This is a genomic window from Methylophilus sp. Leaf414 (assembly GCF_001425425.1).
GTDB lineage: Bacteria > Pseudomonadota > Gammaproteobacteria > Burkholderiales > Methylophilaceae > Methylophilus.
Genome location: NZ_LMQQ01000002.1, coordinates 57,672 through 173,014, shown reverse-complemented (window position 1 = coordinate 173,014; position 115,343 = coordinate 57,672). Strand labels below are relative to the sequence as shown.

Below are 115,343 nucleotides of genomic sequence, written 5' to 3'. Positions count from 1 at the left end.
ATACCCTGGTGATCGACCAGCCGCATACAGAATTAATGATTTCAGTAGCAGGCGAAGTGGAAACCGGAGTTGTCGGCTTGGCCACCCACCAGCCTTTACCGGTGGAACTGTATCTGCGGGAGTCACCCCTGACCCAGGCAGATGCTGCGATGACGGACTTTGCGAAACAGTATGCACAAGCGCCTGTGACTGAGCTGATGTATGCACTGCGCGACAAAATGCATTACATAAAAGGGGTCACCCAGGTAAATACACCAGCAGCCGAAGCTTTCCGGCTGGGTAAAGGCGTCTGCCAGGACCACGCACATGCCTTTCTCGGTTGTTGCCGCAGCCTGGGCACGCCGGCACGCTATGTCAGCGGCTACCTGTTTACCGAAGATGGCAGCCTGATGCAAACCCATGCCTGGGTCGAGGTCTGGCAGAATGAACAATGGCTGGGGCTGGATGTTTCAAATGGCTTATTAACCAATGAAACCCACGTACGGCTGGCTGTCGGCCTGGATTACCGTAGTGCGAGCCCGGTGACTGGTACCCGCATCGGCGGCGGCAAGGAAGGCATGTCGAGCATGGTCAGCGTTAATCAGCTGGCAACGGTCACGCATGAACAACGTAAACGCCAGACCGATCAGCTGTATCAACAGGCTCTCTCCGCGCAACAATAGACACTATCCCGGCCAACTCGCAACAGTGGAGTCGTGCAGACCGCCCGTGCTATCATGTCACTTTAGCGACTCCGCTTTTTCTTCCATACCGTTATGACATATTGTGTAGGTATCCTGCTGGAACAAGGGCTGGTGCTCGCGTCTGACACACGCACCAATGCGGGTGTTGACCAGGTAGCCATTGCCCCCAAAACGCATGTTTTTGAGCAAACGGGTGAGCGTGTGATTGTGCTGCTCACGGCGGGCAATCTGGCGATTACCCAATCTGTTGTGAATTTATTGCGTGAACAGCTTAAGGAACCCGAGCCGGAAACCGCAAATTTATACAGCGTGCATTCCATGTTTGAAGCCGCCAGTGTGGTGGGCGCAGCCATGCGCAGCATTTATCATCGCGATGGCGAAACGCTGAAGGAACATGGTATCGATTTCACTGCCAGCATTCTGGTGGCCGGGCAAATCAAGGGTGAAAAACCACGCCTGTTCAATGTCTATGCTGCGGGCAATTTTATCGAAGCCACCTCGGATACGCCCTATTTGCAGATTGGCGAAACCAAATATGGCAAGCCGATTATTGACCGCGTCATCAACCACAAAACCGATATGATGGAAGCGGTGAAATGTGTGCTGATTTCATTTGATTCCACTATCCGCAGCAATATCTCTGTTGCCATGCCTATTGACCTGATGATTTACCGTACGGACACGCTTACCGCGGATTGCCGTCAGCGCCTGACCGAACGTGACCCGTATTACGCCAGCGTACACAAAGGCTGGGGCGAAGGCTTGAGAGCAGTATTTTCTTCCCTGCCTAATCCGGAATGGGGCTCGCAATGAGTCACGGCCATTTATTTGTCATTTCTGCCGCATCAGGTGCCGGTAAAACCAGCCTGGTGCGTGCCATGCTGGCGCAAGATCCCTTACTGAAACTCTCAGTCTCGCACACCACGCGCGAACCGCGTCCGGGGGAAGAAGACGGTATCCACTACCATTTTGTGCCTGAATCGGCATTTATGGAGATTCTGGATAAGGGTGGCTTTCTTGAAAGTGCGCATGTACACAGCGCGCGCTATGGCACTGCGCAAACTGAAGTTGAAAGTGCCCTGGCCGAAGGGCGTGACGTTATTCTGGAAATTGACTGGCAAGGGGCACAACAGATCCGCACCCTGTTTCCGCAAGTGACTTCGATTTTTATCTTGCCACCTTCGATTGAAGCACTGTCACACCGCCTGAATGCACGCGGCCAGGATAGCGAGGCAGTGATTGCCAAGCGCCTGGCGGCTGCGCGTGAGGAGATGCGTCACGTGCATGAGTTTGATTATGTTACAATAAATGACAATTTTGACGTGGCTCTACAGGATTTAATGGCTATCGTGCGTGCCAAGCGCTTGCAGCTTGACCGCCAGGTTGCCTGCCACGCGTCACTGATTCAATTACTCACCTGATACCAGCGCAATCCGCCGCTGATCTGTGATTCAATACAATATAAAGGTTTTATATGGCTCGTATTACCGTCGATGATTGCTTGGACAATATCCCTAATCGTTTTCAATTAACCCTGGTAGCCGCTTACCGCGCCCGACAGATCGCTAACGGTTCCGACCCGCTGGTGGCCGGTTACGCGCAAAAAGACAAGCCAACCGTGATTGCCCTGCGTGAAATTGCCGCAGGCAAAATCGGCGTTGAACTTCTGGAAAAAAAAGGGCAGGCTTAAGCAGTCATGCCGCATACCCAAGGTGACCATTCCTATCGCAAGTCTAAATCACCTTTAGAAGCGGCAGACTTACTCCCGGCTGACCGTGAGGATTCCCCCCTCACGCAGCTGATCCGGAAATACCTTAACGAAGAAGAAGTACAGCTGGTCTGGCAGGCCTACCGCTATGCCGAACAAGCACATGCCGGTCAAACCCGTAAAACTGGCGAACCTTACATCACCCACCCGATTTCTGTCGCCTGCATCCTGGCGAAGCTGCACCTCGATTTGCCCACCCTGCTGGCTGCTCTGCTGCACGACGTGGTGGAGGATACCGAGGTAAATAGTGCGGAAATCGCAGAAAAATTTGGCAAGCAAGTCGCCGACCTCGTCGATGGCCTGACCAAACTGGATAAAGTCGAACTGCAAACCGCGACCCAGGCACAGGCAGAGAATTTCCGCAAAATGTTGCTGGCCATGAGCCAGGATGTACGCGTCATCCTGGTTAAACTGGCAGACCGCCTGCATAACATGCAAACCATGGATGCCATGCGTCCGGAAAAGCAAAAACGCATTGCGCGCGAGACACTGGATATTTACGCGCCGATTGCCAACCGCCTGGGCCTGAACCCGATCTTTCATGAACTGGAAGACCTGAGCCTCAAGTATTTATATCCCAACCGCTACCGCGTGATTGATAAGGCCATCCGCACCGCGCGCGGCAATCGCAAGGAAGTGATAGGCAAGATTCTGGAATCCATCCAGAATCAGCTTAAACAATATCAACTTGAATTTAATGTAGAAGGTCGCGAGAAGCATCTTTATAGCATTTACAAGAAGATGAGTGAAAAATCGATGAAATTGTCGCAAATTGGTGACATTTACGGTTTTCGCGTAGTAGTAAAAGACACTGCCGCCTGCTATCTGGCATTGGGCGCATTACATGCTTTATACAAGCCCATTCCAGGCCGTTTTAAAGACTATATTGCCATTCCCAAAGCCAATGGCTACCAATCTTTGCATACCACGCTGTTTGGCCCGTTCGGCACGCCGATAGAAGTACAGATTCGCAGCCAGGAAATGCACAATATCGCCGATGCGGGCGTGGCCGCGCACTGGTTGTACAAAACGACAGATGCGCACCTGACCAAGCTGCAGCAGCAAACCCACCAGTGGCTGCAACGCCTGGTGGAAATCCAGACCGAAAGTGACGACAGCCATGAGTTCCTGGAGAACTTCAAGGTCGATCTTTTCCCGGATGAAGTGTATATATTCACACCTAAAGGCAACATTATGGCCTTGCCACGCGGTTCTACCGCGGTGGATTTTGCTTATGCAGTGCACTCTGATGTCGGCAATAGTTGCGTGGCGGTTAAAATCAATAACGAGCTGGCGCCATTACGTACTGAAATGCGCAATGGTGACCATGTGGAAATCATCACCGCGCCATTGGCTAAACCTAACCCGGCCTGGCTGAATTATGTGGTCACCGGCAAGGCACGTTCGCATATCCGCCATTACCTGAAAACAGTCAAAGTCGAAGAATCTGCCCAGCTTGGCGAGCGTATGCTGAATGTCGCTTTGCGCGCGATGCATATCCAGCCGGGTGATATTTCGGACAAACAATGGCAAAAAGTCATGAATGACTACGGCGCCAAAACCAGGCAAATGATTCTGACCGATATCGGGCTGGGCAAACGTAACAGCCTGATGGTCGCGCACCAGTTGCTGGCGCATCCGGCGGACACTGAAGATAAAACAAGCAAGACGCTGGATACCATTACCATCCGTGGTTCAGAAGGTATGGCAGTACAATTTGCCCCCTGCTGCCGGCCGATTCCGGGCGACCCTATCCTGGGCTTTATCAATAAAGACAAAGGGCTGGTCATTCATACCCATGATTGCCAGGCAATCCGCAAATTCAAGCTGGATCCGGAAAAATGGCTGGATGTGGAATGGGATGCCGACCCGAAAAAACTGTTCAGCGTCAACCTGCGTATTTCTGTGGTCGACGAACGCGGTATGCTGGCCAAAATTGCAGCCACTATTGCCAATGCCGATGCCAATATTGATAACGTCAGTGTCGAATCCAGCGATGGCAGCCAGTATTCCAATGTGAACTTTACCTTACAGGTGCACAACCGCGTACATCTGGCGACCCTGATCCGCAACCTTCGCAAGATCCAGCAAGTGGTGCGCATTAACCGGGTCAAGGGCAACCAGCTGGAACAACGTATCCAGTAAACGGCGGGTGAATGGCCAGCATGCCTTCCTTGAGCGATATCCGAGGTTTCACCCCTGCCGTACGCAGCCAGCTGGAAAAACTGGCTATACACACGCCGCAGGCCTTGCTGCTGCATTTACCGCTACGCTATCTGGATGAAACCCATGTCACCGCCATCCGCGATTTGCGGCAGGGAGAACAGGCGCAGATTGAAGGCATGGTGGTGCATAACGAGGTCAGTTACAAGCCGCGGAAAATGCTCAATGTGCGGGTGCAGGATGATACCGGCATCATCAATTTACGCTTTCTCCACTTTTATCCCAGCCAGATTGCCGCCATGCAGACCGGTACCCGCATCCGCGCTTTTGGCGAAGTGCGCCCCGGCTTTTTTGGCTATGAGATGGTGCACCCGCAGCAACGCAAGGTCAAAGAAGATACCCCGGTCAGCACTGCCCTGACACCGGTCTACCCGACCACCGCGGGCCTGAGCCAGAACACCATCCGCAAAGTGGTGAACCTGGTGTTAAAAGCGGAGTATTTGCAGGAAACATTACCTGCCTGGGTATACACACCGTTGCAGTTACCAGACTTCGCCAGCAGCCTGCAACTACTGCACCAGCCCAGCCCGGAAATCGCCTTACCTACCCTGGAAAACCATAGTCATCCCGCCTGGCAACGGCTGGCCTATGACGAATTACTGGCGCAGCAATTATCCATGCGCCAGCACTATGCCCGCCGTAAACAGGCACTCGCGCCGGCAACGCCGCGCTCCAAAACACTGAATGCACGTTTACTGGCTAGCCTGCCATTTGAACTCACCACGGCACAACAAAAAGTCATCTCCGAAATCAGCAATGACCTGAGCCAGCCACACCCCATGCAACGGCTGTTGCTTGGCGATGTCGGCAGCGGGAAAACCATCGTTGCATGCCTGGCAGCATTACAGATGATAGAACATGGCTGGCAGGTAGCCATGATGGCACCGACTGAAATCCTCGCTGAACAACATTACAAGAAACTCAGTAGCTGGTTAACGCCTTTGGGTATAGAGATTGCCTGGCTGACCGGCAGCCAGAATAAAAAAACGCGTGAGCAATCACTGGCACGCATTGCCAATGGTGACGCTATTTTAGCGGTAGGCACGCATGCTTTATTTCAGGAAGAAGTGCAGTTTAAACAATTAGGATTAGCGATTGTGGATGAGCAACATCGCTTTGGTGTGCACCAGCGCTTAGCATTGCGCAAAAAAGGCCAGCGTAGCGATCTGGAGCCGCACCAGTTGATGATGTCCGCCACACCTATTCCACGTACGCTTTCCATGAGTTATTACGCCGACCTTGATGTATCGGTGATTGATGAGCTGCCGCCCGGACGTACCCCGGTGGCAACCAAACTGGTGGCGGATGACCGCCGCGACGAGATATTACAGCGTGTACGCGAGGCTTGCGCACAGGGGCACCAGGCATATTGGGTGTGCCCGTTGATTGAAGAATCGGAAACCCTGCAATTGCAAACCGCCAATGATACCTATGCGTATATGCAGCAGGCATTTCCTGAGCTGCAGGTGGGACTGGTGCATGGGCGCATGAAGTCAGCCGAGAAACAGGCAGTGATGCAGGCTTTTTCTGCCAACCAGATCCATCTGCTAGTAGCCACCACGGTGATCGAAGTGGGTGTGGATGTCCCCAACGCAAGCCTGATGGTGATAGAGCATGCCGAGCGCATGGGTTTAAGCCAATTGCACCAGTTACGTGGCCGTGTGGGTCGCGGCGCGGCTAAAAGTACCTGCATTTTGCTGTATAACAAACAGCAATGTTCACAGATAGGCCGCGCCAGGCTGAAGGTGATTTACGAAAGCAATGATGGCTTCCATATTGCGCAAGCCGACCTGCATATCCGTGGTCCGGGCGAATTGCTGGGCACCCGTCAAAGCGGTGTGCCCATGCTGAAAATTGCAGACCTGGAACGGGATGTAGCGTTACTGCAAGCAGCCAAGCAAATGGCGGATCAGCTGTTACAACGCGAACCGCAGGCGGTGGCAGCGCATCTGCAACGCTGGTTGAGTCATGGCGACGAACTGGTAAAAGTGTAAGTCAGGAACCAACGGTTTAGCTAGTTGCGGGCTTTAGAATTCAGCTGTGGGAGAGGCTTTTTGTCGCTTCTTGGTTTTTGCTTTATCTTCCGGTGCCACCCGGGATTGCTGGCTGCGGGAATGGACCAGTCCTGTATGCAAGCTTGATTCAAACTCTCCCAGCGGCAATGGCCGGCTATACAAATAGCCCTGGAACAATCGACAACCCATGGTTTGTAACAAGGCTTGTTGCTGCTGTATTTCAACGCCTTCAGCGATGACAGTCTGGCCCAGGTTTTTCGCCATATTGATAATGGTTTCTACGATGAAACTGTCATATGCATTGTGCTGGATATCCTTGATAAAACTCTTATCGATTTTCAGCTCATCCAATGGCAAACGTTTCAGCACGGATAACGAAGATTGACCGGTGCCAAAGTCATCCAGCGAAAATGTCATGCCCAGCGCTTTCAAAGCCTGGATTTTAATGATGATTTCTTCCACGTTCCTGACCATCAGGCTCTCGGTCAGCTCCAGCTTCAACAAGCGCGGATCACAACCACTGCCTAACACCGTATCACTCACTATTTCCACAAAATCCGGCTGGTTGAATTGCACCGCGCTGACATTGACTGAAAGTGTCAGTGTGCGTGTCAGCGGCGCCTCGGCCCATTGCTTGAGTTGCCGGCATGCCTGCTGGAGCACCCAATGCCCTATAGGCACAATCTCGCCGGTTTCTTCCGCAATCGGGATAAACTGATCGGGTGGAATCATGCCCAGGGTCGGATGCTGCCAGCGCAATAATACTTCCGCGCCTATAGGTCTATGCGTTTCATCCACTTGTACCTGGAAATAGAGTAATAGCTGGTTACCCTGCAAGGCAAACGCCAGGTCATTCTCCAGTGTGGCACGCATTTCAATCGCCGGGTGCAGCAGCTCGTCGTACATCTGGATACTGTTCAGGTTATCGGATTTTTTCGCCTGGTACATGGCTATATCCGCACGCCTCAGCACCTCTTCTTCACTGTAATCATCACTGTGAAACAGGCAAATGCCTATGCTAGGCGTTGTACGGTATTTGCTTTGCTGCAACTGGAAAGGCTGAGAAAACACCGCCATCATTTTTTCAGCGGTCACCTGCGCAGCCCTGATCGCTTCCGCCTTGTCGCACCCCAGTTCATCCAGCACGGCGATAAATTCGTCGCCACCCATGCGGGCGATAGTGTCTTTTTTGCGCAAGCACTGCTGCAACCTGGCAGCCACTTGCTGCAACAACTCATCGCCGGCCTGGTGGCCCATGCTGTCATTCAGGCCTTTGAAATTATTCAAATCCAGCGATAACACTGCCCCGTGACATTGCCCGCGTGCGCACCGCACAAACGCCTGCTGCAAGCGGTCTGACAGCAAGCGCCGGTTTGGTAACTCCGTCAGAAAATCATAATAGGCCAGTTGATGCACTTTTTTGTTATCGAGATTGGAAGCAATGCGCAACGAGATATTTTCACGCAGGCTTTTGGCCAGCGCATTCCCGGCCACGCTGACATAGATCACATACACAATAAACAGCACCGCCAGCGCAATAGACACAGATGTGCCATGGGTGAGGAACCGCGGAATCATAAATACCACGATGCCGCCAGTGAACAGGTTGGATGTGAAGCTATCTACAGAATAAATAATGATACCGGCACCAGACACTCCGACCAGTGCAAAAATCAGGAATGCCTGGTTGGCAGGTGCCGCTTCAGGAAACAGTAATATGCCGGCCAGGCCCCAGGCTAACCCGCAAAAGCCGGTATTGAAACGAAACCATTGTAACCAGTGCATGCTATGCAATGTACGCCGCTGATCCTTGTAATACTTGAAGGTGAGGTAACCACGGCTGCCATAGGCACTCAGGAAAATGACAGACCAGATGATGAGAATGCTGGAATTGATCAGGTGAAGTTGCGTGAGTAACAGCGCGGCCATGACCACGATGGCTGCCATCAGTGACCTACGATTATTCGCATACAGCATTTCCACAATTTCTGCGTTTAATGCTGCTGATTCCGCCGCTTTATCCAACTTGCGACCCCCTGAGTGTAGTTATGTGTTATTCAACGGTCATTCGGCTCTACACTTTAATTGATGCAAGGTATTGATTACCTGGCATTCATGCTGAGATCATGCGCCTAAAGCGATACAAAAACACTATTACAAAGCGAGGTTTTGCGAAAGATTAATTAAAATTGGTTTAAATAAGACACGCTAGGGCCTGTTAACGCTATTTCAAGTGTCGATGTTGCATCTGGCATGAGTGCTTTCAAGGCGTGAGAAGTGCAGTTTGGTTATTTCCAACAAGCGCCGATGATAGCGCTCATGCCAGATGCAACCCTGAGGGCTGGAGTCATTTATTCGTTCCCTATGTTGTCAATCGCTTATGTAGCCAGCGACTCCTCGCTCTTTCCTTCTTGCGCAACGACTTTCCAGCAGCGGCAACTGAAATAGTGTTAACAGGCCCTGGTTAACGATGCAGCCAATTTCTCATTAATTTTGCATAGCGGGGCATGACGACATACACCATCAGCATGACAACGATCCCTGTGATCACCAGCGTATGCAACAGGTAAATTTGCGGGAAACCCACTTTATCCATCAGCGGTATCATCCCCAGGGAGACCAAACTTACCAGCGGAAAAATGGCCGACCAGGTCATTAAAAATTGCTTCCAGCGCACTGGCACCGAAGCTTTGGCCGCTTCAGGCACAAACAGGAAATCCAGGCCACTTTTAATCTGGTAGCTATCTTTGGCATTCAGTATGTGTTCAATTTTGGCAATCAGTTGCTGACGGCTGGGTGATGCCATCCATTGTTTAAGATGTTGTTCGCTGTCGTAACGGATAATCACAGAATAAGTATCCGAGTAACCAGCAATCGGACGTATCAGATGCCAGTCCAGCGCACCCTCTGACGCACGGCAGGCAGGGCCGATCTCTTCCAGCCACTGTTCATAAGCTGCCTGCTGCGCTTCACTGACGCGATGGATAATGATGGCGCTGGCACCATGTTGCATGGTGATTGAATCTTGCTGGCTCATATCTGTGGTCCTTTCTTATATTTGTCTATGTCAAAGCGCGCGTTGGGCGCAAACATCAGAGTGTTTCTTTAAACTGTGTTTTTAATTCTGCTACTGCCACCTCTATAAAGGCGCGTAGTTTGGGCGGCATAAAACGTTGTTGCGGGTAAACCAGATGCACCGCGTCCGCACGCCCCAACCAGGCAGGTAATACGCGTACCAATTGCTGGCTACGCTGCGCAGGCTGGCAGATGAAAGTAGGCAACAAGGCGACGCCCTGCCCATTTTCGGCCATTGCCTTGATCACGCCAATACTGTTCACCATCGTGCGCCCGCTCATGGGCACACTTATTTCACTCTGTTCATTGCTGAGCAACCATTGCTCGCGGCCCATCGGTGTAAATTGCAAGCAAGTGTGCGCATGCAAATGGGGCGGCGCTTCCAAGGCCGGCGCCTGCTGTAAATATAGCGGACTGGCAAATAATGCCCACTGGATAGACCCCAATGATTTAGCAATCAGGCTGGAATCACGTAACTCGCCGGTGCGGATCGCGACATCCACGCCTTCTGCAATCAGGTCAACATAACGGTCGGTTAACAACATCTCCAGCACCAGGTCGGGGTACTCAGTTTGCACCCGCTTTACCAGCCCGGCCAGCAAGGCGTCACCCAGATCGGCAGGTGCGGTGACTTTCAACGTGCCTTGTGGCTGTAGCCGCGCGGCATCCAGTGCCGCTTCGGCTTCCATCAAATATCCCAGCCCTATGGATGCCTGTTCATAATAAAGCGTCCCGGCCTCGGTCAGGTGCAATCGCCTGGTAGTGCGTTGCAGCAAGGTCACGCTTAGCCTTTTTTCGAGTCGTGCCACCCGGGTACTGATCGTAGAAGTCGGTAAGCCTAATTGCCGCGCTGCCGCACTAAAGCTCCCGGCCTGCACTACTTTCACGAATACCGCTGCTTCGTTAAAGTCCATGATTATTCAATTAAATGAAAAGTAATTTCACATTTAACCATCTAGTGCCTTAAAAGTCATGTGTTTATAGTGAGAACCATCGCAACACGACATGAATTCACAAGGAGCACATCATGAAAAAACTGGCTTTTATCAAACGTAGTAATGGCAACCACTGGGTAGGCGATGGCTTTCCGGTGCAGAGCATTTTTTCCTACCGTGATATCGCGGAAGAAATGTCTCCATTCCTGCTGATGGATTACGCAGGTCCTGCCCGCTTCGAGCCGACTGAACAGCGGCGTGGTGTAGGGCAACACCCGCACCGTGGATTTGAAACAGTGACCATCGTTTACGACGGCCAGGTTTCACACCATGACTCGACCAATGCCGGTGGCACCATCGGTCCTGGTGAAGTGCAATGGATGACCGCTGGTAAAGGCATCATTCACGAGGAATATCACGGCGATGACTACGCGAAAAATGGTGGCCCGTTTGAAATGATCCAGTTATGGGTGAATTTGCCTGCCAAAGACAAACTGACGCAGCCAGGCTACCAGGGTATTACCAAAGCGGATATCCCGGAAGTGGCATTACCTGGTGAAGCAGGCAAAGTACGGGTGATTGCCGGTGAATATGCCGGACAAACCGGCCCGGCCAAAACCTTCAGTGCCATGAATGTATGGGATGTACGTTTGAATGCAGGTACCCGCACTGTGTTCAATTTGCCGGAAGGGCATACCACTGCCATTTTCGTACTCAAAGGCGCAGTGAAAACCGGCAGTGTGCATACCATCCGCCCTTCTGAACTGGCCGTCATGCAGCGCGAAGGCACCGAGCTGGTATTGCAGGCACAGCAGGACACCGTGTTATTGCTGCTGAATGGCGAACCATTGAACGAGCCGGTGGTAGGTCATGGACCGTTTGTCATGAACACCTGGGAAGAAATAGACCAGGCCATTAATGATTACAACCTGGGCCGCTTTGCGACTGCTTAAACAAGCTTTTTTAAACTGAAGTTCACACACTAAAACTATATTTTTGAGAGGATTTATCATGAGCAACAACAAACCTTACGTACGTCTTGACCGCGACAATGCAGTAGTACTGCTGGTTGACCACCAGGCCGGCTTGTTATCGCTGGTACGCGATATCGAGCCGGACCGTTTCAAGAACAATGTGCTGGCGCTGGCGGATGCGGCCAAGTTTTTCAACTTGCCTACCATCCTCACCACCAGCTTTGAAACCGGCCCGAATGGCCCGCTGATGCCGGAATTGAAAGCCTTGTTTCCGGATGCGCCCTACATCGCCCGTCCCGGCCAGATCAATGCCTGGGATAACGAAGACTTTGTCAAAGCCATCAAGGCCACCGGCAAGAAGCAGCTGATTATCGCCGGGGTGGTGACTGAAGTATGCGTGGCTTTCCCGGCACTGTCTGCCATTGAAGAAGGATTCGAAGTATTTGTGGTGGGTGACGCTTCCGGCACCTTTAACGAACTGACTCGCGATGCAGCCTGGCGCCGCATGGAAGCCGCCGGCGCGCAAATGATGACCTGGTTTGGGGTGGCCTGCGAACTGCATCGCGACTGGCGCCGTGATATTGAAGGCCTGGGGACTTTGTGCGCCAACCATATCCCGGATTACCGCAACCTGATGACAGCCTACAATACCTTGCAAGCTAAATAATCTTGTTTAAAATCAAAAGACCCTCAACAGGGTCTTTTTTGTTTATGCGACATCATTCAGCGGCATAGTGATGCGAGCACATCACATAAAGATAATCCTACAAAACAATGAGAAAAACCCTTATTAAAAATTTACATTCTCAAGCGTAAGCTACAATTGTCGTGTTTGAAATGAATTTCGCATTCATGTTCACAACAAGACAAACACGGCAGCCATAGCGGCTGCCGTTTGCACTCTCCATTAACACTTGGAAGGAGTATTCAAATGCCCAGAGGATCCAGCCAAAAGCGTGAACGCGAATACGACAAACTAAAAACCGAGTTTAAAAAAGAGCATCGCTACCCTGGTCGCGAAGAAGAAGTGGCTGCCAGGATTGTGAACAAGCAAAGAAAACATGCAGGTGAAACTAAATCGTCATAAGCCTTACTAAACAAAATACATTTTAATCAATATAAGGTGGATTATCGCCGGATAAAAGCCTGGGTATCACAGGTAGCAATCATAAAACGTATCAGTAGCGCAGTTGACCTAAAAGTTTTTGAATAACGTACATAAACAAGTTTGTTTTTACAAACACAAACTTGAGTTTGAGAAGGCGGGGTTTGTATGCAAAAAACTGCGGATATTGGAATATCACCCCTCAACTATCACCCGGCCTATGAAGTGCTGGATGAAAGCGAAACAAAACGAAGAGGGAACCTGCAATATACATTACGGAAAATTTCGGAAACGAATGACCGTCATTCTGTCTATTCCACGCGCAGTGTGCACACCAGCAGCCATGGCCTGATTTATGGCGAAATGGAAATCTACGACAACCTGCCTGAGCAACTGGCACAAGGGATGTTTGCCCAGCCGAAAAAACTGCCATTAGTCATGCGCTTTTCCACGGTACCAGGCGATATCCTGAATGACAAACTGTGCACGCCCCGTAGCCTCGCTATCAAGATTCTCGGGGTAGAAGGTGAACGCCTCAGCGGTAGCGAAGAAGCCACAACCCAGAATTTCCTGTTTGTGAATGGCTCCAGTTTTTTGTCATCCAGCGTGCAGCATTTTCTATCTAACCTGAAAATATTAGCCACTACGGATAACAGCCCGGAATTTAAGGAGTTCCTTGCGCAAATTTTGCAATCCACCTCCAAATTGATTGACTCCCTGAGTGGCGGCCGACAACGTTTGCTGAATTGCGAGGGTCAGCCGGAAACCAATATCCTGGGCGAAACCTATTTCAGCCAGGACCCCATCCTGTATGGCAACTATATGGCCAAAGTGGCACTGGTGCCGGTTGCGCCTGCCCTGCTCGCACTTACCAACAAGCCGGTGGATATCAGTTTTGCCTCTGACAGCCTGAAAAAATCGGTCGTCGATTTCTTTATCACCAACACTGCGGTGTGGGAGTTACGGGTGCAGCTTTGCACCGATATCAACAAAATGCCAATAGAAGATGCTACTGTGATCTGGTCAGAAGAGGACTCTCCTTACCTGCCGATTGCCAGGATTACCGCCAAACCGCAAATAGCCTGGAGCCCTTACCGCTCCAAAGTAGTGGATAGCGGCATGATGTTCTCTCCATGGCATGGCATCAAATCCCACCGGCCACTGGGTTCGGTGACGCGTTTAAGGAAAATGACTTACGAAATGTCCAAAAGCGCCAGCAGTATCCCGGGCGCGAAAACGATATCCGAACCTACCAATCTTGATGATTTGTGCTGATACTGAATAAAACTCAGGCATTAAAAACGGCGGCCAATGGGTCGCCGTTTTTATTTAGCTGTTGTTACACCGCTGGCTGTACACGCAAGCGATAAGCCAGTAAATCGGGCAGATAGGTCGCGATGACCATCAGCGCTGCCAAAATCAGGAAAAGCCATTTCACGGAATAGCTGGTCACGAATTTGGCTGCCGGTGTTTGCGATTGCACAAACTCATAAAACGCCGGTTGGTCTACACCTGCCACATACTGGCCTTTGATATCTGTCGCCAGTTCTTTCAAATGCTCCACATCCTGGCTGGATAAATAGCGGTCAAATTCGGCATAGGCCACCGGTGGGTCGGGGTCATCTTTACTGGCGTCATTGTAATTGACGCCACCACCCGCGCTTTCGGCAGCGGCATCAGTACCCCAGTAACCGATAAACTTGTTATTGGCATTAAAGCGCTTGATCGGTGAAGGCTCGGTGCCGCCGACGCCGACAAAAATCACATTCTTGCCTATGCGCACATCACTGATATCCAGCTTGTTGATGCCATTGGCTTTCGGTGCTTCATCGCCATCGGTAAAAAACAGCATCTGCGCCGGAATATTCAGGTAATCGAACGTCGCCTCCGCCGCTTTCACGCCAAACGTCATACGGCTGTTGCCGCTCCACGCCATGCGCCACTCCAGGTGATTAATGCTATCGGTAATGATGTCGAAGTTAGCGCATACTTCCAGTGGCATAAATAGCAGGGCTACATTTTCAGCAGCAAATACACCGACGCTGACATAGGTGCCGCAAGGTGAGGTTTTCACCACCCGCTTCATCAGATGCTGGGTATAGGCTAAGCGTGTCGCCGGCTTATCGCCGATCTTCATATCCTCCGCATTCATACTCTGCGAGATATCGGCCAGCAGCAGATAGTTATGCACTGCCTGCTTGAGCTGGATTTCCGGCTTCACCAACGCTAATACCAGGAAAGCCGCTGCAGCCAGCAAAAAGACCGTTTCGTAGTTTTGTGTCAGGCAGTTATACAGTCGCTTCATGGCAAACCCTGTGGCAAGTTGCTGATTTCCAGGCCGGAAGGATCCTGCGGCACGGTTTTAATATGCCTCGGAATCACGCCGTGCAATAAACTCAGATTGAATTTGGCTGCCTGGTTGGCCGGATTTAATCTGAGCGCCTGCTCGTAAGAAGCGCGCGCCTGCAGGTAATCAAACTTTGCCTGTTCCTGGATAGATCCATCAGCTTCTACCAGACGTTGCAGGCCTGAACGGAACAGGTGGTTAGCGATATTGAATTGAATCTGCGATTTCAGGTTCTCGTCAGGTTCAAAGCCATGCTCATCCTGTTTTTTTGGCGCTTCCAGCAATTGGCCAAAATTCTGGCTAGCATGCTTGAAGTTGCCGGTTTTCCCTTGCTGGTAAGCATCGGCAAATTTCCGGTGAAATGCAAACTGGTCACCATCCAGCACCTCGCCGCTTTGCAAGGTACGGTTGGCTCTGGCGATCTGACTGACCTGTAAGCCTTCGTACACACTGCCGACCAGGCCAACGAAAAAGAGCAATCCCAGCACCTGGTTTTTACGCGTTAACCGTGTGTGCGTTATATGGTTTTTCATTCATACACCCTCAAATTTTTAATGCCCAGGATCAACAACACCAGCACCAGCGCACTGATCACAAAAATATTCGAATAATCAAATCCGGCGATGGTTTCGGTATATTTAATGACTTTTTTCTCACGTGTATCAATGTCATTAATCGCCGACTGCAAGGTTTCCGGATTGTCCGCTTCGTAGGCTTTGTATTTCAGCCCCAGTGACTGGAAGTATTTATGCAGCACGATAGAGTTGGGCGTGCGGCCTTCGTCATATTGCTCTTTCGAGAAAATACTCGCCTCGCCCGGCTCGCGTAACATGATCCAGTAGATACTCAGCTTGCGGCTCTTCAGGCGCTCGCTGAGCAGAAATTTCACGCGTGGACTGAGCTTGCCGGCGCCATCCGACAGCAAAATCACGGCACGGGAACCTGAGTTCTGGATGTTATCGAACAGGCCCACCGCTTCGGTCAACCCGGCGCCGATATTGGTCTGGTTTAACGACGGGCTGGTCGCCGCCACAATCGCGGCATGGATTGCATCGCGGTTGGTGGTGATTTTGATGCCGTATAACGCCGAGTTGGTGAAGCCGACCACGCCCATCATGTCGTTTGGCCGCGAATCAATAAATTGCGTGATGATGCGGCGAGCGGTGGCAGATTTGATCTCCGCCACATGGCCGGACGAATCACCGGCAAACGGGTGATCCATACTGACGCTACGGTCTATCACCATCACCGTTTGTGCACCCTTGCCTACCCGCTGTACCTGTTCGTCAGAACCTCGGGGCGCAGCCAGTGCAATCACAATGCACAGCAACAGCAAAGACATCACCACCTTGACCGCCAGGTTCAGCCGGTCAGAAAACAGGTCTTCAGGCATGATATCCAGCCAGCTGTAATGCTGGCCTTGGTGGCCTTTTAGCCAGAACGGCAACAGCGCCATTGGCAGCAGCGCGAATGCCCACGGATGCAAAATAATCATGCCACGCCCCGCTCGCAATCACGCAGCTGCTTGCTGAGCTGCACCAGTTGCGCAATCACCTGGCGGCTGTCACGTGGTTTGACGTCATACAAGGATTGATTGGACGCTTCAAAAAATTGTGTGATTTCGCTTTGTAAACCTTTAAAGCCCGGGCGCAAATTCACAAATTCTTCGATATCCCGCGCAAAGATATTGGCACCATAATGCTGGTTAAATGCCTGATGCAAATACACCAACGCTTTTTTCTCTTCCACCGCCGTTTTCGGTCTGGATGACTTTGCGAGGCGTTTGAGTTGGCGATGTGCGCGGGCAAACGCGCCGCCCATAAACGGTAACCAGTGACCATCGGCATTGATATAAAGCAGCGCCGCCAGGCTGGCAACCAGCAAGGTTAAGAACAGGCCCAACCGTTGCTGATCTGCACGGCTATCAATCAACGGTGTTTTAAACTCAGGCAGGAGATTTTTCCTGGCCGTGGCGGTGCCGCCAGTCACCAATGGTGAGAACCAGAATCCCCAGGCAGGTACTTCTACTGTGCTGGCCGCCGCGCCGGTGAATGTGAGTTTCTGCGCAGGCAAGTGCATAACGCTAGGGTATGCACTGACAGCAAATACCTGGTAGCTGAGTTGCAGGGTGTATTGAGTGTGGCCGGATTGCGGCTGGCCTTGTAACGCCACCCCGACCAACTCTATGCCGTCATGCTTGCTGCCTTTTTTAGGCAAGGCATTTTCGGCCAGTGTCATCGCTGTTGGCGCCTCCACTACCACCGTCCTGCGCAGTACATCACCAATATGCACACCATTGGTCGATGGCGGATTTTTGACTGTTACCGTCGGTTGCGGTACCGGTTTTTCTGTCGGCGTCGTCTGTTCAGCCAGCACGATATGAGCTGTGAATAACAAGCTGGCAACTAAAATCAGTTGCAGCGGCTTGTGCTTAAGCTTATTCGTGGCCTTGATCATGTTTGAAATCTGATTTAGCATCATTGTCTAATTCGCTTATTTAATCGTGTCAAAGTGGCTTGCTTTACAGGGCCTGCTCGAAATAATGCGTCATCAGTTCAGGCCGGTAGTCGCCGTGCATGAACAACGCCGGGCTGTCAAAGCGCAAAAACAAGGCTTCCAGCGCCAGCCTGCGCGCATTGAACGCATCCACGAATTTGGCCTTTACCTCGCTGCGGAAAAACAGTGTGCGGTTGCGCCCGGTTTCCAGGTCTATCATGGTGCCAAAGCCAAACTTGGGCAGCTTTTTGTATTCCTCATCGTCCCACAACACAACCGGGATCACCTTGTGCGCCGACATCGCTGACAAGGTTTTTTCAATCACACTGAGCGGCATATGAAAGTCTGAAATCCAGAACACCAGCGCCCGCGTCTGGCCTAAAAAGTTAGGCATATCCGCCACACCTTCCACCCCTATGCGCAGATGCTGGTAGTCATGCAACATGGCGATAGTGGCTTTGCTCTGGTGCAGGTTGCGGCTTAACGGCAAGGTGTAGTCTTCAAGCACCTGCTGGTTGTAACCGATAAACCCGAACAAATCGCCGGCGTGATAAGCCGAATTCGCCACCGCCGTCGCCACTTCCATCGCGGTATCCAGCTTGCGCTTGTGCCCGCGAAACTGCATGGAACTGGATAAATCGGACACCGCATAAATCGGCGTGGTGCTGTCCTGGTTAAACTGCCGCACCTTCACCTGCTCGAACGGGTCGCGTATGGTCTGGCGCAAATCCATGCGCCGCGCATCCGGGTAATCCACCAGGTTCACCGTACCGCGGTAATCTGAACCGATGCCGCGCTGCGTGCCCGGATGATCCCCCAGCTGTATGCTGTCCGACTTCCAGCCGATCACATACTCAAACGGCTGCGCATAGCCAGCTTCATCGGCCAGCGCCGGCGCTTTCTTATCGGCTTTTTTGAATGAACGTAGCATGTGGGTTTTCTTTCAATGCCTGCTTAGGCCGCTTTGCTGAAGCTCAGGCTAGGTACCGCAATCGTGCGGATGATGTTATTGGTCAACTCACGTGCCAGCGCCGTCCTGCGGTTTTCATACGCGGCATTGAACACCAGGCGGTGCGAGATCACTTCGTGGAACACGGCATGAATATCTTCCGGATACAAACTGTCGCGGCCATTCAGCCAGGCATTCACACGCGCCGCTTTCATCAGCATACCCATGCCGCGCGGGCTGGCCCCGGCCTGGATCAACCGCGAGATATCGACACTGTCCATGGTCACGCCAAATTTTTCCGGGTTCACCGTCGCATCCCACAAATCCATGGTGTACTCCTCCAGCACATCGCTGGATTGAATGTGGTCTTGCAAGCGGTCTGAAAACGCATTCAACTGGTCGAATTTGAGAATATCGCTCTCCACCTGTTGCGTCAGTTTTTCGGCATGCTGGAACTTGGTATTGAACACCAGCGATTTTTTCAGCTCGCGGTCAGCGGGAATCTCAATCGGGATCTCCATCATGAAACGGTCACGCGCCGCAGAAGGGATTTCAAACGTCTCGTTCTTTTCCACCTGGTTACGGTCGGCAAACACAATCATGTGCGGCATGCGGTATTCTTTTTTGAACGCGCTGATATGGCGCTCGGCCATCACCCGCAGCATCAGGGCATGCACCTGTGGCCGCGCACGGTTGATCTCGTTAAAGAAAAACACAGACAAGTCTTCACCCGCGCGCAACAACGGGCCTTCATCAATCTGTGGACGTCCGTCCGGGCCGAGGAAAGTGTGGTAAATCAGGTCATTCGGCATCAGGTCCACCGTGCCCTCAATCCGCTCGTAAGCGCCACCGATACCGCGCGCAATGGATTGCAGCAAGGTAGTTTTACCCACGCCGACGCCGCCATCCAGCAACACATGGCCACGGGCAAAAATCGCAATGTTCATCAAACGAATGGCTTTGCTCTGACCGACAATCACCTGGTTGACCTGCTTTTCCAGGTTGAGTGCATGGTTACGCCAATCTGCCAATTGAATATCCAGAGGAGCTGACATGAATGTTTCCTTTAATAGAATGTTTCAAAAATGTAACAGAATGTAACTAGTCCACAATCCTCCAGTTTTGAGAACATTGCTGGTCCAGTTAAATATGCGATATAGTGAAGGTTACATAGTCCAGATTTTTAGCAATAGCTAGGGATTTTTTCCCGCTGTTGAAACGTTCAGGGGTCGAGGGAGGCGTGAAAAATGCTACGTTCGTGGAGTCTTAAATTAACCATTACCGACACTTCGGGCTTGCCGGTCTATCTGCAGATCGCGCAGCAGATCATGGAAGAAATCCAGCGTGGCCGCCTGGCGCCCTCCACCGCCATGCCAGGCACGCGCGAGCTGGCAGAAAAACTGCAGGTCAACCGCAAAACAGTGATCCTGGCCTATGACGAGCTGATCGCCCAGGGCTGGCTGGTGTCCGAGCAGCGAAGGGGCTCATTCGTTTCCGCCAACCTGCCCAATTTCAACGCACAGCCGCAAACCGCCAAAACCAGTAAACAGCCCGCTAATGTGGTCGAAGGGCCAACGCATCCGCTGTTGAATTACCAGTCCCCGGAAGCCGGCGTGATTGATTTTAATGATGGCATCCCTGACTCGCGGCTGATACCGTTCAATATCCTGTCCCGCGCCTTCCGCCATGCCTTGATCGGCTCCAGCAAAAATCTGGGTTACGGCGACCCGCGTGGCACGCTGGCATTGCGGCAATCGATTGCCACTATGCTGAATATGGAAAGAGGCCTGAGTGTAGCTATCGACCAGATCTGTATCGCGCGCGGCAGCCAGATGGGTATCTTCCTGGCAGCGCGTGTGCTGACCAGGCCGAATGATTATGTCGTGGTAGAACAGTTGAGCTACCCGGCGGCGAAAGAAGCCTTCAGGTCCTGCGGTGCCAATATCCTTACCGTAGGACAAGATAAGCACGGCATTGATGTCGTCGCGCTGGAAAAACTGTGCAAGCAGCACCCTATCCGCGCCATTTATGTCACACCGCACCACCAGTTTCCGACCACCGTGATCATGACGGCGGAACGCCGCCTGAAGCTGCTGATGCTGGCCGAGCAATATGACTTTACGATTGTTGAGGACGATTACGACCACGAATTCCACTTCTCGCACCACCCGGTGTTTCCACTCGCCAGCACCAATCACGGTGGCCGCGTCATCTATGTCGGCTCCCTCTCCAAAGTGCTCGCCCCCGGTCTGCGTGTTGGTTACCTGGTGGCCACGCCCGGCCTGATAGACCGTTGTGCCAAAGAAGTGATGCTGATAGACCGGCAAGGCAATTCCATTACCGAGCTGGCAGTCGCCGAGCTGATGAATTCCGGCGAAATCAAGCGCCATATCCGCCGCACATTCAAAATCTATAACGAACGCCGAACCCTGCTGATTGCGCTGATCAAAAAAGAACTAAAGGAATACGTCACCTTCGATGCACCCGATGGCGGGCTGGCGATCTGGTTGCGCCTGAAAGAAGGTTTTGATGTAGAAAAAGTAGCCGAGCAAGCGTTAAAACACAAAGTGCGCATCCTGCCCGGCACCCTGTTTTCAGAATCGCAACAAAGCGTGCATACGATCCGCCTGGGGTTTGGCAGCCTGACTACGGTGGAACTGGAGAAAGGGGTGCTGGGCTTAAAAGCCGCTTTTACTGGTAGCTGAATCACTTCGCAAATCAGCTGTTGATGCATTTCCAACATATTGATATTTAAGAAAAATTAAATATGTCCGAAAACATATATTACAAGCAATTTAATTTTAATGGTGGGAAGATACAGATAGATCAATATAGAAATATTCGTTCATGCCATGAAAAATATTCAACATCAACATATTGAGAGCGATCAATACATCCAAACATTGATCGATAACTTCCCTTTCATGGTCTGGCTGAAGGATGTGAACAGCCGCATCCTGGTGGCGAATACTGCCTATGCAAACATGGTGGGTGTATCTTCAAGTGCAGAGTTGATCGGCAAGACTGATTTTGATTTTTTCCCGCCTGACCTGGCGCAGGAGTATGTCGATGGTGATCAAAAAGCCATGCGCAGCACTTCACCGAGCCCGGTCACGGTGCCGATCAAAAATTCAGACGGTGAGTATTACTGGATAGAGTCTTACAAATCTGCGGTGGTGGTCGATGGTCAAGTGGTCGGTTCTCTTGGTTACGCCAGGGATGTCACCGAAAATATCCAGAAAGAGCACGAATACAGATCCATCGTAGAAAACTCGTCCAATTGCATCGCCAAGTATAACAGTGCCTGCCAGCGTATCTTCCTCAATAATGCCAACTCCGCATTTTATGAAGTGGATTGCGCCAGCCTGATCGGCAAAACCCCTACGCAATATCCCGGTGGCGACTTCGCCATCGCCTTCGAGCAAAGTATCCGCGAAGTGTTTCAAAGCGGTGAAGACCAGCATGTCGCCTTCAGGCTGATCACCAGCAATGGCAAACACAAAATCATGGATACGGTATTAACCCCCGAATTCAATGCCAACCATGAAGTGAAAGCCGTCATCGCCATCGGGCAGGACATGACGCAATCATATGAAAACCTCGACCGCATCCATCACCTGGCCTATTTTGATTCCATCACTAAACTGCCCAACCGCATCGCCCTGCTGGAAGTATTGAATCAGTTCCTCACGCAATCGCCACCGTCAGAAGCTTCGTTTGCGTTTCTGATGCTGGACCTGGATGGCTTCAAGGCGGTGAATGATCTGCTAGGCCACGCCGAAGGTGATTTGCTGCTATACGAAATGGCCAGGCGCATTGAACGCGCTGTGCGCCCTACTGACACGGTTGCCCGGCTGGGCGGCGACGAGTTTGCGATTTTGCTATCCCAAGTGAAAGACCCGAAAAATGCAGGCATGGTCGCGAAAAAGATACTTGAATCCATCAAGCAGCCTATCCTGATCCGCGGTACAGAACTGTTTATATCCGCCAGCATAGGCATCGTCGTGTGCCCCGAACATAGCAACGTGGTCAGCGATATCGTGAAATTCTCCGATATCGCCATGTACAAAGCCAAAAAGCACGGCAGAAACAACTACCAGTTTTATTCGTCTGATTTATCGCAAACCACGATAGAACGCATAGACATCGAGCGCTCACTCCGCACCGCCCTGCAAAACGATGAATTCCTGCTGCACTATCAGCCGCAGGTGAATCTGGAGACCAACAAGATTGTCGGCGTAGAAGCCCTATTAAGGTGGAACCGTAACCACAGCGAAATGATCCCGCCTAACCGGTTTATCGGCATCGCCGAAGATTCAGGCTTCATCATCGAAATCGGCGAGTGGATCATGCAAACCGCATTTAAAGACGCCGTCAGGTGGAACACCAACCGCGAAGAACCCATCACCGTTGCCATCAACTTATCCAGCCGCCAGTTTATCCATAACAACCTGCTCAACTCCATCAAGCACCTGTTAAAGAAAACCCACTGCAACCCGGCATGGATCACCCTGGAAATCACCGAAAGCCTGCTGCTGAACGACAGCGCATACATCAGAAAAACCCTGAAAATCCTCGATAGTATGGGCTTCAGAATCTCCCTGGATGACTTCGGCACCGGCTATTCGGCGCTCAGTTATTTGAGCAAATTCCCGGTGAGTGAGATCAAAATTGATCAGTCTTTCGTGCAAGGCATTGCCGATAACAACGACCATAGATTGATTGTGCAGGCGATTATTTCAATGGCGAAAAGCTTGGGTAAAGAGTTGGTGGCAGAAGGGGTGGAGACGGCTGAACAGGCTAAGTATTTAGTAAGCTGTGACTGCAAAGTGGTGCAAGGATTTTACTTTAGTAAGCCTAAGCCGTTTGACGAGATTGATATGCAGCAATCCTGGGGGTTAGTAGTCTAAAAAATAATCTATTCAACTTAAATAGTCTGCAAGAAAAATGTCAGACCCCCAACAATTAAATACAAAATAACATATTGATTAATATATATTATTTTCAAAATTAATCCCGACCTATTTCTAGAAAAAATATATACTTTTTCTAGATTCCCGAAACCCTCTATTGCAATGTATTAAATTAACTTTGGATTTCAAATCAACCAACCTTAACCAAGGCATTGTCATTAACTGCACTAACCAGTTGTATGACCTTTTTAGCACTTGCTTCATCAAATACACCAACCAAACCGTCTTGATGAATATTAGTAAAAGGCGGTTCAAATAGCATGGCATTATCAATCATGCCATTCTTAGTGAGATAACTGATGATGTTATTAACAAACGTCATTTGATCAGCTTTAAGGTTTCCTGCCTGGATAAACTCAGCAAACACTTCTTGCGCGGAATTCGCATCCAAACCAACAATACTGCGTATAAATACACCTAGCGGCTTATCACCATAAGTCTCGACATAATCCTGTTTGGTACCAACAGTGGTGCCATCAAACAGGATTGTTTCCAGTGTATTCACTTCTGTTTCAGTAATCGGTTTATTTGTCTTGAGCTTTTGAATGACCAGGTGATTGCTGTGATCACGCACATAAGATTCCACGCGATCTTTATAGCTTTGTAAACGACCATACGCAGGAATCAGGTCATGTTGTTTCACGCCTATGAAATCTATTTCATCTTCAAAATTGGTTTCAACAATAGGCTGCGTTTCTTTATCTAAGTATTTAATCAAATCACGCAGTGACACCCGTACATTTTCCAAGCGATTGATATTGATGGTTTTCCAGAACTGCTCCACCTGCAACTCATTCAATAAATGCACTTGCTTTGCCACGGCGGGGATATTTTGTTTCTTCAATAGAGCTTTGGCCGTGCCGCTGATTTGTGTAATAAAGCGATCCGTACTGTAAGCAGCTGTCATGAGTGCCAATTGATAATTCAAAATCAAAATATCAAACCGCTTGGCAAGTTCATCATCTTCTTTTGCGGGCAAAGCGAGAGAGGAAAGATGGGTGTTGATATCCAACGTGTCACCTTTTGAGAGGTTTTGCCAACGTAACTTTTCGCTGTATTCAACGACGTAACGCAGTTTGGCTTTCACAACAAAGCGCGCGCTATCTAATGTAGAAATCGTTTGCTGCAGGTCAGAAATATAGGCTTCCGCCAGCACTCGTTCATCATCGCTACTCTCAGCGCGCTCCCGTACCAGTATTGCTAACTCCAGTTTGGCTTCAAAAATCTGTTGCGTCAGGCTCTTAATCGCCTTGGTTTTTACACCATCAGGGTTCACGCCGAAAAACTCAAAGTTTTGGCAATAATCAAAAATCACAAACTCGGTTTTATGCTGTCCAACCCCAAACAAATCCAGGCATAGTCGTGTACCACGGCCTATCATCTGCCAAAACTTAGTGGCCGATTTCACTTGCTTGAAAAACACCAGATTAACCACGCGTGGAGCATCCACTCCTGTATCCATCATATCGACCGACACAGCGATTTGCGGGTCCTTTTCTTCGTATTTATCAACAAAGGTTTCCAGCAGGCTTTGCGCCTTGCTTTCGTAGTTATCAATGACGCGCAAAAACTTGCCACCATATTCAGGATAGTTTTTATTGAAGCGTTCCTCGATAAACATTGCATGCGTATGGTTTTTAGCAAAGATAATCGTCTTACCAAGCTTCTCACCGCCCTGCACATGAATGCCATCCTGCATTAAATGCGCTAGAACCTTATCCACCGTGTCAGTGTTAAACAGCCAGCTATTTAGAGCAGCGCTATCAATCTCATCAGGCACCTCACCTGTCGTTGGGTCACCAAACTTTTCTTCATATTCGGCTTTCTCGCGATCCGACAACTGGTGATAACTCACCCCTTCACGGATAAATTTGAGCGGTACTGACATGGCCTTTGGTGGGACCAAGAAGCCTTCTTTTACCGCACTATCCAATTCGTATGCAAAAGTCGGGTTATCGTCCTCAATACCGAATAAGCCATAGGTGTTATGGTCGATATCAGTTTTGGGGGTTGCGGTCAGGCCAACCAATAAGGCATCAAAATAAGCGAAAATCGCTTTGTATTTTTGGTAAACCGAGCGGTGTGCTTCATCCACAATAATCAGGTCAAAATGCCCCACGCCATAAAAACGTTCGCCCTCACTAACATTGTCGATGCGGTTCATGATGGTTGGATAAGTGGAAAACACCAGCCGAGTGCCGTTATCTTCTTTTTCTTTGGTGAGATCAATCGCACTCAAGTTAGGCAGGTATTCATTAAATGCATTCTTAGCCTGCGTGACCAAGGCATTTCTATCCGCCAAAAACAATACCCGCTTAGCCCAATTACACTTGGTCAACATGTCTACAATGGCGGCGGCCGTGCGTGTTTTTCCACTGCCCGTCGCCATCACCAGCAAACTTTGTCGGGCACGGCCTCTTAGCTCACCTTGCTTATTTGTGGCGCCAAAATTTTCTGCCACGCGCTTAATGGCTTCAAGTTGATATGCCCGCTCTGCGATTTCTGCATTCACTTTAAATTCGCGTAAATCGGTACGACTCTGGCGACGGGCAATCAGCAACTGCAACTCTTCTTTACTGTAAAAGCCTTGCACCTCACGCTCTGGGTAAAACTGGTCATCCCATAAGTGCGTTTCAAAACCATTACTGTAAAAAATGATAGGCCGTTGACCTGTTTTCGCTTCCAGGCAATTGGCATACAACTCTGCCTGATGTTTGCCTTTTTTGGCATCAGCCATGGTTTTTTTGGCTTCGACTACCGCCAGTGGCAAACCATCATCGCCCCACAACACATAATCCACATACCCTTTACCTGTCGGGTTAGTGCTGGCTGGCATGCCTGTCACTTCGAACTCCAGGTCAGCGCCTTCTTTTAAATTATCCCAGCCACACTCTTTTAGCGATAAATCAATATAACGGCGCCGGGTTTCCGCTTCACTCACCAAGAGCGGCACGGCTTGCTCAAAACTAATGGCTTTTTCGCGGGCTTGTTTACGCGCAGCGAGTTCGGCTTGTTGCTGTAGAAGTTGGGCTTTTAACTGTGCATTTTCTTCCGCATGTTTGAGCCGAGCTTGTTCAGCTTCTCGTGCAGCTTGTTCTTTGGCTGCAAGTTGTTGCTGCAACACAGCAATTTGCTCGGCACTTTCTGGTTGTGCTTTGCCTGAAGGAATCAAACCTTCATCAAATACTTGCGGCGCTGGGGCCTGTTTGTCGTAATACGTCACCAAATACCGTAAAAAGCGGAACAGATATTTGAGTGACGCTAAGGCATCCTGCTGACTGACTTTGTTGCCATGCGCGGCCACATTACCTGTTTTGCGTATCAGGTGCAGTTCGCCTAGCATGGTCTGGTTAAACTGGCTGGCAAAACAGTGCTCGTGCATCAACGCGCTGAGTTCAGATTTAAACGGACGGCTTAACTTGGGGTCGTGGTCGTAAAGCCAGTTAATGGCATTTTCGAGGGTGCTGCGGCAAAAAATGGCAGCTGCTTTGGGGGAAAGCAATGTGAGTTGTTCAGCTTCCACTGCATCGGTATGCAAGGCGGGAAAATCGGCAATTAGAAAGCTGAAATTACTCATATTTGCTTATGCCCTCATTGTTGTCACTGCGAGGCCGCAGGCCGTGGCAGTCCATGGGTGATTTATATATCGCTTGGATTGCTTCACATTTGTTCGCAATGACACCATATTACGCCGCCATTTTCGCCGTCAATTCACCCGTAAACGCACGCTGTAACAGGCTATTAAATAATGCATCGGATTTTTCTAAGCTTGCTTGCGCTTGTTGTTTTTGGGCTTCGATGAGTTGGAGGCTTTCTGAAAATTTATTCTGAAGAGAAATTGGCGGATTTCCAAACTCAATACTTAGAATTATTTTTTTATTTAAATTCATCATGGTGACTCCTAGAGAGTGTTGTTCCAGATACTCACGCCCACTTTTACTTGATAATACATGCAACAAAAACATAGGATTAACTAAACTGCTAGGGCGGATAAACAAGCTTCCAGTCCCACAAAAATAGCCGTTTTCGTTTTTAGTTACTAAAGCACAACGCCCCATTTCACCACGCCTTGCCATAATTAAATCGTTCGTTTTTAAATGATAATTTGGCAAACTTTTAAACTTTTCATTTGTTAATGTAAAACTAAAGTTTGGAACAATTTTACAGTCAACTATATGAACCGGATTAATTAGCGGGAAACCGTTTTCAACGTAATCTGACTTATGAAGTTGAGAACCAAAAGGACCAATTTGTACAAATTCAATTAGATTCGATAAGGTTGTTTTTTCAAAATTTTTCGGATTTAAAAATGGGTCACCAAACATTTCCAAAAACAGGGATTGGCTGAGTGCAGTGTAATGCTCGACCAGTTGTTGGTCTTTTTGTCTGAGGCTATCCGCCGCATCCAAAATCGCCGCAATTTTTTGTTGCTCGGCGAGAGGTGGTAGATTAATTTTCAGCCTAGCAACATCTTTAGGATAAAGGTGAATACCTTTCACCATGTTTCGTATATTGAACTTTGTTGACTCCAAACGAAACCAGAAATTTAGATAGGCTGAGTCTACTTTGTTATTTTTCCCTCTAATAATAAGCCATTCGCCTGTCGGCAAAGAACCGACTACTTTTTGTTCTGCACGATACTGCTTACTACCAACGTAAGCAGCATTATGTGCAGCGTTAAGTATTAAGGTGTCATTAAGCTGAATTAGCTTCAATTTTGATTTGTTTGCCAACTCGACATCAACGAAGGACTCAAACATTCCTTTAAATTTACCACTCTCGGTAACATCTTTTATCTTTAATACTGGATAACCTTCATCTCGCTGCTCAAGCTTCGATGGTGTTTTCCCATTAAAAACATTGGCTATATCGTCTAAAAAAAACTCTGCCCAGTTCACTCCAACAACCCTTTCAACACCGCTAAAGCCTTTGCCCGCTCTGTATCCAAGCGCTCTATCTCCGCAATAATGTCCGCTGGGCTATCGTGCTGCATTTGCTCATACACCACTTGTTTATAGCGGTTAATGCTTAAATCCCAATTGTTTTGCTCTATCTCGGCCAGTGGCACTAAAAAGCTTTGCTCTGTGCGGCTGCGGTTGGTTTCATTTTGGCGAGTTTGGTAGCGAGCAACAATATCGGAAATGTCGTTGTCTTTTATCTGGCTGCGTTTGTCGTCCAGGCTATAGCCATCGGCTTGCATATCGTAAAACCACACGTTATCGGTGCCGCCGTGGTTGGTTTTGGTAAACACCAGCACGGCGGTGCTCACACCCGCATAGGGTTTAAACACGCCGCTGGGCATGGAAATCACGGCCTCCAGTTTATGTTGGGCAATAATGGTTTTGCGGATTTGCACATGAGCGTTGGAGGAACCAAACAGCACACCATCGGGCACAATCACCGCACAACGACCACCGACTTTGAGCATACGTAAAATCAACCCTAAAAACAGCAACTCGGTTTTCTTAGTTTTGACTGTGGTTAGTAGGGAGCTTTCTACACCGTCGTAATCTAACGAGCCCTTAAAAGGCGGGTTGGCGAGTATCAAACTAAATTGCTCGCGGCTATCTGCGTTCGCCTCACTCAAGGCATCTCGGCCAATCAGCTGTGGATGATCTATACCGTGCAATTGCAGGTTCATGGCAGCAATTCGCAACATAGTGGCGTCAAACTCGACACCGGTAAACATGTGCTCGTTGTAATGCACTAGAAATTTATCGTCGTGAAACCAGTCCTCATGATGTTCATGTACATATTCACCCGCAGCCACCAAAAAACCTGCCGTGCCACAGGCTGGGTCGCAAATGGTATCTTCTTGGGTAGGTTGCATCATTTCAACCATCATTTTGATGATGTGTCGCGGTGTACGGAACTGGCCATTGGTACCTGCAGTAGCAATTTTAGAGAGCAGGTATTCGTATAAATCACCTTTGGTATCACGGTCATCCATTTGGATTTTGGCGATCATCTGCACCACTTGATCAAGAAGCTTTGGCGTCGGAATCATGAATGTCGCGCCCTTCATATAGTGCGCAAAGACACCTGCCCGTTTGTTATCTTGCTCACCCAGCTGTTTCATGTGCTCAAACACAGTGAGGTTATCTGCATCTACCTGTGGTTTCGTGAACAGGTCGAACATCGTTTCGGGGTCTTTGTTCACAAATGAATGCCACCTGAAGCGCTCCAGTTCAGGTGTGTAGAGAGGCGACTTTAACTTTGTACCAAGAAGATTGGATCTTTTTTCATCGCGTAATTGGTTTTCATCCAGACGGCGTAAAAATAGCAAAAAGGTAAATTGCTCAATGACGGTCAGCGGATTACTGATGCCCCCTGTCCAAAATGTTTCCCAAATTTTATCGACTTGGCTTTTTAATTCACCTGTAACCATTGCTTATTTCTACTTATCTAAATGAAGGGAGTTTTGATATTTTTATTTTGTTGAATTCTAATTCAACCACTTCTATCAAGATACTATTGTCTTGGTACTGCGAAGATTATTTGTACAATACAAATAAACCTTGAAACTTAGATGTCGCTCTTGATTCACTAATAATCTGAGCCGTAACAACAATTTTCGCCCTACCCTTTTCCTTATAAGTCTTTTCAAAATTATCCCAACCATCCGCTGATTGAAAACTCGCCACACATTCAAAATCTGTTTTAACCGGCAATAAATAATCGATCTCCTGGCGCTTGATCACCAGGTTACCTTTTAACCCTGCTTGCTCAATTTTGGATTGCACTAGCGACCAGGCCGTGGTGATTGAAATGGCCGCGATGCTGCCGCCAAACACAATATCGAGATGGTTTTTGTTGAGGGCATAAGAGCCGTGCACGGTGAGTTGGTGATCTTCGATTCTTGAGATTTTTATCCCCAGATTTTTGGTTTGCGGGATAAGCTTGAATAAGGTGTTTTCGAAGTTCTGTTCCAGTTGACCCATGGTGCTTCCTTTTCTAACTGTTGTTTTTAAATTTTATCGTTCAACTTTGGCTGGCTTTGCAGCAAACGGCATTCGGCGAATAGCTCTGCCACCCATTCAATAAACGTGCGCACTTTGGTTGAGAGGTGCCGGTTTTGCGGGTATAGCGCATTCAGCGGCAGGCTGCCAGTGGGGTAATCGCCCAGCACTCTTTCTAACTTACCCTCATTTAAATAGCCTTGCACCATAAAAGTGGGTACCTGACAGACCCCTATGCCCGCCAATGCAGCGGCGACAATGGCATCGCCATTATTGATGGCGAGTTTGCGGTTGGTGGGGATTTCCTGCTCTTCGCCTGCGTGCTCAAGGATGAAGTTGCGCACTTTGCCGGTTTTGGAGGAGAAGAAGTGCACGGCCTGGTGGCGTTGCAGGTCGTCATGATGAGTGGGCCTGCCGTAGGTTTGCAGGTATTCCGGCGAGGCAACCAGCAGGAATTGCATGGTGCCTACTCGCCTGGCGACAAGGGTGGAATCCAGCGGATGACCAACGCGGATCACGCAATCGACACCTTCTTCCAGCAGATCGATAGGTCTGTCATCACAGCCGATTTCTAGCTGGATCTCCGGGTAGCGTTTTAAAAAGTCTTGCAGCGCGGGGATGATCACCAGGCGGCCCAGCGGTGTGGGCACATCTACCCGCAGGCGGCCTTTGGGGTTGCTGGTGGCCTGGTGCAGGGCCGCTTCGGTTTCTTCCAGCTCGTTCAATAACCGGATCGCCCGCTCGTAATAGGCGGCACCATCGGTGGTGACGCTGATGCGGCGGGTGGTTCTGTGCAGCAGTTTGACCCGCAGGCGTTTTTCCAGCGCCAGCACTTGCGCCGAGACTGTGGTTTTGGGCAGGTTTAATGACATGGCGGCTTTGGTAAAGCTTTCAAGCTCCACTACCCGTGTGAATGCCAGCATGGTGTCGAATCTATCCATCAATGCCTCAAATAACCTATCGATTGTGCAATAAATTAACACAGTGATTGCTAATTTAGTCTATTTATCTCGGATTTTTAATTATTTATAGTGGTTACCAGTTTCAAACAAGCTTTAAACAAGCATTCACATTTTTAATTAAGGAGATTTTCATGAGCAAGAAACTTGAAGGTAAAGTCGCAGTCGTTACTGGTGCATCTAAAGGCATAGGCGCAGAAATCGCCAAACGCTTTGCGCAGGATGGCGCGGCAGTGGTAGTCAATTATTTTTCCAGCAAGGCGGGTGCCGACAAGGTGGTCGCGGAAATCACACAGGCTGGTGGCAAAGCGGTGGCAGTCGGTGGTAACGTAGGCGAAGCAGGTGCTGCTGAAGCGATTATCAATGCGGCGATTACTAACTTCGGCAGGCTGGATATCCTGGTCAACAACTCCGGTATTTACGAATTTGGCACTATTGAACAGATCACGCCTGAACACTTTCACAAACAATTCGATACCAACGTACTGGGCTTGTTGTTAACCACGCAGGCAGCGGTGAAACACCTGGGCGAAGGCAGCAGCATCATCAATATCGGTTCTGTGGTGAGCCGTTTAACGCCTCCTGGTGCGGCGGTGTATACGGCAACCAAAGGCGCAGTGGATGCGATCACCGGTTCATTGTCCAAAGAGTTGGGGCCACGCAAGATCCGCGTCAATGCCTTGAACCCTGGCCTGGTCGAAACCGAAGGCACACAAACGGCTGGCGTCATCGGCTCAGAAATGGAAAGTGGTTATGTGGCGCAAACACCATTGGGTCGCACCGGGCAGCCAAGAGATATTGCCGCGATTGCATCTTTCCTGGCTTCGGATGACTCATACTGGTTGACCGGTGAACAATTGCTGGCTGGTGGCGGTTTGCGCTAATACTGAAAGATTTAAGGTAGCACTGAAAGGCAAAACAAATGATCAACTTATATACATGGGCGACACCGAATGGCCGCAAGATTTCCATCATGCTGGAAGAGCTGGGACTGGACTATGAGGTGAGCCCGGTTGATCTGGGCAAGCTGCAACAATACTCGCAAGAGTTTGGGGCAATTTCGCCCAACAACAAGATTCCGGCGATTGTCGACACTGAACCAGGAAAAGAACCAGTGGTGATTTTTGAGAGTGGTGCCATTCTGACCTACCTGGCGGAAAAACACGGCCAGTTTCTGGCCCCGTCAGGCCAGGCACGTTACACCACGTTTGAATGGTTGCACTGGCAGACCAGTGCTTTGGGTCCTATGCTGGGCCAGCTGGGTTTCTTTGCCGTGCGCAGCCAGGAAAAGGCGCCGCTGGCGATTGCCAGATTTACCGAAGAAGCGGACAGGCTGCTGAACGTGATGGACAAGCAGCTGCAAAACAACACTTACCTGGCGGGTAGCGAATATTCGATTGCCGACATTGCCAGTTATGCATGGACACTGGCGGCGACCGGTTACCTGAAAGAGGTGCTCAAGGACTCCCTGGCGACCAAACCGGCATTGCACCGCTGGCTGCAAACCGTAGGCGAAAGGCCTGCGGTACAACGGGGTATGGCGATTCCCCAAATTTGAAATCGGTAAACATTTTAAAATGGACTTTGAAATCATCGAGGTGATTAAGCTTTGTCGAATAAAGCATTGATGTGGACCACCACTTTTCAAACACCTGCAACCAGCCAACCGGTGACGTTGCAGGGTTTCGGCATGCCAGGTAAAAGACCCGGTCAAACCAGATCACCGGTGGTGATATTTTTCCACGGCGGGTTGTTTAATGCGGGCAACATTGAAGAAGCTTTTGCGCTGGCGACTGCGCTCACCGATCAGGCGCTCACCGATCAGGCGCTCACCGATCAGGCGCTCACCGATCAGGAAAACCAGGCGATTGTGGTGTGTGTGGATTATCCGTTAGCCCCTGAAGTGAAATTCCCCGCCACCATTGAAGTCGCCTTCGCCGCACTCCAATGGGTAGTTGACAATGCCAGGCAGGTTGGCGCAGACAGCAAGCGGATATTTGTGGCCGGTGAGCATGCGGGTGGCAACCTGGCAGCGGTAGTTGCCATGCTGTTTCGCGACCGTGCGATGACCTTTAACAAGCAAACAATTTTGGCGGGCCAGATATTGATCAACCCGATGCTGGATGCGCTACAAACTTCGAAATCGATGGGAGCGGCGGCCGATAGCCCGTGCCGGCGTGCCTGGGCGGAATATATTCCAACCGCCAGTGATTGCATCCACCCTTACGCTTCACCGTTGCACTCATGCCGCCTGGGCGGGCTGGCGCCTGCAACCATTATGACGACTGAATCTCACCCGCTACGGGATGAAGCGGAGGCGTATGCGGCGAAATTGTTATTGGCTGGGGTGCCGGTGCAGGTGCGCAGGTTGGGAGATAGTACACACCCTCTGACTTCACCGCTGCACCCTTGTTTCAACAATTTGACCCAGCTGATCCGGCAAGTACTGCTGGATAAAAGTACTGCTGGATAAAAGCTAGCCAACAAGGCTGATATTGTTAAATGTCATTCTCGCTACTCAACTCCCCTGGCGATAATTGACCCTCTTCTACTTCTGCCGCGATTTCAGCCGAGTGTGAACCGGGTGGCTGCTTGTCATTTTTCTTATGGGTTTTGGGTGGTAACAGCGAGGTTTCATCCAGGACTGGTGTTTCAGGTGGGTGTGCATGGTTCTTGGATTTATCATTCTTGTCTGGCATACGGTTCTCCCTCAAATATCTAAACAAAAAGCTTACTCACTGGTCTGACAAGGCATCCGCGTTTGTGTTTCATTGTAAGTGTATTCTATTGCCTAAATTTACTGCCTTAACCTATGTCATCACCCACTTTGCAGTTACACAGTTTGCCATTGCAGCGTTTGCCTTTACCGAATGGATTCCGGCCGCAGGATTTCCTGACTTTTCATGGCCGGGACAAACTGGCGGTATCGGAAAGCGTCACCGGCAACACACTGCAAAAAGCGATTGTGTGGAGAGACCGGCCTGCCCTGTTAACGCTAGCGTTTGATTTGAATTTAGTGAAATATCACCTGGCGCTGGATGACCCGCTGCTACACATTGGCGCGGAAGAAACACTGCAGTTGGTGCAACATATACTGGGGCTTACGCAAGCGATTGCCGGGTTTGAACAGGCCTTTGCAACGCACCCATTACTTAGTGCAATGATTGCCGAGCAAGCAGGGCTACGCGTGCCGGTGAGTGTCAGCCCGTTTGAAGCGCTGACGTGGGCGATTATCGGCCAGCAGGTCAGTTTGAGCGCGGCGATTGCCATGCGGCGTAAATTTATCCAGCAGGCGAATATCAGGCATTCTTCAGGTTTTTATTGCTACCCTTCACCAGCGCAGGTGTCGCAAATGTCAGTCGAATCATTGCGGCTGGCAGGTCTGTCACAAAGCAAGGCGAATACGCTGTTGAAAGTCAGCGAGCTGATGCTTAGCGGGCATTTGCCACTGGATGACTGGCTGCATCACCAGGCATCGCCCGAGCTGATCGCTAATAGCCTGGCTGCCATCAAAGGCATTGGGCCGTGGACTATCAGTTATGCATTACTCAGGGGCTATGGCTGGCTGGATGGCTCGTTACATGGGGATGCCGCGGTACGGCGCGCGATCAGGGGATTGATGGCATTGGAGCAGTTGAACGATAAAGAGGCTGAGCAATGGCTCAAACCTTTCAGCCCGTGGCGCGCTTTGCTGGCTGCACATTTATGGGCCTGGCAATCGCGCTCACCTGGCTGAGTCAATGTCAGGGATTTAAAAAGTGAGGGCTCGATGATATTCAAATCAAGCCGGGCAAGGCATGCCTGCATTTACCCATTGTTTGACTGCGGCGACCGTTTGCTCTTTGGTGAGTGGCGGCACTGTGCGGTTGCCACCGGGGTTCCAGCCCCAGGCGACCAGCTTGTCATCAGCAAAGTGAGTAATCAGTTTCTGGCCGTCTTTACCGCCATTGCGGGCCGGGTCTTTCAGCACCATGCACAGGTCTTTGGGCGAGAGGCCGATAAATACCATTTTGTTTTCCGGTGACGGCAATTGCCAGTGTGGCGCACCCGGTGGCGCATGCATGCCCATCACGGCGGGGGAGTTTTTCTGCTGGTGGCAGGAGCTGCATTCCATCGCTGGCATGCCTTTACCATCCATCCCGCGCTGTACCAGCATGGCGTGCGGTTTGCCCTGGTCATATTGCAAGGGCTGATCACCGGGAATATGGCAGTTTTGGCAGCGTGGATGTTGCAGGACAGAACGGATAGGCTCAAACAGTTGTGCCGGCTCGGCGCCGATGACGGCTGCAGCATATAGTGCACTGTACACCACCAGGAGTCCGGACCATAAGTTGTTGTTTTTTGGGCGGTACATACAGTCTTCTCCTTGGCCGGTTGAAATCTGGGTATCAGCTAGTGCAAAGGCCTGACATCAATGCCAGGCCATTCATGATTATTTTTTACAGGTCTCCGCCATGCAAATCAGGCGAAAGAAAGCTCGTGCCAGATAGATTTGTCATTGGCTGCAACGGGATCGTCAAAGCTATTCTGGTGCGATTTGATCTTTCCATTTTCCGTATAGAAAGTCAGCTCGAACTTGTTAGTCACCGGCAAGTTCTGGAAAGGACCTGAAGGGTCAAATGAACGGTATTGCAGGCACAGGTAGATACCTGGTTCGATCAGCAGGTCAAACCGTTGACCGTAGGCTGAGTTAGTGGATACATCTGTTTGCTTGAAACCGTAGGCTAGCGCATCCCGTCTGACGTGATACCAATCCTGCTCATTGCATGCCTGATTAATCGAGAAACTCAATACTTCAAATATTTGTTCTGCAAATTCGTTCGGGGTACGCATACTCGTTCAACCTGTTTTTATTAATTAAAATCACTACTGAAGATGGCGGTAGTGTAGGTTGAAATGTGTAGGATAAAAACTGGCGGAAATCTGATTTTATTGTCAGATAAATCTGGCAAAAGCCTGGCGGGATATTATATGGAGTTTGCTGATGATGAACAGATTGATGGGCGAGTAATTTTATGGGGTGGATATGAGCAGCAATGCAGCATTCAGTTCACCTGCATTGATCTGCCTGACCAGGCGCTCTTGCTCTATGCCGTCTTTTAAAAAAATTAGCGTCGGCCATAATTTAACCTTGAATGAACGGCCCAGCCTGCGGCCTTTGCCATCTTCGATTTTAATATGCTGCACCTGCGGGAATTGGCTGAGGCCTGATGTAATAGCGGTTTGCGCGGCCTGGCAGTGACCACACCAGCCGGTACCGAATTCGAGTACCACTGCGCCTATCAATGCATCGACTTGTTCACGGCTTGGTTCTGGTAATGGCTGTGTTTCAAACATTGAATCGAGTAACTCAAGTTTAAACGGCGACGTTTTTAAAGTTGAACTGAACGCCCGAGTCACTTTGCACGATCTCGCATTGCTCAGAGATATTGGCTACCCAATCCCAATTTTTTAACAGGCCGGTGTTGATGGTCTCGGTGACTGCGCATGCCTTGTTCCAGGTGAACTGGATGCTGTCTCCCTGCGCCCTGATCTGCAGTTTTTTTTCTGTGCCTTGTTTGTCCGCCAGCAGGATGATGCCTGCACATAGTAATACCCTGGCTTCCTGTGCCGGCAACATCTGCTGTTCAGACACATGATTAGCGATAATAAGATTGTTGGTATAGCACTCCATCTTGAGCAGCTCTACACACTCACTGACCAGCTCATCGGCAGGCAATTGAAACGGGCTATCCTGGGCAACCCAGGTGAACAAATTCTGGGTGGCGTTGGTTAAAATCTTGGCATTGAGTTTGATTTCATCGACTTGTGTCTGAATATATGCCGCATCTGCGCTGCCAGCATGTACTTTTCTGCTCAGCACATGCGAGAGCAGCGTGATCGGTTGTAATTTACCGAGCATCTTGTGGCGAAGGCCGGGCATTACGCGGTTGATCACTTCGTTTCTCAACTGATCGAATAATGCGGTGTCGGCCACTATGCTCATTGCCTGGTCCCGGAAAAGCGTTCAATGGCGGCCATAAAAGCATCCATCTCGAGCGGTTTTTGGCTCCACTCTACCGAAAACGGCAACGCTTCACAGTGCTGCTCGCCATAGCCGGAACAGACCATGATGCCAATGGCCGGCTGGATAGTTTTCGAGATTTTTGCCAGTTCAATGCCCGACATCCCTGGCAGGCTGACGTCTGTGATCAGCAGGTCAATGGCGGATGGCTGCCGCAAAATATCCAGCGCATGGTGAGCCTCGCTGGCAGTGACGATGGCATGCCCCTGCAATTCCAGCAATTCGCTCAAAATTTCCCGCGTATCGAGATCGTCTTCAACAATCAGTATATTCATGCATAGTTTTCTATTGATTAACTTAAAATTGATCGTTTAGTTTTGGGTACGTTTATTCATTCGCTATGCCCGGCTACGCTTTGCAGGGGCAAATGGAGGGTAAATGTACTACCGACATCTTTCTGGCTGAGCACAGTGATTTCACCACCATGCGCTTCAGCTAATTTACGCGAAATATACAGACCCAGGCCTAAGCCGGCTCTCACTTCGTTACCAGAGGCGCGTTCAAATGCCTCGAATATATTCTTTTGCTCATGTTCGGAGATACCAATCCCCTGGTCAGTGACTTGTACGATAGCTAACTCGCCTTCGCGTTTTAAAGCCACCTGCACCGGCTTGCCTTTGCCATACCTGATGGCATTCGTGATCAGGTTGATAATAATCTGCTCTATGCGGAATGCATCCCAATAACCGGCCACTTCTGTTTCTGCTTCCAGCTGGATTACTGTACCAGCCTCTTTTGCGAGCGGCGTCAGGTCTTCAGCCACTTGCCTCACCAGTACCGACAAATTCGCATCGCCCGTCTGGATGGAAAGTTTGCCATTTTTGATCCGGGAGACATCCAGCATATCTTCAATCAGCCGGATAATGCTTTTTATTTGCCGTTCGCCGCGTCCTAGCATTTTGTGCAGGTTTTCAGGCGTGAAGGCAGAGAGATTATTCTTGGCTAATTGCGCGCGCCTGACCTGTACTTCCATGAATAGCGTATTCAGCGGCGTGCGCATTTCATGCGCCACCAGGGACATAAACTCCTCACGCATGTTCAGTGAATGTTGCAGCTCCTGCTGGGTAGATCTTAGCTGGCCCAACAAAAACTCCTGCTCGCGCCGGCTTTCTTCCAGGGCCTTGACCTGATGCTCAAACGCCACGCGATGGCGGAACAACTCGACAAATACGTTCGCCTTACTTTGGACCGCATTGATGTCTAATGGTTTATACAACACATCCACCGCACCCGCGCCATAGCCTTTAAAAGCGTAATTCAGCTCCATGCCGGCGGCAGTGACGAATACGATAGGCACATGTTTTGTTTTTTCGGTGCCGCGCATCAGCTCGGCCAGCTGGAAGCCATCCATTTCCGGCATTTCGACATCGACCATTGCCAGTGCGAAGTCATGTGCCAGTAACAGCTCCAGCGCGTCGATACCACTGCTGGCCTGCATGATGATCCGGTCAGGCGCACGCAGGATGGCATCCAGTGCCCGCAGGTTTTCAGGCAGGTCATCGACGATCAACAACTTGATTTTTTCGTTACTATCTCGCATGTCCATCCATAAATTGCAGCAATAACTGCCTGATGCCGGATAATCCTTCAATGAGGTCCGGCGTTTGTAATTTGATGGCTTCGCTCGGCATAGTACCCGATTTTGCTTCCCCCGGTGTTTGCACCACCGTAAAGCCACCATACTGCTTAATCGTTTTCATGCCCATGGCTCCATCCAGATTCGCCCCGGTCAATAATATTCCCAGCAGGCCAGGGCCATAAGCCTGCGCTGCACTTTCCATCAGGAGGTCTATCGATGGTCTTGAATAATTCACCGGCCTTTCACAACTCAGGGAAAAAGTGGCGTCACCCTCTACCAGTAAGTGGTAACCGGCCGGTGCAAAATAGAGCCTGCCATTGAGAATGGTGGCTTTATCCTCGGCATCCATTACTTTAATGCGTGTCCATTGCTGGAAAACTTCAGCCAGGTTACTTTCATGGTGATCAGGCAGGTGGATGACACAGATGATAGGCAAGGGATAATCCGGTGGCAGAGGACAGAATAATTTCATCATGGCTTCTATGCCACCGGCAGAAGCCCCCACTACCACGGCTTTAATCGCCTGCAGCCGCGCTTTTGCCTGATGATCACTGTCCATTAGAGCTTCCTGAACAGCTTATCTTTTTTCACGATCGCTTCAAACTGATGTGAACAGGAGGAGAAGTCCAGGCTTTCTTTGTGCCCTAGCCCAAGGAAACCGCGCCTGCACAATGACTCGTGAAACAGGTTATAAGCACGGCTCTGCAAAGCCTTGTTAAAGTAAATAACCACGTTACGGCATGAAACAAAATGGGTTTCCGAGAACACTGAATCGGTCGCCAGGCTGTGATCGGAAAAAGTGATTTTTTCTGCCAGGGCTTTATCAAACAAAGCTCCGCCATAAGCGCCGGTATAGTATTTTTCCAGGGTAAATTTACCGCCCGCTGCCTGGTAATTTTTAGTGTAAAGCGCCATTTTATCCAGCGCGAACACGCCTTTTTTAGCTTTTTCCAGCGACACAGGATTGATGTCGGTGGCATAGATAATACTGCGCTCCAACAAGCCTTCTTCCTGTAACAAAATCGCCAGCGAGTAGGCTTCTTCACCCGTGCTGCAACCTGCCACCCAGATCTTGAGCGAGGGATAGGTTTTTAAAACCGGCACCACCTGTTCGCGCACCGACAGGAAATATGAAGGATCCCTGAACATCTCGCTGACGGGAATGGTGAGGTATTGCAGCAACTGCATAAACACGGCCGGGTCATGCAGTACCTGGTCTTGCAGCTGTGAGATGGACTCGCAGCGCAACGCACTCATGCCCTGCTCTATCCTTCTCTTCTGCGAGGCTTTGGAGTAGTTCCTGAAATCATAGTTGTACTTGAGGTAAATCGCCTCAATCAACAACTTGATTTCAATGTCTGCATCCGGCAACTGCATGCTTACAAGCGCTCCAGGTTTGGTATCCAGATGCGTAGCAGGGATTGCAGCCTGTCTATATCCAGCGGCTTGGCCAGATAGTCACTGGCACCAGCCTTCATACATAGTTCCTGGTCATCCTTCATCGCTTTTGCTGTCAAGGCGATAATAGGCAGACGGGCAAATTCAGGCTTTTTCCTGATCTCGCGCATAGCTTCGTAACCATCCATTTCCGGCATCATGATATCCATCAGCACCAGGTCGATATCTTGCAGCTGCTGCAGTTTTTCAATCGCTTCCAGCCCGTTACGGGCGATATCCACATGCAGGCCCTTATGTTCAAGGACTTTGGTCAGCGCAAAAATGTTGCGCACATCATCATCCACCACCAGAATTCTCCTGCCTTCAAACACGCGGTCACGGTTCCTGATGGTTTTGAGCATGGATTGATGTTCAGCCGATAGCTGAGATTCGACTTTATGCAGGAACAAAGTGACTTCATCCAGCAGGCGTTCAGGGGACCTGGCACCCTTGATGATGATGGAGTTGGAATATTTGAGTAATTCCATTTCCTCTTCCCGCGTCAGATTACGGCCGGTGTAAACAATCACCGGCGGGTACGAAAGAATTTTCTCTGTGGACATGCGCTGTAGCAGCTGGTTGCCCTTCATGTCCGGCAGTTTCAAGTCGATGATCATGCAATCAAATACTTGTGTTTGCAGTTGTTGCAGGGCTTCTTCACCCAGCTCAACCGCCACGATCTCGATATCGTCATCGGCTAGTAACTGGATGACGCTTTCACGCTGCCTTGCATCATCTTCAACCAGCAGCACGCGTTTGATCTGCTGGGTATATTTTTCTTCCAGCTTTAAAAACACCTCTTTTAACTCGGCCCGTGATTTCGGTTTCAATGCAAAACCAATCGCTCCCAGTTGCAAGGCCGCATCCTGCTGCTCAGCCGCAGAGACGGCGTGCACGGGAATGTGCCGGGTTTCAGGGTTTTCCTTGAGCTGTTGCAATACCGTCAAACCAGAAGCATCCGGCAAGCGGATATCCAGCAGGATCGCCTGCGGTTTATGGGTTTTTGCCAGCCACAAACCCTGGGAAGCGTTATTTGCCACCAGACAGCTGTACTGCATTTCATGCGCGATGTCATACAGAATCTTGGCGAAATCCTTATCATCTTCGATCACCAGCGCGAGTCGGTTAGCATGCTGGATATTGTCGCGGTCATCGGGGAACGCAGGCAGGGCCATAGCCTCTGGTTCCGCCGTTTTCGGCGCTACCGCTACCGGCGCGGCCGCTGGTTTTACCTCAGCGACACGTGTCGGGGTGTCTCTGGTTTCGCTAACCACCAGCGGACAGGTTAGGGTAAATGCGCTGCCACTGCCGGGCGTACTTTCCAGCGTCAGCTCGCCACCGAGTAACCTGGCCAGGTCACGCGAGATGGATAAGCCAAGGCCGGTGCCGCCATATTTACGGCTGATCGAGCCATCCGCCTGATGGAATGCTTCAAAGATATTCTGCTGCTGGTCTTTGGCAATGCCAATGCCGGTATCACGCACCGTAAAGGCAACCTGGTCATTGCCATGCGCTGCAATCGACAGCGTTACTTCGCCATTTGCCGTAAATTTAAAAGCATTGGAAAGCAGGTTTTTTAGTATCTGTTCCAGCCTGAATTTATCGGTGGTAATGCTCAGAGGCGCATCCGGGCTGACCGAAACCTGGAATTGCAATTCCTTTTCTTTGGCGACAGGCTCAAAATTTATTTTCATCGCGTCTGCCACACTTTGCGTGGTGACCGGCAGAAGATTGAGCTCCAGCTTGCCTGCCTCCACCTTGGAGATATCCAGGATATCGTTGATCAGGTTAAGCAAGTCATTGCCTGACGCATAAATGGTTTCAGCAAAAGTCACCTGTTCTTCATTCAGGTTGCCTTGCGCGTTATCCGCCAGCAATTTTGAAAGGATCAGCGCACTGTTCAGCGGCGTGCGCAGCTCGTGCGACATATTCGCCAGGAACTCGGATTTATACTGGCTGGATGACTGTAATTCTTCGGCTTTTTTCTCTAATTCTTTTTGTGCCGCAATCAGGGATTCATTCCGTTGATCAATCAATGTTGCCTGGTGTGCCAGCTGCTCATTGGTTTGTTCCAGTTCCGCTTTCTGGTTTTCCAGCATGGAATGGGATTCTTCGAGGATAGTCGATTGTTCCTCCAGCTCTTCATTCGCAGTTTTGAGCTCTTCCTGCTGGACCTGAAGTTCCTCATTCAATTGCTGCACTTCGGCATAGGCACGTTGCAGGCGTTGTTTGGCAATCGTGGCCTCAATCGCCGAGCCCAGATTATTGGCAATAAACTCCAGCAGGGCCAAATGCTTTTCCGGGATTGCTTCCAGGAAGCCCAGTTCCATGACCGCATTTACCTGTCCGTCACTTTTCAACGGAATGATGACAATGCCGTTGGCCGGAGCCGAACCCAGCGCGGAATGGATGCTGAGGTAGGTTTCGGGCAGATTATTCAGCTGCATGATCTCGCCGGTAAGCGCCACCTGCCCCACCAGACCTTCATGTTTGAGTATATGCTCGGCAGGCAAGCCAGAATTGTCGGTGAAGCCGTAAGCAGCGAACAGGCTCAGCGTGCCATCCTCCTTGTATTCGTAGAGGGCGCCGACCTTCATAGGCACATATTTGGACAGAATGGCCAGCGCTGTTTTACCCAGTTCCGGCAATGCAAGTTGCCCTAGCCCGCTTTGCACGATTTCCGCCTGCCCCTGGCGCAGACGGCTTTGTTCCTGCAGATACTCAGCATGCTCGGCCTGCTTATTCAATATTTCGCTGTAATTTCTGGAAAGTCCCATCAGGTCTTTGCGACCCATCAGGGCCAGCACGCCGCTGACCAGCAGGCTGATAATCAGGAAAGCAACCACACTCGTGTAAGTGGTGCTGATGGCCTTGTCATTTCTTTCCTTGAGCAGGCGTTGCTCGGCTTCCAGCGTCTGGCTCAGGTCTTTTCGCAATTCATCAAACTGCACCTTGCCGCGCTGTGAGCGGACCACGGATAAATAGTCCTGGTTATTCTGGCGCAGCTCTATCATGGATTGCGCATATTTATCCCACTCGGTAATCTGGCTCTTGATCTTGCGGAAGCGGGCCACCTGGTAATCGTTATCCACCACCATCTTGATCAGGCTATCCAGCTCGGCTTGCACCAGCGGACGGGCCACCTGGTAAGGCGTCAGGAATACTGGATCGCCCGCAAGCAAATAACCTCGCATGCCTGACTCCATATCGGTAGAAAGCTTGGCAGTTTCATTGATTTTGCCGATGACTTTCTGTGTATGCTCCACCCAGTTCAAGGCGGATAGCAGGTTGAAAATCAGCACAACAAATATAATCGCGCTCAGGACACCAAGCGCTAAAGGCAATGTGATATTGCGGATAAGAATCCTGCGGAAACCGATTTGGTCTACTTGTTGCTGTTCTGTCATTGCTGTTCCTGGAAATATCTCTGCTTAACCCAATAAAGATACCGTAGATAGCATGGTATGGCTAGCCATAGCCACGATTTGGCCGGAAAAGATTTGTTTGCAAGATCGCCGCTAAAATCTGTCAGTCATTTTGTGTACAAAAATCCGCGTTTATTATTCAGCTAACGCAAGGATAATAATGGCTTCCATGATTCGGGCTTGTGTGATAATTTCCCTTCAAAAGTAACGTGAAATTGGCTGGTGCGGCATTCAGTTGATGTATCACAACCAGTAGAAACTCATCATTAAGGCCCCTCCATGGATTCTTCCCATTTTCTTGTCCAAGCAGCGATATATCTGTCTGCCGCCCTCATTCTGGTCCCCATCTTCAAAAGGCTGGGCCTGGGCTCGGTACTCGGTTATTTAATTGCCGGCATCGTGATTGGCCCGTATGCGATGAAACTGATTGCAGATCCGGAGCATGTGCTGCACTTTGCTGAGTTTGGGGTGGTGCTGATGCTGTTCCTGATCGGCCTTGAACTCGAATCGCAAAAGGTATGGGAATTACGCAAGCTATTATTTGGCCTGGGCGGTATGCAGGTAACACTGACCATACTGGTAGTGACAGTGATTGCTCACACCCTTAGGTTTAGCTGGAGCGAATCCATTATTATTGGTATGGGGGTGGCGATGTCCTCGACCGCGATCGGACTCACCGCGCTGATTGAAAAGAAGCAGTTGCACACCTCAGGCGGGCAAGCTGCTTTTGCGACTTTGCTGTTCCAGGATTTATCTGTCATTCCCTTATTTATGTTGCTGGCATTTCTGGCACCTGACCGTTCTGCCTCCAGCTTTGATCTGCTGGCAGTGACCAAGGCGATCGCCGTGATTGTCGCCATCGTTCTTGCCAGCCGGACGGTATTGCGCCCCATTATGCGTGCTATCGCGCAGACCGGCGTGAGGGAAATTTTTGTCGCCTTTTCACTGTTGCTGGTCATCGGTATTTCGCTGGCGATGGAATCGGTGGGCTTATCAATGGCCCTCGGAACCTTTTTAGCTGGCGTATTACTGGCTGATTCGGAATACCGCTATGAGCTCAGGCTGGATATTGAGCCAGTGAAAGGTTTGTTGTTGGGCCTGTTTTTTATTGCGGTCGGCATGACGGTGGATTTATCACTGGTAGCCAATCAGCCTCTGCTGATTTTCGGCTTCGCATTATTGATTGTCGCCATCAAAATTGGCGTGCTGATGGGGCTGGGCTGGGTGTTTAAATATTCTCTGCGTGACAAATTATTGTTCGGCTTTTCCATTTCGCAAATCGGCGAGTTTGCTTTTGTTATTTTTGGCCTGGCCTTGGCGCAAAACTCTATTTCACGCGAAACCTACAATATCCTGAATGCGATAGTCGCCGTCTCCATGCTGACCACGCCTATCCTGCTGTTACTGTATGACCGCTTTCTAAGCCTGCAATGCAGTGAACGGCCTAAAGATGCTATCCCGGAAAATAACAGTGTCATCATTGCCGGCTTTGGACGTTTTGGCCAGATCGTGGGCCGCGTGCTGGTTGCCAAAGGGATTACGCCGACCTTGATTGATAACGACCCTAACCAGGTCGATTTGATGCGTGATTTTGGCTGGCGTTGTTATTACGGTGATGCGTCGCGACTGGATTTGCTGGAAGAAGCAGGTATCGCCGAAGCGAAGTTGCTGGTGATTGCCGTGAATGATTCTGCCGCTGCGCTGGAGATGGCGAAACTGGTCAAGGAGCGCTGGCCTGCCGTGGCTATTGTCGCCAGGGCCAGAAGCCGTACCGACGCGTTTGATTTGCGCGAACTGGATTTAAACCCAATCCGGGAAACCTTTTATTCTTCGCTGGAAGCCGCCAGACAATCTTTGCTGGCTATTGGCGAAAGCGCCAGCGTGGCTGAAAAAGTCGTCAGGCAATTTGAAAAGCATGACCTGGATCAGCTTGAGGCTACATTGAAAATCCGCCATGACCGCAAAGCCATTTCCAGTCTGATGGAACAGGGCCGGCAGGATTTGAAAACTTTACTTGAGCTGGAAAGCCCTAATACAGAGACGTAAAGATATTCCTACAAAACTTAGAGTATTTGCCCTATAAATTTTTCTATTTTTTGCCGTTAATGTTCATATATCACGAGCAGCGGAATTAACGCTAATTTTGCTAAGTGTGAATAGCGCAATGGCTTCTACGGAAGCCCCTTTTTATGCCCAATTGATGAGCGAGCCTTTCATGAAAATAGAATTCAAAAAATCAGAAATGCAATCCAGCCTGGATTTTGTATATATCAACGGTGTATTAGCAGGCGAGTTTATTTCTGATGTGGAAAAAGAATCCTATTTGTTTGTGCCTGACGAAGGCGATCGCATATTGCTTACGCGTGTTGCTTATGACGAGGCATGCAAACTTCTCACTGGTGAATTGACGCAGTTGTATATTTATCGTGGGGCGAAAGCTGCCTGATTACTTTATGGATAGCGTCTGGCTTTATAACTTCAGGATCTTACTCAATTCCCGGAAACAAGTTATCACTCGCTAGCTGCAGCACTGACTATTGCCAGTCCCAGTTTAAGATCGTTCACTAACTGCTCATAATATTGCTGTTTCGCCGCTTCATCCATTGTACGCAGGATAAATGATGGGTGATAAGTTACTAGCGCCTGCCTGCCCTCTGGCAAAGTAAACAGTTTTCCCCGATTGCTTTCCATCTCCAGCGCTACGCCAGTAATTGCATGTGCCGCGACCGTTCCCAACGCAATCACAACCCTTGGCTTTACAATGGCCATTTCCCCTTGTAACCACGGCCAATAAGTCTTGATATCACCTACACCAGGCAACATACGCACCCGGCGCGTGCCTTGCAGCTTGAATTTATAGTGCTTGAGTGCATTGGTGATATAAATGTCTGAGCGCTGTATACCCGCATGCAGTAAAGCCTGGTTCAGCAGTTTCCCGGCCGGACCAATAAACGGCTCACCCGCCAGATCTTCCTGTTCGCCCGGTTGTTCTCCCAGCAGCATCAGAGAAGCTGGCACCGCACCGATGCCTAATACGGCTTGCGTGGCATGCACCGCCAGCGGAAATTCTTGCGCCAGCATACTTTCATTCCATCTGCGTAATGCAGCCATTACTTGTGTTTCGTCTACAGGGATGGCGCTCTGACTGCTGCCTACGTACTTGACCACTTTACGCTGCGGCACGGTCGGTTCGGCTGCAATCATGCTATCCATGCGTTGCGAGGAGTTCGCGATCAACTCGGCTATCAACGGGGCTTCCGGCAGATTGCGCCAGTATTTTTTGGGCATTTGCGACTGCATCGCTGATATCTTGAGCCTTGCCGGGTTGAAGATACTGCGGTAATACGAGCGCCATAAATCCTCACCGGCATCATCAGCCGGTGCATCGGCTTTGTTAGCCCCCGGACTATAACTTAACGCTGTACCATCCCAATGCATACAGATAGAAGGCGTAAGTATGGACCAGCGCATATTGGTAAATCGCCCGGTGAAGAAAGGTGCAGAAGCTTCGACGATGTGATGGCTGGGCTCAAACCAGGCCACAAACTCGGATTCTCCACCCTCAATCTCTATTTCGCGGAATCGCACAAAGGCCTTCATCTTGTGCAGATCACGGCGTACGGCTTTGATCATAAACTGAATGCGCGCTACATCCGGATCGAAAGAAATCCGCAATAGTTTCTGCTCGTCTTTCAATCGCCACAACAGGCGGTACAACAAGCCAAAACGGGTCGGGTCGCTGTGCAAGATGGCTTTACGGCAAAGCTCAATAAAATCGCGTGGGACCTTGAATTGATTGACTGGAAATTGACTAACCTGTGGTTGGCTAATTTGTGATTGGCTGGAATGGGGAAGGACTGATGGCGATTGATCAAATAACTGATTATGCTGCCTATCCGGCTTGAATTCAGGGCTATCGAATAAACTGACGCCCTCATCACCCGCCCGCCATTCGATATTTTCAGGTGCGATGCCTTGAGCTAGCAAAGCCCGGGCAGCGTTGCGCCAGCCTTCAAAATCGGTTTCATTGGCTAGCCGGACTACCTGCATGTGGCTTTCTGAATACGTTGAGTCTGCAATAAGGGATAGCTCGATTAGCTAGAACGGTTCGAACAGGCCGAACTGTTGCGGGGCTATCGATTGCTGCAAGCGCTGTTTCAGGTTGTTGTCATCCAGGCTGCGACCAGGATGATAGTCAGGCAGCATCACGAACGGCAGCACTTTTTTCATCGACACGCGCAAACGCGCCAGATCGTCATAACGGATGGGGCGTACTCGGCGGGCAGTCACAATACGTGCAACGCTGGTCACCCCCAGCCCAGGTACGCGCAATAACATCGCCTTGGGTGCACGGTTAAGGTCAACCGGAAACTGCTCGCGATGCTGCAATGCCCAGGCTGTTTTCGGGTCGACATCGAGATCGAGCATACCATCCTGGCCGGTCACTATCTCTTGAGCATCAAACCCGTAAAAGCGTAATAACCAGTCGGCCTGGTATAGCCGGTGCTCGCGTACCAGCGGTGGCGCTTTCAGCGGCAGCATTTTACTGGCATCAGGTATCGGGCTGAAGGCCGAGTAGTAGACACGCCGCAAGCGGAACGCACCATAGAGGTTGGCGCTGGTATCGAGAATGGCGCGATCGTCTGTCGTATCCGCACCGACGATCATCTGCGTGCTCTGGCCGCCGGGAGCGAAGCGCGGCGGTTTTTTGCCGGTCAGCGTTTTATCTTTGCTCTCGTCTATCTTGAGCCGCAAATGACCCATGGAACGGCGTATGGCCTGCCCATCTTTTTCAGGCGCCAGCGTACGCAGGCTGGCGATGGTAGGCAGCTCGACATTGATACTGAGGCGGTCAGCATACAAACCGGCGCGGGCCATCAGTTCAGGGCTGGCATCTGGAATCGTTTTCAGGTGGATATAACCGCGAAAGTCATGCTCTTCGCGTAGTACCCGCGCCACCTCCACCACCTGCTCCATGGTGTAGTCCGGATTACGGATAATGCCTGAACTCAGAAAAAGTCCTTCGATGTAGTTGCGCCGATAAAAGCTCAGCGTGAGGTTAACAACTTCCTCTACACTGAAGCGCGCACGGGGCACATTGCTGCTGACGCGGTTAACGCAATAGACGCAGTCATACACACAGAAATTAGTCAGCAAAATTTTCAGTAGTGAAATACAGCGGCCATCAGGCGCGTAGCTGTGACATATGCCCATGCCAGTAGTTGAGCCTATGCCTTTGCCGCCTGTCGAAGTACGCTTGTCGGTGCCGCTGGAGGCACACGAAGCATCGTATTTAGCGGCGTCAGCCAGTATTTCGAGTTTTTGCTTAAGCTCCATGCCGGTCTTTTTGAGTGGGTTTCTTGAATGAAAGCAGAACAGAAATATGACCCGGCAACGGCTTCTTGGTTCTGGAATTAGCCATTTAGAATTATGTTTTTCTATAAGCTAGTCGCGCGTGCCGCAAGTGTGACGTCTCCCCTTCAAAACCCTAACCATATCTAAAAGTACGAGTTCATCATTCATCATATTGACGAAAAACTACTTATACCCTCAACAAGAAAAAGGCCCCATACGGAGCCTTTAACTTATTAACATTTGATCGGATTTTTTATTTGATCAGACGCTAGATGCTGTTAAACATCCAGTGAGCCTACACTCAACGCATTGCTTTCAATAAATGCGCGGCGTGGTTCTACGTTATCGCCCATCAATGTAGTAAAGATTTCATCAGCACTGATGGCATCGTCAATTTGCACTTTGAGCAAGCGACGCACGGTTGGGTCCATGGTGGTTTCCCACAGCTGCTCCGGATTCATCTCTCCCAGGCCTTTATAGCGCTGGATGTTCAGGTTGTGTCTGGCTTCACCTAATAACCAGTCCAGCGCCTGTTTGAAGGTACTGACGCGTTGCTCTTTTTCGCCGCGCTTGATCAATGCACCCTCACCCAGCAGGTTGTTCACCAGCTGCGAGGTACGGTTGATCTGGCGGTAATCCCCGCTGCCGACAAATTCTGCATCAATCACACAACTTTGCAGGTTGCCGTGCACGAATTTATTCACCTCCAGGCGGTAAGCGCTGGTTTCGGTATCCTGGACCACGATCACTTCGGAACCAATGGCACCGAGGATAGGACGCAATTTACTGGCAGCTTCATTAGCGGTGGCTTCGGTGCTTAAGTCCAGCTCACCCAGGTCCTGAATGGCGCGCAATACGCTTTCATCATACAGGTTGGCAATACGACGGATCACCGCTTCAGTCAGCACCATTTGTTTGGCAATGCTGGTCAGCGCATCGTCTTTCAAGCTTTCACCACCTTCACGGGTCAGCAACTCTGCACCTTTGAGCGCTGAGTTCAGCAGGTATTCATCCAGCTCGTGTTCATCTTTCAGGTAACGCTCATCACGGCCCTGTTTGACTTTGTAGAGCGGTGGTTGCGCAATGTAAATATGACCGCGCTCTACCAGCTCAGGCATCTGGCGGTAGAAGAAGGTCAACAGCAAAGTACGGATATGGGCACCATCGACGTCAGCATCGGTCATGATGATGATACGGTGGTAACGCAGTTTATCGACATTAAAATCCGCTTTGCCTATGCTGGTACCCAAGGCCGTAATCAGCGTGGCAATTTCTTGAGAGCCCAGCAGCTTGTCAAAACGGGCTTTTTCTACGTTAAGGATTTTACCTTTGAGTGGCAGGATAGCCTGATTTTTACGGTCACGGCCTTGTTTGGCTGAACCACCCGCAGAGTCACCCTCGACCAGGTAGATTTCGCACAATGAAGGATCTTTTTCCTGGCAATCGGCCAGTTTACCTGGCAAGCCCATGGTGTCCATCACGCCTTTACGGCGGGTAATTTCACGCGCCTTACGGGCGGCTTCACGCGCACGGGCAGCTTCTACAATCTTGCCACAGACGATTTTGGCATCGACCGGATTTTCAGCTAAAAACTCTGCCAGTTTGGCAGACACAATCTCAGACACTACCGGCTGTACTTCACTGGAAACCAGTTTGTCCTTGGTCTGGGATGAGAACTTGGGATCAGGTACCTTGACCGACAATACACAAGTGATGCCTTCACGCATGTCATCGCCAGTGGTTTCCACTTTGGCTTTTTTAGCGAATTCGTTTTGCTCAATATATTGATTCAAAGTCCGCGTCATGGCTGTACGCAAACCGGTTAAATGGGTACCACCGTCGCGTTGCGGAATATTATTGGTGAAACATTGCACCGTTTCAGAGTAGCTGTCATTCCATTGCATGGCGACTTCTACCGTCATATTGTCTTTTTCACTGATTGCGTAAAACACTTTTGGGTGCAAAACAGTTTTACTGCGGTTCATGTATTCCACAAAACCTTTGATACCGCCGCTAAATTCGAAGTTTTCTGACTTGCCGGTACGCTGATCGATCAATTCGATTTTCACACCATTGTTCAGGAAAGATAATTCGCGGATACGTTTGGCAAGGATTTCAAAGTGGTATTCAACCAGCACAAAGGTATCAACGGAAGCCAGAAAATGCACTTCAGTCCCTTTTTTGTCAGTAGTGCCGGTAACGGCCAACGGCGCTTGTGGCACACCACGCTGAAACTCCATCTGGTGTACTTTACCTTTGCGGTAAATTTTCAGCCTTAACCAGTCGGACAAGGCATTCACTACGGACACACCCACGCCATGCAGACCACCAGACACCTTGTATGAGTTCTGGTCAAACTTGCCACCGGCATGCAACTCAGTCATCACGATTTCAGCAGCAGAACGCTTAGGCTCGTGTTTGTCGTCTTCTTTGATATCAGTGGGGATACCGCGACCGTTATCAGAAATACTGATGGAATTATCAGGATGGATAATCACTTTAATGTCGTCGCAATGACCAGCCAAAGCTTCATCAATCGCGTTATCCAATACTTCAAACACCATATGGTGCAGGCCAGAACCGTCTGACGTGTCACCGATATACATGCCTGGACGCTTACGCACCGCGTCCAAACCTTCTAAAATCTTGATACTGTCTGAGTTATATTCTTGTGGCTGTGCCATAACAAAAGTTTCTTTATTTGATTAAAAGACGATTGAAACCAATACATTCCGTGTTTCACGTGAAACAGGGTAATCCTGCATTATATGCGCATTGGCATCACAACGTATTTATAGTTGGTATCGCTGGCAGTAGTGATCAGGCAACTGCTATTGGCATCGGCAAACGCAAACTGGATGTTTTCATCGCCCAGATTGTTCAAAACATCAATCAGGTAAGTGACATTAAAGCCAATATCCAGCGCTGCTTTGCTGTAATCAATATCCAATTCTTCTTCAGCCTCTTCCTGCTCAGTATTAGTACTGATCAGCTTAAGCTGGCCATCGGTGATCACCATGCGGATACTGCGATATTTTTCGTTAGATAAAATTGAAGCACGTTGCAAGGCACTCAAAATTGCCTGGCGATTCACTTCAAACGTATTCTGGTGACCATTGGGGATTACGCGGTTGTAATCAGGAAATTTGCCATCGATTACTTTACTGATCAGTTGAATATCACCAAATTCAAAACTGACCTGGCCGTTCAATAAATCAATCACTACCGGTGAATCAGATTGTTCATCCAGTAATTTGGTTAATTCCAACACGGTCTTACGCGGCAGGATTACTTCAGTTTTTTCAAACTCCTGGTCCAGTGTTGTATTGGTATAACTCAGGCGGTGACCATCGGTACCCACTACATGCAACTGGTTACCTTGCACTTCCATCAACAGGCCGTTCAGGTAATAGCGGATATCCTGTTGCGCCATAGCGAATTCAACCTGTTTCAACAGGCGTTTCAGTTCTGATTGCGCCAGGCTGAAACTGATGTTCTGGCCGCTGGCTTTGCTCATTAAAGGATAATCCGCAGCAGGCAAGGTTTGCAGGTTAAATCTGCTCTTGCCTGCTTTCAGGGTGATGCGGTTATCCTGGTTATTCATTTCTATCGTGGTGCTGTCAGGCAATGAACGGCAGATATCCAGTAATTTCTTGGCAGAGATGGTAGTACTCAACTCACCCTCAACGCCACTATTTACTTTTAGTGAAATCTGCATTTCCAGGTCGGTCGCCGTCAAATGCATTTCCTGTTGTTTGATGTTAATCAACAAATTGGAAAGTATCGGTAACGTATGTCTGCGTTCTACGATTCCGGTGACATTGTTAAGTGGTTTTAGCAATACTTCACGGCTGATTTTGATTTGCATGGCCTGACCTAATTAATAACTTTATTTCAATATATAAAAGATAAGAATAATAGTAATGATACGATTATTTGTGGGTAACTTAAAAACCTATTAAAATTCAACCACTTGTTGCACTGTTAGCTTGTGTATAAATTGCGGTTTAAACCTGCATTGTTTGTGCCTGGTATTGTAAACTGAATTTATCTTGGCTTTACGCAATATTTAAACACAGTTCATTCGCATCTTATCCACAGCTTTTGTTTTCAATCTGTTGCTTTAATCTCTGATGACTAATCTCTAATTACCTGCGTTAAAAAACCGATATCTCGAGCGAGCGTCTGGTCATTTAAACGCAATTGTTCAATTTCGTCACAGGCATGCATCACCGTTGTATGGTGACGTCCGCCAAAGGCTTCGCCTATCTCCGGAAAGCTGTGATTGGTTAGTTCTCTGGCTAATGACATGGCTACCTGGCGTGGCCGAGCCACATTGCGTGAGCGTTTTTTGCTGAACATATCACTGACTTTAATCTTGTAATAGTCAGCCACCGTTTTTTGTATGTTCTCTATGGTAATCTGGCGGCCACGCACTGCAATCAGATCACGTAAGGCATCTTTGGCTAAATGTACATCGATAGCATGGCCGGTAAAGTTGGCCATGGCGATAATACGGTTGAGTGCACCTTCAAGTTCACGTACGCTGGAACGGATCTGTTTGGCAACAAAAAACGCCACATCTTCATGCAGGTTGATTTTGAGCGTTTCGGCTTTTTTACGCAGAATGGCTACGCGCATTTCCAGTTCCGGTGGCTCAACAGCCACGGTCAGGCCCCAGCTGAAGCGCGTGCGCAGACGTTCATCCATATCCACGATTTCTTTTGGATAGGTATCACAGGTGATCACGATCTGTTTTTTTTCTTCAATCAAGGTATTGAACGCGTAAAAAAACTCTTCTTGCGTCCGCGTTTTCTTGGCGAAGAATTGAATGTCATCGATCAGCAATAAATCCAGGGAATGGTATTGCTGTTTAAATTCATCAAACGCTTTATTTTCATAGGCTTTCACCACATCCGATACATAGCGCTCGGCATGCAGGTAGCGGATATTGGCATCCGGTTTAACTTTTTTCAGCTCGTTACCAATCGCCTGTAGCAAATGCGTTTTACCCAGCCCTACTCCACCATAAATAAATAGCGGGTTATAGGCTTGGCCCGGATTACCGGCAACTTGTATTGCGGCCGCACGTGCCAATTGATTGGCGCGCCCCGTCACATAATTATCAAACAGGAAACTGTTATTCAGCCCGCTGCTCTTTTCAGCTTTTAAATTTTTAACCGGCGCACGGCTAGGCAGTGGTTTCTTTTCAACAATTCTTTCCAGTGCTCTTGGCGGGAGTTTCGCTGAAGGTTTTTCACTAGTACCAGAATCAATATTTATAGAAGGCATACCTGCGGCTGGATTCACCAAACCCGGTTCGGTTTGCAAAATGCTGCTATCGACAATCAGTTCAACGACGACTGAGGTGGAGAGTTCGTGTGCAATGGTTTCAATGCGGGTGAAGAACTTGCTTTTCACCCATTGCATCACAAACTTGTTAGGCGCAACAATTTGCACAGCCTGACCATTCACGCGTGCTCGCAGGGGTTTAATCCAGGTATTGTATTGTTGTGCGGACAGTTCCTGTTCGAACTTCAGCAGACAATGCGCCCAAAAATTTTCCATTGCTCCAGTGTTTTTCAATATCATGCAAAAAGCTTACTCCTGCTTGTCAGCCTTGGAGAAGTTTGCGTTTTATTCTTTATAATTGCCAGGAAAGAGTGGCAGAAGTGGGAATCAGATCTATTCAACTGCCTGATTCACTGGGAACATTCTAAACGTTTTAGCATGAGTTATCCACAGCCTGCACCCATAAAAATATAAAAAAAATCATTGACATAGTCTGTCGAAATCATGTTTAATTAAGGGTTTTTGAAATCGGCAAAATTCAGCTGGGAAATCAGCAGAGCCGAAACAGATTTTAACTGCCGGGATTATTCCCTACTTGGCACAGGAGCTAAATAATGAAACGTACCTACCAACCATCTAAAACACGTCGTGCCCGTACCCATGGCTTTCTGGTGCGCATGAAAACCAAAGGTGGCCGTGCAGTCATTGCTGCCCGTCGCGCTAAAGGCCGTAAACGCCTGGGTCTGTAATTCCCGGTGTGGCATTGCTTAGCCAATGCATGACATTATAAAAGCCATGACATTGTACAAGCTTAGAAAAACGGATGAATTTTCATCCGTTTTTACTTTCAGGAAACGGTTGTATGGCGAGTGGTTGCTTGCCAATATAAAACCAAACCAGCTAGCGCAGCACCGTTACGGTCTGGTGGTCTCAAAAAAAATTGCCAAGCTGGCGGTCAGCCGTAATTACATGAAGCGCGTACTGCGCGAGTTGTTAAGAAATCAACCATCACCGGCAACAAGCGGTTATGATGTCGTGCTTCAGGTACGCAAGAAATTTCAGCATGCGGATTTTCCTGCAGTACAACGAGATCTGTCACTTTTGCTGGTTAAGCTAAAAAAAACGGCTGTTGTTTCCTGATAAATCCGATGAAAATGGTACTGATTACTTTGATTAAGTGTTACCAGTGGGGCTTGAGTCCCTGGCTGGGGCGTCAATGCCGTTTTCATCCAACCTGTTCACACTATGCGATTGAAGCTTTAGAACGCTATGGCGCTGTTAAAGGCTCAAGATTGGCATTGGCACGTATTGGCCGCTGTCATCCCTGGCATCCCGGTGGTGTGGACCCTCTTCCTTGACTTGTAAAAACGAAACCTTATGGATACTCGCCGTTTAATTCTGTTCGTCATTTTTTCTTTCTCCATCATGCTGCTATGGGATGCCTGGCAGAAAGAACATGCGCCTGAAACCCCTGCGACGCAAACTGCCGCGACCCCACAAGGTGCCCCTGCGGATAAGCCGCAAGAAAATGGCGGCTTCAGCCTTAAAAAAGGTGAACGCATTTCTGTAAAGACCGATCTTTATTCAGCGGTGATTGATACCGTTGGTGGTGATTTGCGCCAGTTGTCTTTACTTGAACATAAAGCAGATGACAACTCAGGCCCCTATGAGCTGATGAGTGATCAAAGTAAGGAAAAACTCTATGTCGCACAGACCGGCCTGAAAGGTAATGGCCTGCCTACGCATTACGAGACGTTTACTGCAGCCAATACCAGCTATGTGATGCAAGAGAGTGAAAACTCACTTGAAGTGCGTTTGACTGCACCGGAAACTAATGGCATTGCAGTAGACAAGATTTACATTTTCCATCGTGGCCAGTACCAGATTGATGTGCGCTACGAGATCAAAAACAACAGTGCACAAGCGATTTCTCCTTCTGTGTATTACCAGATCATCCATGACCGTGAATCTAATCAGGGCTCAAAAATGATGCCTACCTTTACCGGTGGCGCCTATTTCAATGAGGCTGATAAATATAACAAGGTCAAATTCGATGACATGGCGAAAAAGGATATCTCCCTTACCGCCAAAGATGGTTGGGTTGGCTTGGTTCAGCACTATTTTGTGAGTGCCTGGATTCCGCAATCCAAAGCAGAACAGAAGTTCTACACTACCAAACTCAGCGAAAGTGATTTTTCAATCGGTACTATTTTACCGGTGGGCGAAATTGCTGCCGGCAGTAGCAAAACAGTCGATGCCAGATTATTCACAGGCCCGCAGGAGCAGGATGCTCTGGAAGCAGCTGCACCTGGCATGGAATATGTGGTTGATTACGGTATTCTGACCATCATTGCCAAACCATTGATGTGGTTGTTGACCCATATTTATGACCTGGTCAAAAACTGGGGTGTGGCTATTATTATCCTGACAGTATTAATCAAGGCTGCTTTCTTCAAGCTATCAGCCTCCGGTTACCGCAATATGGCCCATTTGCGTGAAATAGCACCACGCATGCAGGCGTTAAAAGACAAGTTTGGCGATGACAAACAAAAGCTGCAACAAGCCATGATGGAAATGTATCGTACTGAGAAAATTAACCCTATGGGTGGCTGTCTGCCTATTCTGGTGCAAATCCCGGTGTTTATTTCCCTTTACTGGGTTTTGCTGGGCTCAGTGCAACTCCGTCACGCGCCTTTCTTCGGCTGGATACAGGATTTGTCAGCGACTGATCCATACTTCATCCTGCCTATCCTGATGGGCGCGACCATGATTATTCAAACCACTTTGAATCCACCACCTACGGACCCTATCCAGGCCAAGGTCATGAAAATCATGCCGGTGCTGTTCAGTGTGTTCTTTTTCTTCTTCCCGGCTGGTCTGGTCTTGTACTGGCTGGTGAACAATATCCTTTCCATCTGGCAACAATGGGCGATTAACCGGATGATACATGCGGAAACAGTTGCCAAAAAAGGGCATGGCAAGTAATCAACAACCGGGTAACGTAAACTTAGGAAATGCCAGCGCAGAAATGACTCCGGCTGGCCTTAAGCTACCAAACCCTGCCCCTATTGATTCAAGCACCGAAACCATTGCCGCTATTGCCACCGCGCCCGGTGCCGGTGGCATTGGTGTTGTCAGGGTCTCAGGTCCATTATCCAGGCAGATAGCCGAACAAGTCCTTGGTTACTGCCCTGCTCCCAGGCTAGCTGCCTATTTACCTTTTCTGCAAGCTGATGGCAGCCTGATTGATCGCGGCATAGCCATTTATTTCCCTAATCCACACTCTTATACTGGTGAAGATGTATTAGAGCTACAGGCTCATGGTGGTACAGCGCTGATGCAAATCCTGCTGGCGCGTTGTGTGGAGTGTGGTGCACGCCATGCGGTAGCGGGTGAATTTACCCAGCGAGCTTACCTGAATGACAAGATTGATCTGGCGCAAGCTGAAGCAGTGGCTGATTTAATCAACGCCGCTACCGCTGAAGCAGCACGCAGTGCCGTTCGATCACTATCCGGCGAATTTTCACAAGCTATTCAAACACTATTGCAGCAATTGATAGACTTACGGATGTATGTCGAGGCTTGTTTAGATTTCCCTGAAGAGGAGATTGATTTCATTAGTCAGGGTCGTGTATTGGAAAAGCTGCAAGCCAATCAGCAAACTTTACATACTATCCATACCAAAGCCAGGCAAGGTGCCCTCTTACGCGAGGGTTTAAATGTCGTCTTGATAGGTCAGCCCAATGTAGGGAAATCCAGTTTACTGAATGCCTTGTCTGGTGAAGATATTGCCATTGTGACGCCAATCGCCGGCACCACGCGCGATACGATTAAAAACGTTATTCAAATCCAAGGTGTGCCGTTACATATCATTGATACGGCAGGCCTGCGCGAGACTGAAGATATCGTTGAACAGGTAGGCATTGAACGTACATGGAAAGCCATTCAATCCGCGCAAGTGGCATTATTGCTGATAGATAGCCAGAACGGTATTGGGCCATATGAAACCAGCATTCTTCAAAAGTTACACGTTGAAATTCATAAAATATGGGTACATAACAAGATAGATGTTTCACGTGAAACATCTCGTGTAGAAAATCGAGGAAAAGAGACACACTTGTTTTTATCAGCCAAGACAGGCGATGGTATCGCTGCCTTGCAAAAAACGCTTCTTGAAATTGTTGGTTATCAACCAGGAAGTGAGGGTGTGTTTATGGCGCGCGCACGACACCTTCAAGCATTGCAGCAAGTGGAGTTACATCTGGATTTGGCGTCAAAACAAATGCATGCTGCTGAACTGATTGCCGAGGAATTGCGTAGTGCACAGGAGGCGCTGGCCTCAATCACTGGTGAATTTACTCCTGACGATTTGCTGGGCGAGATATTCAGCAGATTTTGTATCGGTAAGTAAAACAAATAAAAACCCGCTTTAGCGGGTTTTTTTCTGTCTGGGAAACGGCGTATTTCTCCGGCTGTAGCGTTCATCAATCAGGCAAACGCGCTTGGACCCGGTAATCATGGCCCAGATCAAATTGTCTTTATGAATGAAGCTTTCAAACAAGACACCTAATACATGAATGACAACGACACCTAACCAGGTCCAGGTAACATAGTGGTGTATCACTTTGGCTAATTCATCATCTATGAATCCCCAGCCGCTGTTATAGACGATACAACCCGAACCTACTGCCAAAATACCTAAACCCAGCATCGCATAAATTGCAATCGAACCTACGGGATTATGGCCCACATAATGCCTGGCTGTACCTTTAAGTAGTTTGAATAAGTGCTTTACTGCCCAGACAGGGTTTAAAGGGAAGCTTTGGAAATTGGCGTAGCCAGTAGCGACTACGCCCCAGATAATGCGCGCAATGATTAGTGTGCCGGCGACATAGCCTGCATAAGCATGGTGTAACCTATCCCACATGGAGCTATGGGTATAAAACGCATAAGTAAAAGCTGCCACCAGGGACCAGTGGAAGATACGTATAAATGGATCCCAAACGTAGCGTAGCATTCCGTGAGGTTACCCTGGCTTAATTATTTAGTTGGCTTGGTTTCTGTTAACAGATAAGCGATAAAGTTGGCCTTTTCGGCTGGTGCGCAATCTGCGCCTAAAATATCGTTACAGTGTTTGGTAAACTCTTCTTCTACTTTATCAATATCTGTGAAGCGTTTAGTGTTAACGCGTGGTGCTAATGGAGGAATTTCTTTATTGGTGACAATGTTCTTACCAACGTTAGCAGGATTGTTAGTGTGGCAGGATGCGCACGCAGCCTCACGGCCACTTGCCGTTTGGAATTTACGGTTAAAAAATATTTTCCCATCCGTAATTGATGGTGCTTTGAATGATGGGTTAACTGACTGCGCAATATTGGTATATTTATAGACCAATTTTTCAGCATTAGTTACATCAGCCAACGCGTTTACAGAAAAAAGTACCCCGAATACAGCAATAATTGTTTTGATTTTCATGGTAAGAGCTCCTTTGGTTATTATTGGAACGAATTTTATTAGTTTTATGTTAAGTAAATATGGCTTGCTTGTAATTGATTTGTATTAAACCGTAATTAATTTGTATGAAATCTGTATTAAAAGCCAGTACATATGTAACTTGGAACTGATTAAGTGTTAATTAAATATCAGTCAGGCCTAGTTTACGCTAAAATCTCATCTCTTTTAAAATCAAATAGTTTAATCACTTTATGATGAATTTTCCTGATAAATTCGATGTGATTGTTGTCGGTGGTGGCCATGCTGGTACTGAAGCAGCGTTGGCATCTGCACGCATGGGTCAGAAAACCCTGCTGCTGACCCATAACATTGAGACGTTGGGACAAATGTCCTGCAATCCATCAATTGGTGGGATTGGTAAAGGTCATTTGGTTAAAGAGGTGGATGCACTTGGCGGCGCCATGGCTGCCGCCACCGATATTGGTGGTATTCAATTCCGTATCCTGAATTCAAGCAAGGGCCCTGCTGTGCGTGCAACACGTGCACAGGCTGACCGTATTCTCTATAAAGCTGCAATACGCTATCGTCTGGAAAATCAACCTAACCTGTGGCTGTTCCAGCAAGCGGTGGATGATATCATTTTAGAAGGTGAAAAAGCGGTCGGTGTAATAACGCAGATCGGGCTCCGTTTTCATTCAAAGTCTGTGGTGCTGACAGCCGGTACTTTTCTGGGTGGTTTGGTGCATGTTGGTTTACAGAATTACAGCGCCGGACGCGCCGGAGACCCGCCATCTATTTCACTGGCTGCCAGGTTGCGTGAGATTGGACTCCCCGCCGGTCGCCTTAAAACAGGTACCCCACCCCGTATTGATGGACGCACTATTAATTACAGTGTCATGACCGAGCAACCTGGTGATACGCCGGTGCCAGTCTTTTCATTTTTGGGTAATACAGCACAACATCCACAACAATTACCCTGCTGGATTACACATACCAATCAGCAAACACATGACATCATCCGTAGCGGCCTGGATCGCTCTCCCATGTATACGGGCGTGATTGAAGGTGTGGGTCCTCGTTATTGCCCTTCTGTTGAAGATAAGATTCACCGGTTTGCAGACAAAGAGTCGCATCAGGTATTTTTAGAGCCTGAAGGTCTGACCACGCATGAGGTTTATCCGAATGGAATTTCTACCAGTTTGCCTTTTGATATTCAGTTGTCTCTAGTACGTTCCATCCGTGGATTAGAGGGTGCCCATATCTTGCGCCCCGGATACGCCATTGAATATGACTATTATGACCCAAGGGGTTTGAAATCTACCCTGGAAACCAAAACAGTAAATGGCTTGTTTTTTGCCGGCCAGATTAATGGCACTACCGGATATGAAGAAGCTGCGGCTCAAGGATTATTGGCAGGTGCTAATGCTGCATTATATGCGCAGGATAAAGAAGGCTGGTGCCCTTCCCGTGAGCAAGCGTATTTAGGCGTGTTAGTAGATGACTTGATCACAACCGGTGTAAATGAGCCATACCGCATGTTTACCAGTCGTGCAGAGTATCGTTTGCAACTGCGTGAAGACAACGCAGATATGCGGTTGACTGAAATAGGTCGCAAGCTCGGTTTGGTGGATGATGTTCGTTGGGAAGCTTTCAGTAAAAAGCAGGAAGCGTTAGAGCGTGAGCAGGCAAGATTAAAACGTACATTCCTGCAACCAGAAAATGGACAAGCAAATACTTTAAGCCAAAATAAAATTGTTTCACGTGAAACACAGTTGGAAGTTTTTGGGAAGGCGTTGGAGCACGAGTATTCATTATTTGAATTATTGCGTCGGCCAGAAATCACTTATCAGTCTTTATTAGACATTGTTCCTTCTCCTGAGTCATTGGCCGATGAGGTTATTGAGCAGGTTGAAATTGCAGCCAAGTATCAAGGATATATTGACCGGCAGAATGAAGAAATCGCGAGACAGAAAAATAGTGAACACATTAAGTTGGGTGAGGCTATTCAATATGATGATGTGCATGGCTTAAGTAATGAAGCGCGGCAAAAACTATTGGCGCAGAAACCTGAAACGATAGGTCAGGCCAGCCGTATCCAAGGTATTACGCCAGCAACAATTTCATTACTGTTGATTTATCTCAAGCGCAAGCAGAAAAAACAAAGTCTCTCTGGCGATATCGCTGCTGCATGACAAGTTTGGATTCGAAATTAGCGGAAGGCGTGGTAGCGCTGGGTTTGGAGTCGGTTGTCACAACCGATATGCAGGCAAAATGTTTGGCCTATATGGCTTTGCTGCAAAAATGGAACAAAATCTATAACCTGACCGCAATCCGTGATCCACAGGAAATGCTGGCATTGCATATACTGGATAGCTTAAGCGTGTTGCCATATGTGGAGTCAGGAAATTTGCTGGATGTAGGCAGTGGCGGTGGTTTGCCGGGGCTGATCATTGCAATCACGCGACCAGACGTGCAAGTGACCACCATTGATACCGTGCAGAAAAAAGCCATTTTTATGCGCCAGGTTAAAGCTGAGTTAGGGTTGGAGAATGTGCAGGTGGTGCATAGCCGTGTTGAGGTTTATCAGCCACCCTCACCTTTTGGACAAGTGATTTCCAGGGCGTTTTCAGACATTGCCTTGTTAAGGCGATTGACTATGCATCTAATGATGCCGCATGGTCGCTGGCTGGCAATGAAAGGGGTAATCCCTACAAAAGAGTTGCAACTAGCCAGTATTATCCCCTCAGAAGTTATTCGTTTGCAGGTGCCAACACTGCAGGCGGAAAGACATTTAATTGTGTTTGAGAATTCATAATGAAAATAATTGCGATCACCAACCAAAAAGGCGGCGTCGGTAAAACAACTACTTGCGTAAATTTGGCAGCCAGCCTGGCCGAACATGGTAAAAAAGTGTTGTTGGTCGACCTTGATCCGCAAGGCAATGCCAGTACCGGTAGTGGAATAGACAAGGCGCATCTAAAAGGCAGTATTTACCAAGTGTTGATTGGCAATAATACTTTGCAGGAAGTCATTCTGCGTGCAGAAGCGGCGAAGTTTGATGTGGCGCCTTCTAACCGTGATCTGGCTGGTGCCGAGGTTGAGCTGGTGAATGAAATGGCGCGTGAAACCCGTTTAAAGAATGCCATTTTAAAGCTCGGCGATAGTTATGAATATGTATTGCTGGATTGTCCACCCTCTTTAAATCTGGTGACGGTGAATGCATTAACTGCTGCGCATTCGGTGATGATTCCAATGCAATGCGAATACTATGCTTTGGAGGGTCTTTCAGACCTGGTCAATACTATCAAGAAAGTGCGCGCTCACTTAAACCCGATTTTGGAGATCGAGGGTTTGTTGCGTACCATGTTTGATAATCGCAATATGTTGGCGCAGCAGGTGTCTGCGCAACTGGTCAACCATTTCGGTAAAAAAGTCTACCAAACCATCATTCCGCGGAATGTGCGTTTGGCAGAGGCGCCAAGTTACGGCATGCCGGTACTACTCTATGATCGGGCATCCAAAGGTGCCCAGGCTTATCTTGAGTTGGCCCAGGAACTCATCCAGAAAAACTAAATTTATAAACTTTAAAGATATTCAATATGAGGAATCAGTAGTATGGTGAAGCTCAAAGGACTAGGACGGGGATTAGATGCATTGTTATCCGGTGATGTAGAAACCATCGCTCAATCGGATAGCTTACGCACGTTGCATGTCAGCCAGCTACAACCGGGCAAATATCAGCCTCGCTCTTACATGAACGAAGAAGCCTTGCAAACTCTGGCAGACTCTATCAGTACGCAAGGCATTATGCAGCCGATTCTGGTACGCGAGATTGCCGAAGATAAGTTTGAAATTATTGCCGGTGAACGCCGCTGGCGCGCATCGCAAAAAGCCGGTTTGACAGAAGTGCCGGTGCTGGTGCGCGATATTGCTGATGAAGCTGCCCTCGCAATGGCGCTGATTGAAAATATCCAGCGCGAAAACCTGAATCCGCTCGAAGAAGCCATGGGTATCAAACGACTGATTGACGAGTTCGATATGACGCATGAAAAAGCGGCAGAAGCGGTAGGCCGTTCCCGAGTGGCAGTGTCAAACTTGTTGCGTTTGCTGACACTCACCCCTATGGTCCAGGATATGCTGCTGGATAACCAGATTGATATGGGTCATGCGCGTGCTTTAATCGGCGTTGAACCTGCTCAGCAAATTCTGCTGGCTAATAAAGTAGTTCAAGATGGTTTATCAGTACGTGAAGTTGAGCGCCTCATGCAGCAAGCGCCTGGTGCAAAAAAGAAAGCCCAGGAAAAGGTTCAGCCGGATATTGCTACCTTGCAGACTGAATTAAGTGAACAGCTGGGTGCTGGCGTCAATATCAGTGCTAAAACCAATGGTTCGGGTGTGTTGAAACTGAGCTATGCAAATTTAGACCAGCTGGATGATTGGATAGCAAAACTCACCGGTAAATGAACAAAAGTTCCAGCGGAAAGCAAAATTTTATCGACGAAAACGATTTTTCCAGCACATTCAGATAGTTATGTTGTAATGGCCGCTTGACTTCATACGGTGAATAATTCAAAATCTCGCGTCTTTGTAGCAATTTGCCTTGATTTTTAACATTCAAACCCCATGACCACCCCGGAAACCACTCAGTCCGATGCGCAGATGTATCGCAATATGCTGCGCTGGCAGATGATGGCAACTATAGTAGTGATAGTAGCGGCGGTTTTGATTTCTGGCATTCCAGCAGGTATTTCAGCTTTACTTGGCGGCGCGGCTGTCATTGTGGGTGCCTGGTTTGCTGCGAAAATTGCAGTACGGGCAAAGGCAAAAGCCGACCCGACTGCGGTGTTGCTGAACATGTTGAAGGCTGAAGCAGTAAAAATTTTGATTATCGCGGTTTTACTATTTGCGGTATTCAAGTTGTATCAATCGTTGGTGCCGTTTGCACTGATTGCCGGTTTGGCGGCCGCTGCCCTGTTCTCGGGTGCTGCCCTGGCAAAAGCGCAAACACCCGTGTAGACAAGATTATTTAAAATAGTTTGAGATTATGACAACCGAACACACACAACAAGCCGAGCACGCGTTGACCCCTTCCAGCTACATCCAGCACCACCTGGGTTTCAATGCGCAATCTGTAGGTGATACCAGCTTTTGGACATTGCATGTGGATACGCTGGCGATGTCGGTCATTCTGGGTTTGGTGGTGATGGGTTTGGTCTGGCTGGTTGCTCGCGGTGCGACTTCTGGCGTGCCTAGCAAGGGTCAGGCATTTGTTGAATTGGTATTTGGCTTTATTGATGACCAGGTTAAAAATATTTTCCACGGTGATCGTCACAAGTTTATTGCGCCAACAGCGCTGACTGTGTTCTTGTGGGTATTTGCCATGAACGCCATGGACTTCCTGCCGGTAGATATTTTTGCAAAAGGCATTCATGCACTGGGTTTTGAACACTGGCGTGCAGTCCCTACTTCAGACATTAATACTACATTTGCGTTGGCATTGGCAGTCTGGTTCCTGATGATTTTCTTCTCAATTAAAGCCAAAGGCCTGGGTGGCTGGATCCACGAATTGTTCTGTGCCCCGTTCGGTTCTGCCAAGTTCTTCAAACCAAAAAGCTTTCTTGGCTTTGTTGGTCTCGTTTTAAGCCCTTTGTTGTTCGTCGCAAACTTCGCTTTTAACCTCATCGAATACGTTTCAAAACCACTTTCCCACTCATTGCGTTTGTTCGGCAATATGTATGCCGGCGAAGTTATTTTCCTGTTGTTAGGCCTGTGGGCGGCAACCGGCGTGACTGGCGCAATTGCAGGGGCAATTCTGGGTGCTGGCTGGTCTATCTTCCACATCCTGATCGTGGCGTTGCAAGCATTTATTTTCATGATGTTGACTGTGGTGTATTTAGCCATGGCACATGAGTCGCACTAGTTTTAATTTTTAAGTTTGTAGTTGTTTTTATTTCTTTACATAAGAGAGGGTAATACATAATGGAAGCTTTAGCATTGATTCAGGCCTACACAGGCATTGGTATCGGTTTGATCATCGGTTTGGGTGCTGCTGGTGCCTGTATCGGTATTGGTATTATGTGTGCAAGTTTCCTTGAAGGTGCTGCACGTCAACCAGAAATGATTCCAGCATTGCAAGGTAAAGTATTCTTGCTGTTGGGTCTTATCGATGCGTCCTTCATTATCGGTGTTGGTTTGGCCATGATGTTTGCGTTCGCAAACCCATTGTTGAGCGTTGTTGCACAGTAATTAACGCCAGGTAGGGTTTAAGTAGTGACTTAAACCTTTCAACAACCCAGTAAGATGGATCAAAAATGAATATTAATTTCACACTCATCGCGCAAGCTATCGCATTTGCAGTGTTGATTTGGTTCACAGTGAAATTCGTTTGGCCGCCGCTGTTAAAAGCGATTGAAACACGCCAAAAGGAAATTGCAGATGGTTTAGCTGCTGCACAAGAAGGCAGAAGTGCCTTGGAAGTAGCGGCTAAAAAATCTGACGCGACACTGAATGAAGCAAAACAAAAAGCAAGTGAGATTATTGGGCAAGCTGAAAAACGCGCTGCACAAATCATCGATGAAGCTAAGGGTAATGCCAAAGCTGAAGGTGAACGCATCATAGCTGGTGCTAAGGCCGAGATTGATCAGGAAGTGAACCGCGCTAAAGAAGGCCTGCGCGCTCAAGTTTCTACACTGGCTGTAGCCGGTGCAGAAAAAATCCTGCGTAAAGAGATCGATGCCAAAGCACATAGCGAGATGTTGTCTAAACTTGCTGCGGAACTATAAGGATAAAACATGGCTGAACTCTCAACCATTGCAAGGCCTTATGCTGTTGCCGCCTATAAGTTGGGCAAAGAAAAAAAGGCACTGGCAAAGTGGTCTGAAATGCTGGCATTTGCTGCCGCGGTTGCATCAGATGTATACATGAAGACGCTGATTGATAGTCCCAAACTGAACGCTGCTGATATTGAAGCGGCGTTCCTTAAAGTGGGCGGTGACAATCTCGACGATCATGGGCAAAATTTAATCAAAATCTTGGTTGAATACGGCCGTTTATCCTTATTGCCTGCCATTGCTGAAGCTTTTGAGGCTTTGAAAGCACAAGATGAAGGCACGCTGGACGCTGAAATTATTGCTGCTGCAAAACTGACAGCTGCGCAGACTAAAGATTTGGTCAAACGTCTGGAAGCCAAGTTCGGCAAGAAGATTGAAGCAAGCGTTTCCGTAGATCCGGAAATCATCGGCGGCATCAAAATTATTGTTGGCGACACGGTCATCGACGCGTCTGTCCAAGGTCAGTTACAAAATTTAGCCTATACGCTAACAGCATAAGGCATAGGAGATTTAAATGCAGTTATCAACATCAGAGATTAGCGAGCTCATCAAGAGCCGTTTGGAAAACTTCTCTACTACCGCTGAAGCGCGTACCCAAGGTACTGTGATTTCTGTGACAGACGGCATTGTGCGTATTCACGGTTTGTCCAATGTTATGGCCGGCGAGATGATTGAGTTTCCAGGCAACACATTTGGTCTGGCATTGAACCTGGAGCGTGACTCTGTAGGTGCCGTGGTGCTGGGTGATTATGAGCACATTACCGAAGGTGACGTTTGTAAATGTACCGGTCGTATTCTGGAAGTCCCAGTAGGCCCGGAACTGATTGGCCGTGTAGTGAACTCACTGGGTCAACCTATTGATGGTAAAGGTCCGGTTAAAACCAAGTTAACCGACAAGATTGAAAAAATTGCGCCAGGCGTGATTGCACGTAAATCTGTATCACAACCTGTACAAACCGGCCTGAAATCTATCGATTCCATGGTTCCAGTTGGTCGCGGCCAGCGTGAATTGATCATTGGTGACCGTCAGACTGGTAAAACAGCGGTTGCTGTAGATGCAATCATCAACCAGAAAGGTCAGAACATGACCTGTATCTACGTAGCGATTGGCCAGAAAGCCTCTACCATTGCTAACGTGGTGCGTAAGCTTGAAGAGCATGGTGCGATGGCTTACACCATTATCGTAGCTGCTTCTGCTTCTGACTCTGCTGCATTGCAATTCCTGGCACCTTATGCCGGTTGTACCATGGGTGAATACTTCCGTGACCGTGGCGAAGACGCATTGATCGTTTACGATGACTTGTCCAAACAAGCGGTTGCTTACCGTCAGATTTCCCTGTTGCTGCGCCGTCCACCAGGCCGTGAAGCATACCCAGGTGACGTGTTCTACATTCACTCACGTTTGTTAGAGCGTGCTGCGCGTGTAAACGAAGAATATGTAGAGAAATTCACTGAAGGTAAAGTTAAAGGCAAAACAGGTTCATTGACTGCATTGCCAGTGATTGAAACGCAAGCCGGTGACGTATCCGCATTCGTGCCAACCAACGTGATCTCGATTACCGATGGCCAGATCTTCCTGGAAACTGACTTGTTCAACGCAGGTGTGCGTCCAGCGATCAACGCCGGTATTTCCGTATCCCGCGTGGGTGGTGCTGCACAAACCAAGATCATCAAAAAACTGGGTGGCGGTGTGCGTCTGGCATTGGCACAGTATCGTGAACTGGCTGCGTTTGCGCAGTTCGCGTCCGACCTGGATGAAGCAACTCGTAAACAGCTGGACCGTGGTCGCATGTTTACCGAGTTGATGAAACAGGCGCAATACTCGCCATTGAGCGTTGCGGCGATGGGCGTAAGCTTGTTTGCAGCAAACAAAGGTTACTTTGACGATGTACCTACCAACAAGGTACTGGCATTTGAAAATGCGTTGCATGGCTTCTTGAACTCCAAGTACAAGAACATCATTGATGCGATTGATTCCAGTAAAGATCTGAGTGGCGACAACGAGAAAGCATTGGAAGCTGCGATTCAAGATTTCAAAGCAACCAACGCTTATTAATCTCTGACACTTCGACTTAGGAACCTAATATGGCAGGTAGTAAAGAGATTAGAACCAAGATCAAGAGTGTAGAAAATACACGCAAGATCACCAAGGCGATGGAGATGGTGGCCGCTTCTAAAATGCGTAAAGCGCAGGACAGAATGCGTGCTTCCCGCCCTTATGCGGATAAAATCCGCAATGTGGCGGCTCACCTCTCTTTTGCACAATCTGAGTATAGGCATCCGTTTCTGATTAAGCGTGATGTGGTGAAAAATATCGGTCTGATTGTGGTCAGTTCAGACAAAGGCCTGTGCGGCGGTTTGAATACCAACGTCTTGCGTTTGTCGCTGAACCAGATGAAAGCCTGGGAAGCTGAAGGCAAAGGCATCAGCGTCAGCGCGATTGGTAACAAAGGCTATGGCTTTATGAACCGCATCGGCGCACAGGTCAAATCACATATCACAGGTCTGGGCGATACACCGCAATTGGAGAAACTGATCGGCAGCATCAAAGTGATGCTGGATGCTTACATTGCCGGTGAAATTGATCAGTTATACATCTGCTATACCAAGTTCATTAATACCATGAAGCAAGAGCCGACCATGCAGCAACTGCTGCCATTGTCTGGTGAGCAACTGGGCAGCCCTAACGGCCATTGGGATTACATCTATGAGCCGGAAGCTAAACCAGTGGTGGATGAGTTGATGACACGTTACATTGAGTCACTGATTTACAACGCAGTGGCCGAAAACATGGCATCAGAGCAATCTGCACGTATGGTGGCGATGAAGTCTGCGTCCGACAACGCGAAAAGCGTGATTGGCGAACTGAAACTGGTGTACAACAAAGCCCGTCAGGCTGCGATTACCAAAGAGATTTCAGAAATCGTCGGCGGTGCGGCAGCGGTTTCATCCTAAGGCGTGCGCTTTAAGCGTAAGTGAAAGAATTCAATTAGATCTGACTCATACAGTTAGGAAAAGAAAATGGCAAAGGCAAATCAAGTAGTAACAGGTAAAGTAGTGCAGTGTATTGGCGCTGTGGTTGACGTGGAATTTCCACGCGATCAAATGCCTAAAGTATTCGATGCATTGATCATTGATGATAAAAACTCCAATGCAGAAGCCGGTTTAACACTGGAAGTGCAACAACAGCTGGGTGACGGCGTGGTGCGAACCATCGCCATGGGTTCCTCAGACGGTCTTGCACGTGGTACTGCATTTAAAAACACAGGCGGTGCGATTTCCGTGCCGGTTGGTGAAGGTACTTTGGGTCGTATCATGGACGTATTGGGTCGCCCAATCGACGAAGTGGGTCCAATCGATTCTACAGAATTCCGTTCTATCCACCAGAAAGCCCCGGCTTTTGAAGAACTGTCTCCATCGGTAGACTTGCTGGAAACAGGCATCAAGGTGATTGATCTGGTTTGCCCGTTTGCTAAAGGCGGTAAAGTGGGTCTGTTCGGCGGTGCGGGTGTAGGTAAAACCGTGAACATGCTGGAACTGATCAACAACATTGCTAAACAGCACTCCGGTTTGTCCGTGTTTGCCGGTGTGGGTGAGCGTACCCGTGAAGGTAACGACTTCTACCACGAGATGGCAGATGCTGGCGTGATCAAGCTGGACAACATGAAAGAATCAAAAGTAGCCATGGTGTTCGGTCAGATGAACGAGCCTCCAGGCAACCGTCTGCGCGTTGCTTTATCCGGCTTGACCATGGCTGAAAAATTCCGTGACGAAGGCCGTGACGTATTGTTCTTCGTGGATAACATCTACCGTTACACACTGGCCGGTACTGAAGTATCTGCGTTGCTGGGCCGTATGCCTTCAGCGGTAGGTTACCAACCTACCCTGGCTGATGAAATGGGCCGCCTGCAAGAGCGTATTACTTCAACCAAAGTGGGTTCCATTACTTCTATCCAGGCCGTATACGTACCAGCGGATGACTTGACCGACCCATCACCAGCGACCACTTTCCAGCATTTGGACTCTACAGTTGTATTGTCACGTGACATTGCGTCCCTGGGTATCTACCCGGCGGTTGATCCACTGGATTCAACCTCACGTCAGCTGGATCCACTGGTTGTTGGCGAAGAGCACTACAACGTCGCACGTTCAGTGCAGTCTACTCTGCAACGTTACAAAGAATTGCGCGACATTATCGCGATTCTGGGTATGGACGAGTTATCTCCAGAAGATAAACTGTCTGTAGGCCGTGCACGTAAAATCCAGCGTTTCCTGTCACAACCTTTCCACGTGGCTGAAGTATTTACCGGCGCACCAGGTAAATACGTACCATTAAAAGAAACCATCAAAGGCTTTAAGGCGATTGTTGCCGGCGAATACGATCACTTGCCTGAGCAAGCGTTCTACATGGTGGGTGGTATCGAAGAAGCTGTTGAGAAAGCTAAAACACTGAACTAATCATTTGTTATACAGGCAGGTGGTTTTCATCTGCTTGTTTAATGAATTTCAGTGAAATAGAAAAGAGAACATTATGGCAAATACTGTGCATATCGATGTAGTAAGCGCTGAAGAGTCTATCTTCTCCGGCGAAGCTGAATTTGTCGTGGCACCAGCAGGCGGCGGTGAAGTAGGTATCTACCCAAACCATGCCCCTATGATTACGACCATCAAGCCAGGTGCTTTACGTATCAAGCAAGCTGCTGATCAAGAAGAAACCCTGATTTTTATTTCTGGCGGCATGCTGGAAGTGCAACCAGGCGTGATCACTGTGTTGGCTGATACTGCGATTCGCGGCCAGGATCTGGACGAAGCCAAAGCTATTGCTGCTAAAGAAGCGGCTGAAGAAGCGTTGAGAAATCGTTCTTCAGAAATTGACTATGCAACAGCACAAGCTGAACTGGCTGAAGCGGTGGCTCAAATACAGGCAATCCAAAAATTACGTAAATCTGTACATTAAGAAATAGCAAACAAAATAACAGGCGACTCTCGAGTCGCCTTTTTTGTTTCTGAGCTAAAATAACACTATGACCGACCTGAACATTATTATCCTGGCCGCCGGTAAAGGCACGCGCATGCGGTCCGACCTGCCTAAGGTATTGCATGCCATCGGTGGCAAGCCGATTTTGCATCATGTGATTGATGCGGCACGACAACTTGACCCGAAGAAAATCATTGTTGTGTATGGTTTTGGTGGTGAGCAGGTGCAGCAGCAAACGCTTGGTGAAGATTTGAATTGGGTGTTACAGGCAGAACAATTGGGCACCGGTCATGCCGTACAACAAGCACTGCCCTTGCTGGCAGATAACGGTTCTACGTTGATACTGCTAGGCGATGTGCCTTTAGTAGATGTAGATGCTTGCCGTGAAATGTTGCAAGAGGCAGGTCAGCATTTAGTCGTGCAGACTTTTATCAAGGATGACCCGACCGGCTATGGCCGTATCGTGCGTAATGCCGATGAGCAAGTGCTGGCGATTGTTGAGCATAAAGATGCCAGCGAAGCACAACGGGCTATTCAAGAGGTGAATACCGGCATCATGGCGATGCCAAATGCGCAGCTAAAAAGTTGGCTGTCACAAATTTCTAACCACAATGCACAAAAAGAATATTATTTGACCGATATTATTTCGCTATCTGTGAAAGAAGGCCGCACGGTTTTACCACAAGTGGTCGCAGACGCCTGGTCGGTGACCGGTATCAACTCCAAGCTGGATTTACATGATATTGAGCGTGAATTCCAGAGCCGTAAAGCCAGAGCATTAATGACGCATGGGGTGACTTTGCTGGATGCCAAGCGCATCGATATTCGCGGTAATTTAACTTGTGGTCGTGATGTGATTATTGATGTGAATTGTATCTTTGAAGGCGATGTGACGGTTGAAGATGGTGTTCATATCGGCCCGAATTGTGTAATCAAGCAAGCCACCATTGCAAAAGGCACCAAGTTGGCCGCTTTTACGCATATTGAAGATGCAACAGTGGGCGCGGAGAGTAGCGTAGGTCCATTTGCTCGCTTGCGCCCGGGTACAAAGTTATCAGAAAAAACCCATATTGGTAACTTTGTAGAACTGAAAAATGCGCGAGTTGGCATTGGCAGTAAAGTAAATCACCTGAGTTATGTCGGCGATGCAGAAGTCGGTGCCAACGTGAATATCGGTGCCGGTGTCATTACTTGTAATTATGATGGCGCGAACAAACATAAAACCATCATAGAAGACGATGTATTCGTAGGCTCAGATACCCAACTGGTGGCGCCAGTCACAGTAGAAAAAGGCGCAACCATTGCAGCAGGTTCTACCATTACTAAAAATGTCCCGGCTGACTCGCTGACCCTGTGTCGTGCAAGAGAGCAACGTTCAATTCAAGGATGGAAACGTCCACAAAAGGTGAAAAAATAAGATGTGTGGCATCGTCGGTGCGGTTGCAAACAGGAATATCGTTCCATTATTGATCGAGGGCTTGAGCCGTCTTGAGTACAGGGGCTATGACTCAGCAGGCATAGCCGTGCTGAACAGTCAAATTGAGCGCGTACGCTCGGTTGGGCGTGTGGCTGAGCTTGAGAACAAATCCCATGGCTTGGAAAGCCATATTGGCATCGGGCATACGCGTTGGGCTACCCATGGTGGCGTCACCGAGCAGAATGCACATCCGCATGTCTCGCCAGCGCAGGACAATGCGCAAATTGCTGTAGTACATAACGGTATTATCGAAAACCACGATGAACAACGCGATCGCCTGATTGCTTTGGGCTATCAGTTTTATTCACAAACAGATACCGAAGTGATTGCGCACCTCGTGCATCACTACTATCAGCAAACCAAAGATTTACTGAAAGCGGTTCAACAAGCGATTACAGAATTAACCGGCGCTTATGCCATCAGCGTGGTCGCCCTGGATAATCCCCGGCAATTAGTGGTTGCCCGCCTCGGTTGCCCGTTACTGATTGGACTGGGAGAACAGGAAAATTTTGTAGCCTCTGACGTGTCTGCGGTGTTATCTGCGACACGTAAAGTCATTTACATGGAAGACGGTGACGTCGCTACTTTAAGCACCGACGCAGTGGTCATCTATGACAAGCAAGGTGACATCGTCCAACGTAAAGTGCATATGAGTGATGTTTCTCTCGCCTCACTCGAACTTGGCCCGTACAGTCATTTCATGCAGAAGGAGATCCACGAACAACCTCGCGCAATCAGCGATACCATAGAGGCGCTGATTGATGATGGAGCCTTTAGAAGTGAGTTGTTTGGTACTGCAGCTTCAGCGACTTTCCAGCAGGTAGATAGCGTTTTGATCCTGGCTGCGGGTACCAGTTATTACGCGGGTTTGACAGCCAAATACTGGCTGGAAAGCATCGCTAAAATCCCGACATCGGTAGAAATTGCAAGTGAATATCGTTATCGCGAGTCAGTACCTAATCCTAAACAGTTAGTGGTGACTATCTCGCAATCCGGTGAAACACTGGATACCATGGAAGCCCTCAAGCATGCCCAGAAACTCGGACATACGCATACCCTGGCGATTTGCAATGTCCAGGAAAGTGCCATCCCGCGTGCTTCTTCACTCATCTTTTATACACGTGCCGGCGCTGAAATTGGTGTTGCCAGTACTAAAGCTTTCACAACACAGTTGATTGCTTTGTTTGTGCTGTCGGTAACGCTGGCTAAAGAACGCGGTTTACTGGCAATGGAGCAAGAACAGGCTTACCTGACCGACTTGCGCCAATTAACAAGCAGCGTGCAGATTGCGCTTAACCTTGAACCGCAAATCCGCGAATGGGCGGCTAGATTTGGCGATAAGGAGCATGCTTTATTCCTGGGGCGTGGCATTCATTTCCCGATTGCAATGGAAGGTGCACTCAAGCTTAAAGAAATTTCGTATATCCATGCCGAGGCTTACCCGGCAGGTGAATTGAAACATGGCCCGCTGGCTTTGGTCGATAGTAATATGCCGGTGGTAGTGATTGCGCCTAACGATGCACTGCTGGAAAAAGTGAAATCCAATATGCAGGAAGTCAAAGCACGCGGTGGCGAATTGTTCGTATTCGCGGATGCTGACAGTCATTTCCATGGCTCCGAAGGCGTGCATGTGATTCGTACACCCCGCCATGTTGGGGTGTTATCACCAATCTTGCACGTGATTCCGGTGCAGATACTGGCGTATCATGCGGCCTTGCTTAAAGGTACTGACGTGGATAAACCCCGCAATCTGGCCAAGAGCGTCACAGTAGAATAGTTACAAACCGTGAAAAGCCCCTGCAATTGGGGCTTTTTTGCAGATAAGAAATAGATTGCTCTCAATTAGACTTGTCACCGGGCACTGGAAAGCGGTGCTAATGAGGAATGTAGTCATGACCACAACACATCAAAGTATTATCGGGCGCCAGCCTATTGTTAATGATAAGCAGGAAATCATTGGCTATGAATTCTTTTTCAGAAAAGAGTCTGATGGCAGTGATACGCCATTTGAAGAAGATATTCAGACCTGCGCCAAAATTCTCTCCACCGCCATGGATGAAATGCATGAAAGCTGGCTATTGGGCCAGCAGCTGGCATTTATCAATGTCGATCACGTCATGCTGGCTAGCGAGTTCCTGGAGTTGATGCCAGCCGAAAAAACGGTGCTGGAGATTGTGAACGAGGTCAATATTACCCCAGAAATTATTGCACGCTGCCAGGCGTTGAAAACAGCCAAATTCAAAATCGCGCTGGATAACCCGCAACGCCATTCACACCTGGAAGCACTGGTGCCGATCGCCGATTACATCAAGCTGGATATGCGCGATGTGGATATTGAAGAAGCCAGGACTTGGCTGAAAAAATACCAAAAGCCAAATTGCAAATTAATCGCAGAAAAAGTTGAGCAAAACGCCCAATTCAAGAACCTGCAAGAAGCAGGTTATCAGCAGTTCCAAGGCTACTTTTATGCCAGACCGGAAAACCTGAATGCGAAGGTGATCAACCCCAGCTTTGAAGGCGTACTGAATTTATTAAACCTGGTCAGCCAGGATGCGGACAATAAATCGATAGAAAACGGTTTTAAGCGCGACACTACCCTTAGCTACAAATTACTACGTTACATTAACTCAGTGGGTTTTGGCTTGTCCTGTGAAGTGCAGTCGATTGGCCACGCTTTAACCATACTCGGGCGTAACCAGTTGTACCGCTGGCTGACGCTGCTGATGGTCACGGCGGGTAATAACAGCACCTCCCCCGCATTGATGAAAACTTCCATTACCCGTGGTCGCCTGACCGAATTGCTGGGTGAGCCTTTCTTCGAGAAAAGCGATCGCGACAACCTGTTTGTGGTTGGCGTATTTTCTTTGCTGGATGTCATGCTGAAAGTCCCGATGGAAGACATCCTGGATAAGTTACAGTTACCAGAGTCAATCATGGATGCATTGACCAGGCGCGAAGGTATTTTCGGCCCTTTCCTCAAACTGACCGAAGCCTGTGAAGACGCTAATAGCAAGGAAATACTGCACCTGGCAGAAATGCTGCAGCTGAATCCGGATAAGGTCAACCAGTGCCATATGGAGGCCTTGGCCTGGACAGAAAAGTTGGGCGTTTAAAAAGCAGATACGTTTTATCCTCTTGAAAAAAAACAGCGTATTCCCATATTGAAAGTACAGATGCTTGCAGTTTGAGGTCTGTGAATCAGTTAATCGCTTAATTTTTTAAAAGGATAAACGTATGCGTACTTATGACTTAACTCCTCTCTATCGCACCGCTATTGGTTTTGATCGCTTGGCAAAAATGCTTAATGACGGCCAGCGCAGTGAAAACGAAATCAGCTATCCACCCTATAACATCGAACTGGTCGATGAAAATGCTTACAAAATCGTGATGGCCATCGCCGGCTTCCAGCTAAACGAGCTGGAGATCGAAACCGAACATCAAACCTTGCGCGTGACTGGCCGTAAAGCCAAGAAAGAACAGGAAACCACTTTCCTGCACCGTGGTATAGCCAATCGCGATTTTGAACATAAATTCCAATTGGCAGACCATGTCAAAGTGACCGGCGCCAATCTCGAAAACGGTTTATTGAGTATCGCTCTTGTGCGTGAAATTCCGGAAGCGCTCAAGCCGCGCAAGATTGAAATCGGCACGCAGGTGCAATCCAATGTTTCAAACTTCATTGAGCAAAAAGCTGCCTGATTAGCGGCTATTTAAAAAAGGGCCCGCCGGGCCCTTTTTTCATATCTGCACTTCAATACCCGGATTCGGTTGCGTTTAAGCAAGCGCACTTCAGTGATGCGTATTAAAATACGTTTTTAGAAAATTTTGAAGGCTTGTCAATCTTATGGCCCAATATGTCATGTCCATGCTCCGCGTGAGCAAAATCGTCCCTCCTAAGCGGCAGATTATTAAAAACATTTCCCTGTCATTTTTCCCGGGCGCCAAAATTGGCCTGCTGGGCCTGAACGGCTCCGGAAAATCGACTGTATTGCGCATCATGGCAGGTGCTGACAAAGAATACGAAGGCGAAGTTCAATGGCAGCCCAATCTGTCGATTGGCTATTTACCGCAAGAGCCTGAGCTTGACCCTGAAAAAACGGTGCGCCAGGAAGTGGAATCTGGCCTCGGCGCTGTGATGGAAGCCAAGCAAAAGCTGGAAGAGATCTATGCAGCCTATGCCGAGCCGGATGCGGATTTTGACAAGCTGGCGGAGGAACAAGCCAAGTATGAAAATATACTGACAGCTAGCGGCAGTGATGTTGAGCAGCAGCTGGAAATTGCCGCCGATGCGCTGCGACTGCCACCGTGGGATGCCAAGATAGGTCCATTGTCTGGCGGTGAAAAGCGCCGTGTCGCTTTGTGCAAGCTGTTGTTATCCCGGCCGGACATGTTACTGCTGGACGAGCCAACCAACCATTTGGATGCCGAATCTGTCGATTGGCTGGAGCAGTTCCTGGTGCGCTTCCCTGGAACTGTGGTTGCCGTCACGCATGACCGTTACTTCCTGGATAATGCCGCTGAATGGATTCTGGAACTGGATCGCGGCGAAGGTATCCCCTGGAAAGGCAACTACTCAAACTGGCTGGAGCAAAAAGAAGATCGCCTGGCACAGGAACATAAACAGGAAGATGCCCATCGCAAAGCCATGAAACAAGAGCTGGAATGGGTGCGTCAAGGTGCTAAAGCCCGCCAGTCCAAAAGCAAGGCGCGTCTTGCCCGTTACGAAGAAATGTCCAGCGTCGAATATCAACGCCGCAACGAAACGCAGGAAATCTTTATTCCGCCAGGTGAGCGCCTGGGCAACCAGGTCATTGAATTCAATAATGTCTCCAAAGGTTTTGGTGACCGCCTGCTGATTGATAACCTGTCTTTCAGTATTCCTCCCGGCGCGATTGTAGGCGTGATCGGCCCTAACGGTGCCGGTAAATCTACCCTGTTCCGTATGCTGCAAGGCCAGGAGCAACCGGATAGTGGAGAGATCATCACCGGCCCTACCGTAAAATTAGCCGCTGTAGATCAAAGTCGCGAGGGCCTGGATAATAACAAAACGGTATTTGATGTGATTTCAGGTGGCCTGGATATGCTGAATGTTGGCAAATTTGAAATGCCAAGCCGTGCGTACATTGGGCGTTTTAACTTTAAAGGCGGTGACCAGCAGAAAATCGTTGGTCAACTTTCCGGTGGTGAACGTGGCCGCTTGCATCTGGCGAAAACACTGATTTCCGGTGCCAACGTGTTGCTGCTTGATGAACCTTCAAACGACCTCGATGTGGAAACGCTACGTGCACTGGAAGATGCGTTGCTGGAGTTTTCCGGTTGCGTACTGGTGACCTCGCATGACCGCTGGTTTCTGGATAGGATTGCGACTCACATTCTGGCTGCTGAAGGCGACTCGCAATGGACGTTCTTCAACGGTAACTATCAGGAATACGAAGCCGACAAGAAAAAACGTCTGGGTGAAGAAGGCGCCAAACCTAAACGCATCCGTTACAAACCGATTGCTCGTTAAAAATAAAAAGCCCATTCACTCGAATGGGCTTTTTTGTAATCGGCTACGAAGATTTCCGTCATTTGGCATATCTTTATATTGTTCAAAGTAAGATAGTCAAAGCCTCGCCTTGTGCGGGGCTTTTTTCATAATAAAGTCCCACAAACCCGCAGGCAGTAAACGTATCAGTCTGGCGACAATCCCCATTTGCCAGGGAATCACGGTAAAGCGTTTTTGTGCAGCGATAGCATGGATAGCTTTGTTGGCAAATACATCTGCCTCCATCAGGAATGGCATGGGGTAAGTATTAATATCCGTCATAGGGGTACGGATATAGCCGGGTGCGATGGTAGTCACGGAGATATTGTTTAACTGCATTTCCACGCGCAAGCTTTCAAGGTAGGTAATCGCTGCGGCTTTACTTGCACTGTAAGCCCCTGACCCCGGCAAGCCACGGATGCCAGCCACGCTCGCGATGCCTACCAATTGCGCCAGTTCACCTTGCCTTGCGGATTTTTTCATTGCGTTGATAAAAGGCTGGAAGGTATGGACCAGGCCCATGACATTGGTATCAAACACGGCCTGGAAGGCGGGAATGTCCTCCTGGTATTCTGTCAGCGTACCGCGGCTGACACCGGCATTGCCGATCACAATATGTGGTGTGCCAACATTTGCCAACAACTCGCTGGCAATTGTTTGCATGCGCTCAACATCACGCACGTCAGCGACATAGGCTTGCACCTTGCTGCCATACGCAGTGATTATTTCATTTCGCAGGCTCTCCAACGCGGATTGTTTACGGCCTATAAGTGTCAGTGTGCATTGTGCGCCATAATGCCGGGCATACGCCTTTGCCAGGGCTTGCCCGATACCGCTGGAGGCGCCGGTAATAACGATATGAAGTTGAGAAGGCACTGGCTTAAATCTTACAGAAAAAAATGGTTGGGTTAGAATGCCATAAAACAACACGGGGAAACAATCATGAATCTGGAAAAAGTGATTTTTGGGTTTTTTATTATTTTGGCCATGACGCTCAACTTCGGTTTTTTTGTCGGCCAGATTGATAATCCCCAACACCATTTGCACTATGAGTTATATGCGGCCATTGTGGTCAACCTCATTGCGACGGTACTTAAGTTTGGTGACCGTACCCAGATTGGCGCCATTCACCTGGCGACCAGCCTAGTGGCAGATCTGCAGCTGATTGCCGCTGCCATTATCTGGACCGCAGCCGGCACCCAGTCCGCAGCGCCAGAAGTGATCGTCGGCGTTGTATCACTGTCGGGTGGTGCTTTTCTGGCCAATATCACATCCGTGATTCTACTGATCTACGAAACCGTCACCCTGCGCCGCTAGTATCTCAGCAATGAACCTCAATCAGATTATTTTCCTGATTTTGCGGCGCATGCGTGCGCCGCTGTTGATGGTGATCATCAGCTACGCCATTGCGCTGATTGGCTTTGTGCTGATTTCCGGGATTGATGATCAAGGCCGGCCTTATCACCTGAGCTTTTTCGATGCGTTTTATATCCTGAGCTATACCGCCACCACGATAGGTTTTGGCGAAATCCCCTACCCGTTCACCGGTCACCAACGCATGTGGATGACCTTCTCCATTTATTTCACTGTGATTGCCTGGTTCTATGCCATCGGGGCGATTATTGGTTTGTTCCAGGAGGCTTCCCTGCAGCAGGCAATCAAAACCGCCAGATTCCAGCGCGATGTCTGCAATCTGATGGAACCTTTTTACCTGATTTGCGGCTATGGTGAAACGGGCAGCGAGCTGGTGCGCGCGCTGGATAAAAATGAACTACGGGTAGTGGTACTGGAAATCAATCCCGAACGGATAAATGAACTTGGCATGAATGAATACCAGTTCTATGTGCCCCATTTGTGCGCAGATGCGAAATTGTCAGAAGTTTTGCTATACGCCGGAATCAAAAATCCTATGTGCAGGGGCGTGGCGGCATTAACTGATGATGATCATGCCAACCTGGCCATTTCAGTGGCAGTGAAATTGATCAAACCAGAGCTGCCGGTGCTGGCCAGGGTAGAAAATGATGTAGTGGCGGCCAATATGGCATCATTCGGTACCGACCATATTATCAATCCATACAAGATTTTTGGTGAGCATTTGGCGATGCGCTTGAATGCGCTGGGCACTTACCTGTTGCACGAATGGCTGACCAGGGCACCGGGCGATGCGATAGAACCTCCGGCCGCGATCCCTAAAGGCAAATGGATTGCCTGTGGCTTTGGCCGTTTCGGCAAATCGGTAGTCAATAGCCTGCAAAAGGATGTGGTGGATGTCACCATTATTGAAGCGGATCCTAAAGGTACCCAATGCGAGCACTGTATTGTTGGCAGCGGCGTAGAGTCACATATCCTCCAGCAAGCAGGTGTGGAGCAGGCAGTTGGCATTGTGGCTGGGACTGACAATGATATTAATAACCTGTCGATCGTCATGACCGCGCAGGAGGTGAATCCGGAATTGTTTGTGATTATCCGCAAAAACAAGCGCCACAACGACCCCTTGTTCCAGCACTTTAATGCCGATATCACCATGCAGCCGAGTGACGTGATTGCGCATACCTGTTTATCTTATATGGTCTCACCGATGCTGGCTGAATTCCTGGCGACTGCACGGCATCAAACCAATGCCTGGGCCAATGCGGTGATTGCTCAACTGGTTTCCAAATTAGGCGAGCAAGTGCCGGATACCTGGGATATCACGATAGGAGACGAGATGGCTTTTGCCGTGTGTGCGTTGATGCGGCAAGGCCTGCAACCTACCCTCAAACACCTGGTAACGAGTCCTTCCGGCAAGCGGCACGAAATGCCGGTAGTACCATTAATGCTGGTGCGCGGTGAGCAAAAGTCCATGTTACCGGAGCTTTCTACTCCGCTGCAATTGGGCGACAAGATCTTATGCTGTGGGATGGACCAGGCAAAGTCGATACAACGTTACGTCATGCATGACATCAAAACCTTGCATTACATCGTCACCGGCACCGAAATGCCAGAAACCTGGATAGGTCGCTGGTTAAAATCAAAAAATTAAAGTTTTAAAAATCAACAATGTAAAATTAATATGGTGAAGTTTTGTCAAATTCACAAAGAATTCACACCTATCAGATTTAAATTTTCGGCATGATTGAATTTTTGCTGAAACAAATAATAGCAACATCTCCGCACCGAGTGCGTTTTCAAAGTGGGGATCGTTCCTGAATTTTGAAAGCTGTATGACCGAGTTACTGATAACCTCCGCCAAGGGTGCGCTTAAAACCCAACCTGTTTTTCTGCTTATCATCCTATTGAGTTTGACGGTGGCGAGTTATCTGAATAAAGGATTCAATAGCATTACACAATCACTACTTTTTGTTGCAGTAGTGCTTATTGCCTACAAGTTTCGGCGGTGGCATATAGACTCCAAAAAGCAAGTCTTGATCAATAAAGCCAGCAGGGAAATAGAAGTGATTACTTATACTATTTTTGGCACTCGGCTTCATAAACGCTATCCCATTATGTATTTCGGCGCTATCAGATCTTATATTTCATTAGGTAACAGAGCGAAAAATGTGGTCGAACTCGTCACTAATGATGGTGCCCGTAGTTTGCACCTAACGGCTTTTTTATCGAATGGTGCCAGGAAATTCTGGTCGTCTAAACTTGAAACTGAAAATCCCGAAGCGGCAAATTTAGTCACTACGGTTGCCAGTTTTATCCCTGTGCAAAACCTGGGCTTTGTTGGGCATCATATTGGCAAGCTGCCAGTAGAAAAAGTCAGAAATAGCTTCTTTAAAAAGATATTCAAATGATTTTGATGTCATGATCCCCATCTACACGCCACAAACTGAGTCTGAAGTCGCGGTTATTTCATCCATGCTGGATGCATATGAAATTCCGTATTACATACGGGGTGGTGCTTTTAGCAAGCTTTACCCTGGCTTGCAAATAAAAGACTACAACATGCAAACCTTTATGGTGCCAGATGAGTTTCAAGCGGTTGCACAGGAATTATTAAACGATTTTATTAATCCAACACCGCAGGAAACGGCTGTTAAAACACAATTTTCCATCACCAGAGTTTTTAGGGTATTAATGGAAATCACCTTGATGGGCTGGGTGTTTACAGGTAAGCGCTGGAATAAAAATAAGTCAGAAGACAGTCATAGCTCTGATGGATAAATGAGCTCTCTCTCAGCAACAGGAAAGCGTTTTTAAAGACGCAAGCCAATAAAAAGCCCTGCATTTGCAGGGCTTTTTATTTCAAGCTAAGGCTTATTTCTTGGCTTTATCTTTGCGAACATTGTTGATAATAAAATCCGCAGTTTGCAGAGCAGCATCATTACCGCCCGCCATTGAGCTACCTGTAATATATTTGCCGTCAATCACCAGACTAGGGACACCAGTCGCACCAGAAGCCTTGAAAACTTGCATGGCTTTATTCAATTGCATATTGGTTGCAAAAGATTTAAAAGCTTTTTCAACCTTGATTTTGTCCAGCCCGCCTTGCTTGATGACCCAGTCAATCGTCGCTGCTTCATCCGCAGGGTTCAATGTTTTGCTTTTATGGATCGCATCAAATAATTGGCTATGCAGTTTATCTAATACGCCCAGTTCCTGCATGGCGTAAAAGGCTTTCGCCATCGGCGCCCAGCCGGCATTAGGCAGCGCTGGTACCCGTTTGAAATATACGTCTGCTGGTAGTTTTTTAACCCATGCTTCCAGCGGTTGTTCCATATGGTAACAATGCGGACAGCCATACCAGAAAATTTCCATCACTTCGATTTTGCCAGGCTGCTCAGTCGCAATTTGTTGCGTGACCTGGTCAAACTGTATGCCCATTTGTGGGTCCGCTGAAACTGCAGTGGAGGTCAGTCCGGCCAGCAGCATCAAACTAAAAAACATTTTTTTCATAAAATTAGCTTCCTTGTTCGAAAGTGATGTTTAACTTATCTGATAATTTACAAACTGATGATTTAACGTAGCCAGGTGACAATGCGATGACAGCCCAAGTGCAATGGCTGTGATTAATGTGCAGAAGACTCGATATTGACCTTGATCAGATTGGCCTGGAATCCATTGGTTTCGAGGTCATGGCTGATTTTACTTATTTTGGCCAAATCACGCAGCGGGCCAATGCGCACCCGGTGCATGGTACCTTTATTAGGAATCTCAGCTGTCTGCACAAATGCTTCAAAGCCGACCAAAGCCAGGCGGGTTTTCAGGTTGTTGGCATCATCTTCCTTGGCGAATGCGCCAACCTGGATGAAGTAACTTTCCTGCTTGATGGTCGGGTTCTTTTTGACCTGTTCTTCACTGATTTTGCTCTCGGTGTCTGGCAAAATGGTGTAAAAATCAAACTTGTTCGGGTCTTCAATCGCCGCGCTGCCGGGTTTGACTTCTTCTTCAGTGACGGTGTTTTTAATCGGTAATTCTTGCTGGCCTTCGTCTTTTTTAAAGGCACTGGAGAAAGGACTATGATCGCCCTTGATATAAATGATCAACGCCACTGTGAGGGCGACACCCAGGAAAAGCCCTACCAGCAGGCCGTTAAAAAACGAGCTGCCGCTACTTTTAGATTTGGGCTTTGCTTGTGAGGGTTTGTAATCGCGGCTCATGTGTACTATTCAACCATTCAATTCGGTGAGTTATTCCAACTAATCAATTTTCATCTCATTCAATTAAGCAATGCTAATGCGCTTAATGCTGACGGGCTTACATTTTATCCGGCGCACTCACACCCAACAGGTACAAACCGTTACGTAGTACGGTGCGCGTAGCGGTGATCAGTGCCAGACGTGCCTGTTTAATTTGCACATCATCCACCAAAAATTTGGTGTCATTGTAATAACTATGCAGGGCACTGGCTAGTTCTTTGAGGTAATTGGCTACCATATGTGGCGCCGAAGCCTGGCAAGCAGTGACCACTACTTCCGGGTATTGGCTTAAGGCCTGCATCAATGCGGTTTCAGCGGCACTTTCCAAAGGCGAAAGATCTGCATTTGCCAGAGTGGTGCTATCGCCAGCCCATTGGTTAAGCACACTGCAAATCCGCGCATGCGCATATTGAATGTAATACACCGGATTGTCGTTGGTTTGCGCACGGGCCAGGTCAATATCAAACACCAGTTGTGAATCTGCACTACGCGCGGCCAGGAAATAGCGCGTGGCGTCACAACCCACCTCTTCGATGAGATCACGTAAGGTGACATAACTGCCGGCGCGTTTGGATAATTTAACTTCTTCACCACCACGCATCACGGTGACCATCTGGTGCAGGACGTACTCCGGCCAGCCTTGTGGAATGCCGGTATTCAATGCCTGCAAGCCGGCGCGTACACGCGTTATTGTGCTGTGGTGATCGGCGCCCTGCTCGTTAATGACGCGCTTGAAACCACGGTTCCATTTTTCGCGGTGATAAGCGACATCGGGCACAAAATAAGTATAACCACCTTCTTTTTTGCGCATGACGCGGTCTTTGTCGTCGCCGAAAGCGGTGGTGCGCAACCACAGCGCGTCATCCTGCTCGTAAGTGTGACCACTGCTGATTAACGCTTGGACCGCATTTTCGACTTTGCCTTCGGTGTATAAAGCACTTTCCAGCGAAAACACATCAAATTTGATCTGAAAAGCCTGTAAATCGAGGTCTTGCTCATGGCGTAGATAAGCCACGGCAAACTTGCGGATGGATTCGGCATCATTGACATCGCCGCTGGCTGTCACCGCCATATCGTCAGCGGTAACAGTTTCCTTCGCCAGGTAAGCCTTGGCAATATCGGCAATGTATTCGCCTCGGTAACCATCTTCAGGAAAGCGCGCATCGTCAGGCGCAATGCCCAGGGCGCGGGCATGCACTGACTTGGTCAGGTTATCAATCTGCGCACCGGCGTCGTTGTAATAAAACTCGCGTGTCACATCCCAGCCATTGGCATCCAGCAAGCGGCACAGGCAATCGCCCACCGCTGCGCCACGGCCATGGCCTACGTGCAGCGGACCGGTCGGATTGGCGGAAACGAATTCGACCTGCACTTTTGCCTGCTGGCCTGAAGTATTGCGGCCAAACGCTTCGCCTGCCTGGAAAATATTTTTGACAATGTCTTGCTTGCTTTGCGCAGAAAGGAAGAAATTAATAAATCCGGCACCCGCGATTTCCACTTTACTGATCACGCTATTGGCAGGCAGGTTATCAATAATGGTTTGTGCAATCGCCCGCGGATTCTGCTTGAGAGGCTTGGCCAACTGCATGGCAATGTTGCTGGCGAAGTCACCGTGCTCGGCAGATTTTGGCCGCTCAAGAATGATATTCAGGCTGGAGGTGTCTTCCACCAGCGGAGTCACCGCTTGCAGAATCAATTCTGTGATCGTTTGTTTCAAGGTTAAAATGGTGCGGAATAGTCAAACCGCCATTTTAACCTAATAAACCACTTTCACCCATGTGTTCCGCAGCCCTTTCCACTCAGGTCACCTCACCCGCCCGCATTGTCCGAGTGGTGCTGGATGTGCCATTGGATCGCCAGTTTGATTACCTGAACCCTGGTTTGGATATCCGTGAAGGTAATCGCGTGGTGGTGCCTTTTGCCGGGCGGCAACTGATCGGCATTGTGATGGCATTGCCTGCGCAAAGCGATGTACCGGAACACAAGTTGAAAGCGGTGATCCAGGGTTTCGAAGATGTGCCGTTAGATGCCGCCACGCTGAAATTATTGCGTTTTTGCGCGGATTATTATCATTACCCATTCGGCCAGACGGTGCTTTCCAGTTTGCCCTTGCGTTTACGCCAAACAAAACCAGCGGTTTCACGCAAAATGTGGGTATATGCATTGGCGCAACCGGTACCTGAAGATCTGGTCGGCAAACGCCAGTTGGTGCTTTCAAGGCTTATCACTGTGTTGCAGCAGCATAAAGAATGCAGCGAAAGCGTACTTGCTGAAATGTCTTCCGGTTGGCGCAAAGCCATGCAGCCATTGCTGGATACCGGGCTGGTAACCAGGCGTGAAGTATTGGCGATACGACCTTCCCTGCCCGCCTCTGACCATGAACCGGTATTGAATGAAGAGCAGGCCCATGCGGTTAATTGCATAGTGAAAGACTTAAGCCGCTTCCAGCCTTGGCTATTGTTTGGCGTCACCGGTTCAGGAAAAACAGAAGTCTATATCCGTTTGTTGCAAGCTGTATTGGCTGAACCTGAATCCCAGGTATTAATTATGGTGCCTGAGATCAACCTCACTCCGCAATTGGAAGGACGTTTCCGGAGCAGGTTGAGCCAATTCCCATTGGTGACTCTACACAGCCACTTAAGTGAGAGTGAGCGCTTGCAACATTGGCAGGCAGCACAGTCTGGCGAAGCGCGTATTGTGATTGGCACGCGCTTAAGTGTATTTACGCCTATGCCTCATCTTAAGCTGATGATTCTTGATGAGGAGCACGACAGCTCGTATAAGCAGCAGGATGGCATGCGCTACCACGCGCGTGACGTGGCTTTGGTGCGGGCAAAACAATGTGGGATTCCGGTAGTGCTTGGGAGTGCAACGCCATCGCTTGAAAGCTGGTACAACGCGATTGGCGATGTAGAAAAATCCAAGCACCCCAATAAAAAACCTTCCTACCGATTGCTGACCCTCAATCATCGTGCAGCTGCACAGGCGCAATTGCCGCGCATATTTTGTGTAGATACCACGCACTCACCGCCCGAAGCCGGATTAACGCCGCAATTAAAACAGGCGATCACGCAACGCCTGGCGCATGGTGAACAGAGCTTGCTGTTTATCAATCGCCGTGGCTATGCGCCGGTGCTGCATTGCTCTGCCTGCCAGTGGCTGGCAGATTGCCGCCGCTGTTCAGCCAAAGTGGTGCTGCACCTGCGGCAACGGCTTTTGCGCTGCCACCATTGCGGTGATGAGCAGCCTGTTCCCCTGCAATGCCCGAGTTGCGGTAATCCGGATTTACGTCCGGTAGGCCAGGCGACCCAGCGGGTAGAAGAAACCTTGCAACAGCTGTTTCCTCAAGCGCGAATTGCCCGCGTTGATAGGGATACGATTCAAGGTAAAGATGCACTTACCGAATTACTCTCCGCAGTGCATGCCGGAAAAATTGATATTCTCATCGGCACACAAATGTTGGCCAAAGGTCATGACTTTGCAAATCTCACCTTGGTAGGAGTGCTCGATACCGACAGTGCGCTATACAGCCCGGATTATCGTGCCAGTGAGCGCTTGTTTGCCCAGCTGACGCAAGTGTCCGGGCGAGCAGGACGCGGCGACAAACCGGGCGAGGTCCTGATACAAACCGCTTTCCCGCAGCACCCATTGTTTGGCGCTTTACAACAGCAAAACTATGCCGAATTTGCTGACAGTTTGCTGCAAGAGCGCATCACGCTGCAATTCCCTCCAGCTGCTTACATTGCCGTCATGAAAGCCGAAGCTGCTGACTATGCGCTGGTGGAGCAATTTTTAACTGATTTGACGCTGTCCGCACGTGAATTTATCGCGCAGCAAGGGGGTATTTTGTCTGAGAAGCCGGTGATTTACGACCCCGTGCGGCCAGGCATTGCCCGCTTAAATCGCATGGAGCGCGGCTATGTGATGATGCAATGCACGCAGCGCAATCCCATTCAGCAACTTTTGCATGCCGCCGTGGCTTGGGCAAGGCAGCATCCCTTGCAGGCAAAGATACGCTGGGTGGTCGATGTAGATGCGCTGGATTATTGATTTTGCAGGGTTTTTACAACAATTAAACAGTCCCGCCGGTAAAAATTGTAAAATATTGTAGTCAATACGTTGAACTTTGTATCGTAAATTTCACAGTGCGATATGATAAGGGCTTGATTAAAGGGTGTAAGAAGGAAAAATTTTGAAAAAACAAATAACTCGTTGGAGTGTAGTCAATTTGTTGGCTGTAGGTTACACCATGCAAGCTTTCGCTGGTGGTGTGCAATTACCGGACATACAAAATATCCAACAGAACTTGCCAAGGCCCGTGTTCCCGCAGCCTGCGCCGATTATTCAGGTACCTGAAGAAACGCCCGCGCAAGAAAAGAAACAAAAAAAATCCAGCCTCAAGATTGTCGTCAAAGAATTTAAGTTTTCTGGTAACAAACAATTCACAAGTGAAGAGCTGGCTGCGCAAGTTCAATACCTGACAGGCCACGAAATCGGCATGAAAGAACTCAATGAAGCAGTCGGCACTGTGCGCAACTACTATCGCCAGCGTGGTTTTTTGCTTACGCAAGTCTACTTGCCAACCCAGGATTTGCAGAAATCCACTGAGACAGAATCTGTGGTTGAGCTTTCTATTCTTGAAGGCACCTTGGGTGAGGTGAAAGCAGAAGCTGGTAAGGGCCTGGATCAGGAATATTTTCAGTCACTTTCCCAATATGGTCTGGAAAAAGGCGAAGTACTCAATGAACGTAATCTAGTGCGTAACCTGATGGTGATGAACGGCCTGCCAGGTATCCAGGTTACTTCGCAGCTTAACCCGGGTGAAGCCGTCGGTAGTTCTGACGTGGCTGTCTCAGTTGAGCCACGCGTTTCATACAGCGGTTTTGTAAGTGCTAATAACTATGGCAACCGTTTCACCAATCGTGAAACTCTGGGGTTTGGCCTGGCGGTGAACAACCTGAGAGGACGTGGTGATCAGCTGGCGATGGTTGGTAAGTTTTCAAACGATGGGGGACAGCGCTCGCTAAGTAGCCTTTATTTCACTCCGGTGGGTGATGCAGGAACGATATTGAATGTGGCGTACAGCTATGTGGATTACAAGCTTGGCAAAGATTTTAAAATTTTCGATGCCTCTGGTGATGCGCATTATTTCTATGGTTCTCTGGAGCATCCGCTATTGCGTGAAACCAAAAAAGGTATTGCATTCAAAGTCGGTAGCAATTACAAAATTCTGGATGATGATGTAGATTTTTTCTTGATTAATAATCGACGTGATATTGCCAGCCTTGAGCTAGGCCTAGTCGGTGACTGGATCAATGAAAGCGGTAGTGTGGCTTATCAGTGGGGAATTATCCTGACGCAAGGTAATGTCTCTTTTAAAGATGGTGCTGCCAAAGCGAATGACAGAGACCAGCTGAATACTCAAGGAAGTTTCATTAAATGGAACTGGACATCGAGCCGTACCCAAGTGTTTGAAAATGGCATTAACTGGATTGTCCGTGCGGATTATCAAGGCACTGACAGTAATCTGGATATTGCTGAAAGATTCGGTATTGGCGCGATTAACCGTTGGAGACAGTACTCTGAGATTCCGAGCCAGGCTGACCAGGGCTGGATGGTAGGCACTGATATCCGCAGAACATTCGTATCAACGGCTGCAGATGTAGTCCCTTATATTCAATCTGTGACACCATTCGCGTTTTACGACGCAGGTCGTGGCAGGCTCAATCACGATCCTGCTGGCGGTGATAATCATGTCCGGTCAAATCACATAGGTGTGGGTACGGATATTCAATTCCCCGCACAGTGGATATTAACTACCACTTATTCTCAGCAAAAGCGAGATCTTGATGGTGCTGCCAGTGACACTGAATATCAACTGTGGGCGCAACTGCGTAAAAACTTTTAGATCGTTGCAAAGTCGCTTAGCAAGTTCATAATACAAAATATATAAAATAATTAATCTTGGCCCATTAGTCATACTGGGCTACAGACAAAAAAAACATCCTGAATCAAACTATTGATTATCAGGAATAAGAGAAGTTATGGAAGACCACTGATCCTAAAGGATCAGTGGAATGCCTTTGAGGAGAATGTCATGAAAGCAGCATCCCTAAACCACGTTTATCGTTTGATCTGGAGCAAGGTTCAACAAGCATGGGTCGCCGTTGCCGAAGGCACACGTACTAGCGGCAAGTCTTCATTGCATGGCCAAGTGAATGACTCTAAAGAGTCAGGCAAATGCATCTCTTCAAGAGAAGTATTTTTTACTTCAGATACAAAATGGCGTGTAGCGATTGCAACTGCTTTCGCTGCAACTTTAATGCCTTTCTCATCATTTGCGGATACAAATGTGGTTGCTGGCGTTGTCGCAGGTGACCTCAGTATCAAAGACATCAGCGCTACTCATACTCAATATACCCATACGGCCAACGTCAATATTGTTAATTTCTACAAATTCGGTGTGCTTGAAGGTCATCAGCTAGATGTAGTCATGCCAGATGCTGGTCGAGCACTGTATCGTGTGCTTGGAAATAGCGCTTCGGAAATAATGGGTAAATTAAACTCTAACGGCAGCCTGTTTTTGATTAACCAGAATGGAGTTTTGTTTGGTCCAAATGCTGAAGTTAACGTTGGCAATATTGTTGCATCTACATTAAATATCTCTAATGACGATTTCCTTAAGGGCCGCTACCATTTTACCGGGGGCGATACTGCCGGGAACGTGATTAATAAGGGCGCAATCAAAGCCGCTGACGAAGGCTATATCGTCATGCTGGGTAAAAAAGTTGAAAACGCAGGCACACTGGTTGCTAGTAACGGTAGCGTGGTATTAGCCTCTGCCAAAGAAGCAGTGCTGGATTTTTATGGTAATGGCCTGGTAAGAGCCAACTTGACGGCCGAAGCTGTTGAAGGAATCGTAAAAAATAGCGGATTGATCCAGGCAAATGGTGGCATTGTGCAATTAGCCACGAATGCCCGCTCTGCTGCAATTAACGTCACCGGCATCATCGAAGCCAACCAACTGGTTGAACGGAATGGCGTGATTCGCCTTGAAGGTGGCGATAACTCCAAGGTAGAAGTTTCCGGTAAGTTGCTTGCCAAAGGTGAAAATACTTCTGGCGGCACCATTGAAGTCACCGGTGAGCAGGTCGCCTTGATGAATGGTGCTTTGCTTGATGCTTCCGGCGATAAGGGCGGCGGTAAAGTTCTGGTAGGTGGTGATTATCAGGGCGGAAATGCTTCTGTGTATAACGCCAGAACTACATACATTGCGACTGGCGCGACGATCAAAGCAGACGCGATTAAAGAAGGTAATGGCGGTAAAGTGATTGTATGGGCAAACAATGCCACCCGTTTCTATGGATCTATCTCTGCACAAGGTGGCTTGCTGGGTGGTAATGGCGGCTTCACAGAAGTTTCTGGTAAGAATTACCTAGACTTTGCAGGGCGCGTCAATCTTTCAGCAGTGAATGGTGACCGTGGTACCTTATTACTTGATCCTGAAAATATCACACTGATCAATGGACCTGCATCCAATACCTCTGGATTCCAGCCAGGCGTGGATAATCAGGAAGCCTATACTGACAATTCCGGCCAAGACAGTGTGTTCAATGTTGGTGCAGGAGGCAGTTTTACAGGTGTAGGTAACAATGCCAATATCGTGCTGCAGGCTAATAAAGATATTAATGTGAATTCCACATTTAACCTAGCTACTGCAACTGGCAACACTGACGTGAGTCTAACTCTCCTGGCTAAAAATGATGTCAATTTAAACGCCAACATTATTGCTGATGGTGCCGGATTCGTGGCTATCACTGCAGACTCTGATAGCAACAACACCGGTAACCTGAATCTTAAAGCCGATATCGTGACTGATAAAGGTGTGGTATCCCTGGCAGGTGCAAACATTATCCAGACCAGCGGTAGTGATGTCACTACCAATGGCGGCATGGTCATGATCGGCTCAAACGGCAATGTCAACCTGGGCGACATGAAAATCAATACCTACGATCAGAGTACCGGTTCGACACGTGCTACTGGTGGTAATGTGTTGCTGCTGGCTGGCAAAGATCTCACAATGTCTGGAGAAATTAATACGGCTAATCCAGCTTCAACAGGTGTAACTTACACTGGAGGTCAAGGCGGAAGTGTTGCGGTGATTTCCCAAGGAAATATTGATTTGCAAGATACAAAAATCAATGTGGCAGGGGAATCTACGACTAGTCAAACTATACCTCTCGGCGGGTCTAATGTGGCTATTTCAGGCAGTATTCTGATTGGCGCCAATAATAATTTGAGCATGAATAACGGTAGCCTGAATACGAACGGTATGGGTAAAACGGGTGCAGGCACAGACGTCAATTTGACCGGTAACGTTATTGTTGTTGCCAATGGCAATGCCAACCTCGGTACCACACAAATCGATACCTCCGGTACAACACCAGCCAACAGTGATGGCATCAATGGCGGCGCAGCCCTGATTACCGGGCAGAATGTGACAGTTGGTAATATCAATACCAACGGGTCTGCGCCAACCAGCGCTAACGGCACTGGGGGTGCTGGCGGCCAGGTCGTCGCCATCGCTAACAACGGCAGCGTTAAAGTTGGTGATATCACTGCTGGCGGTGCCGCTTCAAATGGTACCGGCAATGCAGGTAACGGCGGCAACGTGAATCTGACTTCTGTAGGCGGAACGGTTACCCTACAATCCATCGATACCCGTGGTGGTGTGGCTGGTGGGTCAGGCACCTCCGGTAATGGCGGTACTGTTGATATCAACGGCAATGCGCTGATCGCAACCAATGCAGTGATCGATAGCCGAGGCGTCACCGGTGGTAATGTGAACTTTAACGGCACTGTGGATTCCGTAGCGGCAGGTAATCGTGCGCTGACTGTGAATACCAACGGCACAACCAACTTTACGCAATCCGTAGGCGCAACCAAAGAACTGGCAAGTTTGACGACGGATGCCGGTGGCACTACCGAGATCTTTGGTTCCACCATGAAAACCACAGGTAACCAGACCTACAACGACAGGGTTAACCTGCATACCGCTACCACATTTGAGACCACAGCTGGCGGCAACGTGGCTTTGAACGATGTGATCAACGCTGCGGGTAATGCCGTGATTGTGAAAACCGGTACTGGCGACTTTACTGCTAACAATGCTGCTAACCAGTTTGCCTCAATCCAGGTGGTGAATGGACGTAATGTGAGTGTGCGGGATACCGATGACATCACTGTTGAGTCTGCAGACATGACAGGTGACTTGCTGGTGCGTGCGGCCAGAGATTTGACGCTGAATGGCAACATAGTTACTACCAGTGGCACCGCGACCGCAGTGCAGCTGGTGGCAGAGCGTAATTTTAACAATGCTGGCAACGGCTCGATTTCAACCGGTGCTGGAGGCAGATGGCTGGTGTATTCAACCAGTCCAGTAGCTGATACTCGTGGTGCTTCACTGACAGCTAGCTATGATTTCACGCAATATAACGCCAGTTTTGGTGACACCATTCTGGGTGCCAACGATGGATTTGTCTACAAGGTCGCACCTACTGTGAACGTGACATTGAATGGCACAAGTACCAAGCCATTTGATGGTAATAATACGGTAACAGACTTGTCCGGTCTCAATGTTAATCTGTCAGGTTTCTTTAACAATGATCAGGCGGGTGCCGCAACCCCTATCACTGGGGCAACATTTGATAACCCATCAGTCGGTACCAATAAACCGATTGCCGGAACCTATGACCTGAATGCTCCGGGTGTGATTGTGACTGCAGAGGGTAAACAGGTGTATGGTTATCAGTTTGTTGAAACTTCTAATGCCACAGGCAGTATCACTGATACCGGAGGCGGAACACCGCCAGCACTGGGTTTCGCTTCTCCCCGTGATGATGCCGGCTTGGGTGGGCTGATCCCTAATAATCCGATATTGAACACGATGTTCATCGTTTCTCTGAACCCTGCTGCTGGTGATGAAGAAGATTTAGATGCGATCGCTTGCCCTGCCAACGAAGACAGTCTGGGCAGTACGCCTATCCTGAATTCAGGTGTGAAACTGCCGGATGGCGTCAGCTCGAATTGTATTTAATTCAGCTCGCCTAGTTTAGTGGCCTCATTAAAGCCGGACAGTTGTCCGGCTTTTTTTTTATGGCGGTGACATTTTGTTTTGTGTGCTTAGCCAACCAAGTGAAATACAAGTAAAATAATGGCTATTCGCGGCTGTAGTTCAATGGTAGAACGCCAGCTTCCCAAGCTTGATACGCGGGTTCGATTCCCGTCAGCCGCTCCAAAGGAATTTTCATGGCTAACACTCCTCCAACCGTTCTTACATTTGCAGCAACAGACCCCAGCAGTGGTGCCGGCGTACAAGCGGATATCATGGCGCTTGCCAGCATTGGCTGTTACCCACTGTCAGTGATTACCGGTATCACGGTGCAGGACACCGTGGGCGTGGAAAGCGTCATGCCGCTGGATGCGGACTGGATCAATGATCAGGCGCGTACCATTCTCGAAGACGTTTCCGTCAGCGCATTTAAGCTGGGTCTACTTGGTAGCGTAGAAAATGTCGCCATCATCGCCGAGATCGTGGCCGATTATCCTGATGTGCCTTTGATCATAGACCCGATTCTCACCTCAGGACGCGGCGATGAGCTGTCTAATGAAGAAATGCAGGCGGCGATGTGTGAATTACTGTTCCCGCAAGCAACCTTGATTACACCCAATAGCCTCGAAGCGCGTCGACTCGCCTATTACGACGAAGGCGATGAAGTAAAGCATAGTTCGCTGGAAGAATGCGCGTTGCGCCTGCTTGAAATGGGCACCGAATACGTAATGATCACCGGCACTCATGAACGCTCGATTGATGTGGTCAACAGCCTGTATGGCATGCAGTTAAGCAATATGCCGGGCCTGATCAAGGATTATCACTGGGAGCGTTTACCAGGAAGCTATCATGGTTCCGGCTGTACGCTGACCAGCGCGATTACTGCTTGCCTTGCACATGGTTTAAGTATTGAAGAAGCCGTGCATGAAGCACAAGAATTCACCTGGCAGACCTTGCGGCACTCTTTCCGTCCGGGCATGGGTCAATTTATCCCGGACCGGTTCTTTTGGGCACGCGAAACCGAGGAACAGGAAAAAGCCAGTGAGCTCCAGCATTAAGGGGCTCTACCTGGTCACGCCAGACTGTGACGATACAGAATTACTGTGTAGGCAAGTCAAACAGGCAATACAAGGCGGCGTATCCATCGTCCAGTACCGGCACAAAACTGCCAGTGACACATTAAGGTTTGAGCAGGCAAGTGCGCTGTTGAGCATTTGTCGCCAGGCCAATATCCCTTTATTGATTAATGATCACGTAGCTCTGGCCATCAGCCTTGATGCGGATGGCGTGCATATTGGCCAGTATGACGGGGCGATCGCAGAAGCAAAGGCCTTGCTTGGTGCGGATAAAATCATAGGTGCTTCCTGCTACAATCGATTCGAACTGGCTGAGCAGGCGCAAGCCGCAGACGCAGGCTACATCGCATTTGGCGCTTGTTACCCTTCATCCACCAAGCCAGATGCGCCGCGCGCTACGTTAGACTTATTCTCTCAGGCCAAGCGTTCGCTCTCCGTGCCCATAGTTGGTATAGGTGGAATTACGCTGGAGAACGCGCCACCACTGATTGCTGCCGGTGCAGATGCGCTGGCAGTGATTACAGATATTTTCCAGGCCAGCGATATTTCAACGCGCTGTCGCCAATACCTGCCATTATTTGCGAAAAATTGAGTTTTTTCGCACCCGCTTTTGCCTTAGTCATGTCCGCTATCTTTTTAAGCTGTAGCTTAATTAAAGCTTATTTGGAATTAAAGCTTGTTTGGTAAAATGCATTCGTTAAATTGATCGGTAAACTCTATGCATATTCACATTCTCGGTATTTGCGGTACGTTTATGGGCGGCATCGCCGTGCTCGCCAAAGCGGCAGGGCACCGTGTCACCGGGTGTGATGCCAATGTTTACCCACCCATGAGTACACAACTCGAAGCACAGGGCATTGAGTTGATAGAGGGCTTTGACCCCAGCCAGACCGCATTTAAACCCGATATGTATGTGATCGGTAATGTGGTCGCGCGCGGAAATCCTTTAATGGAAGAAATCCTCAATCAGGGCCTGCCTTACATTTCCGGGCCGCAATGGCTGGCTGAACATGTGTTGCAAGGTAAATGGGTATTAGCAGTTGCCGGCACACATGGTAAAACTACGACTTCTTCGATGCTGGCCTGGGTGCTTGAATACGCCGGCCTGGCGCCAGGTTTCCTGATAGGTGGCGTGCCGGAGAATTTTGGGGTGTCTGCCCGTTTACCGCAAACACCCAGGCAAGACCCCAAGTCTGTCTCGCCTTTTTTTGTGATTGAGGCCGACGAATACGACACCGCCTTTTTCGACAAGCGTTCCAAATTTGTGCATTATCGGCCACGCACCGCTGTGCTGAATAACCTTGAATTTGACCACGCCGACATTTTTGAAGACCTGCCAGCGATTGAAAAACAGTTTCACCATCTGGTACGCACTGTGCCGCAACTAGGCCTGGTGGTTGCAAACCAGCAGGAAAGCCTGGACCGCGTATTAGCGCGTGGCTGCTGGAGCGGAGTGGAACGCATAGATAGTGCTCAAGGCTGGCAAGTAGGCAATGTGGATGTGCAAGGCCGTTTTGATGTTTTTTTTAACGGCGAGCGCCAGGGCAATGTCAGCTGGAACTTGATGGGTGAACATAACCGCAGTAACGCGCTGGCAGTGATTGCCGCTGCTCGTCACGTTGGTGTCGCGCCTTGTATTGCGATAGAAGCATTGAATGAATTTAAAAATGTCAAGCGCCGCATGGAAATCAAAGGCGTCGTTAACAACATCACCGTCTATGATGACTTTGCCCATCATCCCACCGCAATTGCCACTACAGTTGCCGGCTTACGTGCCAAAGTGGGCAAAGCCCGTATCCTGGCCGTGCTCGAGCCACGTTCAAACACCATGAAACTTGGGGTGATGAAGGACGCATTGCCGGAAAGCCTGCGGGATGCCGATGCCGTTTTTTGCTATGCCAATAACCTGGGCTGGGATGCTTCGGCCGCCCTCGCCCCCATGCAAAGCAAAGCACAAACCTTTGATGATTTATCCCAATTAGTGCAAGCCGTTAGCCGCTTGGCGCAACCTGGTGACCAGATACTGGTGATGAGTAACGGCGGCTTTGGTGGCGTACATCAGCAATTACTACAGGCATTGCAGGACTAACCAGGCGGCAGATGCCCATGCGCTTTCGTGAACGTTCACCTCTGGTATGGGCTTTATGGTTTTCGCTGATCGCGCATGCAGTGTTATTGACGCTACATTTTCAACCTGAATTAAAAGCGCTTAAAGATCAGATTCCTTCACTCAAGGTAATGCTGGTTAACAGCAAAACCCGGCAAGCGCCTGAAAAAGCAGATGCATTGGCGCAAGCCAATCTGGATCGTGGTGGCAATACCGACGAAAAACGGCAGATGAAGAGTCCGTTGCCCAGTGTGCAGAAAATGCCGGCGACTACGCCGCAAGCCACAGAAGCCACCATGCAGCCAGCAATTCCTGCCACGCCGCAGGATGCGGAATTACAGCGACATCAACAACGTGTCGCACAACTTGAGCAGGAGGCCCAGGCGCTACTAACGCAGCTTAAAGCGAGCCAAGCAGTGAACAGCGTGCAAGCGCCGCCCTTGTCACAAACGCAGGCCGCCACCAGAAAGCCAACACCTCAAGCCCTGAATCAACCGGTGCAAACGCAACAGGAGATCATGGCCTTGCAGGAAATGGCAAAACTGGAAGCTTTGATCGCCAAACAGCAAGATGCTTACGAGATGCGTCCCAAACGGCAGTTTATTGGTGCGCGCACCCGCGAGTACCGGTTTGCCAACTACGTGGATCAATGGCGGCAAAAAATCGAGCAGGTAGGTAATCTTAATTATCCTGAAGCGGCGCGTACGCAAAAACTGTATGGAAAGTTGCAATTGACCGTGGCAATCCGTGCCGATGGTAGTATCGAAAGCATTAAAATCCAGCAGAGTTCGGGAAAACGTTTGCTGGATGAATCCGCACGCCGCATTGTCCAACTCGCTGCGCCGTTCCCGGTATTTCCTGAGGGTATCCGCAAGGATACCGATGTGCTCAGCATTACCCGCACCTGGACATTCAGTAAGGAAGACCAACTTTCAACAGAATAAAGCGTCTAATCTTTTCTGTTGCAGGTCTTTTTCTGTGTTATTTTTCATTGATCATTATGTATGAGCGACACCAGAAAGTAATCTTATGAATCAAAGTCACTTTCAATATCACGTATTTTTTTGTCTCAACCAGCGCGAAAAAGGCGAAGACTGCTGCATGAACCGCGGCGCTGAAGCGGCCTTTGATTACATGAAAAAATCGGTAAAAAAACAAGGCTTGGCAGGCACCGGAAAAGTCCGCATTAACCGCGCCGGTTGCCTGGACCGTTGTGGCGAGGGGCCGGTGATGGTCATCTACCCGCAAGCAGTTTGGTATACCTTTGTTGATAATGAAGATATCGATGAAATTATCGAAAGCCATCTGCAACATGGCAAAATCGTAGAGCGTCTGGTGGTTTAAGGCTTTACGCATGCTGTTACTGTGGTTTAAAAGACTGATCGTCACGCTGCTGGTCGTCATGATCGTGACAGTGTTGGCATTGGCCGGCTGGATCTGGCAACCTTATGACACCGAAGCCTGGCGCGTCAGATTGCCGGTGGCTGGCGGAGTGCAGGTGCGTGTCGTGCCATTGTTGATGCTGGCTACTTCAGCACCAGGGCGCTGGTTGTTAGACAGGCAGGCATTCAATTTACACTACGGCGATATCCAGTTATCCGATGAAAATGGGTTAAGGGCGCGCTGCAAACATTGCTGGATAGAAGCAAAATCAGTCAGCGACCAACCAGTAGTCATCCCTATGGTAGAACTATGGCTGCGAATGGAACAGCAGCATATTCACGGCTACCTTTCAGTGGGTGACACCCAGCCACTGTTTAAAATAGATTTCAGCGGCAAAGTCAGCATGCGCAGCTTGAAACTGACCTGGGTGCTGCCGCAAACCCCACTGCAAGCCCTGCTTAAGCCGCTGCAGGCGCATTCCCCAGTGATACGTGATGCCATCGTTTCCGGTTCATTATCCGCTTCCGGCACTCTGCGCTGGCCCAAGAAGGAGTGGAGCGCACAACCGCATTTAAATGCGATGGCTGTCTCCGGGCTGAATATAAGTGCCGCTACCACGCTACCTATACAATACGATTGCCCGTTACTGGATGAACATAAGCATCCGGAAAACATGCAATGGGTGTCCTACGAAAAACTCGGGCGCTGGTTGCCGGTGGCTGCCATCATCGCCGAGGATGCCGAATTCAAGCATCATCCCGGTTATGTCATGGCACAAATGCAGCATTTGCTAGGCAAGGAAAGCGCCGATAAACAGGTGGGTGGCAGTACCATTACCCAGCAACTGGCGAAATACATGTTCACTAACGGCGAGCGTACCTGGAAGCGCAAAATAGAAGAGTTGCTCTATGCCGTGCAACTGGAGTCTGCGCTAACCAAAACCGATATCCTGGAGCTTTACCTGAATACGGTTGATTTAGGCCCAAGTCTTTGCGGGGCACATGCTGCCGCACGCTATTATTTCGATCTGACACCGGATAAATTGAATCCTATACAGGCGGCGTGGCTGGCTGGCATTATCAGTAATCCGCATCGGGCTTGGAAAAAACAGTATATCCAGCAGCAGCCGGATTTAAAGCGCGCGGAAGATATCCTGCATTTTATGCCGCGCAGTGCACGTAAAGATCCGGGTAGCCTGAATTTTCGTCCTGTGAAAGTCGCCGGATAACTTACAATAGCACTTTATTTCCCAACCAAGTCGGGACCTGTATTTTGAGTACAATCAAACTGAATAAATCCCCTGCGGGCAGTGACGAAGCACCAAAGCGCAGCAAACCGGTGCGTCGCGCCTCACCCACCTTGCGTGACCGCACACAACCACCGCCTAAACCTGCGCCTAGAACGGTTGAGAAAGCATCGTCTGCCGACAGGCAAAATAGCCATACAGAAAAACCGGCGCGCCAGGACCACAGCCGACAAGAGGGCAAGCCAGGCGATAAATCCTATGCGCGTAAAGACACACGCAATGAACCCCGCAGGGAGTCCCGGAACGACTCTCAGCATCATTCTCGCAAAGAATATAACGCCGATCGCCCTGTACGGCGCGATGATGCTGCGCCCAGACGTCCGGTCGCACCCACAGATCCGGATGCCCAACCTCGTTTATCCAAAGTAATGGCGGACCGTGGCCTGTGCTCGCGTCGTGAAGCCGATGACTGGATTGTCAACGGCTGGGTCAAGGTCAATGGCGAGATTATTGAGGCCTTGGGGACCCGCATAGACCCGGACGCCGAGATCATTATCAGCACCTATGCGAAGGAATATCAGGCAGAAAATGTCACCATCCTGCTGAACAAGCCGGTAGGTTATGTCAGCGGCCAGGCGGAAGATGGCTATGAACCCGCAGTGGTCTTAGTGAAACCAGAAAATCAGTGGTCAGAAGACCCAACCCAGAAAACTTTTCACAGAGGTATTTATCACGGCCTGGCGCCCGCCGGACGGTTGGATATTGATTCCACCGGCTTGCTGGTACTGACGCAGGACGGGCGGATTGCCCGCGTACTGATTGGTGATGATTCCAGTGTGGAAAAAGAATACTTGGTGCGGGTAGAGGGTGAGCTGAGTGCTAACGGCATGGCAAAATTGAATCATGGTTTGAGTCTGGATGGCGTACAGCTGAAACCAGCCAAGGTGTCGTGGCAGAATGAGGATCAGTTGCGGTTTGTATTGCGTGAAGGACGTAAGCGGCAGATTCGCAGGATGTGTGAGCTGGTGGGCTTGAAGGTGGTGGGTTTGAAGCGGATCCGCATTGGGCGGATTAGTTTGGGGAAATTACCGGCGGGGCAATGGCGGTATTTGGCGGCTAATGAGAAGTTTTGATGGCAATAGCGCTTTTCGGCGTTAGCTTTCAGTGCTAATAGGACATTGTTTTGTATATTGATGATTTTCTTTCGCCTCTAGGCGAGTGACTTTTCTTTGCTTGCCCAAAGAATAAGTAACCAAAAGAAAGGGCATCCTAGCTTCCGCTTGATTCCTGCGTTGCTCATCAAAATAAGCGGTCGCGAAACTCATCCTAGCGGCCTGCACACTACGCAGGCCACCGCGGGATTCAGACAGTCGCTCCCTTCCTCCTTATTTTGACTCCGCTACTCGGCGCGTCAGATAGGGGCCCGTTTAAAACCACCACGATGAAAGTTGGTTGAACATCTGGCATTCATCGCGCTAAGTAACTTTTAATTTTTAAGACTAAATCTCAAGTCATTATTCTGTTGTTTGGTTTTTTTGCCACAATGATTGAGCGGCCTGCGATATATAAAGATATACCCCCAAGTGAAAGCGTGTGCTTTTAATGGGCCCCTATCTGACGCGCCGAGTAGCGCAGTCAGCGTGGGAGTCTTAGGCCAGCGTCTGTTTGAGTTCCGCAACAAGCCACGTTTTGTGTGGCTTGTCAGGGCGAGTTTCGTTGGCCGCCCGCGTTGATGAGCAACGCAGGGAACAAGCGAAAGCTAGGGTGTCTTGTTCTTTGCCTTCTTTCTTATGGACAAGCATAAGAAAGAGGGTCGCCTAGAGGCGAAAAGTAATGTTACTAACTTTCAATATAGTAAAAAATACGCAAAAAAAGAATCCGCCAATAGGCAGAAAATAAAAAAGTAACTCACTAGGAACCACAATGGGATTATTCGACAACTTAGCCAATAACGTGATGACCAAAGTCATGGGCGATAAAGCCCCTATGGCAAAACTGGCCATGGAACTATTCCAGCAATACGGCGGCCTCCCCGGCATTCTGCAAACCCTGAAAAACGGTGGATTATCCGAGCAGGTAGACTCCTGGGTAGGCAAAGGCACGAATTCAGAAGTCTCCGCCCAGCAGATAAGCGCAGCGCTAGGCACTAGTGTATTAACCAGTATCGCCACCAAACTGGAAATCAGTAAAGAAGAACTCACTAGCAAAATTGCAGAATATATTCCGAATGTCGTCGATCAACTGACTCCCAATGGCGTAGTAGAGAATAATCCGGCACTGATCATGTCCAGATTAATGGGGATGCTCAAACAAAAATAGCGGGCTACTGCCCGCTATTTTGTGTAGCTCGTTATCACACTATGCAATATTTCTCCCGGTAATTTTGAATCGCCGGGAAATATTGCGCCAGGCTGTCATTCCCTTGCAAATAGGCAAACAGATCGGTCAGTTTGGCAATGCTCACTACAGGCATCTTATTGGTTTGTTCAACTTCCTGCACTGCCGATAACTCGCTAAGGCCTTTTTCCTGTCTGTCTAAGGCAATACTTACGCCACATGGGACGGCCCCCGCCTGCCGTATCATTTCCACAGATTCACGGATAGACGTCCCGGCAGAAATCACGTCATCAATAATCAGTACGCGGCCTTTGAGGGTAGCCCCCACCAGCGTACCGCCTTCGCCGTGATCCTTGGCTTCCTTACGGTTATAAGCATAAGAGTAATTATGGCCCATGCGGGCAAAGGCGATACTGATGGCAGCCACCAGAGGAATCCCCTTGTAAGCCGGGCCAAACAGCATGTCGAATTTCAATTCCGACTGTAGAATGCTGTGTGCGTAAAACTCACCCAGTTTAAGCAGGCTTTCACCGTCATCAAACAGGCCGGCGTTGAAAAAATACGGGCTTAAGCGCCCGGCTTTGGTTTTGAATTGGCCGAAGCGCAACACCTGTTTCTGGATGGAAAAAGCAATAAAATCGGCACTGAGTGTATTTGCAGTCATTTGAAGATAAAACAGAAAGAATGTGAACGATGCGTATTATAACCTTGAACCTGAATGGCATACGGTCAGCCTGTAACAAAGGCTTTTTGCCCTGGCTGGCGGCAAGTAGCGCGGATATTGTCTGTCTGCAGGAGCTGAAAGCACAGGCAGGCGATATGCAGCCAGATATGCTGCAACCGCCGGGATATCACGGCTATTTCCACTATGCCGAAAAAAAGGGGTACAGCGGCGTTGGCATTTATAGCAAACAACCAGCGGATAAGGTAATTATTGGCTTGGGTCATGCCCATATTGATTCTGAAGGCCGCTATCTCGAGTGCCAGTACGGCAGCTTAAGCGTAGTGTCTCTGTACCTGCCGAGCGGCTCCAGCGGTGAAGAACGCCAGCAATTCAAATTCAAGATGCTGGAATTGTTTTTGCCGCATCTGGAACAGCTGATTGCATGTGGCCGCGAGATCGTCATTTGTGGAGACTGGAATATCGCGCATCAGGAAATTGACCTCAAAAATTACAAAGGCAATCGCAAAAACTCAGGTTTTTTGCCGGAGGAACGCGCATGGATGACCGAGGTGCTGGGGCGTGTAGGCTGGGTAGATGTATATCGTAGCCTCTACCCGCAAACCACAGAAGAATCTTATACCTGGTGGAGTAACCGCGGCCAGGCCTGGGCAAAAAATGTGGGGTGGCGGATTGATTATCAGCTTGCTACGCAAGAGTTAGCGAAGCGCGCTACGGCGGTGAGTGTGTATAAAACGGAGCGGTTTAGTGATCATGCGCCGCTGATTGTGGATTACCAGGATTAATTGTTTTTTACAGGCGGCCTTTGTGGAATCTGCTCTGTGCACTTTCACGGGTCGTCATTCTGGCGGAGCCCAGAATCCAGTCGAGGTTGATGCTAAGCTTTGTGAAATCAAAGAGCGAGTTTTTGCACTTTCTTGAGTTTGGTTTTAATAAGAATGTCCTAGTAATATTCAGCATTTTCTTTCGCCCCTAGGCGAGTTACTTTTCTTTGCATGCCCAAAGAAGAAGTAACCAAAAGAAAGGGCACCCTAGCTTCCGCTTATTCCCTGCGTTGCTCGACTTAGGACTTTCGTCCGTTGCTTTGCCGGACTGTGAGCTGCTGCGGGACTCAAACAAACGCTCCCTTCATCTTGTTTTGCCTGCGCTACTCGGCGCGTCAGATAGGGGCCCGTTTAAAACCACCACGATGAAGCAATTTTTAGTACATTAAGGATGGCGGGCGCTTAGTGAGTTTTAAACTTCGAAGACCAAATTCAAATTCTAGTAAATCTAATTCTTTCGATTGTTTTTCTGCAGTCTTTGAGCGGAGTGCAATGAGATATATACAACAGAAGCGAAAGCGTGTGCTTTTCACGGGCCCCTATCTGACGCGCCGAGTAGCGCTGTCAGCGTGGGAGGTTTCGGCCAGCGTCTGTTTGAGTTCCGCAACAAGCCACGTTGGGTGTGGCTTGTCAGGGCGAGTTTCGTTGGCCGCCCGCATAGAGTCCGGTTACGGACGAAAGTCCTAGGACGAGCAACGCAGGAAACAAGCGGAAGCTAGGGTGTCTTGTTCTTTGCCTTCTTTCTTATGGACAAGCATAAGAAAGAAGGTTGCCTAGAGGCGAAAAGAAACGTTTATAAGTTCATCAGAACGTAATAAGCTTCTAATACTGCTAATTTGGTCTTAATGAAAATTCTGACAGAGGTACTACTCCTTCAACCACCTAGCGATATCCATCGCAAAATAAGTCAAAACCCCATCTGCCCCGGCACGTTTAAACCCCAGCATTGCCTCCAGCACACACGCCTTCTCATCCAGCCAGCCATTCTGCGCTGCTGCTTTCAGCATCGCATACTCACCACTTACATGATAAGCATAGGTCGGTACGCCAAACTCTTCTTTCACGCGACGCACGATATCCAGATACGGCATGCCTGGTTTCACCATGACCATATCCGCACCCTCTTCAAGGTCCAAAGCCACTTCTTTCAATGCTTCATCCGAGTTGGCCGGATCCATCTGGTAATTGTATTTATTGCTTTTGCCAAGGTTGCCGGCAGAGCCCACTGCGTCACGGAAAGGGCCATAAAAGGCAGAAGCATATTTAGCCGAATAAGCCAGGATACGGGTATAGATATAGCCTTCCTCTTCAAGCGCATCACGAATGGCTCCGATCCTGCCATCCATCATGTCTGAGGGAGCAACGATGTCGGCGCCGGCTTCTGCGTGGCATAGCGCCTGTTTCACAAGCACTTCTACGGTTTCGTCATTCAACACATAGCCGGTGTCGTCAATCAGGCCATCCTGCCCGTGCGTGGTGTAAGGATCCAAGGCTACATCAGTAATGATGCCCAGATCAGGGAAGGCTTGTTTGAGTGCGCGTACCGTACGTGGCACCAGGCCTTCAGGGTTATAAGCTTCTTTGGCATCCAGGCTTTTGTATTCTTGCGGGACTACCGGGAATAAAGCTAAAGCAGGAATGCCAAGTTTTACACATTCTTCAGCAGTTTTCAGCAGGCCATCTATGCTTTGGCGATAAACGCCAGGCATGGATTTCACTTCTTCGATTTTGCCTGCGCCTTCGAGGACGAAAACCGGGTAAATCAGGTCATTCACGGTGAGGACGTTTTCACGCATTAAACGGCGTGAAAAATCATCTTTACGCATGCGACGAGGGCGGATAGCTAGAAATTGGCTCAAAATAATCTCCATATTTGCCTAACCGCGCAACGGCGCTAGGCGGAGGATTAAGAATAGTACAAGTTGTTCTGAATAATCCGATAACAACTTGATTAAAACTGGTTAGGCAAATACCTTCGCAAGTTCGGCACCAGGATTTTCCTGTCGCATAAATGCTTCACCGACCAGGAAGGTATTTACAGCATTGTCGCGCATCAGTTTGACATCGGCAGTGGTAAAAATTCCGCTCTCGGTCACCACGATCTTGTCGCTGGCGATTTTATCCAGCAGACCCAGTGTGGTATCCAGCGTGACTTCAAATGTACGCAGGTTGCGGTTATTGATACCTAGTAATGGCGTGGTCAACTGTACCGCTTGTGCCAGCTCTTCGCCATTGTGCACTTCTACCAGCACTGCCATGCCCAGGCTATGCGCGACGCTTTCCAGTTGTTGCATTTGTGGCAGCGTAAGTGCGGCGGCAATCAGCAAAATACAATCAGCACCCATGGCACGGGCTTCATAGACTTGGTAGACATCTACCATAAAGTCTTTGCGTAGCACTGGCAGAGTACAAGCTGCGCGGGCCTGTTTCAGGTAATCGGCAGAGCCCTGGAAATATTGCTCGTCAGTCAGGACCGATAAACAGGCAGCGCCACCTTGCTCATAGCTGGCGGCAATTTCTGCTGGCTTAAAATCTTCGCGAATCACACCTTTGGAGGGACTGGCTTTTTTAATCTCGGCAATCACGGCAGCTTTGCCTTCAGCAATCTTATTGCGAATCGCCCCGACAAAGTCACGCGCGGGTGCTTGTTGTGCAGCCAGTGCCTGGACTTCTGCCAAAGATATTTTCGCTTGCGCGGCAGCAATCTCTTCAGCTTTGGTTGCCAGGATTTTATTTAAGATATCACTCATAAGTTTGTCCGTTAACTCTAATCCAACCACCTTGACGACCTTGCGGATCATGATGCGTCCAATGCATGATGCCGCCCTTGGGGTTGTAAATATATTCACCTTTAAACTGTACCTGATCGCCTACATTTAGCTCCGCCACGCGTGGCGCAAGATCAATATTATGTGCAAACAACAATGTCTGCTCGGGGGATACAGTCACCAGGAAGCGCTGGTGCCTTGCGCCTTTGTTATCGTCCGACAGCAGTTTCCTGACGATACCATTACCTTCCAGCCAGACATGACTTTGCTTTTGTGCAAAGGCCTGTTTTACTGCTGAATTTTCTTCAGTTGCCAGCCCGGAAGACAGTGATTGCAGGTTTAATGTTTGTACCTGCGATTTAACTTCAACAGTAGATTGCGTCTGCTTGCTTGAATAATTGTTACTCGCATTTTGTTGTGACGTTTGCTGGCAAGCTGCCAGTAAACATAACACCGCAATCAGAAAATAATGCTTCATGCGGCCTGGCTCAACGCCTTTAATTGATGCAATTTATTCAACGCATTGCCCGAATCAATTGACGCTGCCGCTTGTGCAATCCCTGACGATAAATCATTAGCAAGGCCAGAAACATAAATGGCGGCACCAGCATTCAGCAACACAATATCTCTTGCCGGACCTTTTTCGCCAGATAACAGGCCAAGGATAATTTCGCTGGAATGCTGCGCGCTTTCAACGCGTATGCTGTTGATATCATGCAATGGCATGCCAAACTGCGCTGGATTGACTGTGTATTCCGTGATGTTGCCATTTTTGAGTTCGGCCACGTAGGTGTCGGCAGAAAAAGAGATTTCATCCATTTCATCGGCACTATGCACAACCATCACATGTTCGCTGCCTAGTTGCTTTAAAGTTTGCGCTAATAATGGCACCAGATCACGGTGGAACACGCCCATGACCTGGCGTTTGGCACCGGCCGGATTGGTCATTGGTCCCAGCAGGTTAAACATGGTACGCACACCCAGTTCCCGACGTACCGGTGCCGCATATTTCATGGCAGAGTGATGGTTGGGCGCAAACATAAAGCCTATGCCTGCTTCATTGACACAGCGCACCACCTGTTCAGGTGTCAGAGCGATATTCACCCCGAGCGCTTCCAGCACATCGGCGGAGCCACTTTTTGAAGAAGCAGCCCGGCCGCCATGCTTGGCGATTTTTGCGCCTGCACCTGCGGCCACAAAGGCTGATGCAGTCGAGACGTTAAATACCTTGTTCGGCGCGCCGCCGGTACCGCAGGTATCAATCAAGTGACGGGTATCGCTGATATCCACTTTGCTGGAAAGCTCGCGCATCATTTGCGCCGCCGCTGCGATTTCGGTCACGGTTTCGCCTTTGACACGTAGGGCAGACAAGAAACCGGCAATCTGGATCTGGGTAAACTCCCCGCTCATAATCTGGCGCATGATCTCCAGCATTTCTTCATGCGTGAAATCGGTGTGGTCTATCAGCCGCTGTATTGCGATTTTAGGCGTGATGGCCATTAATAGCCTTTCAGGAAGTTATCCAGCAATGCATGCCCGTGTTCGGTCAGAATCGACTCCGGGTGGAACTGCACGCCTTCTATCGCCAGGGTTTTATGCCGGACGCCCATGATCTCGCCATCGTCAGTCCAGGCGGTGATTTCCAGGCAATCCGGAATGGTTTCGCGCTCAATCACCAGCGAATGGTAGCGGGTGGCCGTATACGGGTTAGGCAGGTTTCTGAACACACCGGCATTGGTATGGTGGATCAATGAAGTTTTACCATGCATCAGCGTTTTGGCTTTGATGATGTTGCCGCCAAAGGCCTGGCCTATGCTCTGGTGACCCAGGCACACGCCCAGCAAAGGAATCTTGCCGGCAAACTCATGAATCAGTGGCACAGAAATCCCGGCTTCATTTGGCGTACACGGGCCGGGAGAAATCACGATTTTTTCCGGTTGCATCGCTTTGATCTGCTCCAGCGTGATCTCATCGTTTCTGTGTACGTGTACGTCTTGCCCCAACTCGCCCAGGTATTGCACCAGGTTGTAGGTAAAAGAGTCATAGTTATCGATCATTAACAACATATTCAGGCTCCTTTTCCTGTTAATTGGGCTGCGCTATCCAGACCGGCTTGTACTAATTCAGCGGCACGTATAACGGCTTTGGCTTTATTCTGGGTTTCATCCCATTCACTTTGCGGAATCGAATCTGCCACAATGCCCGCCCCAGCCTGTACATACAGTTTTTTGTCTTTAATGACGGCGGTACGGATGGCAATCGCCACATCCATATCGCCGTTAAAGCCCAAATAACCAACCGCACCAGCGTAAATACCTCGCTTGGATGGCTCCAGTTCTTCAATGATTTCCATGGCGCGTACTTTAGGTGCACCGGAAACTGTGCCCGCGGTGAAAGTCGCTTTCAGCACATCAATCGCATCCAGTCCGGGTTTAAGCTGGCCTTCGACATTGCTGACGATATGCATGACATGTGAATAACGCTCAATCGTCATATTGTCGGTGACCTTTACTGTCCCCGTTAGCGCGACACGGCCAACATCATTACGGCCCAAATCCATTAATTGCACATGCTCGGCACGCTCTTTAGGGTCAGCCAGCAACTCGGCTTCCAGTGCCAGGTCATGGTCGCGGTTTTTGCCGCGTGGGCGTGTACCGGCAATCGGGCGAGAGGTGACTGTGGTGTTATCCAGCCTCACCAGGATTTCCGGTGAAGCGCCGACTACGTGATGGTCACCCATATCGTAGTAGAACATATATGGGGATGGATTCAGGCTGCGCAATGCGCGATAAAGGCTGAGCGGAGAAGCTTCAAAATCCTGTGACATGCGCTGGCTAAGTACCACCTGCATGATGTCGCCTTCCAGGATATATCGCTGGGCGGTTTTCACTGCCGTCTTGAAGTTGTCTTCACCAAATTCTGATAATGCCTGAGTTTTACTGGTAGGCAGCGCCGCCGGGATTTCGACCTGGGCACGCAGTTTTGCCATTAAGGCCTGCATACGATCACGTGCAGCTTCGTAGGCATTCGGCTGCGCCGGGTCAGCATAGACAATAAAATACAGTTTGCTAGACAGGTTATCGATGACGGCGATTTGTTCAGACACCATTAGCAGGATATCCGGCGTGCCTATCGCATCCGGCTTTTTCTGCTTGCCCAGGCGCTTTTCAATATATTGAATCGTCTCGTAGCCAAAATAACCGGCCAAGCCGCCGGTAAAACGGGGCAAACCTTCATAGGGCGGTGTTTTAAACCTTGCCTGGTAGGCTTTGATAAAGTCCAGCGGATTTTGGTCGTTATGCGACTCGATGACTGTGTCGTCGTGGATCACCTGCAATTGCCGGTCACGCACCTCAATGCGTGTGGTGGCAGGCAGGCCGATAATTGAATAGCGGCCAAAGCGTTCGCCGCCTTGTACGCTTTCCAGCAAATAAGAGTAGGGTTGGTTAGCCAGCTTGAGATACAGCGACAGCGGCGTATCGAGATCGGCAAAGGTTTCCATCACCAGCGGGATACGGTTGTACCCTTGCGCCGCCAGCGCGTCAAATTCGGTCTTGCTCAGAGTGCTTAACATGATGCTTTTTCCAGATTGTTCGTTGAGTGTGTCGCTTCATCAGAGGCAACAGATTAGTGCAAATAACGCGAACTATTTTTTTAAGGCAGGGCGCTTGCGGGCTGGCCCTAGTCTAGCTAAGTTAGCCCCGCCACGAACGACGCCAGCTTAACACTGGCCAACTGGAAGAATGATGAGCACAAAACATCATGATATTTAAATAGTTTTTTATCCCCGCTTTAAGAGAGCGGGTAACTCCAGCAAGTCCACCACCTCGGTGAGCTGCTGCACCGTGGCATCCACGGTTGCCTCGTCAATCGGGCGACCCTGATTATACCCATAAGGCACGGTGACTACAAAGCATCCTGCTGCCTGCGCTGCCTGGATATCGGTTTCCGAGTCCCCTACCAGCACGGCCTCAGCGGGCAACACGCCTAGTTTTTGGCAAATATGCAACAGCGGCAGCGGGTCGGGTTTCTTTTTGGGTAAAGTATCGCCTGAAACGACGATTTTAAAAAAATCCGCCAGGCCGGCTTTTTCCAGCAAAGGCATGGTAAATTTTTCAGGTTTATTGGTGACGCAGGCGAGCAAGTAACCATGCGCCTTCAATTGCTGTAGAGCTGCAACCACTGAGGGAAATGGCTGGCTGTCAGTTGCATTTTTCTCGTAAAAATCATGGTATAGCGGCTGAGCCTGGGTAAACAGTTCAGCGTCCGGTTCGTCATGCGGATTCCCGGTCAGGCAACGCTTGATCAGGTTTTGCACGCCTTCACCAATATAGGTGCTGATCTGTGCCTGTGGCAGCATGGGCTTGTTTAGTGCCACCAGCATACGATTGGCGGCTTCGGCAATTTGCGGTGCGGTATCAAGCAGGGTACCGTCCAGATCGAACATCACCAGCTTGACTTGAAACCGCATCACAAAAGACTTTTTATAAAATTAAACAGTCGCTAAAGAAGCGCGCATCGCCGCTACAACGGTGTCGTATCGGTTAGGGTCGGTGTCTTTAGGTGAACCGAAAATCGCGCTACCGGCTACAAATGTATCAGCACCGGCTTTGGCGATGTCAGCGATGTTGTTGGCATTTACGCCACCATCCACTTCCAGCCAGATCTGGCGGCCGGTTTTCTCGTAGTAGGCATCAATACGTGCACGTGCTTCTTTTAATTTGTTCAGTGTTTCCGGAATGAATTTCTGGCCGCCAAAACCCGGGTTAACCGACATCAGCAAAATCATGTCGACTTTGTCCATCACGTAATCCAGGTAGTGCAATGGTGTTGCCGGATTGAATACCAGGCCGGATTTACAGCCGCTATCACGTACCAGCGCCAGGCTGCGGTCAATGTGGTCAGACGCTTCCGGGTGGAAAGTGATGATATCGGCACCAGCTTTGGCGAAGTCAGGAATAATGCGGTCAACCGGTTTCACCATCAGGTGTACGTCGATCAATGCGCCGACGTTATGTGACAAATCGCGAATGGCATCGCATACGAGCGGTCCAATCGTCAGGTTAGGCACATAGTGATTGTCCATCACGTCAAAGTGGACGATGTCGGTACCGGATTTGATCACGTTTTCAATTTCTTCACCTAATTTGGCGAAGTTGGCAGAAAGAATACTGGGGGCAATGCGAAAAGTTTTGTCCATGCTGGTGTTCCGTATCTGAAGTTCAATGAAATAAATCTGAGAAAACACGTAATCAGCGGCTACGCGGGCAAATTGCTGCGTTCCGTGCGCCTTGCACTTTATCCCGCCACTTGCTTATTTCGAGTTTTCTGAAAATTTTTATTGTAAAACCAATATTTTACCGTCATTCGGAGTCAAATGCCATTCCACGCCAAATTGACAGGATTCTTGCTTGCTAACCGCTAATGTAAGAAAATGTCGGCACCTTTGCTACGGGCACCAATCGAATCAACCATGAACGACCTGCATGCGTTAGTTTATTTATCTCTTTGCCTGCTCTCAAAGGTAAAATAGCGCTATGCAACTGTTTACCATTGGTGTGAACCACACCACCGCACCCATCGCTATCCGCGAAAACGTTGCGTTCAACAACGAAAACCTGCCGCATGCGCTGGAAGATCTGACGCGCCACAACGTGTCTGAAGTTGCCATTCTTTCCACCTGCAACCGTACTGAAATCTATGTGCAGTCTATCCGGCCAGAAACCGTCATCGACTGGCTTGCCAACTACCACAAGCTGGAAGCTCAGCAATTGATGCCTTATACCTACACACTGAGCAGCCACGAAGCGGTCAAACATGCTTTTCGCGTTGCCAGTGGCCTGGATAGCATGGTGCTGGGTGAGGCGCAAATTCTTGGGCAGTTCAAGCAATCGGTAAAAATTGCACAGGATGTTGGTACGTTGGGCACCATGCTGCACAAATTGTTCCAGCGTACGTTTGAAGTCGCCAAAGAAGTACGCACCAATACCGATATTGGCGGCAGCTCGATTTCGATGGCCGCTGCCGCGGTGAAACTGGCACAACGTATTTTTGGTGACCTAAGCGCACAAAGCGTGCTGTTTATCGGCGCCGGTGAAATGATTGAGTTATGTGCCGACCATTTCGCCGCACAAAAACCGAAAAAAATTACCGTCGCTAACCGCACCCTGGAGCGTGGCGAACAACTTGCAGACAAAATCCGCAGCCAGGGTTTGAACATGCAGGCCATTTTACTGAATGACCTGCCTGAACGCTTTCACGAGTTTGATATTGTGATCACCAGTACAGCCAGCCAGTTACCGCTGGTCGGCTTGGGCATGGTGGAGCGCGCGATCAAGATGCGTAAACACCGTCCGATGTTTATGGTCGATCTGGCAGTACCACGCGATATTGAGCCTGAAGTCTCAGCGTTAGACGATGTGTTTTTATACACGGTAGATGACCTGGCGCAAGTCGTCTCGGAAGGCATAGGTAATCGCCAGGAAGCGGCGGTGAATGCCGAGTTGATCGTCAACGCACGTGTAGAGCACTTTATGCATTGGCTCAAGCAGCGCGAAGCAGTGCCCACAATTAAAGCCCTGCGTGACCAGGCGGATACAGTGCGGAAAGCTGAACTTGAAAAAGCACTCAAGCTGCTGCAAAAAGGCGAATCACCGGAAAAAGCGCTCGAACAACTCAGCAATGCACTGACCAATAAGTTTTTACATGGCCCCAGTCATGTGCTCAACAATAGCCAAGGCGATGCACATGCGCATATCGAGCATCTGGTGAAACAACTTTTCCAGTTAAAAGATTAATTTAATTGAGTATGACCAAAGCTGGCGGAAGACATTGCAGCCAGTATTGAATTTTAGGCAAACAAGATGAAACCAAGTATGTTGCAAAAGCTCGCCAACTTAAGCGAGCGCCTCGAAGAAATCAACCGCCTGCTGAGTAGCGAAGGCGTCACTGACAATATGGATAATTACCGCAAGATCATGCAGGAGCATACGGAAATCACGCCTATTGTTGAGCAATATCATATTTATGTGCAAACCGAATCCGACCTGAAAGAAGCGCATGCCATGCTCTCCGACCCGGAAATGAAAGAGTTTGCGCAGGAAGAGATAGAGAGCGGCAAGCAGCGTCTGGAAGAAGTGGAATTGGCGTTGCAAAAACTGTTACTGCCCAAAGACCCCAACGACGATAAAAGTATTTTCCTCGAAGTCCGTGCCGGTACTGGTGGTGATGAATCCGGCCTGTTTGCCGGTGATCTGTTCCGCATGTACTCGCGCTATGCTGACCGCCAGGGTTGGAAGGTGGAAATTGTCTCTGCCAACGAAGGTGAAGTGGGTGGTTACAAGGAGATTATTGCCAAGATCAATGGTTATGGTGCCTACTCAAAACTCAAATTCGAATCCGGTGGTCACCGCGTACAACGCGTGCCGGATACTGAAACCCAGGGCCGTATCCACACCTCGGCCTGTACGGTAGCCATTCTGCCTGAAGTGGAAGAAGTCGGTGATGTCGAAATCAACCCGGCCGATATTCGTATCGATACCTTTCGTGCCAGCGGTGCCGGTGGTCAACACATCAACAAGACCGATTCTGCGGTGCGGATTACCCATGCACCTACCGGCATTGTCGTGGAATGTCAGGATGGCCGCAGCCAGCACGCCAACAAGGCACAAGCCATGCAGGTGCTGGCGGCACGCATCAAAGCCAAACAAGTGGATGAACAGCAAAGCAAGATCGCCTCGGAACGCCGCAACCTGATTGGTTCCGGTGATCGTTCTGAGCGCATTCGTACCTACAATTACCCGCAAGGCCGGATTACCGACCACCGTATCAACCTGACTTTGTACAAGATTGAAGCGATTACCGAAGGTGATATGGACGAGTTGATAGGCGCCCTTTCCAATGAGTACCAGGCTGATCTGCTGGCGAGCCTGGGTGAAGAAAACTAAGCTTGGCATTTGACCACGCTATGACACAAACAGACGACAAGCATCAAGGTGGTTGCCTCTGCGAAGCAGTGCGCTATGAGATTGCAGGTACCATCGAAAAAGTGGTTTATTGCCATTGCCAGCGTTGCCGCAAAGCGAGCGGTTCAGCCTTCGCAGCAGTTGCGCCGGTTTTGCAAACAAATTTTGTCATCACGCGTGGCCAACAGCATTTAAAAAACTATCGTACTGAAGCTGGCGTTAATCGGACGTTTTGTGGTTTGTGCGGCTCTCCGATCATCGCTTACCGGGAAAATGATCCCACAGTCGTGCGGGTGCGAATAGGATCGCTGGATACACCGCTGGAAGAAAAAGTTTCTGCGC

104 protein-coding genes and 1 tRNA gene (2 of these 105 cut by a window edge) are annotated in these 115,343 nt (G+C 49.2%); 61 read left to right on the top strand and 44 right to left on the bottom strand.

All coding sequences use genetic code 11. From position 1 onward, the window contains the following. From ASG24_RS05265 to recG, 6 genes are all read left to right on the top strand, one after another. Positions 1–662, top strand: the 3' portion of a protein-coding gene (locus tag ASG24_RS05265; RefSeq protein WP_055868698.1) for a transglutaminase family protein. It extends 175 nt beyond the left edge of the window; 662 of the gene's 837 nt are visible here — the last part of the coding sequence; the start codon falls outside the window, past its left edge; the stop codon is at positions 660–662. A gap of 93 nt (positions 663–755) precedes the next feature. Further along, on the top strand, positions 756–1,496 hold the full coding sequence (locus tag ASG24_RS05260) for a proteasome-type protease (RefSeq protein ID WP_055830598.1): 741 nt from the start codon (positions 756–758) through the stop codon (positions 1,494–1,496). Next, on the top strand, positions 1,493–2,104 hold the full coding sequence (gene gmk, locus ASG24_RS05255; RefSeq protein WP_055868696.1) for a guanylate kinase: 612 nt from the start codon (positions 1,493–1,495) through the stop codon (positions 2,102–2,104). The genes ASG24_RS05260 and gmk overlap by 4 nt, the downstream gene beginning before the upstream one ends. A gap of 53 nt (positions 2,105–2,157) precedes the next feature. Next, on the top strand, positions 2,158–2,373 hold the full coding sequence (gene rpoZ / locus ASG24_RS05250) for a DNA-directed RNA polymerase subunit omega (protein ID WP_055830603.1): 216 nt from the start codon (positions 2,158–2,160) through the stop codon (positions 2,371–2,373). Between the two features lie 6 nt (positions 2,374–2,379). Then, the gene (locus ASG24_RS05245) at positions 2,380–4,596 is read left to right on the top strand and encodes a bifunctional (p)ppGpp synthetase/guanosine-3',5'-bis(diphosphate) 3'-pyrophosphohydrolase (RefSeq protein WP_055868694.1); all 2,217 of its coding nucleotides are present in this window, start codon (positions 2,380–2,382) and stop codon (positions 4,594–4,596) included. A gap of 20 nt (positions 4,597–4,616) precedes the next feature. Continuing rightward, a complete protein-coding gene (gene recG / locus ASG24_RS05240; protein ID WP_055869343.1) occupies positions 4,617–6,668 on the top strand; it encodes an ATP-dependent DNA helicase RecG in 2,052 nt (683 codons plus the stop codon). A gap of 33 nt (positions 6,669–6,701) precedes the next feature. Here recG and ASG24_RS05235 read toward each other — a convergent pair whose 3' ends face one another. The 3 genes from ASG24_RS05235 to ASG24_RS05225 all read right to left on the bottom strand — a co-directional run bounded on the left by ASG24_RS05235 (position 6,702) and on the right by ASG24_RS05225 (position 10,678). Beyond that, positions 6,702–8,714 (bottom strand): bifunctional diguanylate cyclase/phosphodiesterase, encoded by a 2,013-nt coding sequence (locus tag ASG24_RS05235; RefSeq protein WP_235562316.1) that lies wholly within the window; start codon positions 8,712–8,714, stop codon positions 6,702–6,704. Between the two features lie 439 nt (positions 8,715–9,153). Next, entirely contained in the window at positions 9,154–9,726 is a 573-nt protein-coding gene (locus ASG24_RS05230) for an antibiotic biosynthesis monooxygenase (RefSeq protein ID WP_055868692.1), read from the bottom strand. A gap of 55 nt (positions 9,727–9,781) precedes the next feature. Beyond that, positions 9,782–10,678 carry a LysR family transcriptional regulator gene (locus ASG24_RS05225; protein WP_055868690.1) on the bottom strand — a complete coding sequence of 299 codons (897 nt, stop codon included), beginning with the start codon at positions 10,676–10,678 and terminating at the stop codon, positions 9,782–9,784. A gap of 113 nt (positions 10,679–10,791) precedes the next feature. Here ASG24_RS05225 and ASG24_RS05220 point away from each other — a divergent pair, with 113 nt between their 5' ends. The 4 genes from ASG24_RS05220 (at position 10,792) to ASG24_RS05210 (ending at position 14,053) form a co-directional block, all read left to right on the top strand. Then, a complete protein-coding gene (locus ASG24_RS05220; protein ID WP_055868688.1) occupies positions 10,792–11,652 on the top strand; it encodes a pirin family protein in 861 nt (286 codons plus the stop codon). A gap of 58 nt (positions 11,653–11,710) precedes the next feature. After that, a complete protein-coding gene (gene ycaC, locus ASG24_RS05215; protein WP_055830611.1) occupies positions 11,711–12,340 on the top strand; it encodes an isochorismate family cysteine hydrolase YcaC in 630 nt (209 codons plus the stop codon). Positions 12,341–12,604: 264 nt separating this feature from the next. Next, positions 12,605–12,760 carry a hypothetical protein gene (locus tag ASG24_RS14740; protein ID WP_200934448.1) on the top strand — a complete coding sequence of 52 codons (156 nt, stop codon included), beginning with the start codon at positions 12,605–12,607 and terminating at the stop codon, positions 12,758–12,760. A gap of 186 nt (positions 12,761–12,946) precedes the next feature. Further along, positions 12,947–14,053 carry a catalase family protein gene (locus tag ASG24_RS05210; protein WP_055868686.1) on the top strand — a complete coding sequence of 369 codons (1,107 nt, stop codon included), beginning with the start codon at positions 12,947–12,949 and terminating at the stop codon, positions 14,051–14,053. A 64-nt stretch (positions 14,054–14,117) separates the two neighbouring features. Here ASG24_RS05210 and ASG24_RS05205 read toward each other — a convergent pair whose 3' ends face one another. The 6 genes from ASG24_RS05205 to ASG24_RS05180 are packed head-to-tail and all read right to left on the bottom strand — an operon-like array spanning position 14,118 to position 19,625. Continuing rightward, positions 14,118–15,083: a vWA domain-containing protein gene (locus tag ASG24_RS05205; protein WP_055868684.1), complete on the bottom strand. Its 966-nt coding sequence runs from the start codon at positions 15,081–15,083 to the stop codon at positions 14,118–14,120. Then, complete coding sequence (locus ASG24_RS05200; protein WP_055868682.1) at positions 15,080–15,658, bottom strand: hypothetical protein; 579 nt, start codon at positions 15,656–15,658, stop codon at positions 15,080–15,082. The genes ASG24_RS05205 and ASG24_RS05200 overlap by 4 nt, the downstream gene beginning before the upstream one ends. Continuing rightward, positions 15,655–16,620 carry a VWA domain-containing protein gene (locus ASG24_RS05195; RefSeq protein WP_055868680.1) on the bottom strand — a complete coding sequence of 322 codons (966 nt, stop codon included), beginning with the start codon at positions 16,618–16,620 and terminating at the stop codon, positions 15,655–15,657. Before ASG24_RS05195 ends, ASG24_RS05200 begins: the two co-directional genes overlap by 4 nt. Then, the gene (locus tag ASG24_RS05190) at positions 16,617–17,606 is read right to left on the bottom strand and encodes a hypothetical protein (protein WP_235562315.1); all 990 of its coding nucleotides are present in this window, start codon (positions 17,604–17,606) and stop codon (positions 16,617–16,619) included. The genes ASG24_RS05195 and ASG24_RS05190 overlap by 4 nt, the downstream gene beginning before the upstream one ends. Before the next feature lie 40 nt (positions 17,607–17,646). Beyond that, on the bottom strand, positions 17,647–18,552 hold the full coding sequence (locus tag ASG24_RS05185; protein ID WP_055868677.1) for a DUF58 domain-containing protein: 906 nt from the start codon (positions 18,550–18,552) through the stop codon (positions 17,647–17,649). A gap of 23 nt (positions 18,553–18,575) precedes the next feature. Continuing rightward, a complete protein-coding gene (locus ASG24_RS05180; protein ID WP_055868675.1) occupies positions 18,576–19,625 on the bottom strand; it encodes a MoxR family ATPase in 1,050 nt (349 codons plus the stop codon). 192 nt (positions 19,626–19,817) lie between these two features. On the opposite strand from ASG24_RS05180, the gene ASG24_RS05175 reads away from it, so the two are divergent. Beyond that, on the top strand, positions 19,818–21,275 hold the full coding sequence (locus tag ASG24_RS05175; RefSeq protein ID WP_055868673.1) for a PLP-dependent aminotransferase family protein: 1,458 nt from the start codon (positions 19,818–19,820) through the stop codon (positions 21,273–21,275). 147 nt (positions 21,276–21,422) lie between these two features. Next, entirely contained in the window at positions 21,423–23,480 is a 2,058-nt protein-coding gene (locus ASG24_RS05170; protein WP_055868671.1) for an EAL domain-containing protein, read from the top strand. Positions 23,481–23,673: 193 nt separating this feature from the next. On the opposite strand, the gene ASG24_RS05165 is transcribed toward ASG24_RS05170, so the two are convergent. The 5 genes from ASG24_RS05165 to ASG24_RS05145 form a co-directional block, all read right to left on the bottom strand. After that, the gene (locus ASG24_RS05165; protein ID WP_055868669.1) at positions 23,674–27,120 is read right to left on the bottom strand and encodes a DEAD/DEAH box helicase family protein; all 3,447 of its coding nucleotides are present in this window, start codon (positions 27,118–27,120) and stop codon (positions 23,674–23,676) included. A gap of 109 nt (positions 27,121–27,229) precedes the next feature. Next, positions 27,230–28,441: a restriction endonuclease subunit S gene (locus tag ASG24_RS05160; RefSeq protein WP_055868668.1), complete on the bottom strand. Its 1,212-nt coding sequence runs from the start codon at positions 28,439–28,441 to the stop codon at positions 27,230–27,232. Beyond that, entirely contained in the window at positions 28,438–29,931 is a 1,494-nt protein-coding gene (locus ASG24_RS05155) for a class I SAM-dependent DNA methyltransferase (protein WP_055868666.1), read from the bottom strand. Before ASG24_RS05155 ends, ASG24_RS05160 begins: the two co-directional genes overlap by 4 nt. Before the next feature lie 106 nt (positions 29,932–30,037). Continuing rightward, positions 30,038–30,484, bottom strand: a complete 447-nt coding sequence (locus ASG24_RS05150) for a YiiD C-terminal domain-containing protein (RefSeq protein ID WP_055868664.1) — start codon at positions 30,482–30,484, stop codon at positions 30,038–30,040. Positions 30,485–30,510: 26 nt separating this feature from the next. Beyond that, positions 30,511–31,443 (bottom strand): LysR family transcriptional regulator, encoded by a 933-nt coding sequence (locus ASG24_RS05145; RefSeq protein WP_055868662.1) that lies wholly within the window; start codon positions 31,441–31,443, stop codon positions 30,511–30,513. A gap of 152 nt (positions 31,444–31,595) precedes the next feature. Between ASG24_RS05145 and ASG24_RS05140 the strand changes: the two genes are divergently transcribed. From ASG24_RS05140 to ASG24_RS05130, 3 genes are read left to right on the top strand one after another with little or no spacing between them, the layout of a single operon-like run. After that, on the top strand, positions 31,596–32,345 hold the full coding sequence (locus ASG24_RS05140) for a glucose 1-dehydrogenase (RefSeq protein WP_055868660.1): 750 nt from the start codon (positions 31,596–31,598) through the stop codon (positions 32,343–32,345). 38 nt (positions 32,346–32,383) lie between these two features. Then, the gene (locus ASG24_RS05135) at positions 32,384–33,019 is read left to right on the top strand and encodes a glutathione S-transferase N-terminal domain-containing protein (protein WP_055868658.1); all 636 of its coding nucleotides are present in this window, start codon (positions 32,384–32,386) and stop codon (positions 33,017–33,019) included. A 51-nt stretch (positions 33,020–33,070) separates the two neighbouring features. Beyond that, positions 33,071–33,934: an alpha/beta hydrolase gene (locus ASG24_RS05130; RefSeq protein ID WP_235562314.1), complete on the top strand. Its 864-nt coding sequence runs from the start codon at positions 33,071–33,073 to the stop codon at positions 33,932–33,934. A gap of 25 nt (positions 33,935–33,959) precedes the next feature. Here ASG24_RS05130 and ASG24_RS05125 read toward each other — a convergent pair whose 3' ends face one another. Continuing rightward, positions 33,960–34,160: a hypothetical protein gene (locus ASG24_RS05125; RefSeq protein ID WP_055868653.1), complete on the bottom strand. Its 201-nt coding sequence runs from the start codon at positions 34,158–34,160 to the stop codon at positions 33,960–33,962. Positions 34,161–34,273: 113 nt separating this feature from the next. On the opposite strand from ASG24_RS05125, the gene ASG24_RS05120 reads away from it, so the two are divergent. Then, a complete protein-coding gene (locus ASG24_RS05120) occupies positions 34,274–35,197 on the top strand; it encodes a DNA-3-methyladenine glycosylase (RefSeq protein ID WP_055868651.1) in 924 nt (307 codons plus the stop codon). Between the two features lie 45 nt (positions 35,198–35,242). Here ASG24_RS05120 and ASG24_RS05115 read toward each other — a convergent pair whose 3' ends face one another. The 9 genes from ASG24_RS05115 to ASG24_RS05075 form a co-directional block, all read right to left on the bottom strand. Continuing rightward, positions 35,243–35,815: a hypothetical protein gene (locus ASG24_RS05115; RefSeq protein WP_055868650.1), complete on the bottom strand. Its 573-nt coding sequence runs from the start codon at positions 35,813–35,815 to the stop codon at positions 35,243–35,245. A 107-nt stretch (positions 35,816–35,922) separates the two neighbouring features. Continuing rightward, complete coding sequence (locus ASG24_RS05110) at positions 35,923–36,294, bottom strand: hypothetical protein (RefSeq protein WP_055830654.1); 372 nt, start codon at positions 36,292–36,294, stop codon at positions 35,923–35,925. Between the two features lie 180 nt (positions 36,295–36,474). Further along, entirely contained in the window at positions 36,475–36,798 is a 324-nt protein-coding gene (locus ASG24_RS05105) for a thioredoxin family protein (RefSeq protein ID WP_055868648.1), read from the bottom strand. Positions 36,799–36,817: 19 nt separating this feature from the next. Beyond that, complete coding sequence (locus tag ASG24_RS05100) at positions 36,818–37,447, bottom strand: hypothetical protein (protein ID WP_055868645.1); 630 nt, start codon at positions 37,445–37,447, stop codon at positions 36,818–36,820. Then, positions 37,444–37,800, bottom strand: a complete 357-nt coding sequence (locus ASG24_RS05095) for a response regulator (RefSeq protein ID WP_055830660.1) — start codon at positions 37,798–37,800, stop codon at positions 37,444–37,446. The genes ASG24_RS05100 and ASG24_RS05095 overlap by 4 nt, the downstream gene beginning before the upstream one ends. A gap of 56 nt (positions 37,801–37,856) precedes the next feature. Beyond that, entirely contained in the window at positions 37,857–39,065 is a 1,209-nt protein-coding gene (locus ASG24_RS05090; RefSeq protein WP_055869337.1) for a hybrid sensor histidine kinase/response regulator, read from the bottom strand. Continuing rightward, a complete protein-coding gene (locus ASG24_RS05085; RefSeq protein ID WP_055830662.1) occupies positions 39,055–39,663 on the bottom strand; it encodes a chemotaxis protein CheB in 609 nt (202 codons plus the stop codon). The genes ASG24_RS05090 and ASG24_RS05085 overlap by 11 nt, the downstream gene beginning before the upstream one ends. Beyond that, a complete protein-coding gene (locus ASG24_RS05080) occupies positions 39,663–40,481 on the bottom strand; it encodes a protein-glutamate O-methyltransferase CheR (protein ID WP_055830664.1) in 819 nt (272 codons plus the stop codon). The genes ASG24_RS05085 and ASG24_RS05080 overlap by 1 nt, the downstream gene beginning before the upstream one ends. Before the next feature lie 2 nt (positions 40,482–40,483). Beyond that, on the bottom strand, positions 40,484–43,948 hold the full coding sequence (locus ASG24_RS05075; protein ID WP_055868644.1) for a response regulator: 3,465 nt from the start codon (positions 43,946–43,948) through the stop codon (positions 40,484–40,486). 297 nt (positions 43,949–44,245) lie between these two features. On the opposite strand from ASG24_RS05075, the gene ASG24_RS05070 reads away from it, so the two are divergent. Further along, positions 44,246–46,012 (top strand): monovalent cation:proton antiporter-2 (CPA2) family protein, encoded by a 1,767-nt coding sequence (locus tag ASG24_RS05070; protein ID WP_055868641.1) that lies wholly within the window; start codon positions 44,246–44,248, stop codon positions 46,010–46,012. 169 nt (positions 46,013–46,181) lie between these two features. Beyond that, the gene (locus ASG24_RS05065) at positions 46,182–46,412 is read left to right on the top strand and encodes a hypothetical protein (protein ID WP_156376485.1); all 231 of its coding nucleotides are present in this window, start codon (positions 46,182–46,184) and stop codon (positions 46,410–46,412) included. 65 nt (positions 46,413–46,477) lie between these two features. Here ASG24_RS05065 and ASG24_RS05060 read toward each other — a convergent pair whose 3' ends face one another. From ASG24_RS05060 to dnaA, 5 genes are all read right to left on the bottom strand, one after another. Further along, positions 46,478–48,016 carry a UdgX family uracil-DNA binding protein gene (locus ASG24_RS05060; RefSeq protein ID WP_055868639.1) on the bottom strand — a complete coding sequence of 513 codons (1,539 nt, stop codon included), beginning with the start codon at positions 48,014–48,016 and terminating at the stop codon, positions 46,478–46,480. Positions 48,017–48,064: 48 nt separating this feature from the next. Beyond that, positions 48,065–49,303 (bottom strand): putative DNA modification/repair radical SAM protein, encoded by a 1,239-nt coding sequence (locus tag ASG24_RS05055; protein WP_055868637.1) that lies wholly within the window; start codon positions 49,301–49,303, stop codon positions 48,065–48,067. Between the two features lie 296 nt (positions 49,304–49,599). Further along, a complete protein-coding gene (gene gyrB / locus ASG24_RS05050; protein ID WP_055830676.1) occupies positions 49,600–52,005 on the bottom strand; it encodes a DNA topoisomerase (ATP-hydrolyzing) subunit B in 2,406 nt (801 codons plus the stop codon). An 80-nt stretch (positions 52,006–52,085) separates the two neighbouring features. Further along, positions 52,086–53,189, bottom strand: a complete 1,104-nt coding sequence (gene dnaN / locus ASG24_RS05045; RefSeq protein ID WP_055830679.1) for a DNA polymerase III subunit beta — start codon at positions 53,187–53,189, stop codon at positions 52,086–52,088. 269 nt (positions 53,190–53,458) lie between these two features. After that, on the bottom strand, positions 53,459–54,889 hold the full coding sequence (gene dnaA, locus ASG24_RS05040; protein WP_055869335.1) for a chromosomal replication initiator protein DnaA: 1,431 nt from the start codon (positions 54,887–54,889) through the stop codon (positions 53,459–53,461). Positions 54,890–55,227: 338 nt separating this feature from the next. Here dnaA and rpmH point away from each other — a divergent pair, with 338 nt between their 5' ends. The 5 genes from rpmH to mnmE are packed head-to-tail and all read left to right on the top strand — an operon-like array spanning position 55,228 to position 59,024. Next, positions 55,228–55,362: a 50S ribosomal protein L34 gene (gene rpmH / locus ASG24_RS05035; protein ID WP_018987191.1), complete on the top strand. Its 135-nt coding sequence runs from the start codon at positions 55,228–55,230 to the stop codon at positions 55,360–55,362. Between the two features lie 25 nt (positions 55,363–55,387). After that, positions 55,388–55,753: a ribonuclease P protein component gene (rnpA, locus tag ASG24_RS05030; RefSeq protein ID WP_235562313.1), complete on the top strand. Its 366-nt coding sequence runs from the start codon at positions 55,388–55,390 to the stop codon at positions 55,751–55,753. 14 nt (positions 55,754–55,767) lie between these two features. Continuing rightward, a complete protein-coding gene (yidD, locus tag ASG24_RS05025; protein ID WP_369814158.1) occupies positions 55,768–55,971 on the top strand; it encodes a membrane protein insertion efficiency factor YidD in 204 nt (67 codons plus the stop codon). A 19-nt stretch (positions 55,972–55,990) separates the two neighbouring features. Next, positions 55,991–57,598 (top strand): membrane protein insertase YidC, encoded by a 1,608-nt coding sequence (gene yidC, locus ASG24_RS05020; protein ID WP_055868635.1) that lies wholly within the window; start codon positions 55,991–55,993, stop codon positions 57,596–57,598. 43 nt (positions 57,599–57,641) lie between these two features. Then, complete coding sequence (gene mnmE / locus ASG24_RS05015) at positions 57,642–59,024, top strand: tRNA uridine-5-carboxymethylaminomethyl(34) synthesis GTPase MnmE (protein WP_055868996.1); 1,383 nt, start codon at positions 57,642–57,644, stop codon at positions 59,022–59,024. A gap of 18 nt (positions 59,025–59,042) precedes the next feature. Here mnmE and ASG24_RS05010 read toward each other — a convergent pair whose 3' ends face one another. Together ASG24_RS05010 and cycA are read right to left on the bottom strand one after the other, a co-directional pair. Continuing rightward, complete coding sequence (locus ASG24_RS05010) at positions 59,043–59,630, bottom strand: cytochrome b/b6 domain-containing protein (protein WP_082487999.1); 588 nt, start codon at positions 59,628–59,630, stop codon at positions 59,043–59,045. A gap of 23 nt (positions 59,631–59,653) precedes the next feature. Continuing rightward, entirely contained in the window at positions 59,654–60,088 is a 435-nt protein-coding gene (gene cycA, locus ASG24_RS05005) for a cytochrome c'' (protein ID WP_055830685.1), read from the bottom strand. Between the two features lie 233 nt (positions 60,089–60,321). Here cycA and mnmG point away from each other — a divergent pair, with 233 nt between their 5' ends. From mnmG to ettA, 18 genes are all read left to right on the top strand, one after another. Then, positions 60,322–62,259, top strand: coding sequence for a tRNA uridine-5-carboxymethylaminomethyl(34) synthesis enzyme MnmG (gene mnmG, locus ASG24_RS05000; protein WP_055868995.1), 1,938 nt, complete (start codon positions 60,322–60,324; stop codon positions 62,257–62,259). After that, positions 62,256–62,882: a 16S rRNA (guanine(527)-N(7))-methyltransferase RsmG gene (rsmG, locus tag ASG24_RS04995; protein WP_055868633.1), complete on the top strand. Its 627-nt coding sequence runs from the start codon at positions 62,256–62,258 to the stop codon at positions 62,880–62,882. Before mnmG ends, rsmG begins: the two co-directional genes overlap by 4 nt. After that, positions 62,882–63,640, top strand: coding sequence for a ParA family protein (locus ASG24_RS04990; protein WP_055868631.1), 759 nt, complete (start codon positions 62,882–62,884; stop codon positions 63,638–63,640). The genes rsmG and ASG24_RS04990 overlap by 1 nt, the downstream gene beginning before the upstream one ends. A gap of 42 nt (positions 63,641–63,682) precedes the next feature. Then, complete coding sequence (locus tag ASG24_RS04985; protein ID WP_055830691.1) at positions 63,683–64,531, top strand: ParB/RepB/Spo0J family partition protein; 849 nt, start codon at positions 63,683–63,685, stop codon at positions 64,529–64,531. Positions 64,532–64,690: 159 nt separating this feature from the next. Further along, positions 64,691–65,083 carry an ATP synthase subunit I gene (locus ASG24_RS04980; RefSeq protein WP_055868630.1) on the top strand — a complete coding sequence of 131 codons (393 nt, stop codon included), beginning with the start codon at positions 64,691–64,693 and terminating at the stop codon, positions 65,081–65,083. Between the two features lie 28 nt (positions 65,084–65,111). After that, positions 65,112–65,987 carry a F0F1 ATP synthase subunit A gene (gene atpB / locus ASG24_RS04975; protein ID WP_055830695.1) on the top strand — a complete coding sequence of 292 codons (876 nt, stop codon included), beginning with the start codon at positions 65,112–65,114 and terminating at the stop codon, positions 65,985–65,987. A 59-nt stretch (positions 65,988–66,046) separates the two neighbouring features. After that, on the top strand, positions 66,047–66,313 hold the full coding sequence (gene atpE / locus ASG24_RS04970) for a F0F1 ATP synthase subunit C (RefSeq protein ID WP_055830697.1): 267 nt from the start codon (positions 66,047–66,049) through the stop codon (positions 66,311–66,313). Positions 66,314–66,378: 65 nt separating this feature from the next. Then, positions 66,379–66,849, top strand: coding sequence for a F0F1 ATP synthase subunit B (locus ASG24_RS04965; RefSeq protein ID WP_055830699.1), 471 nt, complete (start codon positions 66,379–66,381; stop codon positions 66,847–66,849). Between the two features lie 9 nt (positions 66,850–66,858). Continuing rightward, positions 66,859–67,395 (top strand): F0F1 ATP synthase subunit delta, encoded by a 537-nt coding sequence (locus ASG24_RS04960; RefSeq protein ID WP_055868628.1) that lies wholly within the window; start codon positions 66,859–66,861, stop codon positions 67,393–67,395. Positions 67,396–67,411: 16 nt separating this feature from the next. Further along, positions 67,412–68,953 carry a F0F1 ATP synthase subunit alpha gene (gene atpA, locus ASG24_RS04955; RefSeq protein WP_055830703.1) on the top strand — a complete coding sequence of 514 codons (1,542 nt, stop codon included), beginning with the start codon at positions 67,412–67,414 and terminating at the stop codon, positions 68,951–68,953. A 29-nt stretch (positions 68,954–68,982) separates the two neighbouring features. Beyond that, the gene (gene atpG / locus ASG24_RS04950; RefSeq protein WP_055830704.1) at positions 68,983–69,852 is read left to right on the top strand and encodes a F0F1 ATP synthase subunit gamma; all 870 of its coding nucleotides are present in this window, start codon (positions 68,983–68,985) and stop codon (positions 69,850–69,852) included. Between the two features lie 66 nt (positions 69,853–69,918). Continuing rightward, positions 69,919–71,355, top strand: a complete 1,437-nt coding sequence (atpD, locus tag ASG24_RS04945) for a F0F1 ATP synthase subunit beta (RefSeq protein ID WP_055830708.1) — start codon at positions 69,919–69,921, stop codon at positions 71,353–71,355. 73 nt (positions 71,356–71,428) lie between these two features. Continuing rightward, the gene (locus ASG24_RS04940; RefSeq protein ID WP_055830710.1) at positions 71,429–71,854 is read left to right on the top strand and encodes a F0F1 ATP synthase subunit epsilon; all 426 of its coding nucleotides are present in this window, start codon (positions 71,429–71,431) and stop codon (positions 71,852–71,854) included. Positions 71,855–71,921: 67 nt separating this feature from the next. Then, positions 71,922–73,292, top strand: a complete 1,371-nt coding sequence (gene glmU / locus ASG24_RS04935; RefSeq protein ID WP_055868626.1) for a bifunctional UDP-N-acetylglucosamine diphosphorylase/glucosamine-1-phosphate N-acetyltransferase GlmU — start codon at positions 71,922–71,924, stop codon at positions 73,290–73,292. Between the two features lies 1 nt (position 73,293). Further along, a complete protein-coding gene (gene glmS / locus ASG24_RS04930) occupies positions 73,294–75,129 on the top strand; it encodes a glutamine--fructose-6-phosphate transaminase (isomerizing) (RefSeq protein WP_055868625.1) in 1,836 nt (611 codons plus the stop codon). A 115-nt stretch (positions 75,130–75,244) separates the two neighbouring features. Then, on the top strand, positions 75,245–76,465 hold the full coding sequence (locus tag ASG24_RS04925; RefSeq protein WP_055868623.1) for an EAL and HDOD domain-containing protein: 1,221 nt from the start codon (positions 75,245–75,247) through the stop codon (positions 76,463–76,465). Positions 76,466–76,586: 121 nt separating this feature from the next. Beyond that, positions 76,587–77,051 carry an Hsp20 family protein gene (locus ASG24_RS04920; RefSeq protein WP_055830716.1) on the top strand — a complete coding sequence of 155 codons (465 nt, stop codon included), beginning with the start codon at positions 76,587–76,589 and terminating at the stop codon, positions 77,049–77,051. Positions 77,052–77,196: 145 nt separating this feature from the next. After that, on the top strand, positions 77,197–78,861 hold the full coding sequence (ettA, locus tag ASG24_RS04915; RefSeq protein WP_055830717.1) for an energy-dependent translational throttle protein EttA: 1,665 nt from the start codon (positions 77,197–77,199) through the stop codon (positions 78,859–78,861). A 96-nt stretch (positions 78,862–78,957) separates the two neighbouring features. Here the strand turns inward: ettA and ASG24_RS04910 are convergent, their stop codons facing one another. After that, a complete protein-coding gene (locus tag ASG24_RS04910; RefSeq protein ID WP_055868994.1) occupies positions 78,958–79,755 on the bottom strand; it encodes an SDR family oxidoreductase in 798 nt (265 codons plus the stop codon). Between the two features lie 66 nt (positions 79,756–79,821). On the opposite strand from ASG24_RS04910, the gene ASG24_RS04905 reads away from it, so the two are divergent. The 4 genes from ASG24_RS04905 to ASG24_RS04890 all read left to right on the top strand — a co-directional run bounded on the left by ASG24_RS04905 (position 79,822) and on the right by ASG24_RS04890 (position 83,028). Beyond that, entirely contained in the window at positions 79,822–80,196 is a 375-nt protein-coding gene (locus tag ASG24_RS04905; RefSeq protein WP_055830719.1) for a DUF6394 family protein, read from the top strand. Positions 80,197–80,206: 10 nt separating this feature from the next. Then, entirely contained in the window at positions 80,207–81,901 is a 1,695-nt protein-coding gene (locus tag ASG24_RS04900) for a TrkA family potassium uptake protein (protein ID WP_055830721.1), read from the top strand. Between the two features lie 181 nt (positions 81,902–82,082). After that, on the top strand, positions 82,083–82,658 hold the full coding sequence (locus ASG24_RS04895; RefSeq protein ID WP_055868621.1) for a hypothetical protein: 576 nt from the start codon (positions 82,083–82,085) through the stop codon (positions 82,656–82,658). A 10-nt stretch (positions 82,659–82,668) separates the two neighbouring features. After that, the gene (locus tag ASG24_RS04890; RefSeq protein ID WP_055868620.1) at positions 82,669–83,028 is read left to right on the top strand and encodes a hypothetical protein; all 360 of its coding nucleotides are present in this window, start codon (positions 82,669–82,671) and stop codon (positions 83,026–83,028) included. A 93-nt stretch (positions 83,029–83,121) separates the two neighbouring features. Here ASG24_RS04890 and ASG24_RS04885 read toward each other — a convergent pair whose 3' ends face one another. From ASG24_RS04885 to argS, 3 genes are all read right to left on the bottom strand, one after another. Beyond that, on the bottom strand, positions 83,122–83,760 hold the full coding sequence (locus tag ASG24_RS04885) for a thiol:disulfide interchange protein DsbA/DsbL (RefSeq protein ID WP_055868618.1): 639 nt from the start codon (positions 83,758–83,760) through the stop codon (positions 83,122–83,124). 113 nt (positions 83,761–83,873) lie between these two features. Continuing rightward, on the bottom strand, positions 83,874–84,464 hold the full coding sequence (locus ASG24_RS04880; RefSeq protein ID WP_055868614.1) for an SPOR domain-containing protein: 591 nt from the start codon (positions 84,462–84,464) through the stop codon (positions 83,874–83,876). A gap of 97 nt (positions 84,465–84,561) precedes the next feature. After that, positions 84,562–86,220: an arginine--tRNA ligase gene (argS, locus tag ASG24_RS04875; protein WP_055868613.1), complete on the bottom strand. Its 1,659-nt coding sequence runs from the start codon at positions 86,218–86,220 to the stop codon at positions 84,562–84,564. Between the two features lie 59 nt (positions 86,221–86,279). On the opposite strand from argS, the gene ASG24_RS04870 reads away from it, so the two are divergent. From ASG24_RS04870 to ASG24_RS04815, 12 genes are all read left to right on the top strand, one after another. Next, a complete protein-coding gene (locus ASG24_RS04870; protein WP_055868611.1) occupies positions 86,280–88,553 on the top strand; it encodes a primosomal protein N' in 2,274 nt (757 codons plus the stop codon). A 142-nt stretch (positions 88,554–88,695) separates the two neighbouring features. Then, complete coding sequence (locus tag ASG24_RS04865; protein WP_055830731.1) at positions 88,696–90,411, top strand: ShlB/FhaC/HecB family hemolysin secretion/activation protein; 1,716 nt, start codon at positions 88,696–88,698, stop codon at positions 90,409–90,411. A gap of 189 nt (positions 90,412–90,600) precedes the next feature. Beyond that, the gene (locus tag ASG24_RS04860; protein ID WP_055868609.1) at positions 90,601–94,599 is read left to right on the top strand and encodes a filamentous hemagglutinin N-terminal domain-containing protein; all 3,999 of its coding nucleotides are present in this window, start codon (positions 90,601–90,603) and stop codon (positions 94,597–94,599) included. Positions 94,600–94,726: 127 nt separating this feature from the next. Next, positions 94,727–94,800: transfer RNA gene (locus ASG24_RS04855), tRNA-Gly, on the top strand. Positions 94,801–94,811: 11 nt separating this feature from the next. Then, positions 94,812–95,672: a hydroxymethylpyrimidine/phosphomethylpyrimidine kinase gene (locus ASG24_RS04850; protein WP_055830738.1), complete on the top strand. Its 861-nt coding sequence runs from the start codon at positions 94,812–94,814 to the stop codon at positions 95,670–95,672. Then, the gene (thiE, locus tag ASG24_RS04845; protein WP_055868607.1) at positions 95,656–96,282 is read left to right on the top strand and encodes a thiamine phosphate synthase; all 627 of its coding nucleotides are present in this window, start codon (positions 95,656–95,658) and stop codon (positions 96,280–96,282) included. The genes ASG24_RS04850 and thiE overlap by 17 nt, the downstream gene beginning before the upstream one ends. Before the next feature lie 126 nt (positions 96,283–96,408). Beyond that, on the top strand, positions 96,409–97,779 hold the full coding sequence (mpl, locus tag ASG24_RS04840; RefSeq protein WP_055868604.1) for a UDP-N-acetylmuramate:L-alanyl-gamma-D-glutamyl-meso-diaminopimelate ligase: 1,371 nt from the start codon (positions 96,409–96,411) through the stop codon (positions 97,777–97,779). 11 nt (positions 97,780–97,790) lie between these two features. Further along, the gene (locus tag ASG24_RS04835; protein WP_055868603.1) at positions 97,791–98,741 is read left to right on the top strand and encodes an energy transducer TonB; all 951 of its coding nucleotides are present in this window, start codon (positions 97,791–97,793) and stop codon (positions 98,739–98,741) included. A gap of 85 nt (positions 98,742–98,826) precedes the next feature. Further along, positions 98,827–99,141, top strand: coding sequence for a ferredoxin (locus tag ASG24_RS04830; protein WP_055830746.1), 315 nt, complete (start codon positions 98,827–98,829; stop codon positions 99,139–99,141). 10 nt (positions 99,142–99,151) lie between these two features. Further along, positions 99,152–100,408, top strand: coding sequence for a biosynthetic peptidoglycan transglycosylase (locus ASG24_RS04825; protein ID WP_055868601.1), 1,257 nt, complete (start codon positions 99,152–99,154; stop codon positions 100,406–100,408). Between the two features lie 44 nt (positions 100,409–100,452). Next, entirely contained in the window at positions 100,453–101,559 is a 1,107-nt protein-coding gene (locus ASG24_RS04820) for a pseudouridine synthase (RefSeq protein ID WP_055868599.1), read from the top strand. 790 nt (positions 101,560–102,349) lie between these two features. Continuing rightward, positions 102,350–102,745, top strand: coding sequence for a YidB family protein (locus tag ASG24_RS04815; RefSeq protein WP_055868597.1), 396 nt, complete (start codon positions 102,350–102,352; stop codon positions 102,743–102,745). Between the two features lie 34 nt (positions 102,746–102,779). On the opposite strand, the gene pyrE is transcribed toward ASG24_RS04815, so the two are convergent. After that, a complete protein-coding gene (pyrE, locus tag ASG24_RS04810) occupies positions 102,780–103,427 on the bottom strand; it encodes an orotate phosphoribosyltransferase (protein WP_055868596.1) in 648 nt (215 codons plus the stop codon). Positions 103,428–103,456: 29 nt separating this feature from the next. Between pyrE and ASG24_RS04805 the strand changes: the two genes are divergently transcribed. Then, positions 103,457–104,230 (top strand): exodeoxyribonuclease III, encoded by a 774-nt coding sequence (locus ASG24_RS04805; protein WP_055868594.1) that lies wholly within the window; start codon positions 103,457–103,459, stop codon positions 104,228–104,230. A 905-nt stretch (positions 104,231–105,135) separates the two neighbouring features. On the opposite strand, the gene hemB is transcribed toward ASG24_RS04805, so the two are convergent. The 8 genes from hemB to rpe form a co-directional block, all read right to left on the bottom strand. Further along, positions 105,136–106,140: a porphobilinogen synthase gene (gene hemB, locus ASG24_RS04800; protein WP_200936974.1), complete on the bottom strand. Its 1,005-nt coding sequence runs from the start codon at positions 106,138–106,140 to the stop codon at positions 105,136–105,138. A gap of 90 nt (positions 106,141–106,230) precedes the next feature. Then, entirely contained in the window at positions 106,231–107,019 is a 789-nt protein-coding gene (trpC, locus tag ASG24_RS04795) for an indole-3-glycerol phosphate synthase TrpC (protein ID WP_055868592.1), read from the bottom strand. Continuing rightward, on the bottom strand, positions 107,012–107,515 hold the full coding sequence (locus tag ASG24_RS04790) for a DUF3465 domain-containing protein (protein WP_055868590.1): 504 nt from the start codon (positions 107,513–107,515) through the stop codon (positions 107,012–107,014). Before ASG24_RS04790 ends, trpC begins: the two co-directional genes overlap by 8 nt. Next, entirely contained in the window at positions 107,512–108,537 is a 1,026-nt protein-coding gene (trpD, locus tag ASG24_RS04785; protein ID WP_055868588.1) for an anthranilate phosphoribosyltransferase, read from the bottom strand. Before trpD ends, ASG24_RS04790 begins: the two co-directional genes overlap by 4 nt. Next, positions 108,537–109,103, bottom strand: a complete 567-nt coding sequence (locus ASG24_RS04780) for an aminodeoxychorismate/anthranilate synthase component II (protein WP_055868585.1) — start codon at positions 109,101–109,103, stop codon at positions 108,537–108,539. The genes trpD and ASG24_RS04780 overlap by 1 nt, the downstream gene beginning before the upstream one ends. Before the next feature lie 2 nt (positions 109,104–109,105). Next, a complete protein-coding gene (gene trpE / locus ASG24_RS04775) occupies positions 109,106–110,611 on the bottom strand; it encodes an anthranilate synthase component I (protein WP_055868583.1) in 1,506 nt (501 codons plus the stop codon). 207 nt (positions 110,612–110,818) lie between these two features. Continuing rightward, complete coding sequence (locus tag ASG24_RS04770) at positions 110,819–111,508, bottom strand: phosphoglycolate phosphatase (RefSeq protein WP_055868581.1); 690 nt, start codon at positions 111,506–111,508, stop codon at positions 110,819–110,821. Between the two features lie 21 nt (positions 111,509–111,529). After that, entirely contained in the window at positions 111,530–112,237 is a 708-nt protein-coding gene (gene rpe / locus ASG24_RS04765) for a ribulose-phosphate 3-epimerase (protein ID WP_055830769.1), read from the bottom strand. Between the two features lie 337 nt (positions 112,238–112,574). On the opposite strand from rpe, the gene hemA reads away from it, so the two are divergent. From hemA to ASG24_RS04750, 3 genes are all read left to right on the top strand, one after another. After that, a complete protein-coding gene (gene hemA / locus ASG24_RS04760) occupies positions 112,575–113,834 on the top strand; it encodes a glutamyl-tRNA reductase (RefSeq protein WP_055830771.1) in 1,260 nt (419 codons plus the stop codon). A gap of 66 nt (positions 113,835–113,900) precedes the next feature. Then, entirely contained in the window at positions 113,901–114,983 is a 1,083-nt protein-coding gene (gene prfA / locus ASG24_RS04755) for a peptide chain release factor 1 (RefSeq protein WP_055868579.1), read from the top strand. Positions 114,984–115,003: 20 nt separating this feature from the next. After that, on the top strand, positions 115,004–115,343 hold the 5' portion of the coding sequence (locus tag ASG24_RS04750; protein ID WP_055868992.1) for a GFA family protein. It continues 77 nt past the right edge of the window; the window shows 340 of its 417 coding nt (coding positions 1–340); it begins with the start codon at positions 115,004–115,006; the stop codon falls past the right edge of the window.

What these genes read in the sequence shown, in the direction of transcription:
- ASG24_RS04870 (WP_055868611.1), top strand. Translation starts at nt 86,280, where the DNA reads ATGTGTTCCGCAGCCCTTTCCACTCAGGTCACCTCACCCGCCCGCATT.
- ASG24_RS04830 (WP_055830746.1), top strand. Translation starts at nt 98,827, where the DNA reads ATGAATCAAAGTCACTTTCAATATCACGTATTTTTTTGTCTCAACCAG.
- ASG24_RS05155 (WP_055868666.1), bottom strand. Translation starts at nt 29,931, where the DNA reads ATGGTTACAGGTGAATTAAAAAGCCAAGTCGATAAAATTTGGGAAACA.
- ASG24_RS04780 (WP_055868585.1), bottom strand. Translation starts at nt 109,103, where the DNA reads ATGTTGTTAATGATCGATAACTATGACTCTTTTACCTACAACCTGGTG.
- rpoZ (WP_055830603.1), top strand. Translation starts at nt 2,158, where the DNA reads ATGGCTCGTATTACCGTCGATGATTGCTTGGACAATATCCCTAATCGT.
- ASG24_RS04835 (WP_055868603.1), top strand. Translation starts at nt 97,791, where the DNA reads ATGCCCATGCGCTTTCGTGAACGTTCACCTCTGGTATGGGCTTTATGG.
- ASG24_RS05090 (WP_055869337.1), bottom strand. Translation starts at nt 39,065, where the DNA reads ATGCGAGATAGTAACGAAAAAATCAAGTTGTTGATCGTCGATGACCTG.
- ASG24_RS04965 (WP_055830699.1), top strand. Translation starts at nt 66,379, where the DNA reads ATGAATATTAATTTCACACTCATCGCGCAAGCTATCGCATTTGCAGTG.
- ASG24_RS05225 (WP_055868690.1), bottom strand. Translation starts at nt 10,678, where the DNA reads ATGGACTTTAACGAAGCAGCGGTATTCGTGAAAGTAGTGCAGGCCGGG.
- ASG24_RS05100 (WP_055868645.1), bottom strand. Translation starts at nt 37,447, where the DNA reads ATGAGCATAGTGGCCGACACCGCATTATTCGATCAGTTGAGAAACGAA.
- trpD (WP_055868588.1), bottom strand. Translation starts at nt 108,537, where the DNA reads ATGGCCATCACGCCTAAAATCGCAATACAGCGGCTGATAGACCACACC.
- ASG24_RS04985 (WP_055830691.1), top strand. Translation starts at nt 63,683, where the DNA reads ATGGTGAAGCTCAAAGGACTAGGACGGGGATTAGATGCATTGTTATCC.
- ASG24_RS04880 (WP_055868614.1), bottom strand. Translation starts at nt 84,464, where the DNA reads ATGAGCCGCGATTACAAACCCTCACAAGCAAAGCCCAAATCTAAAAGT.
- ASG24_RS05220 (WP_055868688.1), top strand. Translation starts at nt 10,792, where the DNA reads ATGAAAAAACTGGCTTTTATCAAACGTAGTAATGGCAACCACTGGGTA.
- recG (WP_055869343.1), top strand. Translation starts at nt 4,617, where the DNA reads ATGCCTTCCTTGAGCGATATCCGAGGTTTCACCCCTGCCGTACGCAGC.
- gmk (WP_055868696.1), top strand. Translation starts at nt 1,493, where the DNA reads ATGAGTCACGGCCATTTATTTGTCATTTCTGCCGCATCAGGTGCCGGT.
- ASG24_RS04925 (WP_055868623.1), top strand. Translation starts at nt 75,245, where the DNA reads ATGACCACAACACATCAAAGTATTATCGGGCGCCAGCCTATTGTTAAT.
- ASG24_RS04815 (WP_055868597.1), top strand. Translation starts at nt 102,350, where the DNA reads ATGGGATTATTCGACAACTTAGCCAATAACGTGATGACCAAAGTCATG.
- atpG (WP_055830704.1), top strand. Translation starts at nt 68,983, where the DNA reads ATGGCAGGTAGTAAAGAGATTAGAACCAAGATCAAGAGTGTAGAAAAT.
- ASG24_RS04790 (WP_055868590.1), bottom strand. Translation starts at nt 107,515, where the DNA reads ATGAAGCATTATTTTCTGATTGCGGTGTTATGTTTACTGGCAGCTTGC.
- rpe (WP_055830769.1), bottom strand. Translation starts at nt 112,237, where the DNA reads ATGGACAAAACTTTTCGCATTGCCCCCAGTATTCTTTCTGCCAACTTC.
- ASG24_RS05150 (WP_055868664.1), bottom strand. Translation starts at nt 30,484, where the DNA reads ATGGGTCAACTGGAACAGAACTTCGAAAACACCTTATTCAAGCTTATC.
- ASG24_RS05075 (WP_055868644.1), bottom strand. Translation starts at nt 43,948, where the DNA reads ATGACAGAACAGCAACAAGTAGACCAAATCGGTTTCCGCAGGATTCTT.
- ASG24_RS05060 (WP_055868639.1), bottom strand. Translation starts at nt 48,016, where the DNA reads ATGCAGGTAGTCCGGCTAGCCAATGAAACCGATTTTGAAGGCTGGCGC.
- cycA (WP_055830685.1), bottom strand. Translation starts at nt 60,088, where the DNA reads ATGAAAATCAAAACAATTATTGCTGTATTCGGGGTACTTTTTTCTGTA.
- yidC (WP_055868635.1), top strand. Translation starts at nt 55,991, where the DNA reads ATGGATACTCGCCGTTTAATTCTGTTCGTCATTTTTTCTTTCTCCATC.
- ASG24_RS04980 (WP_055868630.1), top strand. Translation starts at nt 64,691, where the DNA reads ATGACCACCCCGGAAACCACTCAGTCCGATGCGCAGATGTATCGCAAT.
- yidD (WP_369814158.1), top strand. Translation starts at nt 55,768, where the DNA reads ATGGTACTGATTACTTTGATTAAGTGTTACCAGTGGGGCTTGAGTCCC.
- hemB (WP_200936974.1), bottom strand. Translation starts at nt 106,140, where the DNA reads ATGGAGATTATTTTGAGCCAATTTCTAGCTATCCGCCCTCGTCGCATG.
- rsmG (WP_055868633.1), top strand. Translation starts at nt 62,256, where the DNA reads ATGACAAGTTTGGATTCGAAATTAGCGGAAGGCGTGGTAGCGCTGGGT.
- ASG24_RS04900 (WP_055830721.1), top strand. Translation starts at nt 80,207, where the DNA reads ATGAACCTCAATCAGATTATTTTCCTGATTTTGCGGCGCATGCGTGCG.
- ASG24_RS05070 (WP_055868641.1), top strand. Translation starts at nt 44,246, where the DNA reads ATGGATTCTTCCCATTTTCTTGTCCAAGCAGCGATATATCTGTCTGCC.
- ASG24_RS14740 (WP_200934448.1), top strand. Translation starts at nt 12,605, where the DNA reads ATGCCCAGAGGATCCAGCCAAAAGCGTGAACGCGAATACGACAAACTA.
- dnaA (WP_055869335.1), bottom strand. Translation starts at nt 54,889, where the DNA reads ATGGAAAATTTTTGGGCGCATTGTCTGCTGAAGTTCGAACAGGAACTG.
- ASG24_RS05245 (WP_055868694.1), top strand. Translation starts at nt 2,380, where the DNA reads ATGCCGCATACCCAAGGTGACCATTCCTATCGCAAGTCTAAATCACCT.
- atpA (WP_055830703.1), top strand. Translation starts at nt 67,412, where the DNA reads ATGCAGTTATCAACATCAGAGATTAGCGAGCTCATCAAGAGCCGTTTG.
- ASG24_RS05170 (WP_055868671.1), top strand. Translation starts at nt 21,423, where the DNA reads ATGAAAAATATTCAACATCAACATATTGAGAGCGATCAATACATCCAA.
- ASG24_RS04895 (WP_055868621.1), top strand. Translation starts at nt 82,083, where the DNA reads ATGACCGAGTTACTGATAACCTCCGCCAAGGGTGCGCTTAAAACCCAA.
- ASG24_RS05175 (WP_055868673.1), top strand. Translation starts at nt 19,818, where the DNA reads ATGCTACGTTCGTGGAGTCTTAAATTAACCATTACCGACACTTCGGGC.
- ASG24_RS05065 (WP_156376485.1), top strand. Translation starts at nt 46,182, where the DNA reads ATGAAAATAGAATTCAAAAAATCAGAAATGCAATCCAGCCTGGATTTT.
- ASG24_RS04770 (WP_055868581.1), bottom strand. Translation starts at nt 111,508, where the DNA reads ATGCGGTTTCAAGTCAAGCTGGTGATGTTCGATCTGGACGGTACCCTG.
- ASG24_RS05095 (WP_055830660.1), bottom strand. Translation starts at nt 37,800, where the DNA reads ATGAATATACTGATTGTTGAAGACGATCTCGATACGCGGGAAATTTTG.
- ASG24_RS05085 (WP_055830662.1), bottom strand. Translation starts at nt 39,663, where the DNA reads ATGGACAGTGATCATCAGGCAAAAGCGCGGCTGCAGGCGATTAAAGCC.
- ASG24_RS05145 (WP_055868662.1), bottom strand. Translation starts at nt 31,443, where the DNA reads ATGGATAGATTCGACACCATGCTGGCATTCACACGGGTAGTGGAGCTT.
- glmS (WP_055868625.1), top strand. Translation starts at nt 73,294, where the DNA reads ATGTGTGGCATCGTCGGTGCGGTTGCAAACAGGAATATCGTTCCATTA.
- ASG24_RS04860 (WP_055868609.1), top strand. Translation starts at nt 90,601, where the DNA reads ATGAAAGCAGCATCCCTAAACCACGTTTATCGTTTGATCTGGAGCAAG.
- atpB (WP_055830695.1), top strand. Translation starts at nt 65,112, where the DNA reads ATGACAACCGAACACACACAACAAGCCGAGCACGCGTTGACCCCTTCC.
- ASG24_RS05120 (WP_055868651.1), top strand. Translation starts at nt 34,274, where the DNA reads ATGTCATCACCCACTTTGCAGTTACACAGTTTGCCATTGCAGCGTTTG.
- ASG24_RS04850 (WP_055830738.1), top strand. Translation starts at nt 94,812, where the DNA reads ATGGCTAACACTCCTCCAACCGTTCTTACATTTGCAGCAACAGACCCC.
- ASG24_RS04890 (WP_055868620.1), top strand. Translation starts at nt 82,669, where the DNA reads ATGATCCCCATCTACACGCCACAAACTGAGTCTGAAGTCGCGGTTATT.
- ASG24_RS05140 (WP_055868660.1), top strand. Translation starts at nt 31,596, where the DNA reads ATGAGCAAGAAACTTGAAGGTAAAGTCGCAGTCGTTACTGGTGCATCT.
- ASG24_RS04825 (WP_055868601.1), top strand. Translation starts at nt 99,152, where the DNA reads ATGCTGTTACTGTGGTTTAAAAGACTGATCGTCACGCTGCTGGTCGTC.
- ASG24_RS05010 (WP_082487999.1), bottom strand. Translation starts at nt 59,630, where the DNA reads ATGCTACGCTACGTTTGGGATCCATTTATACGTATCTTCCACTGGTCC.
- trpC (WP_055868592.1), bottom strand. Translation starts at nt 107,019, where the DNA reads ATGAGTGATATCTTAAATAAAATCCTGGCAACCAAAGCTGAAGAGATT.
- ASG24_RS05230 (WP_055868692.1), bottom strand. Translation starts at nt 9,726, where the DNA reads ATGAGCCAGCAAGATTCAATCACCATGCAACATGGTGCCAGCGCCATC.
- gyrB (WP_055830676.1), bottom strand. Translation starts at nt 52,005, where the DNA reads ATGGCACAGCCACAAGAATATAACTCAGACAGTATCAAGATTTTAGAA.
- mpl (WP_055868604.1), top strand. Translation starts at nt 96,409, where the DNA reads ATGCATATTCACATTCTCGGTATTTGCGGTACGTTTATGGGCGGCATC.
- rpmH (WP_018987191.1), top strand. Translation starts at nt 55,228, where the DNA reads ATGAAACGTACCTACCAACCATCTAAAACACGTCGTGCCCGTACCCAT.
- ASG24_RS05195 (WP_055868680.1), bottom strand. Translation starts at nt 16,620, where the DNA reads ATGATTATTTTGCATCCGTGGGCATTCGCGCTGCTGCCAATGGCGCTG.
- ASG24_RS04905 (WP_055830719.1), top strand. Translation starts at nt 79,822, where the DNA reads ATGAATCTGGAAAAAGTGATTTTTGGGTTTTTTATTATTTTGGCCATG.
- ASG24_RS04960 (WP_055868628.1), top strand. Translation starts at nt 66,859, where the DNA reads ATGGCTGAACTCTCAACCATTGCAAGGCCTTATGCTGTTGCCGCCTAT.
- ASG24_RS05185 (WP_055868677.1), bottom strand. Translation starts at nt 18,552, where the DNA reads ATGCTACGTTCATTCAAAAAAGCCGATAAGAAAGCGCCGGCGCTGGCC.
- ASG24_RS05205 (WP_055868684.1), bottom strand. Translation starts at nt 15,083, where the DNA reads ATGAAGCGACTGTATAACTGCCTGACACAAAACTACGAAACGGTCTTT.
- ASG24_RS05135 (WP_055868658.1), top strand. Translation starts at nt 32,384, where the DNA reads ATGATCAACTTATATACATGGGCGACACCGAATGGCCGCAAGATTTCC.
- ASG24_RS05210 (WP_055868686.1), top strand. Translation starts at nt 12,947, where the DNA reads ATGCAAAAAACTGCGGATATTGGAATATCACCCCTCAACTATCACCCG.
- ASG24_RS04885 (WP_055868618.1), bottom strand. Translation starts at nt 83,760, where the DNA reads ATGAAAAAAATGTTTTTTAGTTTGATGCTGCTGGCCGGACTGACCTCC.
- ASG24_RS05165 (WP_055868669.1), bottom strand. Translation starts at nt 27,120, where the DNA reads ATGAGTAATTTCAGCTTTCTAATTGCCGATTTTCCCGCCTTGCATACC.
- ASG24_RS05180 (WP_055868675.1), bottom strand. Translation starts at nt 19,625, where the DNA reads ATGTCAGCTCCTCTGGATATTCAATTGGCAGATTGGCGTAACCATGCA.
- rnpA (WP_235562313.1), top strand. Translation starts at nt 55,388, where the DNA reads ATGCATGACATTATAAAAGCCATGACATTGTACAAGCTTAGAAAAACG.
- prfA (WP_055868579.1), top strand. Translation starts at nt 113,901, where the DNA reads ATGAAACCAAGTATGTTGCAAAAGCTCGCCAACTTAAGCGAGCGCCTC.
- ASG24_RS05055 (WP_055868637.1), bottom strand. Translation starts at nt 49,303, where the DNA reads ATGGAGCTTAAGCAAAAACTCGAAATACTGGCTGACGCCGCTAAATAC.
- ASG24_RS04920 (WP_055830716.1), top strand. Translation starts at nt 76,587, where the DNA reads ATGCGTACTTATGACTTAACTCCTCTCTATCGCACCGCTATTGGTTTT.
- glmU (WP_055868626.1), top strand. Translation starts at nt 71,922, where the DNA reads ATGACCGACCTGAACATTATTATCCTGGCCGCCGGTAAAGGCACGCGC.
- hemA (WP_055830771.1), top strand. Translation starts at nt 112,575, where the DNA reads ATGCAACTGTTTACCATTGGTGTGAACCACACCACCGCACCCATCGCT.
- mnmE (WP_055868996.1), top strand. Translation starts at nt 57,642, where the DNA reads ATGACTCCGGCTGGCCTTAAGCTACCAAACCCTGCCCCTATTGATTCA.
- ASG24_RS05080 (WP_055830664.1), bottom strand. Translation starts at nt 40,481, where the DNA reads ATGCAGTTGCCGGATGCAGACATTGAAATCAAGTTGTTGATTGAGGCG.
- trpE (WP_055868583.1), bottom strand. Translation starts at nt 110,611, where the DNA reads ATGTTAAGCACTCTGAGCAAGACCGAATTTGACGCGCTGGCGGCGCAA.
- atpE (WP_055830697.1), top strand. Translation starts at nt 66,047, where the DNA reads ATGGAAGCTTTAGCATTGATTCAGGCCTACACAGGCATTGGTATCGGT.
- mnmG (WP_055868995.1), top strand. Translation starts at nt 60,322, where the DNA reads ATGAATTTTCCTGATAAATTCGATGTGATTGTTGTCGGTGGTGGCCAT.
- ASG24_RS05115 (WP_055868650.1), bottom strand. Translation starts at nt 35,815, where the DNA reads ATGTACCGCCCAAAAAACAACAACTTATGGTCCGGACTCCTGGTGGTG.
- ASG24_RS05200 (WP_055868682.1), bottom strand. Translation starts at nt 15,658, where the DNA reads ATGAAAAACCATATAACGCACACACGGTTAACGCGTAAAAACCAGGTG.
- ettA (WP_055830717.1), top strand. Translation starts at nt 77,197, where the DNA reads ATGGCCCAATATGTCATGTCCATGCTCCGCGTGAGCAAAATCGTCCCT.
- atpD (WP_055830708.1), top strand. Translation starts at nt 69,919, where the DNA reads ATGGCAAAGGCAAATCAAGTAGTAACAGGTAAAGTAGTGCAGTGTATT.
- ASG24_RS04990 (WP_055868631.1), top strand. Translation starts at nt 62,882, where the DNA reads ATGAAAATAATTGCGATCACCAACCAAAAAGGCGGCGTCGGTAAAACA.
- ASG24_RS05110 (WP_055830654.1), bottom strand. Translation starts at nt 36,294, where the DNA reads ATGCGTACCCCGAACGAATTTGCAGAACAAATATTTGAAGTATTGAGT.
- pyrE (WP_055868596.1), bottom strand. Translation starts at nt 103,427, where the DNA reads ATGACTGCAAATACACTCAGTGCCGATTTTATTGCTTTTTCCATCCAG.
- ASG24_RS05260 (WP_055830598.1), top strand. Translation starts at nt 756, where the DNA reads ATGACATATTGTGTAGGTATCCTGCTGGAACAAGGGCTGGTGCTCGCG.
- ASG24_RS05105 (WP_055868648.1), bottom strand. Translation starts at nt 36,798, where the DNA reads ATGTTTGAAACACAGCCATTACCAGAACCAAGCCGTGAACAAGTCGAT.
- dnaN (WP_055830679.1), bottom strand. Translation starts at nt 53,189, where the DNA reads ATGCAAATCAAAATCAGCCGTGAAGTATTGCTAAAACCACTTAACAAT.
- ASG24_RS05125 (WP_055868653.1), bottom strand. Translation starts at nt 34,160, where the DNA reads ATGCCAGACAAGAATGATAAATCCAAGAACCATGCACACCCACCTGAA.
- ASG24_RS05190 (WP_235562315.1), bottom strand. Translation starts at nt 17,606, where the DNA reads ATGATGCTAAATCAGATTTCAAACATGATCAAGGCCACGAATAAGCTT.
- ASG24_RS04940 (WP_055830710.1), top strand. Translation starts at nt 71,429, where the DNA reads ATGGCAAATACTGTGCATATCGATGTAGTAAGCGCTGAAGAGTCTATC.
- ycaC (WP_055830611.1), top strand. Translation starts at nt 11,711, where the DNA reads ATGAGCAACAACAAACCTTACGTACGTCTTGACCGCGACAATGCAGTA.
- ASG24_RS04805 (WP_055868594.1), top strand. Translation starts at nt 103,457, where the DNA reads ATGCGTATTATAACCTTGAACCTGAATGGCATACGGTCAGCCTGTAAC.